Consider the following 115343-nt stretch of genomic DNA (forward strand, 5'->3'; position numbering starts at 1 on the left):
AAAGGCTGCCAGCAGGGACCACCAGACGATGGGCTCGCGGGCCATCTCCAGTCGGGCACTGTTAATCATATTGCCCCAACTGTTCATGGACGGGTCGACCCCAACACCGACATAGGCCAGCACGGCCTCGGCCAGCACCAGGCCGCTGAAATCAAGCACGATCACGATCAGTACGATGTGCATAACATTCGGTAAAAGGTGACGTGTAATGATCTTGGCACTGCGTACACCGAAGGCCTGCGAGGCCTGGATGTAATCGGCTTCGCGTAGTTTCAAGGCCTCGCCACGCAACAGGCGACATAACGAGGTCCAGCTGGTGATGCCGAGGATCAAACAGAGGAATAACAGTCGCGCATCGGCACGTTGCAGCACTGTTGCAAATTGTTGCGGGTTGTTTTCGATATAGACCTGCATGACCAGGATCGCGGCAGCAATGAGTAACACACTCGGTATAGAACTCAGGGTTGTGTATAAATACTGGATAACATCATCGACCCAGCCACGAAAATAACCGGCCATGATGCCCAGCAAGACGGCAAACGGCAGCATTACCAGTGTGGTCAATGTACCGATTACAAGTCCGGTGCGAATACTCTTCAGCGAAAGGTAGAGGACATCCTGCCCAACCTTATCTGTACCGAAAATGTGATAGTGTGTACCGAGCTCCATTGCGAACAACAGAAACAGCAAGATAAAAAACACTGTGGCCAACATGGAGCGCCACGGCAGTCTCGTCCGCCCCATTAACATGCCCTGGAGGGTAATGGTAAATCTTTCATTATTACGTCGTGTCTGCCAACCCGCCAGCAGAGTAGTTATCAATAGCCCCAGCAACACTGCCTCACCGAGAGCAACCAGGCTACGTGCCTGGATATCGACGCCGCGTTGTATTTCAGGGGCATCTAGGTGTGCGCTGCCGTATTTCAGCCGCGGGAAATCACGTCGCATACTGCCATCGGCCTGCTCAATATTTTCCTTTGCATACAATTGATAGGCAAAGGGTTCGGAATAGGTCTTCTCGGTGTGGTTCTTCAGCGGCAGCACTATCCTGTCGAACAGGCTATAGACCTCTGTTGAATAAAGCACACTGCCATCCTCACGTTGTTCCAGTGGCACCTTGAAATGTATCGAATCAAGCAGACCGATCACCACAAAGGCCATCAGTATGATCAGTGCGCTCATGGCCAGGCGTCGGTACAAGACCTGTCGCCACGGTGCTCGCAGGTGTTCGTGGCGTCGGGCATAGACCACAAAGATACCGATCGCTGCAACCAGGATATAGATGAGCACATCGGTCCAGAGCATCGCCGGCTCAATTTGCCACCAGTTAAAATCGGCGGAAATATCCATATCAGTTCAACCTTATCCGCGGGTCAACCAGCGTGTAGGAAATATCTGTGAGGATAAGCCCGATGATGTAGAGCACCGATCCGAGGAAGACCATGGCCTTAACGATCGAAAAGTCCTGAGCGAGAATGGCGTCAATGGTGTAACTGCCCAAACCAGGAATGCCAAAGAAGGATTCGGTTAACAGGCTGCCCATGAACAGCATCGGGATCACGACCACCACACCGGTGAGGATCGGCACCATGGCATTCTTAAGCACGTGCCGGAACAATACCCGCAATTCGGACAGTCCTTTGGCCCGCGCCGTGCGCACATAGTCCTTACTGATTTCTTCAAGGAAGATAGTACGGTACCAGCGCGTACCACTGCCGATGCCACCTATCACACCGATGATCACAGGCAGGATCAAAAACTTGATCGCCGCCGGCCATTCATTACTGTATCCGGATATCGGCACCAGATGCCAGAGTTTGCCCATCAGGTACTGCCCACCGATAATATAGAATAGTGTCGAAACTGACATAAAGATCACACCCAGTACCACCCCGCTCATATCTATATAGCTACCACGGAAAAAAGCCAGCAACATGGATAGTGTGATATTCACCAGCAGACCGACGATAAACATCGGCAAGGCAATCGCCAGACTCGGCCACATGCGCTGTGCAATATCATGACCAATATCACGACCATCATCGGCGGCACCGAAATCGAATACAAACAGGCGCACGGATTTTTCATAGAAGATGGTATTCGTCAGTGCCGCACTGCCCTGCTCCAAACTGTTATAGAGCAAGGGTTTGTCATAACCGTGTTCGACCTTCCATTTCTCAATCGCCGCCGGGGTCACGTGTTTGACACCGAGATTGACACGCGCCATGTTGTCGGGCGTATTGACGACAAAGAATAAAACAAAGGTCAGCAGGTTGACACCTATAAGGATAGGGACCGCATAGAGGACACGCCGTACGATATAGGCAAACATCAGCCCTGCCCCCCGGTGCCGTGTTCCTTGCGCCGATAACTGATAATGCCAGGAAGAATCAGCGCAATAAAGATCACCAGCATGCTCCACAACGGCCAGGTGATTGGTCGGTTCCAGGCCTTGCGCTGTTCGGCACGCTGCATGGGGTCAATGCGCTTGTATTTCAGCGTATTGTTCGCCATCAGATTGGGCTTGCTGTTTTTAACCCAGCCGTGATGCAGACTAAAGGCCTTCGGGTGCAAACCCCACAACCAGGGTCCATCACGGCGGGCGATCTCGACCATCTGGTCAATGATCTTTTGCCGTGCCGGGCTGTTGTCCATGTTCTTCATCTTGTCGAAGAGGGCATTAAAGCTGGCGTTATTGTAATTGGCGCCATTCTCGCCGCCCCTGTCGGCCTTGCTGTTCGGCCCATACAACAGGAACATGAAGTTTTCCGGGTCCGGGTAGTCGGCATTCCAACCCCACTCGAACATCTGCGCTGTGCCGTTACGCATCTTGTCCTGGAAGCGATTAAAATCAGTACTACGAATGACAAGGTCGATGTTGAGTTTCTTGAACTGCTTGCGCCACCAGTCTAGCCGGGCCTTGGCATCCGGGCCGCTGGCGGCAGTATCGAAATTGATCACGAGCCTCTCGCCAGTCTTTTTATTAATACCGTTCGGGTAACCGGCCTTGGCCAACAGCTCGCGCGCCTCTTTGATTGATTTGCGTTTAGCCCGACCATTCACCCAATCATAGACGTAGGGATTGATGCCTGCCTCGCCCTGACGGTGCCCAAACAGGCCAGGTGGTAAAGGACCCTGCGCGGCCAGGCCACGGCCATTATTAAAGATGGAAATATATTCCTCATAATCGGTGGCGATCGCGATCGCCCTGCGCAGCAGGCGGGCACGTCGGGAATTACCACCGATGACCGGGTCACGCATATTAAAGCCGCTGAAATACGTCGAGGTGGTGACCGCTGTCAGCAACTGGATGCCCTTCTCCCGCATGTCATCCGTCAAGGTTGGTTCACCCTGCGTGGTGATGCTCACGGCCTGGTCAAAACTGTCTGAACTGATACCGGAACTATCGTAATAGCCCTGCAGGAACTTGCTCCAGTAGGGAATCGTCTCGCGTTCGAGGCGATAGACTACCTTGTCGATAAATGGCAGCGGCTTGCCGGCGTCATTTAATAACCCGGCCTCGGCGTCACCGGGCTCACCCTCGCCCGGGTAGACCTCGCCCTCAAAGTAAGGGTTACGCTCGAGGACCATCTCGAGGTTGGGGTTATTCACCGTCAGCATATATGGCCCCGAACCCACCGGATACCAGTCGAGGGTGATATTGCGTTTGATCAATCCGGCCTGTGAATAGAAACGATCCGCCTCGGCCGGCATCGGTGCGAAAAATGGCATACTCAGCCAATACTGCAGCTGCGGATACTTGCCCTTGATACGAATACGATAACGGTAGCGATCCAGCGCGCTTACGCCTTCGAGTGGGTGCTGTCTTAGATCGAGATAATAACCCTCCTTGTCTTGCAACCCGGTCGTTTCCTCATCACGTACCTGTTTGAGCCTTGTCGCGTAGTCCTTCAGGCCAACGACATAACCCGACATGATGCCGAAGATCGGTGAGTGCAAGCCGGGGTGGGCAAGGCGTTTGATCTGGTAGACGAAGTCCTCGGCAACCAGCTCACGCGAATCGACCTTTTCAAAGTCAGCCAGGGTATAAATAGATGCCAGTTGCTGTTCGTTGAGGGCGTGATAGAGAAACTTGCCCTGCTTGTCACGGGCAAAGGCCGGGTGCGGCTGGTAGCGGATGCCGGGGCGGATCTCGATCGTGTACTCGCTAAAGGCGATGGCTGCAGCATCTGCCGTCGCAGCCAGTTGCCTGCCCTTGGCATCGAAATAACGTACGGCGGGCATCTTCGCGGCGGCGAGGGGAATCAGCGTATAAGGCCGCTTCAGGTAATGGTATTGCAGCGGCGGCGTGTAGATCTGACCAATGAACTGGTATTCGTTTGAAACGTAGGAAACCGCCGGGTCGAGGTGCTTGGGCCGCGCGTCAAAGGAGGAATAGAGGATATTGGCGCCGCTTTCCGCCTTTGGGTAAGGATTGTTCCAGTTTGCCCCGTCGCAACCAACGAGCCAAAATGCCACAAACATTGTACTGATTCGCCACATCATTGTTTTATGAGGTATTTTTATTCCGTCTTATCCTGGCTTATTGCCCGGTTTGCTGCGTTCAGCCCTTCACCTTATGCTCATTTTTAGTTACTGTAGCGTTCCTTAATCCTACACGCTCGTATTCACTGACGAAAGGTATCTCTCATGTCATTTTTGCAAGGCAAGCGCGCCTTAATCGTTGGCCTCGCCAGCAATCGCTCCATCGCCTATGGCATCGCCAAGGCCATGCATCGCGAGGGTGCTGAACTGGCCTTCACCTACCAGAACGACAAACTTAAAGACCGGGTCGAGAAAATGGCCGCCGAATTTGATTCCGATATCGCCCTGGCCTGCGATGTCAGTGACGATGCGCAAATCGATGCCGTCTTTGAGCACCTTGACGACTTCTGGGACGGCCTGGATATCATTGTCCACTCGGTGGCCTTTGCACCCAAAGATCAGCTAGAGGGCGGCTACCTCGATGCGGTGACACGCGCCGGCTTCAATACCGCCCATGAGGTCAGCTCCTACAGCTTCGCCGCCCTGGCCAAGGCCGGTCGTAATATGATGGAGGGCCGTAATGGTGCCCTGCTGACCCTGAGCTACCTCGGTGCCGAACGCGCCGTTCCCAACTACAACGTCATGGGCCTGGCCAAGGCCAGCCTCGAGGCCAATGTGCGTTACATGGCGCAGGACCTTGGCCCGGATGGTATCCGTGTCAACGCCATCTCTGCCGGTCCGATCCGCACCCTGGCCGCCTCCGGCATCAGTGGTTTTCGCAGTATGCTCGACCAGTTTGCCGCCACCGCACCACTGCGCCGTAATGTCACCATTGATGAAGTCGGCAATGTCGGTGCCTTCCTCTGCTCCGATCTTGCCTCCGGTGTGACGGGAGAAATCTCTTACGTCGATGGCGGTTATAACGTTGTCGGCATGGACTTCAAGGCCCCGGCCGGCAAAGACTAAACAATATTGGGGCGGTCCTCGGCGAGGATCGCCTCTTCCCCTTCCAGACGGCCTATCACCACCGCGCCACAAGAATCACTGAACACGTTCACTGCCGTCCGGCACATGTCGAGAAGTCGATCGACGACATAGATCAGCGCAATACCCTCTACCGGCAAGCCCATGTAACCCAGGATAATGGTGATCGCCAACAGGCTCGCCGCCGGCACCCCGGCCACACCGATCGAAGTTACCAGGGCCAACAGGACGATCACAAACTGTTGGGTAAAACTCAGGTCCAGACCATAGGCCTGGGCGATAAACATTGCTGCTACGCACTCATAGAGTGCCGTGCCGTCCATGTTCACGGTTGAACCCAACGGCAGCACAAAACTGCTGGTACGATTCGAAACCCCGGCATTCTTTTCCACGCATTCCAGTGTCAACGGCAAGGTTGCCGATGATGAGGCCGTGGAGAAGGCCGTCAGCAGTGCCGGTGCCATCGCCCGGTAATGACGCAAAGGGTTCACGCCGGCGACATAACGCAGGATCAACGGCATGACGACAAACATGTGAATCGCCAGCGCCAGGATCACGCTGAGGAAGAACAGCCCAAGCACCTCCATGAGGTCGAAAAAGCGCGAGGCCCCGGTATCCGCGACCACACGCGCAACCAGACCGAACACACCTATCGGGGCGAAACGCATAATGAACAAGGTGATCCGCAGCATCACCTCATAGACCCCTGCCCAGAAACCATACAGGTTCTCGGCATGCGGTTCGCCAACACGTGACATAAAAAAACCGAATAGCAGGCTAAAGAAGATCAGCCCCAGCATCTGGCCATCCGCTGCGGCGGCAACAATGTTCGGCGGCACCATGCGCAGAAAGACTTCCACCACATCACTGACACCGCGACCCTCAACCTTTGCAGTGATACTGGAGACATCGGCGCTGAGGTTGAGGACATCCTTGACCGGCTGACCATCCTGGATGCCAGGTGTCAGCGCGTTGACCACCAACAGACCAATGGTCACAGAGATAAAGGTCGTCGCAAGGTAGTACATCAGAGTTCGGCCACCGAGCCGACCAAAGGCCCGCGAAGAACCAATACCGGCAATACCGACGATGATCGAGGAGACCACCAACGGCACGATGATCATCTTCAGGGCATTGAGGAAGAGGTTGCCGATAAAGACATAAACATCGTAGAAACGCAGGCCGAACAGATCAGCCTCTACGCCGCTGGCCAGGCCCGCCAGCACGGCCAGTAACAAGGCGATCAAAATTTGCCAGTGCAGTTTCATCCGTATCCCTCTCTGGCCCGGTGCTTATCGCCTAGTTGCTGGCCCCGTTCAGGTTCTTATGGAAGATCGTCACATCGGCACCGAGACGCAAGTCGGTGCGTAAGGCACTCAATATCGACTCGACGGCGGCGGCCTCCAGCTGGCGTTGTGCGGCCAAGCGTTTCGATTCATCCGCCTTGGACGGGTCGAACTCGGTGACGGCACTGAAGGCGATAAGGCTGTAATCGCCATTGGGCAAGGCCACGCCGGCATAATTCGACGTGTCTGCGACCGGACGCGGCATGGCAAACAGGGTAGTCACAATCCCTCCACGCACCTTGCTGGTATCACGCATGATCGACTCAGGCTCCGACCAGCTCAACTTGAGTTCTTCGGCCACCACCGATGCCTTGGCATCGTCTTTGAGACGGACCAGCATCGCCTCACCCTGCTTGCGCGCAAGCGCCTGTGTGACCTCGGCCAGCAGCCGTTCGATGATGCTGTCATTAACCTCTTCCAGTGGTCTGGCTGCCGCCGGTATGTGTTCCTTTATACGTAAAACGATCAATTTATCCTGACCGACTTCCAGTGCTTCACTGTTGTTACCGGCCAGCACGTCTTCTGTAAAGGCGGCATTCACCACGGCAGGATTCGCGGCCAAGCCCTCGCCACCCTGACGGGTAAACAGACCGGTGCTCTTAATCTCAAGTTTCAACTCGGCGGCAACGGGCTCCAGTGTGGTCGGCTGCTCATAACTCAGGTTATTGAGTAATTCATGCTGCTCGGTAAAACGGCGCTCGGATTCACGGGCACGATAATCTGCAGCCACCTGCTCACGCACCTCCTCGAAACTACGTGTGCGAAGTTTTTTGTCGTCCACACTCAACAGGATATGACTGGCCTGGCGCTCTTCGCCCTTGATGTCGGTAAGTTTGATCAGGTGCAGACCAAAGGAGGTACGCACAGGCTCACTGATGTCACCCTTGTTGAGGGCAAACAGCGCCTCTTCAAACGGTTGTTCCATGACATTGCGTGCCAGCAAACCGATATCCCCACCATTTTCTGCGGAGGCCTTGTCTTCAGAAAATTCTTTTGCCAGTGCAGCGAAGTCTTCACCGGCCAGAACACGCTTACGTATCGCCAGCAAGACATCGCGCTGGGCACGTTCATCGGCCACCGCATAGTCCTCGACATGTCCCTCATACCATTCACGCAAGGCTTCTTCGTTAACCTCGATTTGTGCCGTCAGGCTGTTGGCAGAAAACTCAACATACTCGATACTGACCTGCTCCTCGGTCATGAATTGGGAAATATTATTGTCATAGAAGGCACGGATCCGCTCGTCATCGATCTTCGCCTCTTGACGAAAATCTTCCGCACGCAAGGTAATCGTGCTCAGGGTCCGTTGCTGATTTTGCAGGGCAAGCCAGGCATCGACCTGCTGCGGGGTAACAAAAACGCTACTGCTGATCGCCTCAAGAAACTGACGGCTGATCGTATCCTGCTCGAGGCGGCTCTTAAAACCCTTGCTTGACATCCCCTGATAGCGTAACTGCTGCGAATAGACATCGGCATCGAACTGGCCATCTCGCTGGAAAGACGGTACGGCGCGGATAATATCGTTCAGTTGCTCGTCACTGACGCGCAGACCTGCCTCGAGTGCTGCCAGGGTCATCAGACGGGACTGGATCATGCCCTCGATCACACGCTGCTTCATACTTGCGTCGTTAAGCAACTGTTTATAGAGCGGATTATTGATATCGTTACCGAGGATACGGGCCAGCTGCTGACGTTGCTGGTCACGGTAGATCTGGAACTGACGCTGAAAGTCCTGGTCACTGATCTTGATCCCCTCTACTTCTGCGACATCCACATTTTGCGCACCACCGATGTAATCCTGGATCCCCCACAGGGCGAAGACCAGGACAATGAAGAGGACGATGATCCAGGCAACCCAGCTCTGGGCGCGATCACGAATTGACTGCAGCATGCTTACTCACTCTGAAATAGTTATCTGGCCGACCGACACCCTTTCCCTCGGTACGGTCCCGTGCACTTCATTATAAAAAAATTGATTATAAAGGATTATAAACACAAAGGGCGCACCCTGTAACAGGTGCGCCCTTTATGGCCATTGAATAATGGCGGAGCGGACGGGATTCGAACCCGCGACCCCCGGCGTGACAGGCCGGTATTCTAACCAACTGAACTACCGCTCCGAACTGGTGGGTGCTGAGGGGATCGAACCCCCGACATTCGCCTTGTAAGGGCGACGCTCTCCCAGCTGAGCTAAGCACCCCACTCGAGAGGCGCGCTAGTTTACGGCATCTTTGAGGGCTTTACCAGCCTTAAATCCAGGATTGTTAGAGGCCTTTATTTCGATGGCCTCACCGGTGCGTGGATTGCGTCCGGTACGGGCGGCACGTGGTCGTACCGAGAAGGTACCAAACCCTACTAAGGTAACCTGATCGCCACCTTTCAGGGCCGCTGTGATGGTATCCAGGACCGAGTCCAGGGCACGTGTGGCAGAGGCTTTGGAAAGGTCGGCTGCCTCGGCAACGGCATCAATTAATTCGGCTTTATTCATTCTTTAAGATCCCCGCTATGTGAATTGTTGTATTGTTTATCAGGTATCAGACTATGGTGAGAAGAACGCCTGTCTGGCTTGGACCTGCAGTTTTCCTTCCAAGTAAAACGGCAAGTGAATTCGTTATCCCATAGCGCCTGATGACTGTCAAGCAAGGACAGTGTGTCAAAGTACCGTGGGAAATAACGTGACCCATGCAACAATACCGGTGCTCGCCGTTATCATTCCATGCATCAGGGGCTTAGCGAATAACCTTCATGCCAAACCCCAACATCGCCCCATAACTAAAATATTTTATTTCAACTATAAAAAAACCGGCAGGAAAAATACCTGCCGGTTTTTTATACAACGCTATAAGGCGATTTTAGTGGTGATGAACCGCCTTACCCTTACCTGTGCCCTTGCCGGCCTCCTTGGTGACGCTGGGCTCTACCTTGCCTTCCAGCGGCTCAGGTGCACGTACCAGTGCCACGGCCAGGACCTCATCGATCCAGCGCACTGGCTTGATGTCGAGTTTATCCTTGATGTTTTTCGGAATATCCACCAGGTCACGCTCGTTTTCCTGCGGGATCAGCACGGTGGTAATCCCGCCACGGTGCGCGGCCAGCAATTTCTCCTTCAGGCCACCAATCGGCAGGACTTCACCACGCAGGGTGATTTCCCCGGTCATGGCAACGTCGGCACGTACCGGGATCCCGGTCAGGGCAGATACCAGTGAGGTGCACATGCCGATACCGGCACTCGGACCATCCTTGGGTGTGGCCCCTTCCGGTACATGAATGTGGAAATCGAATTTCTGATAAAACTCCGGGTCGATACCCAGTGCCACGGCACGGGTACGCACCACGGTCATGGCGGCATGGATCGACTCCTGCATCACCTCACCCAGCTGACCCGTATAGAGCGGCTTGCCCTTACCCGGGATCGCAGCCGCCTCGATGGTCAATAATTCACCACCGACCTCAGTCCAGGCCAGACCGGTGACCTGACCCACCTGATCGTGTTCTTCGGCCAGACCATGACGGAAACGTTTGACACCGAGATACTTGTCCAGATTCTTGGCGGTAACCGTAACCGTCTTATCTCTCGGCTTGAGTAAGACATCCTTGACCACCTTACGACAGACCTTGGAGATCTCACGCTCAAGGTTACGCACGCCCGCCTCACGGGTGTAATAACGAATGATATCCGTCAGGGCGCTATCGGCAATGCTAATTTCATCGTCTTTCAGACCATTGTTCTTGATCTGTTTCGGCACCAGATAACGCTTGGCGATATTAAGTTTTTCATCTTCCGTGTAACCAGACAAGTGGATGACTTCCATACGGTCCAGCAACGGGCCGGGAATATTCAGGCTGTTGGCCGTGGCCACAAACATGATATCCGACAGGTCGTAGTCGACTTCCAGGTAGTGGTCGTTAAAGGCATGGTTCTGTTCCGGGTCCAGCACTTCCAACAAAGCAGAAGCCGGGTCGCCACGGAAGTCTGTCGACATCTTGTCCAGTTCGTCGAGCAAGAACAGGGGATTGCGTGTGCCGACCTTGGTCAGTTTTTGCACAATCTTGCCCGGCATCGAACCAATATAGGTACGACGGTGACCACGGATCTCGGCCTCGTCACGCACGCCACCCAAGGCCATACGGGTAAACTTACGCCCGGTAGCACGGGCGATCGATTGGCCCAGCGAGGTCTTACCAACACCCGGGGGCCCGACCAGACACAGGATAGGTCCCTTCAGCTTGCGCGCACGCTGCTGCACGGCGAGATACTCAAGAATGCGTTCCTTAACCTTCTCAAGACCGTAGTGGTCTTCATCGAGCACGTCCTGTGCGGCGGCCAGGTCATGTTTGACCTTGCTGCGTTTCTTCCACGGCACACCGGTCAAGGCATCGATGTAGTTACGCACCACCGTGGCCTCGGCCGACATGGGTGACATCATCTTCAGCTTGTTCAGTTCAGAATCGGCCTTTTCTCTGGCCTCTTTGGAAAGTCCTGCCTTTTCGATCTTCTGCTGCAGTTCTTCCATTTCATTCGGAGTGTCTTCGAGATCACCGAGTTCCTTCTGAATGGCCTTCATCTGCTCATTCAGATAGTACTCGCGCTGACTCTTTTCCATCTGACGTTTGACACGACCACGGATGCGTTTCTCAACCTGCAGGATATCAATTTCAGATTCCATGATGCCCATCAGATGCTCAAGGCGTTCACGCAGGTCGACGATCTCCAGCACGGCCTGCTTCTCCTCGATCTTCAGCGACATGTGCGCAGCGATCGTATCCGCCAGACGAGCGGGGTCATCAATGCCCGACAGCGAAGAAAGGATCTCCGGCGGTACCTTCTTGTTCAGTTTCACGTACTGGTCAAACTGGTTCATGACCGAACGTACCAGCACCTCACTGTCACGCTCTTCCAGTTCTTCAGACTTCAGCGGTGTAACCTGTGCCTTGAAATACTCATCACTACCCAAGAAGTGCAGGATGCGGGCACGTTCGGCACCCTCGACCAGCACCTTGACGGTTCCGTCCGGGAGTTTAAGTAATTGCAGAATCGAAGACAGTGTGCCGATGCGATACATGTCATCGGCCTGTGGGTCATCCTGGGAGGCGCTCTTCTGTGCAACCAGCATAATTTGCTTGTCGGCCTCCATGGCCGTTTCCAAGGCCTTAATGGATTTGTCACGGCCCACAAAGAGCGGGATCACCATGTGCGGGTACACGACCACGTCGCGTAGCGGCAATACTGGGATCACGCTGAGTTGTTCGTCAATAACTTCTGATATTTTGTCCTGGTTCTCCATGATGGAGCCTCGCTATGTGAAGGTCATGCCTTCTGAAATTAATCTAGTTACAGCAGTGGTCGCCTAAGCACAGCCGCCACTACAGACTCTATATATGGATGTTGTCGGCATATTTCAAGCAAACTCAACCGAGCTTGAAAAATAATGGGGTTCTAACAACAAAGACCCCGCAGCAGCGGGGTCTTTGAAATCAGTCAGAGGAAGCAGCCTGGTCTGTCTGCTCGTACATCTTCAGTGGTTCGGATTCCCCACTGATGACGTTCTCGTCGACAATAACCTTCTGCACGTCATCCTGGGATGGCAAATCATACATGGTCTCCAGCAGGGCATGCTCGAGGATGGAACGCAGGCCACGGGCACCGGTTTTGCGTTCCATGGCCTTGCGCGCCACGGCCCGCAGGGCATCATCGCGGAATTCCAGTTCACAATTTTCCATATCGAACAGGCGCTGATACTGCTTGGTGATGGCATTCTTCGGCTCGGTCAGGATCTGAATCAGGGCATCCTCATCCAGTTCCTCAAGCGTGGCAACGACTGGCAGACGACCGACAAACTCGGGGATCAGTCCATAACGGGTCAAATCTTCCGGTTCGACGTCGTGCAAAACTTCACCGATGTTCTTTCTTTCTTCCTTGCTCTTCACCTCAGCGGAGAAGCCGATACCGCCCTTCTCGGAACGTTCACGGATAAGCTTGTCGAGACCGGCAAAGGCACCACCACAGATGAACAGGATGTTAGCCGTGTTCACCTGCAAGAATTCCTGTTGCGGATGCTTGCGTCCGCCCTGCGGGGGTACCGAAGCAACCGTGCCTTCGATGAGTTTCAGCAGGGCCTGCTGCACACCTTCACCCGATACATCACGGGTAATAGACGGGTTATCTGACTTGCGTGAAATCTTGTCGATTTCATCAATGTAGACAATACCGGTCTGGGCCTTGTCGACATCGTAGTCACATTTTTGCAGCAACTTCTGAATGATGTTTTCGACGTCTTCACCCACATAACCGGCCTCGGTCAGGGTGGTGGCATCGGCGATCGTGAACGGTACGTTCAACAGGCGAGCCAGGGTCTCGGCCAGCAGGGTCTTACCACTACCCGTCGGGCCGATGAGGAGGATGTTGCTCTTGGAGAGTTCAACATCGTTGCCGGAACTCGTCTCAACTTCAAGACGCTTGTAATGATTGTACACGGCCACGGCGAGGACCTTCTTCGCCTGTTCCTGACCGATGACATATTCATTGAGAATCTGGTTAATTTCGTGAGGTGTCGGCAGCTTGTTGCCCTTGGCAACCGCTGACTTCTCCTGAACCTCTTCACGAATGATGTCGTTGCACAGCTCCACGCATTCGTCACAAACGAATACCGACGGACCGGCAATCAGCTTGCGGACTTCGTGCTGGCTCTTGCCACAGAACGAGCAATACAACAGCTTTTCGCCGTCATCACCGTTATTGTTCCGCTCGTCACTCATAACCCACCTCTAAATTGCCCTGATACCCCGGGCCTTTCCGCTATTTTAGGTCTCACATTGCAGGGATTTGCCGGAATATGCAAGTCCCTGCGTCAAAGACCCGTCCTCATGTAATATAAGGCAAATTCCATGCCTATCAAGGGTAAAAACGTATAAATTACGCGTTATTCCTGCCCTGAAATCAGTCCGTTCAGACACCTGGCTCGCTGACATCGGCCATCTCACGGCTGGTCAGGACCTGGTCGATCAGGCCATATTCCACGGCGTTGTCACCACTCATGAAATTGTCCCGGTCGGTATCGCGACGGATAGTCTCAATATCCTGGCCGGTATGTTTAACCATAATATCGTTGAGGCGGTCACGGACCAGCAACATTTCTCTGGCGTGAATCTCAATATCCGCGGCCTGTCCCTGAACCCCGCCCAGCGGCTGGTGAATCATCATGCGTGAGTGTGGCAGGCAGTAGCGTTTGCCCGCCTCACCACCGGTCAGCAGCAGTGCGCCCATGCTCGCCGCCATGCCAATACACAGGGTGCTGACATTCGGTTTGATAAACTGCATGGTGTCGTAAATCGCCAAACCGGCGCTCACCGAACCACCCGGCGAGTTGATATACAAATGGATATCCTTGTCCGGGTTTTCCGACTCAAGGAACAGCAATTGCGCCACGATCAGGTTGGCCATATGATCTTCAACCTGACCAACCAGGAAGATCACACGCTCCTTAAGCAGACGGGAATAGATGTCGTAGGCACGTTCACCACGTGACGACTGCTCTACCACCATTGGCACCAGGCCACTATTTTGTATATCTGTCATACCCATACCGCGTATATCGGTCATGAAACGGCTTCCTTTAGCAGACCTAGCCGCGACCCTGGCCCTGGCTCTGCTGCATAATTTCATCAAAGTTTGTCTTGTTTTCGACCTTTTCGGCCTTCTCAAGCACCCAATCTACCACGGCTTGCTCCATCACTACAGCCTGAACCTCGGCAAGGCGGTTCTGATCACCATAGTAATAATCAATAATTTCCTTAGGGTCTTCATAGGGTGCAGCAATCTCTTCCACGGCCTCACGCACCTTCTCATCGGAGGCCACAATACCCTGCTTGCCGATCAATTCGGACATTAGCAGGCCCAGTGATACGCGGCGTTCAGCCTGGTCACGATACAGCTCAGGATCCATTGGTTTGTCTTTCGGCATCGGCACACCCTGCTGGGCGAGCATGTTTTCCATCTGCTGGGCCAGGCGCTGCATTTCGTCCCGGACCATGACCTGCGGCAGGTCGATCTTGTTCTTTTCAATCAGGGCATCCATAACCTGGGTCTTGGTGGCTTCACGCACCACCGACTTCAGTTCACGCTCCATGTTTTCCTTCACCTGGGTACGCAGGGCCTCAACAGTGCCTTCCTCTACACCGAGTTCCTTGACGAAGGCATCGTTGACTTCCGGCAGTACCGGCTCCATCACAGTACCTACTGTGATCTCAAACTGCACCGTCTGACCGGCCATTTCCTTATTGCCATAGTCTGCCGGGAAGGTGGCATCAATGTTACGCACGTCACCGGCCTTGGCACCCTCAACTCCCTTTTCAAAATCGCTGATAAAACGCCCCGAACCAATCACCAGCGGGACCTTGCTGCCCGTGCCCCCTTCAAAGGCGACACCGTCTTTTGTGCCGACAAAATCGACCATCACCTGGTCACCGTCTTTGGCGGCACGTTCGACTTCCTTCCACTCCTGGCGCTGGCCACGGATACGTTCGATAGTCTTGTCGATATCTTCTTCGGTGATTTCAGCCACCGGAACTTCAATCTTAACCCCTGTCATATCGGCCAGTTCAAACTCCGGCATGACCTCAAAGGTTACCGCGTACTTTGGACCTTTGCCCTCTTCCAGCGGCAGAAACTCGACACTCGGCGCACCGGCCGGGCGCAGATTCTCCTTTGAGAAGGCTTCATAAAGACTCGACTGCACGGCCTCATCCAGGGCCTCCTTTTTCGCCTGTGCACCATACTGTGACTTGACGATACGTAACGGCACCTTGCCAGGACGAAAGCCGGGCATTTTTACCGTGCGGGCCAGGTTTGCCAGACGATTTTCAACGGCCTGTTCAAAACCTTCCACCGGCAGTTCAACAGTCATGCAATGCTCAAGACCGTCACGCTTTTCAACAGAAATCTGCATGTATCACATCCTTAACCCGGTCATCACCGGTGTTTCATCATTTTGCCAAGGGCTTAATTTTATAAAAAGAATTTGGTGCGGAAGGAGAGACTCGAACTCTCACGCCTCGCGGCACCAGAACCTAAATCTGGCGTGTATACCAATTTCACCACTCCCGCTGCGCTTGAGTCGGCCGAAAATACCCGGCAGCGCACTCTATTAGTATATCAGGCTCACAGTAGGCACGCATAACCCCTGTTTGCCCCGAACCCGGTTGCAAAACCGGACCCAGATACGACAAAGGGTTGCGGTAAGCCGCAACCCTTCGGTTTCGTGGTGGGTCGTGACAGGTTCGAACTGTCGACCCGCGGATTAAGAGTCCGCTGCTCTACCAACTGAGCTAACGACCCGAAACTCTTGCCTATGCTGCAATGGCAGGCGCGCATTGAAACATAGCCACCGGTTGGGTTCAATCCCAGAACCGGAATATGGGGTGGACGATGGGGCTCGAACCCACGACAACCGGAATCACAATCCGGGACTCTACCAACTGAGCTACGCCCACCATAAAACCGTTTATCCATTGCCGCCGCTGAAAATGGCGCGCCCGGCAGGATTGATGCAGGCCCACGGCCTTCACCCTTCGGGCAGCGCTTCTCGCGCTGTCCAAACCGGCTTCACCGGTTTGTCGAACCTCGCCATATTATGACGCAGGTTCTCATCCCTCATGGATGATGTTTCCAGGCTAACCTGTCGTCATGCCTGGACAACCTAATATGGCGCGCCCGGCAGGATTGACTCAGGCCTCCGGCCTTCGCCCTTCAGGGCAGCGCTTCTCGCGCTGTCCAAACCGGCTCCACCGGTTTGTCGAACCTCACCATATTATGACGCAGGTTCTCATCCCTCATGGATGATGTTTCCAGGCTAACCTGACGTCATGCCTGGACAACCTAATATGGCGCGCCCGGCAGGATTCGAACCTGCTACCCTCTGCTTAGAAGGCAGATGCTCTATCCGAATGAGCTACGGGCGCATAAACGGTGATTATACGCCTCATAGCGTCTGTCGTGCGACCAGCAGCAATACATATAGAATTTGGTCGGGGTAGAGAGATTACTCGCTGCGCTCGCCCCTTCGGGGCCGCCTGCGGCGTTCTGCGCACCTCCGGTGCTGGTCGAACTCGCCATATGACTTTCGTCGGGAGTTCAAATCTCTCTACACGGACCTCACCCACATTAGGCGTTAAACCAATTATCGGCGACCAAAATTTGGTCGGGGTAGAGAGATTCGAACTCCCGACATCCTGCTCCCAAAGCAGGCGCGCTACCAGACTGCGCTATACCCCGATTTACTGCGAGATCACGGCAAAAATCGCCTGTAATATCCCGACTTTACCTCACACAGGCCCGGGGCCTGTGAGATAAGGACGGGGATAATACGCGCCCGCATTCGTCGCGTCAATTCCGCTTTCAATTCAGGTATAATCCCCGCCTTTCATGATCCGAACGGGATGATTTCATGGCCGCACAACGCATAGATGGCAAACTCGTCGCCGCCGACCTGCTCGGCAAGGTCGCAACACGCGTTCAGGCGCGCCTCGCCGCGGGCAAACGCGCCCCGGGGCTGGCCGTGATCCTGGTGGGCAGTGACCCGGCCTCGAGCGTCTATGTCGGCAGCAAACGCAAGCGCTGCGAGGAAACCGGTGTCCTGTCATACTCCCACGACCTGCCCGCAGAGACCACGGAAACCGACTTGCTGGCCCTGATCGACCGGCTCAATGATGACCCTGCAGTCGATGGGATCCTGGTGCAATTGCCCCTGCCCGCACACATTAACGCCGATACCGTGATCGAGCGGATTGACCCGGCCAAGGATGTAGACGGTTTCCACCCCTACAATTTTGGACGCCTCGCCCAGCGCCGCCCGCTGCTGCGTCCCTGCACCCCGCGTGGCGTCATGACCCTGCTTGAAAGCACGGGGCAGGAGCTGGTCGGCCTGGATGCCGTGGTGGTCGGCGCCTCCAATATTGTCGGCCGTCCCATGGCGCTGGAACTACTCATGGCACGTTGCACGGTGACCATCTGCCACAGCAAGACCCGCGACCTGGCCGCCAAGGTGGCTGCCGCTGACCTGGTCGTAGTAGGTGTTGGTATTCCCGGCTTCGTAAAGGGGGAATGGATAAAACCCGGTGCCATCGTCATCGATGTGGGTATTAACCGCCTCGACGACGGGCGTTTGGTTGGAGATGTCGAATTTGCTTCAGCGGCCGAACGCGCCGGCTGGATTACACCGGTGCCGGGTGGCGTTGGCCCGATGACCGTCGCCACCCTGCTGGAAAATACCGTCGACGCCGCCGACCGGGCCGACGTTTAAACACCTAGCGCTGACGCGGAGGTAAAAACTCCGCGGCGGTGAGGTCGAGTTTGCCAAAACAGGCCTGATATAGAGGTGTTTTCATGATGCCATCCGGGTCATTGCGCAGGTCTTCGATCTCGTCGTCCTCAAAATCCATATCGACCTCCTTCCCCTTGTAGGCACCATCACAGCGCTCAAACACGGCCTCGCCGCTGGCATCAAAGGAACGAAAGGCATGCAGCCCCTGATTGTAGCTGTGCAGGGCCACCAGCGTCTGGACGGGTGCATTACGGTAACCGGGCAGGAAGGCCGCCGTGTAATCACAGCTTACGCGACCGTTATCATCGTATTGAAAGACCTCAATGACATGAATATTTTCGGGGTTCGCGTTTTCCCACTGGATACGGCTCAGGACATGACCGCTTTGTGCATCGGTATAGGTGACTTCCTTATAAAAATTCTTTTTGCCACGGTAGCCACCGTGTCTGACCTTTTTGTTCACCTCATGGCCGGCCAGCTGTTCCTGGTGCAGGGCATACAGGTCACTGGCAAAGCTGTTCCAGTCACTGACCTGTTTCTTGTCCACCTTCATGGCCCGGTTTGATTCTGCCGCCCATATCGGGCTCACCATCAAGAGGCTTAGGCAGATAGAAAGAAGTAATCGCATGACGTCATCCCCTGATTTAACGCTTTGATTGTTGAATTTATTATGACAGCAAAACCGGGGCAAAAATTCCCCCCGGGGCCAAAACCCCATGAAATCAGCCGCGTCGCCAGCGCGTACTGCCGGAACCATCCTCAAGGACAATGCCCATTTCGGTCAGGGCATCACGCAGGCGGTCTGCCTCGGCCCAGTCTTTTGCGGCACGGGCCGCATCGCGGGCATCGATCATGGCATCGACCTCGGCGGCATCGACGTCGCCCGCCTGCTCACCCGCCCCGGCGGTCAACCAGGCCTCCGGGGCATCCTGCACCAGACCGAGTAACTGTCCGAGTCGAACCATGAGCCCGGCCAGTTGGTTGGCCCGCGCTGTGTCACCGGCATTCTTTTCCTTATTGATCGCGTGACGCAGTTCAGAAAGGATTGCCAGGGCCTCGGCGGTATTAAAGTCATCGTCCATCGCTGCGGTAAAGCGGGCTTCGTAGTCACCACCGTCGGCTTTCAGGTCTGGCGTCAGGTCGCGCAGCGCGGTGTAGAAACCCTCCAGCGCGGCGCGGGCCTGATCCAGATGCACATCCGAATAGTTCAGCGGACTACGGTAATGACTGCTCAAGACAAAATAACGCACCACCTCGGGGGCATAGCGGGCAAGAATTTCACGCACGGTGAAGAAGTTACCCAGTGACTTCGACATCTTTTCATCATCGATGCGCACAAAGCCATTATGCATCCAGACATTGACGAACTTTTCACCCGTCGCCGCCTCGGACTGGGCGATCTCGTTTTCATGGTGCGGGAACTGCAGGTCCATACCGCCGCCATGAATATCAAAGTGATGGCCCAGACAATGCGTCGACATGGCCGAACACTCTATATGCCAACCCGGTCGGCCCTTGCCCCAGGGCGAATCCCAGCTCGGCTCATCCGGCTTGGCGGCCTTCCACAAGGCAAAATCGAGCGGGTCTCTCTTCGCCTTATCAATATCGACCCGGGCACCGGACTGCAAGTCATCGAGTTGCTTGCCCGACAATGCACCATAGTTCTCAAACCGACTCACTGCGTAATAGACATCACCGTTATCGGCGGCATAGGCCGCGCCGTTGTCGACCAGTGTACGGATCATATCGATGATCTGTTGCATGTACATGGTGGCGCGTGGCTCAACATCCGGGCGTTGCACGCCCAGCGCATCGGCATCCCTGTTCATCTCATCGATAAAGCGCCCGGTGAGGACATCAAAGGCCTCGCCATTTTCATTGGCGCGGGCGATGATCTTGTCGTCGATATCGGTAATATTACGCACATAGGTGACCTTGTCATCGCCGAATACCTGGCGCAGGTAACGGTTCACCACGTCGAATACCACCAGCACGCGGGCATGCCCCAAATGACACAAGTCATAGACCGTCATACCACAAACGTACATACGGACATTATTCGGGTCGATCGGTTTGAACGGCGCCTTTTTGCGCGTCAGGGTATTATAGATTTCCAGCACGGACTCGTATTCTCCCGGTTATCGGTCTGCAGGCCAGCGGGCCCCTGGCTGACCGGATTATGGCGCAGAATGGTAACGGAAAGCGGGCCTGCGGACAAAGCCCTCTCGGCGGGGCCGGGGCAGTGGCTTTCATGACGCGCATAAAGACTATATTATTAGCCCCCATAGCACGACCTAACCACTATAGCGTACCCGAGAGGTCCCGGAAAACCATGCAGAAAATCCTCACCAGACTACTGTTTGCAGGCCTTGCCCTGTTCATCAACCTCGAGGCCATCGCCGCCGAGGACGACAAGGTACGTGTCCACATGCAAACCAGCCTCGGCAACATCGTCCTCGAACTCGATCAGGCCAGGGCCCCGATCACGGTAAAAAACTTTCTCAATTATGCCCAGTCAGGGTTTTATGAAGGCACCATTTTCCATCGCGTGATCGACGGTTTTATGATCCAGGGCGGCGGTTATGACAGGCAGTACAACAAAAAACCCGTGCAGCCACCCATTATCAACGAAGCCAATAACGGTCTGAAAAATATTCGCGGCAGCATCGCCATGGCCCGTACCGGTGTCATCCACTCTGCCACAGCGCAATTCTTTATTAATGTAAAAGACAATGCTTTCCTTGATCATAGCGATCTGACACCTCGCGGTTTCGGTTATGCCGTTTTTGGTCAGGTTGTTGAAGGCATGGACGTTGTCGACAAGATTCGTCAGGCTGAAACCGGCGCCAGTACGGCACTGCCCTCTCGTGACGTTCCAAAAACCCAGATTGTGATCAACAAGGTCACCGTCGAATAAACCCATTCTCTCTTGCAAGGTAAACACTATGATTAACATACACACCAACCACGGCGTTATCACGCTCGAACTCGATGCCGAGAAGGCCCCCGTTACGGTTGAAAACTTTCTGCAATATGCGCGTGACGGTTTTTATGATGGCACCATCTTTCACCGCGTCATTAACGGCTTCATGATCCAGGGTGGGGGGATGGAACCAGGCATGGTTCAGAAAGAGACCCGTGAGCCCATCAAGAATGAGGCTGACAATGGCCTGTCTAATGTCCTGGGCAGTATCGCCATGGCACGCACCAATGATCCGAACTCCGCTACGGCACAGTTTTTTATCAATGTGAAGGACAATGCCTTCCTCGACCACAGTTCGCCCACTCCGCAGGGCTGGGGTTACTGTGTCTTCGGCAAGGTAACCGAGGGCATGGACGTAGTCGATAAGATCAAGGGCGTCGCCACCGGCAGTGGCGGCATGCACCAGGACGTCCCTATTGAAGACGTTATCATTGAGCGCGTTGAGATCGTTGAATAAACGATCATCGAATAAAAGAAGTCGTCTTCAGCCCATTTAATATGGCCACCCTATTCATTTCCGATCTGCATCTTGATGCAAACCTGCCTGAACTGACGCGCCTGTTTGAACGTTTTATGGCTGAACAGGCACCGCAGGCCGAGGCCTTGTATATCCTCGGCGATCTGTTCGAGGCCTGGGTCGGTGATGACGATGACCGACCTGAGACCGAACGATTCATCAGTAGCCTGCGCGCCCTGAGTGATCAGGGCGTGCCGCTTTATGTCATGCACGGCAACCGGGATTTTCTCTTAGCCAGCGGCTTTGCCGCCCGCACCGGATGCACACTCATCAGTGAACCCAGCCTCATTGACCTGTATGGCACACCGACACTGCTATTACACGGTGACAGTCTGTGCACAGATGATGTCAAACATCAGGAAAGTCGTCTGCTGCTACGCAGCCAGAAATGGCAAGAGGCGTTTCTTGCCCATGCCCTCGACAAACGTATTCAACTGGCCCAGGAATACCGTGGCATGAGTCGTGAACACCTGCGTGACAAGCCGGAAGCGATCATGGATGTCAATGCCGGCGCGGTCGGTGCTTTAATGCAGGAATATGGGGTCAGACAAATGATTCATGGCCATACCCACCGGCCGGCCATTCATAACTTTACGCTGGGAGCAGCACCGGCACGACGTATTGTGCTCGGCGACTGGGGCCAGTTTGGCAGCATCTTATCCTGTGACAAAGACGGCTGTGAACTCAAGCGCTTCCCGGGCTAGCAGCCGGGTCAGCCGGTACGGTCATCTCATCGATCGAAAAACGACCGAACGCTGCCGGTAACTCGAATAGTTTCGGCGCGGCCAGCCAATCGTCATCAAAATCCACCAGGCTGCGTTTATAACCACTGTAATCCGACTCCTGCACTGGCAAACCGTATTGCAGGTGACGATCCGGGTGGAAAATATGTGTGGTCATATCGCAGGCATTACGCATGTCAGCAGGGACGTTCGCCAGTGTTGATGCATGCTGCCCGGCAAGGATATGGCGATACTCGGAAAGCGCCTGCGTGATATTTGTCAGTAAGCCTTCTGCAATCATTGCATCGTTACAGGCCTCACCATTCACTTTGAAAACGTAATGCACGACGTTCTTGCCGTCAATCTGTGGTGCATTTTTATCCTGGCTTTTATCAAAAGATAACTTGAACTCCATAGGCGCCGGCGTAACAACCGGCTGGCGATTCACAACAAGAATGGAATCATTATCATCTGAGACGCTATAGACCACTTGCTTGTTACGATCGACGAGAACAAAGTCATTGCCATCACTATTTTCGTCAATGCGAATAAAAGCAGTGTTGACAATAATCCGCGACTGGTAGGGTTCAACACCCGGTTCAACCACATCATAGAGCAACATCGTGGTAGCCGATTTTTTCTTAACCTGATCCTGCAACGCCTTTGCATTCGGCGCTGCCTGTTCATTATTGGCAACCTTGCCGTCACCACAGGCAACCAGCATAACTGCCATTAACACCACAACTATGTTCTTCACTATTATCTCCTCTTCGCTGACTGTTCCAGCATTTGCATTTCTGATTCGGTGAAACCCGCCTGCAGACGTGCAGCATAATAAAACGGGCCGCGCACCGAGCCTTGCATATATTCGTCCAGCAAAGCCTTGAAGGTTTTTTCGCTATCGAGGCCACGCTGCGTACAAAAATAACGGAACCAGCGTGTGCCGATCTCAACGTGGCCGACCTCTTCACGCAGGATGATATCAAGGATCTCCACCGCACGATGGTCACCCATGCCCTCGAGGCGCTTGATCATGCCCGGTGTTACATCCAACCCGCGTGCCTCAAGCACACGAGGCACCAGCGCCATGCGTATCAGACCATCATGCGCGGTCTTTTGCGCCATCTCCCAGAGACCGTTGTGGGCGACAAAGTCACCGTAATCATAACCGAGTTCCTGCAGGTGTGTCCGCAACAGGCAAAAGTGATAGGCCTCCTCGCGGGCGACACGGATCCAGTCGGCATAGAACGGTTCGGGCATATCCCGGAAACGGTACACTGCATCCCAGGCCAGGTTAATGGCATTGAACTCGATATGGGCTATGGCATGTATAAGCGAGGCATGCCCCGCGCCGCTACCCAGTTTGCGCGAATTCAGTTCGCGCGGTGTCACCAGCTCCGGGCGTGGCGGACGACCCGGTTCACCAATTGGCAAGGGTGACTCCAGACTCACACAATCCAGCTCACCGGCCTGCCAGGCACTCGAGGCGACGTTGGTCAGCTCACACTTTTCATTGGGGTCCTGTGCGGCCAGGCACTGACTCGCTACGTCAAACAGATTGGGCATGGGCTGATCTTAATGGGTTTTCAGACCGAGTACGATATCCATGACATTGGTACCGGTCGGGCCAGTATTAATCAGATCGCCGCTGGCCTCAAGAAAACTTCCTGCATCAAAGGCTTGCAGGCAGGCCTGGGCATTGACCCCACTCAGTTCGCCACGTGCCAGGGTCTCGCCATCAACCAGCGCGCCGGCATCCGGGGTCGGGCCATCGGTGCCATCGGTAGCGGCTGCCAGCAACAGACAATCCGGGTGGCCTTGCAGGCTAATGGCGGCCGCCAGGGCCAGGTGCTGGTTGCGCCCGCCCCGCCCGGGCTGTGCCGGCAGTTCAACCACGGTCTCGCCACCCCATATATGCAGAATATTCGCCCCGCGCATAACGGCCGTTGCGAGGCGCACACCGGTGGATTCGGCATCACAACAAAACAGGTCCGGGTGCAGGAACACATCGTAACCGAGCGCATCGGCCTTGTGCGCGGCTGCGCTACAGGCCATGTTCAGACTGGCAATGACGTTTAGCCGTATCGTTTCAAAACAGGGGTCCGACGCGGCAGGCATGGGCCCGGCCAGTTCGCTCAGGGCACTGAACCAGCCCGGCAGGTTGATATCCGCCAACCCCATAATGTCGGCAGGGGTTGCCGCCAGCAGGCCGGAACCAATCACTGCCGGGTCATCACCGATGACATCAGAAATCAACAAACCGACTGTGGCTCGACCTGCAAGGTAAGTAGCCAAACGCCCACCCTTGATCATCGACACGGACTTGCGTACCCGATTCATGCGCGCGATATCCAAGCCGCTGCCCAGCAACCAGTCATTTATGCGCGCCAGGTCACCAGAGTCCATGCCCTCCGGCAAGACCTCCACCAGTGCTGAGGCCCCTCCCGAGATCAGGAACAAAAATGTTGTCGCTTGCGGGTTACGCGCCAGACAATCCAGCAGGGCCTGCCCGGCAACCAGACTGTTCTCATCCGGCACCGGGTGAGCCGCCTCGAGACACGTCAACCGACAGGCGCCTGTATGGCCATATTTAGTGATCACCAGGCCATCCGTAATCTGCTCGCCGAGTACTTCCTCTGCCCCCCGCGCCATACTGGCCGCGGCCTTGCCGATGGCGATCACCACGACCGGGCCATTGACTGGCGCTTCACGCAGGGCGGTCGCCACACAGTGCCGACCGTTAACAGCCAGCAAGGCATGATTAAAGATATTTAACAGGTTTTGACGATGTCTGGACACGAGATGACTAATGTTAATAGAAACGACCCAGGCCGGTCTTGTAAACCAGTATCGCCCCCAATGCCGCCATCACGACCCCCCAGCCACGCACCCAGCCCGTGAGTGAGCCACGCATCATGATGCCGGCCAGTTCGCTCATCAGTGAGGTGGCGAGCAGGTAAAGTATCGCCTTAGTCACTATCAGCCAGCCAAAGATCGTGATCAACACCGGCCAGTCCCATACCCAGATGTTATGTACCAGAACGATGATCAAGCCCAGCAGCAGAATAAACAGCAGCATGGGGTAGTAACGATGCGGCCGGTCGGGTGCGTACTCGGCCATGCGTACCCAGTTTTCGGCCTGTAACAGATAGGAAAGCCCAAGGATAAAGATAAACCAGGAAAAAACAGCTGCGATGATCTCGGTCATGGTGACACCCCCCCGTGTTTTACTGCACCATTTAAGACTACTCCTTGTTTACATGCACATCCATTTGCGGGTAAGGAATAGAGATATTGTTCTCGTCGAAGGCCAGCTTGACGTTTTCATTCATATCGAACTTCACTTTCCAGTAGTCACTACTGTTCACCCAGGGGCGCACGACAAAATTAATACTGCTCTCGGCCAGCTCCGAGACGGCGATCAGGGTTTCCGGATCTTTAAGAATACGATCATCGTCATCAACAAGTTTGCGCAGGATATCGCGGGCCTTGCGAATATCATCGTCATAACCGATGCCAAACACCATGTCGATGCGACGGGTATCGCGGGCTGAGAAGTTGGTAATCGTATCACCGTAGATCTTGCCATTCGGCACGATGACCTCACGGTTATCACCGGTCTTCATTAGCGTACTGAAAATACTGATCTTCTCCACCGTGCCGGAGACACCACCGGCCTCGACGAAATCGCCGGCCTTAAAAGGACGAAAGACGATTAACATCACACCCGAGGCAAAGTTTTGCAGTGAACCCTGCAGGGCCAGACCAACGGCCAGACCCGCGGCACCAAGCAAGGCAATCAGTGAGGTGGTATCAACACCAAGCTGGTTCAGCGAGGCAATGATCACAAACAGCAACAAGGCCGTTTTCAGGATCGAGCAAACAAAATTGACCAGAATGGCATCCATGTTGGCCCGCACCAGCAGCTTGCGTACAAGCCGGGTCACAATCTTTGATACCACACGACCGACAACAAAGATAACCAGCGCGAGGACGATATTGACCCCCCAGGGAATCATATAAGTATCGAGCAGTAACTGAATATCCAACTCAAACATTTTTAATGTCCTTTATTACGGTTTAACAATCGCATCAAAACCGCGCTGCAGATCGGCCTGCAGGTCGTTAATGTCTTCCAGCCCGACGGCAATACGGATCAGGCCATCGCTAATGCCCGCCTCGACCTTCTGTTCCGCTGTCAGGCGACCGTGCGTGGTCGTTGCAGGGTGCGTAATCGTTGTTTTGGTATCACCCAGATTGGCGGTGATCGAGACCAGCTCGGTGGCATCAATAAACCGCCATGCCTCATCCTTGCCACCGGCCAGCTCAAACGACAACACCGCGCCGGGAGCGGATTGTTGCGCCGCCGCCAACTCATATTGCGGGTGTGACCGGAGCCCGGGGAAATGTACGGCCTTTACCGCCGTGTTCGCCTCCAGGAACTCGGCCAGCTGTTGCGCATTGGCAGAGTGTGCCTGCATGCGAATGGCCAGGGTCTCCAGGCCCTTGAGGAAGGTCCAGGCATTAAACGGACTCATGGTTGGGCCACAGGTACGCACGACACCGAAGATGTCCTTACCCACAATGTTCTCGCTGCCGACCACGGCCCCACCCATGCAACGCCCCTGGCCGTCGAGGAACTTGGTCGCCGAATGGATGACAATATCCGCGCCCAACTTCAAGGGTTGTTGCAGGGCCGGTGTACAAAGACAGTTGTCGACGACCAGCAGACAATCACGGCCATGGGCGATCTCGGCCAGGCGTGCGATATCCGCCACCTCGGTCAGGGGGTTCGACGGTGTCTCCAGAAACAGAAACACGGTATTTTTCCGTATCGCCGCGGCCCAGGCATCCGGGTCGGTCAGGTCAACGAAGCTTGTCTCGATACCGAACTTGGCCAGGTACTGCGAAAACATCACGACCGTGGTACCAAAGATACTGCGCGAGGCCACAATATGGTCACCGCTTTTCAGCAGGCCCAGGCAGGTAGCCAGGATCGCCGCCATCCCCGAGGCCGTCGCCACACAACGTTCCCCGCCCTCGAGTGCGGCGAGACGTTCTTCAAAGGTGCGCACGGTCGGGTTGGTAAAGCGCGAGTAAATATTGCCCGGCTCTTCGCCCGAGAAACGTGCGGCGGCCTCGGCGGCACTGCCAAAGACGTAGCTCGAGGTCGTGAAGATCGGTTCCGAGTGTTCGCCCTCGGCGGTGCGCCGCTGTCCGGCACGCACAGCGCGGGTATTGAAATGGTAGTCCGGCCTGTCTGACATCCTGCCTCCTCGTTCCGCCATCGCGGACGCTGTAAAACATGTTATACACGCCTGACAGGCACAAAAAAACCCGCCAGCAGATCGCTAAAGCAGGTTGCCCCTCTTTAGCTGTATTTATTATGCGCCCGCAAGCTGAGTCAAATCGGCGCCTTCAATGTGAGGAAATTCTAGGCAATCCCTGCCCGGCTGTCAATCCGTGTTTTGCATATCGATAGCGGCGTTATCCTGCTCGCGTTCATTCTTGGCCGAGTCGGCACGCAACAACTCCAGCTGATACAGGTATTGCGTGGTTACATCGGCGGTGACGTATTCGCCACTGAACACCGAGGTATCAAACTCGGTGATATTCTTATTGCCCCTACGCACCGAGGCCACCAGGTCATCGAGGTCCTGGAAGATCAGGCGATCAGCGCCGATCGCCTCGCAAACCTCTTCCTCAGTACGGTCGTGCGCGATCAACTCGGAGGCGGAGGGCATGTCGATACCGTAGACATTCGGGAAGCGCACCGGCGGCGCAGCGGAGGCGAAATACACCTTCTTCGCACCGGCATCACGAGCCATCTGGATGATCTGCTTTGAGGTCGTTCCACGTACGATCGAATCGTCAACGAGCATGACATTCTTGCCACGAAACTCGAGGTCAATGGCATTGAGCTTCTGGCGTACTGACTTCTTGCGCTGTTTCTGCCCCGGCATAATGAAGGTCCGACCGATGTAACGGTTCTTGATAAAACCTTCACGATACAAAACACCGAGCTCGTTGGCCATTTGCAGGCCCGAGGTACGACTCGTGTCCGGGATCGGGATCACCACATCAATATCATGGTCCGGCCAGATGCGCAGGATCTTCTGTGCCAGCTTTTCACCCATACGCAGGCGCGCCTTGTACACCGAGACCCCATCCATGATCGAATCGGGACGTGCAAAATACACATGCTCAAAGATACAGGGGTTGGTCTGTGCATGGCGTGCGCACTGCTGGGTGTGGAGTACGCCGTCCATATCGATATAGACGGCCTCACCGGCCTCGACATCGCGAATCAGGTCAAAACCGGCGGCATCAATCGCCACGCTCTCTGAGGCGACCATACACTCGGGGCCTTCATCAGACTGGCGACAACCAAAGGTCAGTGGCCGAATGCCGTTCGGGTCGCGAAAGGCAACAATGCCATAACCGGTGATCATGGCGACCACCGCATAACCGCCACGACAACGCTGGTGCACACGCGCCACCGCCTGGAAGATATCCTGCGCGTTAATGCGTAGCTTGCCCAGCGCCTGTAGCTCGTGGGCAAAGACATTCAACAATACTTCGGAATCGGAGGAGGTATTGATATGCCGCAGGTCTTCCTCAAACAGCTCGCGCTTGAGTTCATCGGCATTGGTCAGGTTACCGTTATGCGCGAGGCTGATACCGAATGGCGAGTTCACATAAAACGGCTGGGCCTCGGCAGAAGAGGAACAACCCGCTGTCGGGTAACGTACATGACCAATGCCCATATTGCCACGCAACCGCAACATGTGCCGGGTATGAAAGACATCGCGCACCAGGCCGTTACTCTTGCGCAGATAGAGGCGCCCGCCTTCACAGGTGATGATACCAGCCGCATCCTGACCACGATGTTGAAGAACGGTCAGGCCGTCATACAGTGTCTGGTTGACCGCACTGCGACCGACTACTCCAATTATCCCGCACATAAAGCGCCCTCAAGCGTACTGGAAGTTCGCGGCAATATCCGGCGGCAATAGATCACGCAGCCAGATTGCCATGGATTGAAAATGAATAATAAATATGGATTCCTTCCACCACGGGTCTGCCGGTATCGGTGTCAGCCCGGCCAGCAGGACCAGGATCGCCACCACCACCGCGCCGCGTGCAATGCCAAATAACACACCGAGCATACGATCCGTACCACTGAGACCGGTCTTCTTTACCAGTTGCGCCACCAGGTTATTAACCAGTGCACAAATAATCAGGGTCACCACAAACAGCAGGGTAAAGGCGGCAATCAGGCGAATCGAGGGGGCATCAATAAAATTGGTAAATACGGTTGCCAGGTGTTGGTGAAAAGTGAAGGCCACCCAGAAGGCGGCGACCCAGGCCGCCAGTGACAGGGCCTCGCGGACAAAACCCCGCATGACACTGATCAGCGCCGACAGCGCCAGAATAATCAATATGCCGTAATCTACCCAGATCATGCCTTCGCCTGCTTAGTTGCCATACCGGCAATCAGAGCCTGCGGATCCTAGCAGAGGCACATGGTCAGATGAAGTGGCAATTTGACTTTCCATGCCCACCATCAGGGGTGCTTGACGACAATCGGCTTGGTCTTCAGCACCTTGGCCAGTTTTGCCTGCAGCAGCTCGGCCTGCTCCTGCTTGATCTCCGGCCCGACGCGGACCCTGAAGGTTGGCGTGTCCTTGTTATAGATCGTATCGACAAAGGCGCTGAACCCCTGTTTGCGCAGCTTGTCGCGCAGGGCATAGGCATTTTCCTTCGAGCTGAAACTGCCTACCTGCACGGCCCAGGCACTCAGGCCGGTTTTCGGCTTGACCACGGGCACGGGTTTATCTACCTCAGTGACCACTGAGCTTGCCCGCTTGGGTTCTGTCGCCACCGGGCTCGTCGCAGCGGCTTTCAGCGGCTCGTCCGATTCGGCCTCTGCCGGTGCCGGGCTGTGTTCGAGTGCCTCGGGTTCCGGTACCGCCGATGGGCTCAGGGGGATCACCCGGGAGACAAACTCACGTTCGGGTTTTGGCGGGATATTGCTCTTGGAAATATAATCCACCGAGGCATTGCGACCATCGAGGATCATCGGGATGAAGATCACGGCCATAGAGACGAGGACGATCGCCCCGACCAGTCGCTGCTTGAGATTCATGTCATCCACTGCTTTACCCCTGCTCTCCTGTTAGGAACATTATACATGCCGCGGCAAGGCCTCTGCTACGGTATAAAAGGAGCCGCAGACCACGACGCGGTCGTCATCTGTGGCCTCGCCACATGCCGCATCGGCCGCCAGCCTGACACTGTCGTAGCATTGCATCGCATCTTCACTGATGCCCTGCTCACGCAGTATTTGCGTCATCTGCCGTGTAGGCGCGGCGCGCGGGATAGCCGGTGCCGCCAGGTACCAACGGTCCACCACGGCGGACAATGCATCAACAATCTGGCCGATATCCTTGTCGGCCATGGCGCCGAAGACCAGCCGGGTGTGGCCTTTCACCGGCTGGGCCTGCAGGCTCTGCACCAGGGCGAGCGCGGCATGCGGATTATGCGCCACGTCATAAATGCAGGGCACCGCACTGGCCAATAGCTGAAAACGTCCCGGCAGGCGCACATGCTCCAGGCCCTCTTCGATATCAACACGGTCGGTAGGCATCTCGAGCAGGCACTGCAGGGTCGCCAGTACGGTCGCGGCATTGTCGAGCTGGAAACGCCCCGACAGGGCCGGTTGCGGCAGGCCGATATGCGTCAGCCGGCCATGCCCGGAATCCACCCACCAGTTCCAGGTTTCTCTGTCGACCTCGTAATCAAACTGTTTGCCGAGGCAATACAGCTCCACTTTCAGTTCCGCCGCCCGCTGTAACAGGCTTTTGGGTGGCTGACGATCACCACAGATAACCGGGATCCCCTCGCGCATAATGCCGGCCTTCTCAAAACCGATGGCCTCACGGTCATCACCCAGCCACGCCTCATGGTCCAGGGCGACACTCGTGATCACGGCAATGTCCGGGTCAACAATGTTGACGGCATCAAGGCGTCCACCAAGACCCACCTCGAGTAAGACGATATCGAGGTCGTGGCGGGTGAACAGGTCAAGGGCGGCCAGGGTCCCGAATTCAAAATAGGTCAGTGAGACATCACCACGGGCACGATTAACGCGCTCAAAGGCGCGACACAGGCTTTTATCACTCATATCAATACCGCCAACACGCACGCGCTCATTGTAGTGATGCAGGTGCGGCGAGGTATAACTGCCGACCGAGTAACCGGCATTGAGCAAAATGCTTTCAAGCATCGCTATGGTCGAGCCCTTGCCGTTGGTGCCGGCCACGGTAATAACTTGCTGTGCCGGGCGTTGCTGGCAGAGCCGCTGGTAGACAGCATTTACGCGCTCAAGACCCAGTTCGATTTCTGTCGGGTGCAGAGTTTCCAACCAAGCCAGCCAGTCGGTAAGTGGTGTATCGGCATTAAGAGACGGCATAGATGTCGGGGCGCGCGTCAGTGTCGGGAGATACAAGCCTTAGGCAGGCTTGATGTTGCCGGGCAGTTCTGCCGCGGCACGTTCGATCTTTTCTTCGCTATCTTCAACAGCCTGTGTCGCCAGCACGGGCGCCGGTTGACGTGTCAGCATGGCCAATAACTGGCTGACCTTGTCGCGCATCTGGCGACGATCAACGATCATGTCGATGGCACCGTGTTCAACCAGGAACTCACTGCGCTGGAAACCTTCCGGCAGGGTTTCCCGTACGGTCTGTTCGATCACGCGTGGACCGGCAAAACCGATGAGGGCATTCGGCTCGGCCATGTTGATATCACCGAGCATGGCCAGACTGGCCGAGACGCCGCCCATGGTCGGGTCGGTCATCACAGAAATAAACGGCAGGCCACGGCGTGATAGCCTCGCCAGGGCGGCACTGGTCTTGGCCATCTGCATGAGCGAGAACAGGGCCTCCTGCATGCGCGCGCCACCGCTGGCAGAGAAACACACCAGAGGCAGTTCTTCGGCAATACAAAACTCAGCGGCGCGGCGGAAACGCTCACCGACCACAGAGCCCATCGAGCCCCCCATGAAACGGAATTCAAATGCGCAAACGACGAGCGGGATGCCATTCACCTGGCCGTTCATGACGATCAAGGCATCGTCTTCACCGGTGGCCTTCTGGGCACTGTTGATCCGGTCTTTGTATTTCTTGCTGTCGCGGAACTTCAGGGCATCGACCGGCCTGAGTTCAGCGCCGAGTTCAACGCGCGGCTCCGGGTCGAGGAAGGCCTCAAGGCGGCGGCGGGCACCGATACGCATGTGGTGATTGCATTTCGGGCAGACATCGAGGTTACGCTCGAGCTCGGCGCGATAGAGTACGGCGTTACAGGCGGTGCACTTCTTCCACAGACCTTCAGGCACGCTCTTGCGCGTGGTGCTGTCGGTACGGATCTTCGAGGGCAGCAATTTTTCGAACCAGCTCATAATGTTCTGTCATAATCCTGAGAAATCACCCGAACTGTAGCGGGTGATATTGATTATAGCCCCATCCAGGCAAATTGCCCAGTCGCGACTAGAGGGCATCCAGCGCGCCACGGATACTGCGCAAAATCTCGCAAATCGCCGGCGAGATCGCCGCAGGCGTAAGGGCATTGGCCTCGACCTGGTTGACCAGGGCACTGCCGACCACCACGGCATCGGCTACGGCGCCGACCGCGGCGGCCGATGCGGCATCCTTGATGCCAAAACCCACACCCACCGGCATACCCGAATGTGTACGGATCTGCGCGACCTTTTCGGCTACGGCGGCGGTATCGAGTGTCGCCGCACCGGTCACGCCCTTCAACGAGACATAGTAGACAAAACCACGCGCCGCATCACAGACCTTTTGCATGCGCTCGTCGGTCGTCGTTGGCGCGATAAGAAAAATCGGGTCCAGACCGTTGGCGGTAAAGGCCGGGATCGCGACCTCGCCCTCTTCCGGCGGCAGGTCAACGGTGAGCACACCATCAACACCGGCAGCGGCGGCTTCTTTCGCAAAGGTTTCGTAGCCCATGATCTCGATCGGGTTCAGGTAACCCATGAGCACCACGGGGGTATCGCTATCGGTTTCACGGAACGCTTTAACCATGCCGATCACATCACGCAGGCTGGTGTGGTGCACCAACGCGCGTTCACTGGCCTTCTGGATCACCGGGCCATCGGCCATCGGGTCGGAGAACGGCACACCGAGTTCAATGATGTCGGCACCGGCCCTGACCATGTCGTGCATGAGCGGCACGGTCACGTTCGGGTTCGGGTCACCTGCGGTGACGTAAGGGATTAAGGCCTTGCGCCCCGAGGCCTTGAGCGCCTCAAACTTCGTTGCAATACGACTCATAATTAAAACTTAATGCCTTCCCGTGCGGCGACGGTATGAATGTCCTTGTCGCCACGACCGGACAGGTTAACAATCAGTATTTCATCCTTGCCCATGGTCGGCGCGAGCTTTTTCGCATACGCCAGGGCATGACTGGACTCAAGCGCCGGCAGGATGCCTTCGATGCGGGTCAGGTCATGGAAGGCCGCTAAAGCCTCTTCATCATCCACCGCTACGTAGTTGGCGCGACCGACATCTTTTAACCAGGCATGCTCAGGCCCCACACCCGGGTAATCGAGACCGGCCGAGATGGAATGGGTTTCGATGATCTGGCCATCGTTGTCTTCCATCAGGTAGGTGCGGTTGCCGTGCAGCACACCCGGCTTGCCGGCACACAGCGGCGCGGCATGGTTGCCGGTTTCGAGACCGTCACCGGCGGCCTCAACACCGTAAATCTTTACGCCGTCATCATTAAGAAACGGGTAGAACAGGCCAATCGCATTCGAGCCACCGCCGACACAGGCGACCAGCGCATCCGGCAGGCGACCGGTTTGTGCCTGGCACTGCTCGCGGGCCTCGCGACCGATAATGGCCTGGAAGTCACGCACCATCGCCGGGTACGGGTGTGGGCCGGCCACCGTACCAATAATATAAAAGGTATCGTCGACGTTGGTGACCCAGTCACGCATCGCCTCGTTGAGGGCATCTTTGAGGGTCTTCGAACCGGACTCGACGGCCACGACCTTGGCACCGAGCAGTTTCATGCGATACACATTCAGGGCCTGGCGCTCGATATCCACGGCACCCATGTAGACCACGCACTCCATACCGAAGCGGGCGGCGACCGTGGCCGTGGCCACGCCGTGCTGGCCGGCACCGGTCTCGGCGATGATGCGCGTCTTGCCCATGCGCCGGGCAAGCAGGGCCTGACCGATGGTGTTGTTGATCTTGTGCGCACCGGTGTGATTTAAATCTTCACGCTTTAAATAGATCTGCGCGCCACCGAGTTCACGGCTCCAGCGCTCGGCGTGGTAGAGCGGCGACGGCCGACCGACATAGTGCTGCAGGTCGTAGTCAAACTCGGCGAGAAACGCCGGGTCCTTGCTGTATTTCTCGTAGGCCGCGGTCAGCTCGTCGATGGCCTCCATCAGCGTCTCGGAGACAAAGCGGCCCCCGTACGGACCGAAGTGCCCGCGCGGGTCGGGCATGTTCATGTAATCGTTGGCGTTTGCTTCGTCGTTCATGTCCTGTCTGCCTGTCTGACGGCCTGCATAAAGGCCGTAATTTTGTCGGCATCCTTGATGCCCTTGCTTGCCTCCACCCCGCTGCTCACATCGACGGCATAGGGTTGCACGGCGGCGATTGCCCCGGCCACATTGCCCGGGTGCAGACCGCCGGCGAGGATTATAGGCGTTTCCAGCTCGCCACGCATAGCCGGGCTGACGCGGTCCCAGTCAAAGGCCTCGCCCGTGCCACCGGCCTCGGTCGGCGACCAGGTATCGACGAGCAGACCCCGCGCCGAGCCATAGTGGCTGGCGGCCTCGACGAGGTCGGCCTCCTCAGACATGCGAATGGCCTTTATATAAGGTGTATCAAAGGCCTCGCACTGGGCCGGTGTCTCGCTGCCGTGAAACTGCAACAGGTCCAGCGGCACCCCGCGTAGCACATCATCGATGGAGAAGTGCTCGGCATCGACAAACAGGCCCACCGCGGTCACAAACGGCGGCAAGGCCGCGCAGATCTCTGCGGCCTGCTCGATGGTCACCGCCCGCGGGGATTTCGGGTAAAACACCAAGCCGATGGCATCCGCCCCGGCCCTGGCGGCGGCGAGTCCGTCTTGTGGACGGGTGATCCCGCAGATTTTTGTGCGTATTGGCATGTTTTAGACCCGAAAAGTGGTAATTCCATCGATAAGTAGCTGGAAATTGTGTATTTTAACGGAAGAACTAACGCCTGTCGCCCACTGAACAGGCGGATAAAGATGGATACAACAAGGGAGCAAGGGATGTTGCCGGTTTTTCAATCACTCTCGCGACAAAACCCCCTGCATCGGGGGCTGTCCTTTTTCGACCTTCACTTAGGACCTGTAACGGGCAACCAGGTCATTGAATGTATTCAGGCATGGATTTTTATTCATCCTAAAACGCGAGTTGTAACCCATCTTTTAGGATGACTACTTATAGTTAGCAGGCAAAAGAATGTACATGCTCGACACAACAGTCTTTAATCATATTCTTCGAGATGGAATAGAACTAGATGGATTGCCTCATGATAAGAGGTTGTTTGCGACACATGTACAACCGAATGAAATCCAGAATACAAGTAATGATAAATTAAGGAATGAATTGCTTAATGTGTTCTCTGATGTGGCAACTGAGAAAGTACCCACATCATCAGCAGTCTGGGATGTTTCCGAATATGGGGAGGCAGAATGGGGTTCTGAAGATGGTGTTTTTGAAGCTTTGCTATCCACACTAAATAAAATGAATAAAAATAAGAAAAATAATAGTAGAGATATTCTAATTGCTGAAACAGCCATTAGACATAATATGACACTAGTTACTGATGATGCGGATTTATCTGCCACAGTGAATAAACATAATGGTAGTGTAATAACGTTGCAGGAATTCATTAGTGAGTGAAATGCCTGCTAACAAATCATCTATGGACGCCTCCGTCAAGTAGTGAAGTAACCTTTTTATTGTCACCACGAAGATAAAGATTGCGTTCGTCTATCCGGCCTCTTAGTGGTCTTCTTATTGAGACCGGGCCAACATGAAAAATACGCCGACGAAGGGCCATACGCTCAAGAGACTTCAAGAGCCAGATTTGTTATCGGCCTTCCTTCGTCGTGATCTTATCGGTGGTGTCATGTGTGTCACTTCACTGCGCAAACCCTGATAGGCGTAAACTGTTGTCGATGCTTTAAGGTCTGTTACTGAACCGTGTAATTCGCATCGAATTCCCGCTGATGCATCCAGGTGGCCCAGAGGATACGCACGAGTTTATTGGCCAGGGCGACGGTGGCCTTGTTATGACCGACGCGTTGTTCCAGCTGAGCGGCCCAAAGCTGTAGCGCCGAGAGCGGTCTGTTGTCGTGTTGTAATCGCTTGATGCGTGCCATGACCGAGCGTGCCCCATGGATCAATAAGGTTCGCAGGTATTTATCGCCGCGCTTGGAGATCCGACCGAGATAGCGATGGTCGCCGGAGCTGAATTCGCGGGGGGTGATACCGAGCCAGGCACTGAGCTGCCGGCCGTTTTTGAATTGTGCGGGGGATTGCACACTGGCGCGCATGGCGGTGGCACAGAGCAGACCAATCCCCTGGATGTGCATAAACTGCTGAATGACGACATCGTCCCTGGCCGCCTGTTTGAGTTGTTTCTCCAATTCACGGATACGTGTCTCGATGTCGGACAGCTCCTCCAATACCACCTGTACGCTCGACTGTAACAGGGCAGGCAAGGACGGCAGCACCTCGCCGGCCGTGCTGATCGCCGCGCGTGGCCCCATCGGCACGAGCACGCCGAATTCCCGCAGGATGCCGCGCAGGGCATTGATCCGCGCCACCCGTGTGGCCTTCCATTGTTCACGGAGCCGATGCAGGCTTTGTAGGGATTGCTGGTACTCGGTTTTGACCGGCACCGGCTTGATCTCCGGGTTACGGGCGGCTTCGACGATGGCCATGGCATCACTGCGATCGGTTTTATTACGCCGCACGTAGGGACGGACATGTTGCGCAGGTAACAACGTGACCTGGTGGCCCATCGCCTTGAGGGTACGCGCCCAATAATGCGCGGTACCACAAGACTCCATCACCACCTGTACCGGTGGATGATTGACAAAAAAGCGGTAGAACTGGGTCCGATTTAAACGTTTTGAGCGGGTAACGTGATAGTGTTTATTAGCCAATGCTAATTGAAAGACATTTTTTGCTAAGTCGACACCAATTATTTTGCTAGACTTATCCATGGACGTCTCCTTTTATGTATTGTTACGTAATGGTCACATATACGTATGGCACATTGATGCCGATTAAAAAAGGGAGGCGTCCATTTCATCACTCCATCGGACAAACTTGTCTGTCACGTCTTTTGCGGAGCAAAAGCCTTGCCAGCCTACGTTCGCCGCTGAGTTCAACCGTTATAACCACAGGGAACACTGATGACATATGCACTGATTGACAATGCATCACTTACAGCCGTGCAAAGGGTCATGGGCCAGGTTGTCGTTAAAAACCCAGATACGATAAATGGTGATCTTGTAGCATTAGAAAACTTCGTTCAAGCGATACTTTTTTATGACGAGCTTGTTTGCATTGATAATTACAAAGAAGAGCACAAGGAAGAAAGAAAAAAAGAATTTGATTTTATAAAATTTATTTCACCAGAAGACTATCAGTTAGACAATTTCTCGGAAAAAGCCAAAGCAGAGGCTAAATTAATCCGGCCTGAAATCCGTGCAGGTGAATTCGCGGACCCAGATTTCCGAGAATTACTTGAATTACTTAAACTCAATATGGTGTGTACTTGGGATTTGCGTTCGAGCGTTTATTATTTAACACTGAAAATGCTTGGCCAACCAAATACGCCGGAATATGAGAAATATAGCGAACTGAGTTCCGCTATCTACAACGAACTTTCGGATGCTGGGGATACATTCGGCGTTTGGTCAACCGATGTTAAACTCATTGGTTCAGATGGGACAGAATACACGAAAGCTAGAATGGCTGAAGAAGCAAAATCAGCTAGCCGAGGTCATGGTGGCACAACCCGTGCCTTGGATATGTTTATCGCATCCTTGAATTGGCTTGCTTACAAATCGATTTATTACAGCTTAGCGGCTAATTATTTAAAAGCTGATACTTTTCTACATCCTATCAGGCATGCATATCAAATTCATTGGTTTAAAAAGACGGGCGCATTTGGTCACGATTTTACAGCAAAATTAGTAGGCTCTTTATCAAATAAGTTATCATCATCGGTAGGTGAAATTATTGATACTGGAAGATCTACAGCTGTTTCACTAGATATCCCGATATTTTCTGCTTGGTTATCTGTTCAGTCCGGTGACGCTCGAAATATAATATCTACAGCTCTTGAAATAAAAAATGAACAATGCTTGCAGGATGTAAGAGGGCTTTTAAAAGAAATACGAATTGGGTTTGATGAGGGTGGAATTACTCAGGCGAACAAATCAATCCAAAAATGGGAAAAGCAGCTTAAAAAAGCAGAGCATGAATTAAGATTAAAGTACGGTATTAAAACTGATCAAGGGATTCAGGGAAGCTTCTTAATGAAAGTATATAATTCAGTTGCAGCATTAAAAGGTCTTCCGCAATTTCCAGAATTCAATTTCAAAGTCCCTTTGCCTGATTTCATTACTAATAATCAATCGGGTAATTTTTCTACTCTTTTTAAAGATGTCGCATCAGAGCTAACCTCTACAGAGAGGTTGGGTGGAGTGAGAGACTTAATGGCGGCCAATTTTGTAATTGACGATGAGCATTATGTCCCACCAAAAACAGAAGCCCCTGAATTTAGAAAATATGCTTCAGATTGGAAATTACCAATGTAGGTTATAACAATTGGGTTAACTAGGACGCTCCTGTCGTCGCGCCTGTTACCCAAAGCGTTACATGACTAGTAATTTAAAGGGGGGTAATATTATGAAGAATAAAACACTGCTATTTATTATGATTATCAGCACATCATTGTTTTTTACAAATGCTTTTGCTGATAAATCAAATTCAACTGAAAGCAATGCTAAAACAGAGGTGTCCGATTATGTGCCATCCGCGTCTCTCGCACCTACTGGATTTGATAATAAGGGAGGCTCTTCTAGTTGTAGTTGCCCATCGTATGTAACTACAAATATTGCAGCCCCAGCATGTACGGCAACATGTCCAAGTCCATCTGTGGCAAGTTGTCGATGCTTTGTTCGCAATGCTTACGTTCAGCCGCCCACAATAAATAATTACTGTTCATGCAGATAATAATTTCATATAACAACTCACTCCAGAGTAAGTGGGGTCAGGGCACGGTTTTCTCTAATATAAGCAACAACTGTGCTCTGACTCCATTTGTTCGTGCGACTCAGGTAAAACGTTTTGCATCCTAAAAATGAACAATGTGCTGATGCCTTAGGATATTGGACAATAGGCATTCAATATCTTCATCTGACAGAATCAGTAATAGAGGAGACAATCAGCCAAGGTAATATATGGATGAATGTTACCGATTACACGCCATCCTTCGATGATTATTTGAATAAAACTAAATGGTCGGATCATAATTTGATAATCCCGTTACTTTTTGATTTTTATCACGGGCTTGAAGTTCTTCTAAAAGGGTTTCTAGTAGCTGAAGATATAAAAATTAAGACGAACCATAAGCTTTCTGATCTTCATAGTAGCTTTGAAACATATTACTCAAATAATAAACTGTCACAGTACATTGAGAAATATATTACTCAGAATAAGTTACCGGTATTGCTCAATGAGTTTTGTGAAGAATGTGGCATGTCAATGGATGAGTATTATCAAGCATTAAAGTATCCTGAAAGCACGAAAGGAAAGCCATATAGACACACACCTTTGAAATACAAGGGAGAACAGGGTGTACCATTCTTCAAAGATATGCTAAATGATATTCGCAGCTTAAGGAAAGAGGCTGTATCACTTGGGAGGACAATTTGTGAAAATGTATAACAAGACGCTCCTGACGTCGCGCCTATTAAGCTAAACGTTATACTTATACCAACTGATGAGCCATGAAAATAATATTTTATATAATATCAATACTTGTTTTGACAACCCAGCCAGTCTCTATTATTTATGCAAAATCAAAGGTCGAAAGAAGCTCTATTTGTCAGCCAAGAGAGCCAAAAATAAACTATATTCAGGCGGTAGAAATTGCACAGAAAGTATCAAAAAAATACTACAGCGTTGGTAACGCTTTCATAGATATGGTTCAATTGAGCTGTGAAAATAATGAGTATTTCTGGTTAGTCGGGTTTCGAAGGAAGGCATATGAATCTGGCCAACTACTTGTTTACGTATATATGAACGGAAAAACTAAAACATCAATTAAAAAGGATGGTTAATAAATATAACAAATTAACCAAGCTCGCGTTTCCGAGCCTTACTGCCACCCTGCTCCGCGGTTAGTCGTCCGCTTGTTTCAAACGTTATACGAAATGACATGAAACCCAAATCGAAAAAAATATTGCTAATTACAACTGCAATAATTGTGGTATGTACTGTAAGTTATATCACTTTTGTTAGTTATTTGGTTAGTAATGGTTTCAGGGACTATGCTGGTTTTTGTTCTAAATATATAAGTCAAATAGACGAATATAAATCTAAAACGGGAAAATACCCAATTTCACTTAAAGAACTGACAAAACCAAAATTTTCATTTCGTTACGAGATAGGTTTCTGCAAGTATTATTCGCAAACTGATCTTTACGGTTTTACGGTTCCAGAAGGTTTAATCGGTCAAGCATTTTATTCCTCTAAAACTAGAAAATGGACACATGATTAAAACGTATAACAAGCAAGTCAAGCTCGCTCGTTACCACTCGCTGGAACTTTTAAAAAGCGACGCTGCGCTCTGCTTTTTAAAAGCCTCTTACTTAAGTCGTTAGGTCACCTATTAAAGGAGATTATTGAATGATGAAACGTACATTATTTTCTGTCTTTGTAATATTCATAGTATGGTCGATTCTCGACTTTGTAATTCATGGCGTGTTTCTTCAGTCTACATACGAGGCTACAGCCCATCTGTGGCGTCCGATGGAAGAAATGAACATGCCACTCATGTACTTTGTCACTTTGGCATATACTGCCTGTTTCGTAGTGATCTATGGAGTCTTTGTAACGGAGAAATCACTTTCAACCGGTATAAAGTTTGGTGGGCTCTTTGGTCTGGCGGCTGGTATCATGGGTTTTGGTTCTTACTCGTACATGCCAATTCCTTTGTCGCTGGCGTGGAGTTGGTTTGCCGGAATACTTGTTGAACTTATTGTAGCTGGCGCGTTGGTAGGGACAATCATGAAGCCAGAAGGAAAATCGTCATAAACTACTCGGTGGCCTAACAATCGGCTCAAGCAAGGGCCGCGAAAAATGCGCGTATCCCCTTAGCCGTGCGTTAGGCATTTTCATAAAAGAGGATATTTTTTATGAAGTTAAAAATGACAGCTTGCATTGACGTTCCTAAAGAAAAAGTATGGTCTATTTTGTCGAATATTTCGAATATAAACTTGTGGGTAGAGCCAATTGAATCAGCATACTGCGAAGGAGATGTAGGGAAAGGGGTGGGTGCGATTAGAGTGTGTAATAAATGGGGTCAGAGCACAGTTTTCTCTAATATAAGCAACAGCTGTGCTCTGACCCCATTTGTTGTAAACATAAACATGCGAAGCTCGTTGCAAGAGGTGTCTTAAACCTATGAATGATATTAATACTATCGCTGAAGCACGGCAAAAAAAGCTGGTTCTTTGGGGGTACGTGATTCATATAATCGTGTATCTAATTGCACTAGGAATGCCGCCGGTAATCCTAGTGCCAATAATCTATCTAATCATCATTCGCAAATTCGTCTTAATCGATTGGCTCCGTTCTCATATAAAATGGCAATTGGTGACAATTGGCTTCGCTATCGCTGTCGTTTTAGTTGGGGCTCTTTTGTTTTTCCTTGGAGTCAGAGAGATCAACCAGACGCCGTCGCTAATAGGGACCATTTCACCAACGATCGCGGTCGGTTTATGGATCGCTCTTCCGTTCTGGCTGATTTATCGTCTAGTGTTCGGGTTGATCAATTACGGGAAAGAGGCGCGGATAGAACGACTATTTCCTTAATGCGATGATTCTATTACTAGTTCGACATAAGCACCATTAAAAGATACTGCTAATGCCTAAAAGAAACATTTTTATACTTTCTGTAGTCGTAGGTTTTATGTTTTGGGCTGTATTTGCCTGGTTTAAAATAGAACCCTGGGACTCGCCGTATGGGTGGATTATTGTTAGTCTCTTGGGGCTTTCTTTAGGGTTTATAGGTAATGAAAGTCCATGGCTATGGCCCTTGGGAATTTTTCTTGGTGAGGTTCTATTCGGCTTGGGAAGTCTTGTGAAAAGCCTATTTTTCTACAGCGGTGGTGGGGCTAATTTGTTTTTCCCTCTGGGCCTGATGTTTCTTGTCCCTTTTACGGTCCCTGCACTCATGGGATCTTTTGTTGGCTTTGGGTTACGGAAGGCACTTAACAATAAAAGGTGGCCGTAACTGAGTGCCCCCACAGAAACCAATAAAAAGGAACTAAAATGAACACCCATAACGAAGAACAACTAAAACACATTAAATCAAAAATAGTAAAAATACAGATTATTGGCGCGCCCGGCACAATACTCTTAGGCTTGGGGCTGTACGGGATGTTTGGCGCCCAGGGCAATGCCTTTCACCCCTTGTTGAATGACCTGAATATTGTATATGGCTTATTGGGCGTGGGTGCTACCATAGCGTTATGGCAACTGTTCACGCTTATTCCTTTATGGAGAAAACAGTCGCGGCTTGTTAAAGAATCAAGCGCGACAACGTAATCCCGAACAAATCGAATGAATAAGGGCCAGACTTTGACCCCTGTTTTCAGACTCATGTTATCAGGCGTTGCGGAAATATTTGGGGTCAGAGTAAAAACTTATACGAAGAAACTGAAATGAACACCAACAACAAAGAACAACTAATAAGTTAAATGGATCAGTAACAAAGGGTAAGCCTTTGGGTTTATCTTCAGAAATAGATACCACTAAGGGAAGAGAGGGAGCTATGATAAAGACTATCCGAGCAATATTGATCTGCGGCATGATCATCGGTCTATCCGCTTGCGCCACAACCACAGTTGAAGGTGATGGCCAACTAACACCGACATCAAAATCAGGAACACATACTGTACATGGTTCATTTTACAGTTTTGTTTGGTCCGAGCCCGAGACAACAAAATGCGAAAATGGTCGTGGCTTATATCGTGTACGCAGTCATACCAATGCACTCTATGTATTAGCCTCGATCATTTCGATAGGGTTATATGTGCCGCAGACCCTTGAATGGTGGTGTGACGGTAAGCCGGCTCAGGATGAGAACGAAAAACCATATCACCCAGCCCCTTAACACTATTAGAAGGAGATAATAAAGTGGCTAAAGTCCGAAATTTAATTATTGGTTGCGATGGCACATGGAATGATACTGATGAGTCCGCACTCACCAATGTTGCCAAGTTATTGAACGCCTGCCTTTCGAAAGACCAGATAACACACTACGAAGAAGGCGTCGGAACGGCACACTGGGAGGCACTACCCGGTGGAGTTTATGGAAAAGGGCTGGATCGGCAAATTCTCGGCGCATATAGATTTTTGAGAAAACGCTTTGCGGACACAGACTGGGTAAGAGAAGATAATAAGGTGTTTATTTTTGGCTTCAGCCGTGGTTCTTATGCCGCACGCCGCCTGGCAGGCCTTATCGCACAGTGCGGCATTCCGACAAAAACCACTGATGTAAATATAGCCTGGCAACTTTATTTAAATCGCGATGCCAGTAGTATTGAGGAGCTGAAAAACCAGGGGCGTTTGTTTGACATCCCGGTGGAAATGCTCGGCGTGTGGGATACAGTAAAAACCACAACCGATGAGGATTTCAACGACAACAAACTGCCCAAGTGTGTGGTTGCGGGTTATCACGCAATGGCGATTGATGAAAAACGAAAATTCTTCCCGGTGCTTAAATGGAATAACGAGTCGCGCGTCACACAGACGTGGTTTTCCGGCGTACACTCCGATGTTGGAGGTGGATATAAAGAAACCGGCTTATCGGATATTGCCTTACAATGGATGATCGATCATGCATACTCACATGGATTGGGAATTAAGAGCAGTGCCATTCAAAAGTTAAAGAAAGACCCTCTCGGTGTACTACACGACTCCTATGATGGGATCTGGAAGGCCTTTGGCACACGTGTACGACCAATAGCCAAATCTGCGAAAGTGCATACTTCCACCAAAGAACGTGTGAAAAAATTGGCGGACTACAATCCCCCCAACCTGCCGGATGAACCGAATTATGAAACATGATGAGTTACAATTGTTGATGCTAAAATAAACAGGTACCAGAGAACAATATTTACTACCAGGCGTTGCGGCATTGCCTTCTATGCCGCATTTACAGGAGATCGATCATGGAAATCAGCGAACTGGATAAGGCCAAACTGGCACAGCAGTACGACAAACTGGCAAGTAAATTCAATGAACTCTACCTGGCAGGAAAGGAACGTGGCCGCGAAGCCATGACCGTGGCGCTGGATAAGGCCCACGAGCAGTTGACCGCACTCGAGGAGTTCAGTGCCGCACAAGGGGAAGAATTGAAACACTACCTCGCCCGCGACCTGGACCAGACCATTGCCGATGCTCAGCACCTTGGTGAAGAGGCCAAAGAGCGGCTTCACCCGTCCCGATTAGGCGCAGGGGCGCTTGCCTCCCTCGCGACGGTGCTGGAATTGAGCAGTAATGCGCTGCATTCCCTGAGTGTTAAAACAAAAGAAACGCTTACTTATAAGACCGGTGAGGTGACCTCCGCCGGCACGTTGACCTGCCAGGCGTGTGGTCAGGAAGTGCATCTGAAGAAAACCGGGCATGTCCCGCCTTGCCCCAAATGCGATGGCATTCTATTTAACAAGGGTTATTGATTTCTCGGGCATCGGTTGCTCGCAAGAAAACCCTTAAAAGGCAGGGAACGTGTAAACATGGTCGACAGAGAGGCAAGGGATAAGGCCGCCGAGGCATTACGGCATTTTATTACCGGGCATATGACAAATTTCAAATTTGAGCATGAAATGCCCTCATCAAATGACCCTGTCATTGCCGCCGTACGCGATTCCATCTGGCCTTTCTATGACGACCTCAGTAAACATACCCTGCAGGGCGACTGGGCCCTGCCCGGAGAGACAAAGGCAAGAATGGCCCGGTGGATTATGTTTCTGTATACGGACGAAGAATATAAATGGCCAGGATTCCCGTATGCGGGTGTAAGGCCACTCAGGTATGGTTGGCTGGCGCGCCTACTCGGCAAGCCGCAAAAAGAACAAAGATTTATGGGTGCGGGTGCTTATAGCCTTTGGCCATTTTTTGACCCTGCGTCATACAATCATGCAAAACAAAACCCGCATCTCCTGGCAGCGGAACAGTCTCTAGAGTAGTTAATCGGGCATCATAACAAAGGTCAGAGCAAGGCAAGCCATGACTTATATAAGAATAATATTGCTTATCGGGATAATCCTGGCGTCAACACTGATCATATATCATGAATTTGCTGCTGACTTGATTGCAAACAAACCGGGTTCTGACACCGGGCCCGCTATAGTCAGCAAGAATACGCCACCCCGAACGGAACCCCTGGACGTAGCCGGCTTGCCCAATAACGTCGACAAAATAACCTGCCTGCTAGGTAATCCTGTCCTTGTCAGCAAATCAATATTTGAACCCGATACCCGTTATCTGTTTTTCAGGGGGCCATTCACAGACTCCTCTGACCACGATAATCCTGTTGCACAATATATGTACCTAACCCTCGATACAATTGACGCCAATACCTTTTATAGCCGCATACTCGCAAATTCACTTGAACATTATCAGGGCGAGAGCATTCCCGAGGAAATTGACCAGGTCTCGCTACCGCGAGTCGATAACATCCCTGACAGGCTCTCTGCGCTGACCAGGCAATTGGGGCAATGGGATTATGAGCATATAAAGAAGGACCCGGATCGGCGCAGGGTCATTTACAAACGAAAAATTTGTATTGGAACACAGCTTGCCCTTGGGATGTATTTTGATATTGTCGACGATACCCGGATAGTTAACGCCAAGGGCATGCTGTCTGAGGAACTAGTATGGCGCGTAGTCAGTAACACCAGAAAACCAAAGATTAACACTGCACCTGTCAATTACCTCCGCAATATCCCTGAAGCAGGCACCGCCTTAGATGTCATGATTAAAGTTATATTGCTCCGCGAATCAGGCAAACAAGCCGAGGCCTTGGGGCATGTATCAAAGGAGCAGCAGAATGCATTCATCCGTAATGATGTCACCCGACAGGCTGTCAAGGGGATGCCCATAAAGCTAGACAGCCTGACGTATCAACTCACCAAATACGCACAGGGCAATGCCTATGTTGCAGTCGGGTACTCTCTTCAAGATGGCAGCTTGATTCGCACAAAGCATAAACTTGTTCTGGAAGATGATGCCTGGCGCGTTAAATATTAAAAATCAATGGATCGTTGCCGAGTGGCCCATCAATCAAGAGGCGGTTTCTTGAAAACAAAAAAAGAACTGAATTTTCATTCTGTCGAGATCAAAGGCCCGCGAGTCCTGTTACGCCCGATATCTACAGATCTTGCCGAGGACATATTTCGGGAGTTCACAAACGAGATCACCCGCTACATGGTGCCGGCGTCACCCGACGATATAGGGCAGATAGATTCATTTATAGCGCGCAGCCAAAACGGCATGGACGACCAGGATGAGCTGGTGCTGGCGATAACCCGCATTAGCGATGGCGAGTTTCTCGGTGTATGCGGCCTACACGGCAAGACAAGCCCGGACACGCCCGAACTGGGTGTTTGGCTGAAGAAAAGTGCCCATGGCCGGGGTTTGGGTCGGGAGGCCGTCTACCATTTAGCCAAATGGGCCCAGGAAAATATTTTATTCTCTTATATGCTCTATCCGGTAGACAAGGACAATATCGCCAGCCGAAAGATAGCGGAGTATTTAGGTGGTGACGTATTTCGTGAGGGCAGCAGGAAAAGCCTGTCTGGAAGACTGTTAAATGAAGTAGTATATAAAATCACACGGGTGAAATAGCCCCGAAAATTATTGTCTCTGGTTGATCATTGTTCCGTTACTATTTCATTCAATATAGCAATATCCGGGTCGAGTAATAGCGCTTTATCCCGAATAATATGTCGTCTGTATGATAAATTACTATCGAGCGCCTAAGGATACACCCTATGTCAGACTATGAACGAATAGCGCAGGCAATTTCCTTCATTACTACTCGTGTCAAAGACCAGCCCACCCTGGAAGACATTGCGGCGCACCTGCACATGAGCCCGTATCATTTCCAGCGTCTGTTCGGCCAATGGGCCGGGGTGACACCCAAACGATTCTTGCAGGCACTTACCCTGGAACGCGCCAAGCAGTTACTGCGCGAGTCTAAACCCTTACTCGAGATTTCCGATTCCCTCGGGCTGAGTAGTGGATCACGTTTGTATGACCATTTTGTTCACCTGGAAGCGGTTACGCCCGGTGAATATAAAAAAGGTGGTGCAGGTTTAACCATAGAACATGCGATACATGACACCCCTTTTGGGAAGGCCTTTGTTGCCACGACTTCAAGAGGTATCTGTAAATTTGCATTTCTTGATTATTCCAACATCGATACCATCGAGTCTGAGCTATCAGACAAGTGGCCACATGCCGTGTTTCGCGAAAACCACCAGGACACTAGGGCTATTATCGAAACGATGTTTGGCCAGGAACCGAAACGGGATCGGCCATTATCCTTGCATGTTTCAGGCACGAATTTTCAGGTAAGCGTATGGAAGGCCCTGCTGGAGATTCCGCCGGGAACCGTGACCAGTTACACCCAGGTAGCCTCCCGGATAGGCCGGCCACGCGCCGCCCGCGCGGTAGGGACGGCGATTGGCGCAAATCCGGTGGCCTTCCTTATCCCCTGCCATCGCGTCATTCAACAAAGCGGGAAACTTGGCGGCTATCATTGGGGTGAGACCCGGATGCACGCCATCCATGCCTGGGAGTCTGCGAGATATGACTAGTATCCAGCATAACAAGATTCTGAAAGCCCGCTGATTCGCGTAGGTTCTTTGATGGCTTTTTTGATAGTGATGGCGGCTGCGGCGGCGACTAAACTAGGCAAAATCCCTCTTCCTCGCTAAGCCATCTTTGTGAAAAACCTGGCTTACGTTAGAATAGCATCCCTATTCCACCCCTTTAGCCCGGTTTTATCCATGACCATCAATAACAGCATCATCACCGCCTCTGCCGCGCCATGCCCTGCCTGGTCAAGATTAATGCCTCGCGCTCTACGGAACCTCTGTAAGCCTATGTATTTTATGCATACATCCGTGTCGTATAACGTTTTGTAACACCTCAAGGTCAGGACACGGCAGCCGCTATTAATAGAGATCTAAATACGGAGTTCCAGGATGACATTTCGTACCACCCAAACCACCCTCGTAACCGCCTTTGGTATCGTGCTGGGCCTTGTCATGCTGTTTACCGCTATTGCCGCCATACAAATCAGCTCGGGTATCCAGCGTATTGAACAGGTGATAACCAGCAATAACCTGAAGAACGACCTGCTCAATAACATGCGCCTGGCCGGCCGCAACCGCTCGATCACACTGAGCCAGATGCTGAACATGGATGACCCGTTTGAACGTGATGAGGAATTCATGCGATTCAACCGCTACGGCGCCGAATTTGTTATCGCCCGCAGCGCCCTGCTGGAAAGTCAATTCAGTGCGGAAGAACGCACGCTACTGAACACGGCACACGCTAACTCACTCGAAGTGGGCCGTTCGCAGAACGATATTATCGAACTCATGGAACAGGAACGCCTCGACGAGGCACGCCGGGTATTGGTCACCCGAGCCATCCCCTTGCAACGGGAAAACTACGCCTATACCGGCAAGTTACAGGCCATGCAGCATGAGCAGACAGACCTGGCCGTAGCAAATGCCGGCCACGAGCTACGCAGCTCACTGTATGTGATTATTTCCATGGCCGGGGTCGTTATCCTTGCCGGGATAGCGATTGGCATTTACATCGTTCGCCATACTTCCCGCTCCGAACAACAATTGTTTCGCGAGAAGGAATATGCCGAAACGGTGTTGCATTCGATTGCCGATGGCGTCATCAGCTGCGACGTGGATGGCGCCGTGATAGACATGAACGAGGCAGCCGAGCAATTAACCGGTTACACCGTTGCCGCCGTGCGTGGCCAACCACTTGACGCCGTACTCAATCTGCAAGGCATCGATTCGGCCGGCCTTCTCGGCCTCAATGAGGAGGCTTTCTGTACGGCCCGTGACGGACGGTTCTTCCCTGTGGAGGTGAGTGCACGCCTCTTGCATGAAATTAACGGCCATACCTCCGGCGCACACGTCATGGTGGTGCGCGATATCTCGAGCCGTAAGGCTGCAGAACAGGCCACAGAAGAACGCGAGGCCGAACTCGAGGCACTGGTCGAGTCGCGAACCTCTGAGCTACAAACCGCAAAAGATGTTGCCGAGGCTGCCAACCAGTCCAAGACCGAGTTTCTATCATGCATGAGTCATGAACTGCGCACGCCTCTGAACGCGATTCTCGGTTTCTCACAACTGCTCGAATATGACCAGGATGAGCCACTCAGTGCCAACCAGCATACGAGTGTCAATGAAATCATCACCGGCGGGCAACATCTGTTATACCTGATAAACGAGCTTCTTGACCTCGCACGCATCGAGTCAGGACGCCTGGAACTCCAGCCGGTTGAACTCGAACTGAATGCACTTACGAAGGAATGTATCAACATGGTGCAGCCCCTTGCGCATAAACAGGGGATCACGATAAGAAATAACATTCATGACACCGCGCTTCGGCTGAAGACCGATCGTCTGCGCTTCAAACAGGCCATTATCAATATCCTCGCAAATGCCATCAAGTACAACTCCGAGCAAGGTATTGTCTACCTGGATGCAGCATTGACCAGTAACCAGCATATACGCCTCACGATTCGTGATACCGGGCCAGGTATTTCAGCGCTAGACCAACAGCGCCTGTTTACAACCTTCGAGCGGCTTGAAACGGCGGTGGGTATTGAAGGCACGGGTATTGGCCTGGCGGTCACCCGTCATCTGATTGAAATGATGGGGGGGACAATTGGTGTAGACAGCACTAGCGGGCAAGGCAGTACCTTCTGGATCGAACTCAAGGCAATGGCCTAGTTTACCTATTCGCGTTACAGACCCGATATTATACAGGGCAGAACTCCCCCTTGTGAATATCCCGCCCTGCGCTAGAATAAGCAGCTGTTCCAATTCCTTAACCAGGCCCAGCCCATGACCATCAAGATCGGTATCATCACTGCCTCTGATCGCGCCAGTGCCGGCGTTTACGAAGATATCTCCGGCCAGGCAATTATCGACACCCTCAATGATTACCTGACCTCGAGCTGGGAACCGCTGTACCGGGTGATCCCGGATATCCAGGCCGATATTGAAAAGGCCATGATCGAACTGGCCGATGACGGGGGCTGCTGCCTGATAGTGACCACCGGTGGCACCGGCCCCGCGCCCCGTGACGTGACCCCGGAGGCCACCGAGGCGGTTTGCGAGAAGATGATGCCAGGGTTTGGTGAACTGATGCGCCAGGTCAGCCTGCAATACGTGCCGACGGCAATCCTCTCGCGCCAAACGGCCGGCATCCGCGGCAAGGCCCTGATCGTGAACCTGCCGGGCAAACCGAAGTCGATCCGCGAATGCCTGGATGCCGTTTTTCCCGCGATTCCCTACTGTATTGACCTCATCGAGGGCCCCTACCTGGAGTGTAATGAATCGGTAATCAAGGCCTTCCGCCCGAAAGGGGCCTGAGCACGGCCTCAGTGGCCGGTATTGTATTGTGTTTTGGTTGAAAACACTTACAATGCGCGAAAATTCACCCTGCCCGACTGCTGATCGATTAGTGGGGCATAGACTGGCTTTCCGTTAAGAGGCGCGTGGCAGACATGAAAAATTTCAAAGAGACACTTTACGATGCGGTCTGTCAGGAATTCCGTATTGATAAGATGTATTTTGAGTCGAAGACCGAACACCAGCACCTGATGATTTTCCACAACGCCCAGCTTGGCCGCGTGATGACCCTTGATGGCGTGGTACAGACCACCGAGGCCGATGAATTTATCTACCATGAGATGATGGCGCATGTGCCGATATTTGCACACGGTAATGCAAAAAAAGTCCTGATCATCGGTGGTGGTGATGGCGGCATGTTACGTGAGGTACTGCGTCACGATGGCATAGAGGTCACACAGGTGGAGATTGACCAGGCCGTGATCGATATGTCAGTGCAATATCTGCCCAAGCACTCTCAGGGCGCCTACGATGACCCGCGTGCAAATATCGTTATTGCCGACGGCATAGACTTCGTACGTAATAGTGATGAAAAGTTTGATGTCATCATCAGCGACAGCACCGACCCCATCGGCCCCGGCGAGGTCCTGTTCACCGAAGACTTTTATGGCCTGGCCAAGACACGCCTGAACGAAGGCGGCGTTATCGCCACACAAAACGGTGTGCCGTTCTTCCAGCAGGATGAACTCATTAACACCTACCAGCGTATGGGCAAGCATTTTAGCGACACAACCTTTTATGGTGCATCCATACCAACGTATTATGGCGGCATTATGACCTTTGCCTGGGGCACAGATAACACCGCGCTGAGAAACACGCCACTGGCCACGCTGCAGGCACGCTTTGAGAAGGCTGGATTCAAGACACGCTACTATAATCCGGCTATCCACCAGGCGGCGTTCGCCTTGCCGCAGTATCTTATTAATGCACTAAACGGGAATTAAACCCATTGGCCAATCGTAAACTTATTCTTGGTGCCACCGCCGAAGAGGCTGCGCACTGGCAAGGCCTGGTGAAAGACTATGGTTCACCACTATTAATTTTTGATCGCCGTGTACTCAGGCAGCAATATGAAAAACTCGAGCGCGCCCTGCCCGGCGTTAGCCTCTACTATGCGATAAAGGCCCTGCCGCATAGCGATGTATTGCAAACCCTCGATGAACTCGAGGCAGGCTTTGATGTGGCCTCATCGGGCGAACTGGAACTGTTGTTAAGCCTGAAGATTTCCGGCCGCCGCACCATTCATACCCATCCGATCAAACGCGACAAGGATATCCGTGATGCCCTGCGCTTCGGCTCGACCACCTTCGTCGTCGATAATCTCGAGGAATTAAAAAAACTCGTCCCCTACCGCAACCGTGTCGGTATGTTACTGCGTGTCAGTTTCCGCAGTGAAAGTGCCGTAGTCGATTTGTCAAAGAAGTTCGGCTGCGTAGAGAGCGATGTGCCGGAGCTGGTACAGGAAGCTGAGCGACTGGGCCTGCATGTGAAGGGGCTGTCTTTTCACGTTGGTTCGCAGTGCAAAACACCGGACAAGCACGTTGAAGCCATTCAACGCTGCCATGCCCTGATGCTACAGGTGAACGAACAGGCCAAGGCACCGCTGGCGACACTCGACATCGGTGGCGGCTTCCCTGCCGATTACCTGCTGGAGGGTTTCGATATTGATGCCTTCTGCGCGCCGATTCGCGCCGCCCTCAATGCATTGCCCACAGACTGGCACCTGCTAGCCGAACCGGGGCGTTACCTGGTTGCCCCGGCCGTGACGAGTATCACCACCGTGATCGGTAAGGCCGTTCGCAACGGCAACCCCTGGTATTATCTTGATGATGGTGTCTACGGTTCCTACAGTGGCCAGATCTATGACCACACGATTTATCCCTTGCAGGTATTAAAGCAGGGTGAATTAACGGAAAGTGTGCTGACTGGCCCCACCTGCGACAGCATTGATGTCGTTGATGAGGGCATCGCGCTCCCAGCACTGGAAATTGGTGACCTGATCATCGGCCATCAAATGGGCGCTTACACGGCCGCAACAAAAACACGCTTCAATCTGCTGCCCGATGCCCGTTTTGTCAGTATTGGTTAAAACCTCTACTGGCTGGTACCAGGACAGCCAGCAAGCGAATGCCTGTGAAAGGCCATTGTACTGGGCGACATATCACAGGCATTTTCTACAAGATTTTTTATATATGATGCTGGTTTTGCACAAGGCGATAATATACTGTATTAGTAACATTAACCGAGGAGAGGGTAATGGACGATAATATAAAGAAAAACCTGAAAGAAACGACCACCTGGGTACGCGCTCTATACATGCTCATGTATGTGATTATCTACTGGGTTACCGAGATCATTATCGGTGTCGTGATTTTTTTCCAATTCCTCTCGGTACTGATAACCAGTTCCAGGAATGAAAAGCTGTTAACCCTCGGACAAAGTCTGAGCACCTACATATACCAAATCATGACTTACCTGACCTTTAACAGTGAAGCGCGCCCCTATCCTGTTGGTGACTGGCCGACTGGTGCCCCCTCTGAAAATGTTACAGAAACGTCTGTCTTGCCTGAAGCGAAAGCAAAAGCGAAAGGTAAGGATAAGGCAACTGAAGACAGTGCCGACAAGGATGCCGACACAGAAGCCTCTTGAACGTTGTTACGCCGGTGATTCAGGGACGAATCGCCCCACTCTGCGCTGATAGCTCTTTTCCTCCCGGGCTTTTGCTTTATACTACACACGTTAACAGCTGGCAGGAACAACCTACATAACGTGGCATCGACACAACAAAAAACCATTTCCCGGCAACGCGAAACCCTGAGCGAGATGCTCAGACAGCCGCTGCAAACTCTGGCCACTCAGTGTAGCAAGGTCTTACCAGACCGTGACCTGCTCAACCCCTTACTCAAGGCCGCCCTGCAGGATTTGCCCTTTATTAAGTTCATGTATGTCATGAATACTGATGCGGTGCAGATCAGCGACAATGTCAGTCACGAGGGGTTTCTGCCCGAACACTTTGGCCGTGATCGTTCAGTGCGCCCTTACACTAAGAACCTGCCAGCCGATGAGGCCTTCTTTCTCTCAGATGCCTATATCAGTCTACGCGCCAAGCGGCCATCGATCACGGCCATCCAGGCCATCCATCACGCTGAAACACATACCCTGCTCGGTTATATCGGTGTGGATGCCGATACCCGTGACCTGCCACTAACACGCAAGCTCGTCGATGAGCCGGCCATCTGGCGTCAAATCAAGGGCGACCCGGCCATCAGGGCCTCTTTATTTGCCCAACGCCGCGAGGAAAGCCTGGTTGATCAGCATTCCGATGAGGTCATCGCGATCATGGAAGAGCTGATCGTCGACCATGGTATCTTCCACGGCAAGATACACTTTTCAAACAGCCGCGCCACCATCTGGCTGGTCGATGACCCGTATCGCTACCGTATCCTCGACTTCGAGGCGATGACCGCCCCCGATATTGTCCTCACCTATCCGCGTCGGGACTACCCGGAAAACGCGATTATCCCTGCTGACAGGATCCGTCCGATGCTGGAGCTGTTTCATGAACTGCGTATGATGGACGATGTGCTCTATCTGCGTGCAGGCTCGATCAATATCTTCAATGGCATCGTTGGCCTAACATTCTCCTGCGATGGCTCGCACTACCTGCCCTATGACGAATTTATCCATAAAGGCATCGATTTCTGGTTAGGCAAACCGAGCGATGCCGCCTGTGTCAGTAACCAGGACTAATACTACTAGTTAGTCTGCGACTTATTGGCGTGTATTCGGCCATGTGTTAGCTTTACCCGGTTAATAATACCTATAATATTTCGGAGCGGTTATGAAAAACCTGTTAACGATCTTCGTCGTCGGTCTCTGTCTGTTTATCGGTACGGCAGCCGCCGAAAAACCGGACTGGGCGGGAAAGGACGAACAAGCTAAAGATACCATGGAGGTGCACAAGGATAAGTACGATCGTGACTATGATGACAAGCACGCCAAAGAGTACAAGGAAAAATATAGGGAAAAGTACAAAGAAAAGTACAAGGAAAAGAACGACCGCGACGATGATGGCAGCCGCGACAAGCAGGACAAACATGACGAGGCCATAGAACGCCAGCGTGAAAAGAAGTCCGCCAGCGAACAAAAAGAACTGGATAACATCTCAGACAGCGCCGGGGAAAACCGCAAAAAATGGTGGAAATTTTGGGAATAAGCCAGTCAGTGGCCTAAAATATCAACGCCCGCTCTAAGCGGGCGTTTTGTTTAGACTCAGCAGGCCTTTTGTTATGCCTAATTAATCCAGGACAAAACACTCGTTATAATCACCATATTGACTGTCGGCCTCAAGCCAATCGCTACATGACTCGACGGCATCCTCCAGACTGCTAAACGTGGCCACCGTATGGCCAACATCTGAGAGCAGCAACACGGTATTATCAGTACGTTCCTTGATATAAAAATTCATTCTCTGTCTCCTTTTCTGGTTTTCCCTCTTTTCTCAAGGACGGAGATTAGTAGCGGCTTATGCCAGAATGATGACCGGCGGATGACATTTGCATGTCGATTTATGAGCAGGTACTTCCGCTATGTTGCGTAACCTTATGATTTAACACTAGTTTAATCATTATTATCGATGCCAGTGACTAATCCGGTTTATGCCCAGCATGCATGGAATTTTTTTTCATAATCAGTAACATGGATAATATGAAGTGCACATATTTAACGACAACACCATTCGCCTGCATGACCCTGCTCATCGCCATAATTGCCCTGCCAGGCTGTAGTACCCGCGGCATGCATGACACCGCATCAACGCCAGCGACTACCGCGACGGGCAAGCAGGGAAAATCACCCGCCGCGAAAAAGTCACACCAGCCCTCCAAGGCTCGCGTCAGGCTGGGGCGTGATCAAGATCGCATCCTGCTCTACTCCGAGATCGATGCCAATCGTCATAACGCCAGTAGCGTCGACCTTGTTTTTGTCTACCGCTCTGATATCAGCCGTCAGTTATCGACACTCAGTGCCCGGGAGTGGTTTGCACAGCGCCAGCAACTGCTCGGCCAGTATGCAAAAAATATTACAGTTATCCGCCATGAGATACTGCCAGGTCAGAAAAAGCGTCTTCCACGATTCACGCCGAAGCAAAACCGTGCCGATGCAATGATTATTTTCACTTCCTACCAGTCGGAGGGTGAACACCGAGTGGTTATCAAACCCCGGGACATCAACTATATCTATTTTATGAAGAACCACTTTATCGCCCAGTAATAAAATGAAAAAATAACTGGCAACTATTAAGCATCCGTTCGCCTGCGCCATAAATCTAATAACAAGGATAAAACTATGCGTTTCAGAGTATACCTGGCAATACTTGCACTGAGCCTCTGGGGAAATATCAGTCTGGCAGAGGACGTGTTAAAGACCGTCAAGATCAGCAAGAATGTCTATGCCCTGGTCGGCCCGCTCGGCAATCGCGCCCCTGATAACCTAGGTAATAATTGTAATTTTGGTGTCATTGTTACCCCGGAGGGTGTTGTGCTGATTGACAGCGGTGCTAGCTATAAGGGCGCTGAGGCCATTCATGCAAAGATTCAGACCATCACCTCACAACCTGTACGAATCGTCATCAATACCGGTGGACAGGATCACCGCTGGCTGGGTAACAGCTATTTCATAAAACAGGGCGCCCGCATTATTGCCAACCGTAAGGCCGTTAGCGACCAAAAGGCACGTTTTCAGGCCCAATACAATACGCTCTCCAGCCTGATTGGCGACAAGCTCCTGGCCGGAACCGAGGCCGTTTATGCCGACAAACAATTTGATTCTGCTATGAAGCTAAGCCTGGGTGGCATTGACCTGGAGATACATCATGTCGGGCAGGCCCACACACCCGGAGACAGTTTTGTCTGGCTGCCACAGCAAAAAATCGTCTTTACCAGCGACATTGTATATACCGAGCGTATGCTCGGCGTTTTAGCCTATTCCAACAGCAAGACCTGGCTCGATGCCTTTAACGCCATCGCCGCGCTCCAACCCGCGCACCTGGTGCCCGGTCATGGCCATCCGACCGACCTGCAAACTGCCCGTCGTGACACCTACGACTACCTGACGTTCCTGCGTACTGCCGTGCGAGACCTCATTGATGCCGGTATCGGCATTGAAAACGTCGGCAAACTGGACCAGGAAAAATTTTCCTATTTGAAAAATTATGAGATCCTCAAGGGACGTAATGCACAGCGTGTCTACGAGGAAATGGAATTCGAATAAGCCTGCCTATAGATAACCGATATAATAATAATGAAGACAAAACTGGCCGTTGTCCTGATCCTCCTGTTGCTTGGCTTTCTCGCTACACGTATACGACTGCCTGACAATGAAGTCTCCCCGGCAATACCAAGCTTGCCGTCATCGACCTCGCTGCCTTCTGTGCCTGCCGCCCCGACCACCTCCGACACGGCTAGTCCGGAGACTGTTCTGTTTAACCTTAATGGTGAATGGCGAGGCGTATTGGAGCCAGTTCATGGCAACCACCTTGACCCGCGCGACTGGGATCTTGAACTTAAATTCTTCATTTTCGGAGATAAGGCCCAGGTCTTTATACGTCGCGGTGAACAATGGCAAGAGGTCAAACCCGGGAAATTCAAACTCGCCCATCACAAGAGTAATGCCATTTTATACAGCATGGACTCAGGGACTGGTTGGGTCGAATCCTGGGTATTTTCCCTGTCCCGACATGATCAGGAGCGTATCAACGTCTATGGCAATCGCCTTATCAATAATTTCAGGCAACTGACCTCACAACAAGGTAGCCGCATTACCTATGGGGCGACAGGAAATTTTGCGCGGGTTTATGAGCGTCACCGGACCGAACAAAAAAAGAAATCGGAACCACTTAGCGAGGATGATATCGCTGCACAAATTCAACTGGCAATAGAACGTGGCAAACGGTTAGCTGGCAAGGCAGGCCCCGGCGGCTTGCGCGTACTTGAGCACCGTATTAGCCATGAAACGAACGATAGCGCCAATCTCTTGGTTAAATATGACTATGACGGGACGGTTGATGATAATGCCTGGATCAGCGCCATCACCTTCAATGAGGGAAAAAGCACCGGCCACTGGTCTTTCCGCCCGGTCAAGCTAGTGCATGGCAAACGCGTCGCCCAAATTCATATTGGTATGGGCAGCCAGTCGCCGGCTGAATATTGTTCTGACAGTTTTGTTATTCAGGCCTATATCCCTGGAGGCGGAAATTTCTTTGAACAGACAATGCCCTATAAACGATGCTGGTCAAAAGAATAGTGTCCAATTGGTTCTTATGACCATACGTCGATTTCCTACAACATTGTCTAGAAATTCCTATACCCAGCAGCATCTATAATCTGCTATCTTTCAGATTGTAGTAGTTCACTAAATAATTATTAATAACTAGATAAGGATGAGAAACATGAAAAGGGGTAGAGATATGAACGCGATCAAGACTTTCGCAGGCATTGCACTGGCAACGTCTATGTTAATGGCGACTGTGGGCGCAGAGGCGGCTTTTTCTGATCAAGATGATCGTGCCTACAGCGGTACTCTGGCCTGCGGTGGCAACCACTTCAACCGTGTCGGGGGCACAGAGGCCCAGCGTAGCAGCTATGTCCTGCGTAATTACGGTGATACGCCCATCCGCATTGAGCAAATGACCCTGTATGATGCCACCGGTGCCGTCATTTTTAGTGCCGATGGCACGAGCCTGCCACCCTTCCGAAATTCACTCCTTGGTCCGGGCGATAATGTCCTCATGCCCAATCAAACCACTCAAATCAATACGCAAGACATCCTCGGTGAAAGTGGTCTGGGACGTAATGTTCGGCCGATAACCGTGAAATTTGACTGGGCTGCGGATTCAAAAACTATCTTACCTGACTTTAGCTGGGTACGTTTTTCACGCGCCCGTGTCAGGACATTTGACCCCGCTACCGGTACCACTACCTTTGAATATCGTGAGGAACGTGGTCGTCATCTGAACAACTGTCGCAGTATCAGTACGAACAAAGGCCGCGACGGTGACGACAAGGACAAAGACTGATAAAAATTAGTCGCCGCAAACCCAAAAGGGCCGTTTCAGACGGCCCTTTTTCATATCGGCGACTAATGGCATACTCCTGTCTATGCTCATCCCACCTGACCAGCTCGCCCCGGATACCCTGCAGGCCCTTATAGAGGAATTCATCAACCGCGAAGGCACCGACTACGGCGAGCAGGAAGTCCCTAAAAAAACCATGGTTTCCCAGGTGTTACGTCAGCTCGCAGACGGTAGCGTGGTGATTAGCTATGACGAGCATAGCGAGACCTGTACCCTGCTGCCACACTGGCAGCTTGAACGTTGAGACTACGGTAACTACGTAGTCCGAAGGCTTTTCTTCTGCCGGAATCAGGGTTATGATTTTGTGCAGGGGAAGTGAGGACAGTGCAATGGAAATTTTTGTGGGAAATCTCTCATCGCAGGTGACGGATAAAGATCTGCAGCGTTTCTTCAAGGGCTATGACAAACAGGCCAGCTTCAAGGTAATGAAGCTTATTTGTAACCATGGCACCCTGCATTACGGTGTCGCTGAGATTGAGCCTGAAAAACTTGCCTTAAAGGCCATACGTAAACTCAATCATAAGAGCCTTGAGGGGCGACATATTATCCTCCGCGAATTTCAGTACCGTGCCGGGAATAATGACCGACGCGCTATGAATTGGCGAACCATGCCATGGAACCAGCTAGAACGCCGTATGCTGGAACGGCGCAAGAAATACCAGGTTAACAGTCAGCACGATCCCGTCTTCAGCGCCTATGACAATCTTGCCTCCAAGGGCTTTTGAAGATACGCACTACCTATACGCTCTATTACGTTGAACGTCATAGCCTTTCCCAGATGGTCCATGAACAGGGTCGACTGCAGCACAAGGGCCCAGCCCTGAAAGGCAAAAAATGCCGGGACCACACTTAGGGGAATAAACCCTCGGCCACGGTGTTCGGTATAGCGAATACCTCCGGGTAGGTAACTTGCATAAAATACAGGCCGTTCGGTGGCGCCGTTATCCCGCCAAGGGTTCTGTCCCGGTAGCCCAGCACCTCCCCCGCCCACTGCTCGGCCTTTTCACCGGCACCAATCGCCATGAGCACTCCAGCGATATTCCTGACCATGTGATGCAGAAAGGCATTGGCCTCAATATCGATAAAGATGTAATCACCGCAGCGGGATACCTCCAGCCGGTAAATGGTGCGAACAGGGTTTTTCGCCTGGCACTTTATGGCGCGGTATGAGGAAAAGTCATGCTCGCCGAGCAGATAATTGGCCGCTGTCTGCATACGCGAGACATCCAGACGGCGGTAATCCCAACTCACCAGCCGGTCCAGTATGGCCGGCCGTACTGGCTGATTGGCAATGACATAACGGTAATAGCGCTTCAGGGCGGAGAAACGCGCATGAAATTCCTCCGTAACCGGCTTCGCCCAGTTTACTGCAATATTATCAGGCAAGCGGCTATTCGTACCCATTAGCCAGGCGCGGTCATCACGTATGACCTGGCTATCAAAATGCACTACCTGGCCCGCGGCATGCACACCACTATCGGTGCGTCCGGCACAGACCACCTTTACCGGTTCATTCGCCACGAATGACAGGGCCTTTTCCACGACTTCCTGAACACCCAGGCCATGCTTTTGGCATTGCCAGCCATTATAGGCAGAACCGTTGTATTCAATACCCAGTGCTATCCTGTTCAAATGCATTCCCGTATCAGCCCAGTGTATAAAAGACGATTGCCAGCAGGACAGGCATTAACCACTGCCATATCGCCGGTGCCATCATGGCAGGCAATACAGTTTGCTCTTCTTCTAGTGTCATAGCTGATGACTCTATGTCCATCAACAAACGTCCGAGAAGTTTTGTCGCCCTGGAGAACAAATTCTCTTTTTCCTCTAGTCTGCGCATCTCGCGCTGAATTAATTTCTGCAGCTCCAACACCCGTTCGAGTGTTAATACCAGTAACAATGAGAACTGTTGGGGATTAAGACCTATGATGATAAACGGGCGTGTCAACCAGGCTACGGCCGAAACCATTTCGCTTCTCTCTGATGTCTGTAACAAGGCGGAGACCATACTGACAATGGCGACAAGGACTGCCACCCGCAGCAGACCTGAATACAGTCCATTAATACTGGGTAAAAAGCGACTATCGATCAATGTCTGCTCAAACAACACCGGCCCGGGTGTAAACCAGCCGTAAACAATCAATATAGACAGATATAGCCATTTTAATCGCCAGATCATTTTTAACAAACCTGGAAAGACCTGCCTGGCTTTAATCAATATCAGCGACAGCGCCATCACGGCGGCAACTGCCACGGATTGCCAGTCTGGAAATGCCAGAAAGGCGATAACGACCATGACACTGACGATTCTTATAACCGGATGTATAAACATTGGTTTATCACTGGTCCTAAACGCAAACAGCCGACGCAATCTTGCGTCGGCTGTTTGCCTGGCGATAGAGCATTACAGTTCGTTAATCAGGCCCTGAGCCTCAGATTTCTGTTCATCATTCCCTTCGTTCATAACTTCATCGAGGATGGCGCGCGCACCATCCGGGTCACCCATGTCGATATAGGCCTTGGCCAGGTCAAGCTTGGTAGCAACCTCATCGAGGCCCAATACCTCGTCGTCTTCCGCGGTTGCCTCTTCCTCTACCGTCTCAGCCATATCCATCCCGGCAAGTGGTTCTTCAGCCATGGCCTCGTCAAGTTCGAGATCCAGTTCACCGAGGTCGAATTCTGCAGCTGGCGCCTGTTCTGCTGCAGGCTCAGCCACGCTAGCCGCCTCATCAAAGGCACTCAGGTCCAGTTCACCCAGATCGCCGCCTGCTGCCTCTTCTTCCAACTCCGGCATATCGAAGCTATCGAGTGATAATTCATCCATATCACTGGCCAGGTCCGTCAGCTCCTCGACAGGGGCGTCTTCCACATCCAAATCAAGTACATCAGGCTCATTTTCTGCGGCGGGCACTTCTATTTCAGGGATATCGAGCGAAGATATTTCTTCACTCAGCGACTCGTCGAAATCCGCTTCCAGTTCATCAAGTCCGGCAATACCCTGCAGGTCGGAAAAATCATCCTCCAGCTCGGCAGCGGCATCGCGGAACATCTCATTATCGGGACAGAGGTCGCGTCCCATTTCCATCGCCTTGCCCCACAAGGCGGCATTCTGATCACCTTTCGCCTCATGCAGTTCGCTTGCCAGTGCCAGGAAGGCCTCTGCATTTCTGGCAGAATGGTACACCTCCATCAGCTTAAGCTTGAGATCGAGACGTTCAGGCTCCTGCTCAATGGCGCTATTCAGCAATTCGACCGCCTGTTGATGTTTGTTATAGGCAATGTATACATCTGCCTCCGAAAGCGGGTCCACTTCGCCGACTTCAGATTCAATCGCGCCCCCCATGGCACTCGGGGCAAAATCACTCAGCAACGAGGTTTCTTCTGCGGCAACGCTGTCGGAACCTGAGCCACCGCCTGGCTTACCGGTGAGAATACTCTCCGGGAATTGCGCCGCGGCCATACGACGACGCTGGATCAACCATATCAGTGCCAACAGGCCAATCATGACCGCCACCAGCACAGCCAAAATGACCACGTTATTCAACAAATCCTTCACGAGGCCAAACAGACCTTCGTCTGCCACCGGCTCGACCGGTGCAGCGCTCACAGCGGGTTGTGTAATTGGCCTTGGCGCTTGCGGTTTGACCGCCGGAATTTCTGTCTTAACCGTTTCATCCAGGGCAAACGGGTTGGCCAGCTTGTTCCCGGTAGACTTCTTCTCTACCTGAGCTTCATCGCCAACAGCAGAAGACGCGGGCTCTTCTACTACAGGCGCAACCTCCGGGGCAGCCGCTGTAACCGGGGCAGCAAGCTTGTTCTGCAGCTCAGCCAGGGATTCCTCTTTCAAATTCAGTAGCCGCTCCATGGAGTCGATCTGGTCCTGCAGTGCCGAAACACGCCCCTTCAGGTCTGTGTTTTCCTGTTCTTTTGAGGCCAGTTGCTCACTGATCAGCGCCACTTCCTCGGCACTATCACTACTCCCTGCTCCGGCTCCTTGTGCCGTATCCTTGCTGTCGGCCTGCTTCGGTGTGACCAGTCGAACAGCCGGCTCGTCAGCAGCAGAGGAGCCACGGCTGGATGGCGCCGCTTCACCCTGAGTACCGGTCGGGGTTTCGCCACGGCTGATGGCTTCACGGGCATTCCGCCAGAGTTCATTCTGTTCACGGGTCAGGCGAATCGCCTCTGCAGCATCAATCGCCTCAATCATGTCGCGTTCAGGAATCCGCAGGATAAATCCGGATTTCAAACCATTGACGTTGCCATTCGTAAAGGCCTGCGGATTGTTTCGCAACAGGGCCATCATCACTTGCTCAATCTCAATTGAGCTGTCCGGACGCAGGCTTGAGGCTATCGACCACAAGGTATCATTGCGCTTGACCTTATAGGCCTCACCAGCCGCGGTAACTGGCGCACGGCTAACCGGCTCGGAGGCGACAGCGCCCAGTTCCATACGCGGGAACAGCTCATCACTGCTATCAACAAACGGTGCAGGTGCCGCAACCTGTGGTGCAGGCTCCTCCATAGCCGCCGGTGCGGCAGTTCTGACAGCCGGGGCCTGTATCGGTGCCGCCTTACGCTGGGCAAACACCGGTGGATCAAGCAACATGGTGTATTCACGGACTAAATGACCACTCGTCCAGTCGACCTCTATGAGGAAGTCGAGGAAGGGTTCTTTGATGGGCTTGGTCGATGTGACCTTGATCGAGGCCGAACCGTCCTGATTGTCGATGACCTTGAACTTCAGGTAACTCAGTACCAGTGGACGCTCAATACCGGCATTGGCAAAGTCTTTCAGGCTGCCGAGCGTTACACGGATGCCCTCTACATCGCCGCTACGGACAGAGAACAGTTTTATCTCTGCATCCAGTGGTTGGTTTAATGCCGAGCTGACCCGGATATCGCCAACACCCAATGTGTACGCAATGTTCGATGACAACAGACAAATGAGTGTTACAAAAAAGATTTTGAGTTTGCGCAACGTCCTAACTCCATTCTGTTTTCTTTATCATTGCTACGCTGCGAACCGGCATGAATACCAGCTCCCCTGCGACCACCCCTGTTATAGACAGGCGCTTGAATGTTATCCGGGCAAGTTCGAATGACCCTTATAATAGTTCTATAACTATACATTATAGAAAGTCTTTTACAAATATTTCAGTCATTTGGGACAACCTTTACGAAAGCCCATCAAGTTTAGGCCTTAGCTATGGATAAAACCTTGAATAAGGTCAAACTTTGAAGATATGGCGCCGCTGCTGACAGGGGCACTCTCTAGCCTACTAGTCGCCCCGGAATGCATTCTATCTAATTGATTAATAATAAAAAATAAAATGCCCCCAAGTCGGGGGCATTTTATCGGTTGGTTTCGCGCTGTCAAAAATCACTTTTCAAGCAAGATCCGCAGCATGCGGCGCAGTGGCTCGGCAGCCCCCCAGAGCAACTGGTCACCCACGGTGAAGGCCGACAGGTAGTCATTGCCCATGCTCAGCTTCCGCAGCCGGCCAACCGGCACGGCCAGGGTACCGGTGACGGCCGCCGGGGTCAGTGCCTGCATGGTGATATCACGCTCATTCGGCACGACCTTCACCCAGTCATTGGCCTCGGCGAGGATGCCGTCGATCTCGTCCAGCGGCACCGCCTTGTTCATCTTGATGGTCAGGGCCTGGCTGTGACAGCGCATGGCACCGATGCGAACACACAGGCCGTCGATGGGAATGGGGTTATCCGAACGACCGAGGATCTTGTTGGTCTCGACCTGTGCCTTCCACTCTTCCTTTGATTGGCCAGAATCCAGCGGCACATCGATCCACGGGATCAGGGAGCCAGCCAGCGGCACGCCCCACTTGTCCTTTGGATAGTCGTCCGAGCGCAGGAACTCAGCCGTCTTGCGGTCAATCTCGAGAATCGCCGAGGCCGGGTCGTCGTTAAGTACCTTGACGTTGGCATCAATCGCACCCATTTGCTTGATGAGCTCACGCATATTCTGCGCACCGGCACCTGAGGCGGCCTGGTAGGTCATCGGGGTAATCCACTCAACCAGGCCCTTATCGAACAGGCCGCCGATGGCCATCAACATCAGGGAGACCGTGCAGTTACCGCCAACGAACGTCCTGGTGCCATTTGCCAAACCCTTTTCGATTACTGACTTGTTAACAGGGTCAAGTACGATGATGCTGTCATCCTGCATTCGCAAAGCTGACGCCGCATCGATCCAGTAACCATCCCAACCTGACTTGCGTAGTTCCGGGTAAACTTCCTTGGTGTAGTCACCACCCTGGCAGGTGATAATGGCATCCATGGCCTTCAGTTCATCGATATCCTTGGCATCCTTTAGTGGCGGAACATCCTTGCCCACATCCGGACCGGCCTGACCTGCCTGTGAGGTAGTGAAGAATACAGGCTCGATTAAATCAAAATCATTTTCCTCGCGCATTCTCTGCATGAGTACCGAACCCACCATACCGCGCCAACCAATCAAACCTACACGCATTGTTATTCTCCTGAACCGTAGTATTTCATAATTTTATTTGGCTTCACGCAGTGCGGCGACGACGGCATCGCCCATCTCTGTCGTACCGACCTCCTGCATACCCTCCGACCAGATATCTACCGTACGAATACCTTTGTCGAGTACGGCACCAACGGCATTCTCGATACGTTGGGCAACATCCGTCTCATCGAAGGTATAGCGCAGCATCATGGCCACTGAAAGGATTGTCGCCAAGGGGTTGGCCTTGTTCTGGCCGGCAATATCCGGCGCCGAACCATGAATCGGTTCGTACATGCCTTTACCGTTCGCATCCAGCGAGGCCGATGGCAACATGCCAATGGATCCGGTCAGCATCGCCGCACAATCCGAGAGGATGTCACCAAACATATTCGTCGTCACCATGACATCAAACTGCTTCGGCGCGCGCACCAGCTGCATGGCGGCATTGTCCACATACATGTGGCTAAGCTCCACATCGGGATAGTCCTTGGCCACGCTCTCCATGACCTCACGCCATAACTCGGTACACTCAAGCACATTGGCCTTGTCCACCGAGCACAGGCGACGGTCACGCTTCATGGCGATATCAAAGGCGACACGGCCGATGCGTTCGATCTCAGATTCACTGTAAACCAGCGTATTGAAACCTTCACGCTGGCCATCATCACGGATGCGCACACCACGCGGCTGACCAAAGTAGATGCCACCGGTCAGTTCACGCACGATCATGAGATCAAGACCGGATACCACTTCCGGTTTCAGGGTTGAGGCACCGGCCAGTTGCGGGTACAAAATAGCAGGGCGCAGGTTGGCGAACAGCTCCAGTTCCGCACGCAGACCGAGCAGACCCTTTTCCGGACGCACCGCGATGTCCAGTGACTCCCATTTGTAACCGCCGACGGCACCGAGCATGACGGCATCGGCGTCTTTGGCCAGTTGCAAGGTTTCATCCGGAAGGGGCTTGCCATGAGTATCGTAACCGGCGCCACCGACAAGACCCTGTTCGGTTTCAATATCCAGGCCAAAGCCACTGTGTAGGCAATCCAGCACCTTCACGGCCTCTGCCATGATCTCAACACCAATCCCGTCACCGGGTAATACTGCAATTTTCATCGTCATAAGATTAACCTGTATTCAAAGTAATAAACGCAAAGTGCGCAAAGACGCAGAGGTCGCAAAGCAATATAAAAGTGTTTCAATCCTACTCGTAAGCTTTTCATTATGGGCAAATTAATTTTTCTAAATGATCAAAAACAATCAATATACCCTAGAGAAAATTACTTATAGTTCATAAAAACCTTTGCGTTCTTTGCGCCTCCGCGACCTCTGCGTTATTAACTCCTGACTCTAGAATAGCCATGGAGTTTCCTGTTTACGACGTGCTTCATAGGCCTTGATATCGTCGGTATTCTGCAAGGTCAGGCCAATATCATCCAGACCATTCAGCAGACAATGCTTGCGGAAGGCATCCACCTCGAAGGCGATACTTTCACCCGAAGGCGTTGTCACCGTCTGCGCCTCCAGATCGATATTCAGCTGATACCCTTCAGTGGCCTCCACTTCATTAAATAATTGATCAATGACCTGTTCATCAAGGATGATCGGCAAGATGCCATTCTTGAAACAGTTGTTAAAAAATATGTCGGCATAGCTCGGTGCGATGACGACACGAAAACCGTAATCGAGTAAAGCCCACGGTGCGTGTTCGCGCGAGGAGCCACAACCAAAGTTTTTACGCGCCAACAGGATCTGCGCACCTTTATAGCGTGGCTTGTTGAGGACAAAGTCTTCATTCAGCGGGCGCCCGCTGTTATCCACGCCCGGCTCACCGGTATCGAGGTAACGCCAGTCATCAAACAGATTTACGCCGAAGCCACTACGCTTGATCGACTTCAAAAATTGTTTGGGGATAATCGCATCGGTATCAACGTTGGCACGGTCCAGAGGCAAAACCAGACCATTCAATTGGGTAAACTTATCCATGCTTATGCCTCCTCGCTTAACGTGCGTACATCAACAAAATGCCCTGTCACGGCCGCCGCCGCCGCCATCGCCGGGCTCACCAGATGCGTGCGCCCGCCACGGCCTTGTCGACCTTCAAAATTGCGGTTAGAGGTGGACGCACAACGCTCCCCCTCTTCCAGGCGATCTGCATTCATGGCCAGGCACATGGAACAACCCGGTTCACGCCATTCGAAACCGGCCTCGACAAATATTTTGTCCAGGCCTTCGGCCTCTGCCTGCTCTTTCACCAGGCCGGACCCCGGCACAACCAGCGCCAGTTTAATGTTATCAGCAACCTTACGGCCCCTGGCCACTGCCGCCGCGGCGCGCAGGTCTTCAATGCGTGAATTCGTGCAGGAACCGATGAAGACCTTGTCCACGCTGATTTCAGTTACCGGCGTGTTCGCAACCAGTCCCATGTACTCGAGCGCACGTTGCATACCTTCACGCCGGACGGCATCACTTTCATTCGCCGGGTCCGGGACCGTGGCATCGACAGCGACTACCATCTCCGGTGAGGTACCCCAGGTCACCTGTGGGCGAATGCTGGCGGCATCAATATGCACAACGCGATCAAACTCGGCATCGGCATCACTATGCAGCTCACGCCAGCTGGCCTCGGCCTGTGGCCATTGTTCGCTCGTCGGCGCAAAGGGACGACCCTTGATATAGTTAATAGTCGTGTCATCCACCGCCACCATGCCGGCACGGGCTCCCGCCTCAATCGCCATGTTACAGACCGTCATACGGCCTTCCACAGACAAGGCGCGGGTCGCGTCGCCACCGAATTCAATGGCATAACCGGTTCCACCAGCGGTGCCGATCTCACCGATTATCGCCAACACGATATCTTTCGCCGTAACACCGGCGCCGACCTGTCCGTCGACACTGACCAGCATGCTCCTGGACTTTTTCTGCAACAGGCACTGCGTCGCCATAACGTGCTCGACCTCTGAGGTGCCGATACCAAAGGCCAGTGCCCCAAAGGCACCATGCGTTGAGGTATGCGAATCACCACAGACAACCGTCATGCCCGGCAAGGTCGCACCCTGCTCAGGACCGATCACATGCACGATACCCTGACGATGATCGGCCATATCAAATTCGGTTATGCCGAACTCGTGACAGTTTTGGCCCAGGGTCTCTACCTGCAGACGCGATACGGGATCGCTGATGCCGGCACGGCGATCGGTGGTCGGCACATTATGATCCGGGGTAGCCAGAATCGAGTTCGTCCGCCAGACCTTGCGACCGGCCATGCGCAGCCCCTCGAAGGCCTGCGGTGAGGTCACTTCGTGCACAAGGTGACGATCTATATAGAGTAAGGCGGTGCCGTCATCATCGACGCGCACTACGTGGCTATCCCAAAGTTTGTCGTAAAGTGTCTTGCCTGCCATGGTTTGTCTCCGTTTCGAGAGGGGTAGACTACGCCTGCATGAATCATTACTCAAATTCATATTTATTATAGTTTCTATTCCAATAGGTTATATTTAGACCTATACTTTGATAATGGATATCGCCAATCTGCAGGCCTTCATCAGTGTCGCCGAGCACAGCTCCTTCTCGCTGGCCGCCGAACATATACACATCAGCCAGCCCGCCGTCAGCAAGCGCATCGCGGCCCTTGAGGCCGAGCTCAACACCCGTCTGTTCGACCGCATCGGCCGCCAGACCCTGCTCACCGAGGCCGGGCAGGCACTTTTGCCGCGCGCCCAGCGTATCCTCGCCGAGGTGCAGGACAGTCGCCGGGCGATCAGCAACCTCTCCGGAGAGATCGGTGGTCGCCTCAGTATCGGCACCAGTCACCATATCGGCCTGCACCGCCTGCCAAGCGTACTGCGCGCCTTTAATCAGCGCTATGCAGAGGTGGAACTCGACCTGCACTTTATGGATTCGGAAGAGGCCTGCGAGGCCGTCTTGCATGGTGAACTGGAGCTGGGCATCGTCACCCTGCCCTTATCGCCCTCGCCCAGTCTGGCCTGCACGCCAGTCTGGCAGGATGACTTACGGGTGGTGGTGGGCCCGGACCATCCCCTGCATGGTCGACGAAGTATTGAACTGGTGACACTGGCCGGGTACCCGGCGATCCTGCCGGCACACGGCACCTTCACCCGCGAGGTGATTGAGGATGCCTTTCGCCCCTATGGTATCGAGCCATTGTTAAGGCTTTCTACAAATTACCTGGAGACGATCAAGATGATGGTCTCGATCGGCCTGGGCTGGAGTATCCTGCCCGAGAGCATGATCGATGGGGAGCTGCGCGCCTTAAAGGTGCCCGGTCTGAAACTGGTGCGCGAACTGGGTGTGGCACGGCATACCGAGCGCACCCTGTCGAATGCGGCCGAGGCATTAATCAGGTTATTGCCTCTGACGCATGCGGCGCATGGATAAAACGCCAGCTAATCAGCAAGGCCAACACCGCCAGTAGTGCGGCGATGTTATAGGTCACTCCGGCACCCAGGCTGGTCCAGGCATACCCTCCCAGCAAGGCACCCAGCGCACCACCGGCACCAAAACTCATACTGCTATACAACGCCTGCCCTCGCCCCTGGTGCATGCCGGTGAAGTGGATATGAAAATATTGAATGGCCACCGCATGGAAAATACCAAAGGTCGCGGCATGACAAACCTGCACGAACAACATCATGCCCATGGACTCAACATATTCACCGAGCAGGACCCAGCGCACGGCGGCAACCAGCAGGCTGAACATAAGTAGCCTACGCAGGCCAAAGCGCGGTATCAGATGATGCATGATCATGAACACCCCTATCTCGGCAATGACACCGAGCGCCCATAACCAGCCAATCAGGGTTTTTGAGTAACCGTGCTCTTCGAGGTAAATACTGTAGAAGGTATAAAACGGTCCGTGACTGGCCTGCATTAAAAACACGACAATAATCAGTGCCAGAACATCCGGGCGACGCATGACCTTGAAGATGGATTCTTTATCCAGGCGAAGGTGACCCGCGGCACGTTCCGGCACGATCAGACTCATTAACCAGATCGCGATAAACAGACTGACCAAAACCACCGGCAGTATTTCTGGCTCCTGATTTTCCAGGGCCATGCCGAGTAGGGCCACGGCGACAACAAAACCGATGGAACCCCACAGGCGGATCGAACTATAACGATGTGTATCCTGACCAAGGTGGGTGAAGGTGGTCGCCTCAAACTGTGGCAAGGTGGCGTTCCAGAAAAAACTGAAGGCCGCCATGACCATGGCCAACCACCAGTACTGCTGGCCGAAAAACACACCGGCAAAACAAAGAAACGCCAATAGTGAACCGCCGCGGACGATCAGCATGCGCTTGCCGGTATGGTCGGCGACCCAACCCCATACGTTGGGGGCAACAACCTTGGTCGCCATGATCACGGCCATGAGCTCACCAATCGCGCTCGGCGTGAATCCCAGTGACTTCAGGTACAACGGCCAGTACGGCACCAGCACACCGATCGAAGCGAAGTAGAACAGGTAGAAACCTGACAGGCGCCAGTAAGGGGCTGCTGGCTCAGTCTTCATGGGGGAGGTCACGCGCGAGGAGGCTGACTTAGTCTCTGCTGGCCGGTATCACCGGGGTGACCGACTCGACATCCATATTCTGGGCACGCTGGCGCAACATATGATCCATGAGCACAATGGCGAGCATGGCCTCGGCGATCGGTGTGGCGCGGATACCAACGCATGGGTCATGGCGACCCTTGGTTATCACCTCTATCGCTTCACCCTGCAGGTTCACACTTTGCCCCGGCAGGCGCAGGCTCGAGGTCGGCTTCATGGCAATGCTGGCGACAATGTCCTGACCACTGGAGATACCACCGAGTACACCACCGGCATGGTTGCCGATAAAACCCTCCGGCGTGATCTCATCACGATGCTCGGTGCCCTTTTGCTCGACGCAGGCAAAACCGGCACCGATCTCAACACCCTTGACGGCATTGATGCTCATGAGCGCATGCGCAATATCGGCATCAAGACGATCAAAAACAGGTTCCCCCAGACCCGGCGGCACACCGGTAGCGACCACGGTCACCCGTGCACCAATCGAGTCGCCCTCTTTACGCAGGGCGTCCATATAGGCCTCGAGCTCGGCGACCTTGCCGGCATCGGGGCAGAAAAAGGCATTGTTACCGACCTCGTCCCAGTCAAAGGCCTCGGGCGTGATCGGTCCGAGTTGTGACAGGTAACCGCGGATCTCGATACCGTAACGTTGCTTGAGCCATTTCTTGGCAATCGCCCCGGCGGCCACGCGCATCGCGGTCTCACGCGCAGAGGAACGCCCGCCGCCACGGTAATCGCGGACACCATACTTTTGCTGATAGGTGTAGTCGGCATGGCCCGGGCGGAAACGGTCCATGATCTCGGAATAATCCTTGGAGCGCTGATCGGTGTTGTGAATAATAAGACCGATTGGCGTACCGGTGGTCTTGCCCTCGAACACACCCGAGAGGATCTGTACCGCATCGGCCTCACGACGTTGCGTGGTATGGCGCGAGGTACCCGGCTTGCGGCGATCCAGGTCAATCTGCAGATCGGCCTCGTTCAACTCCAGTCCGGGGGGACAACCGTCAACGGTGGCACCGAGCGCCGGCCCGTGGCTCTCGCCAAAGCTGGTGACGGTGAATAATTTTCCAATGCTGTTTCCTGACATGCGGGATATTGTAGCCGTTTCTTGGCAGCGCGTCAGCGTCGATTAGATCACCTTTGAGAACTGCTGTGCCGATTTTTGCAGGTAGGCATCAAAGACCATGCAGATATTGCGAATCAACAGCCTCCCGGCTGGCCGAACCTGGATGCCCGTTTCACTGACCGCTAACAGGCCGTCCGCCTGCATCGACGACAATTGTTGTATTTCTTTGGCGAAGTAATCCCGACAATCAATGCCCAGCTCGGCATTCATGACGGCAAAATCGAGGGCAAAGTGACAAATCAGGGCCTGGATCACGCGACGGCGGATGCGGTCATCCTCGCTCAGACGCATACCACGCAGCAGGGGTAACTGCTCGGCCTCGATCGCCGCGTAATACGGCCCCACTTCGCGCTGGTTCTGGCTGTAGCTGTCGCCGATCTGGCCAATTGCCGTCACGCCAAGGGCAATGAGATCACAGTCGGCGTGCGTTGAATAACCCTGGAAGTTGCGATGCAGTTTGCCCTCACGCTGGGCCACGGCCAGTTCATCATCCGGGCGGGCAAAGTGGTCCATACCGATATAGACATAACCGGCCTTGCCGAGGTGTTCGATACTGGCCTGCAGGATATCGAGCTTGGTCTGCGCGTCCGGTAGCTCATCGTCATTAATACGGCGTTGTGGCTTGAACAGGGTCGGCATGTGCGCATAGTTAAACAGCGACAGGCGATCCGGTTCGGCCTGCAGCACCCGGTCCAGGGTGCGGATAAAACTCTCTGTCGTCTGGTGCGGCAGGCCATACATGAGGTCCAGGCTGATCGAACGAAAACCCTCTGCACGCGCGGCATCGATCACCGCGAAGGTCTCCTGCTCTGACTGAATGCGGTTCACCGCCTGTTGTACACGTTCGTCGAGATCCTGCACCCCCAGGCTCAGGCGGTTAAAACCGATTTCTCGCAATACGGCGATGGTCTCGACACTGGCCTCACGTGGGTCAATCTCAATGGAATACTCGCCCGTGGCATCATCGGCAAGGCTAAAGTGTTGACGGATGCATTGCATCAACTCAGTCATTTGTGCATGACTGATAAAGGTCGGCGTGCCGCCACCCCAGTGTAATTGTTCGACTACGCGATGACTGTCGAACAAGGCCGCCTGCATGGCGATTTCCTTGTGCAGGTGTTGCAGATAGGGAATAGCGCGTGACCTGTCCTTGGTGACGATCTTGTTACAGGCGCAGTAGTAACAAATCGTGTCGCAAAATGGCAGGTGCACATACAGGGACAATGGCCGCGAAACCGCAGCGGCCTGACTGTCGGCAATACAGGCACGGTAATCCTGTTCGGTGAATGCCGTCGTAAACTGTGGCGCGGTCGGGTAAGAAGTATAACGGGGGCCACTGATGTCGTATTTCTTCAGCAGCTCCAGGTCAAAGACGACTTGTTGTTCGATCTGTTTCATGCGTCTAATGACTTCTCCAGTGAATAGTGCAGGAATTATGCAGCCCCCACCGGCCGGTAACTATGATCTGGATCAATCCTCGTCAATATCCAGGCCATGTTAGGTTTCATACTGGTAGCCTTTATCCCGCCGCGCGCAGCTGACCGGCAAATTCCTGCTGATGTTCCCTGACCTGCTTCGAGGTTAACAGGAAAACACCCTCACCACCGCGTTCAAATTCCAGCCAGAGGAAGGGTACCAGCGGGAAGCGTTCAACCAGTGCCCCGGCGCTGTTACCGACTTCGACAACGAGAATACCCTCCTCGTTTAACCAGTGACTTGCCTCGGCGAGAATTTCAACACAGGCATCCAGGCCGTCATCCCCGGAGGCCAGACCCAGTTCGGGTTCATGGTGATATTCCTCCGGCAGCGAGGCCATTTCCTCAGCCGATACATAAGGTGGGTTACTGACGATAATGTCATAACGCTGCGGTGGCAGATCGGAGAATAGATTAGATTCGTAAAGATTTAACACCCCTTCCATACCATGCTGCGCAATATTTTTCTCTGCCACGGCAAGGGCATCTGTCGAGATGTCTGCGGCATCGACCTGTGCATACGGAAAGGCGTGTGCGCAGGCAATTGCAATACAGGCACTACCCGTGCACATATCCAGCACATGGCCGACCTGTTCGGGCTCGACCCATGGTTCAAACTGCTGCTCGATCAATTCCGCGATAGGTGAACGCGGCACCAGTACACGTTCGTCTACATAAAATGACAAGCCGGCAAACCAGGCCTGATTTGTCAGATAGGGCACCGGGATGCGTTTTTCATAACGTTGTCGGAGCAGGTCAAAGACGCGTTGTTTTTCATCGCGCGTCAGATTGGCAGAAAAGAGTTCCGGCGCCAGTCCATGCTGCAGGTGCAGGGCATGCAGTACCAGGGTCAGGGCATCGTCTACGGCATTGCTGGTGCCATGGCCGTAATGCAGGCCAGCCTCGTTAAAACGACTCGCTCCCCAGCGAATAAAATCGGTGAGGCTATGCAGTTCTTCTCTCGGCAGTTGTGACGGGCTCATGTATTGGTACGAACAACAGCAATCTCTTCCGTGGTCCAGTCGTAATGCTTGCGCTTGCGCTTGTAATACTTCTGGATGACGACGCCACGAACACTGAAGGCCTCGACCATCTCGACGGTTTCATAGGCATCATTGAGGGGCTTCATGTATTTCTTGCCGTTTTCTTCGACGTACTGGCGAAAATGGGTTTCGCCCAGGTAGTCGAGCACCACATAGGAACCGTTGCCACAAGGCGCGGCCTGATCGACGATAATGATCGCACCGTCTTCGAACTCAGGCTCCATGCTGTCACCCAGTGCCTGCAGGGCAAACGGTTCAGTTACGTCTGAGGTACATCCACCACTCATGGCTTACTCCTGGTTGATCATTCTTGGGTTGAACGCTATTGGTCTGCGCACACTATAAGGAATAGGGTGGCTGGCTAAATCAGTAGGCTTGGCAGTCTAGGGCGCGCGGCCATGAAGTCAAGTAAAAAGCGGAGAAACCCGGCCATTACCCCGCAAAATCGGCCAAATGCACGGGCTGGCGGCGTGCGCCCCACTGCCCCGGTTCGGCCTCGAAGACCCCGGCACAGGCCGTACCACACTGCTTACACTGGCCCTTTTCATCAAGCTGCCAGGCTTTCAATTCATACCAGTCACGGACAATGAGTTTTTCCCCACAGCTGTGGCAATAGGTGGTACCGCCCTCCTCATCGTGAACATTGCCGGTATAGGCATAACGCACACCATTTTTGATGGCGATTTCACGCGCCCGGGTCAGGGTCTCGTATGGTGTCGACGGCACATCCATCATTTTATAATCGGGGTGAAAGGCGGTAAAGTGCATCGGCATATCCGGGCCAAGGTGCTCCACCACCCACTGTGTCATTTCCTCGATTTCCTTCTCACTGTCGTTCTTACCGGGGATCAATAGCGTGGTCGTTTCCAGCCAGACGTCCGTTTCATGTTTAATGTATTGCAAGGTGTCCAGCACTGGCTGCAGGTGGCCACCTGTGATCTTGTAGTAAAACTCTTCAGTAAAGGCCTTCAGGTCAATGTTCGCTGCATCCATGTGCTGGTAGAACTCCGCCCGCGGTTCAGGACAGACATAACCGGCACTCACCGACACCGATTTCACGCCGACCTCATGACAGGCCTTTGCGACATCAATGGCATACTCGTGGAAGATCACCGGGTCATTGTAGGTATACGCCACGCTACGACAGTCCAGGGATTTCGCTACCCTGGCGATCAGTTCCGGAGAGGCTGCATCGGCAAGTGTATCTATCTCGCGTGACTTGCTGATATCCCAGTTTTGGCAAAATTTACAGGCCAGGTTGCAACCGGCCGTGCCAAACGACAGCACCGGGCTGCCGGGTAGAAAATGGTTCAGGGGTTTTTTCTCGATAGGGTCAATGCAATAGCCGCTGGAACGGCCATAGCTGGTCATAACAATACTGTCGTTCTCGTTGGCGCGGACAAAACACAGTCCACGCTGACCGGCATGCAGCTTGCAAAACCTTGGGCACAGGTCGCACTGTATCCGCCCGTCATCAAGGCGGTGCCAGTATTTCGTGGCCACGGTATCTGTCATGGGGGTTTCCTTCATATTTAATATATAGGTATCGACCATACTCAATTCAATACCCGAAATATAGCAGGGTAATATCCTTGCAAGTCATATGGACTTTTGGCAGGATAGCTATTAGATATCCGACGGAGGAAGACAGGGTGGCAAGCATCAGAGAGGCCGCTGTCGCGGATCTTTTCTACCCGGCCAACCCGGCCGAGCTTAACCAGCAGCTTGACGAATTCATTGGCCAGGCAGGGGCGGATCGTGAACCGGCTCTGGCCTTGGTTGTCCCGCATGCAGGCTACATCTATTCCGGTCCTGTCGCTGCCAGTGCCTACGTCCACCTGCAACCCTTACGCGGCAAGATTCGCCGAGTTGTCCTGCTCGGCCCCTCCCATCGCGTCAGTTTTTATGGCCTGGCCACGAGCAGCGCGGACTTTTTTGCCACGCCACTGGGAAACATCCCCCTGGACCGCCCAGCACTCGACGGCCTGCTCGAGCTGCCACAGGTGCACCAGTTCGACCAGGCCCATGTCGAGGAGCACAGCCTTGAGGTACAACTGCCTTTCCTGCAAAAAATGCTGGGCAATTTTGCACTGGTACCGCTGGTGGTCGGTGATGCGGAACCGGCCGAGGTTGCCGAGGTCATTGACCGTCTCTGGTCTGATGAACAGACCCTGGTCGTGATCAGTTCTGACCTCAGTCACTACCATGACTACCCTACGGCACAGAAAATGGATCGAAAGACCTGCGAGGCCATCGAGACCCTGCACCCTGAGGCCATTGATTATGAAAGCGCCTGCGGCCGCAACCCGTTAAGGGGACTACTCGATGTGGTCCGGCAACGCGGTCTGCAAGTACGGACCCTGGACTTGCGTAATTCCGGGGATACCGCCGGTCCGGCCGATCGCGTGGTCGGTTATGGGGCCTGGATGGTGACGCCCCGCCCATGAACCTGACACCTGCCGACAAGGCTACGCTGTTAAAACTGGCCAGAGACTCCATCACCCATGGAATGGAACACGGCGTGCCACTCCCGGTCAGCCTGGAGGAACATAGTGATATTCTCCAACAGCCCGGTGCCAGCTTCATCACCCTGCACCTGAACCAGGAGTTGCGCGGTTGTATTGGCAGCCTCGCCCCGCACCGCCCCCTCATCAAGGACGTGGCGCAAAATGCCTTTAGTGCTGCCTTTCGTGATCCGCGCTTTACCCCGGTACGCCGTGATGAACTGGATACTCTCCATATCCATATCGAGGTCCTGAGCCCGACGCAGTTACTACAATTTGGCTCCGAAACCGAATTGCAACGGATGATACGCCCCGGCATCGATGGCCTGGTCCTGCGTGATGGCGTCTATAGCGGTACCTTTCTGCCCAGTGTCTGGCAGTCATTGCCTGACGTGCAAACGTTTTTGCAGCAGCTCAAGAGAAAGGCCGGCCTGCCCGCCAACTACTGGTCGGACAGCCTCGAAGTCGAGCGCTACACGACCGAGTCCTTCGAAGAACCCGTCCAGGAATAGCAGACGCCTCCCCGTGTGCGTGGCATAATCCCCTTATGCAAACACTGACCCTGACACAACCTGATGACTGGCACCTGCATGTCCGCGATGCTGACGTACTATCCAGCGTAATGCCACATACGGCCAGGCAGTTTGCCCGCGCTATCATCATGCCCAACCTGAAACCACCCGTGACTAACGTCGAGGCGGCAATGGCCTATCGCCAGCGTATTCTCGATAGCTGTCCTCAGGGCAGCCCGTTTCAGCCCCTGATGACCCTGTACCTGACAGACAAGACCTCGGCTGAAGAAATTGCCCGGGCGGCCGAAAACGCATTTGTGCATGCCGTAAAACTCTATCCCTCAGGTGCCACTACCAACTCGGATGCCGGTGTAACCGATATCCGGCATACCCATGCCGCACTGGCCGCCATGCAGGAAACCGGCCTGCCCTTGCTCATTCACGGTGAGGTGACGGACCCGGCCATTGATGTCTTTGACCGTGAGACCGTCTTTATCCATGAACAGCTGCTGCCCCTGCTGGAGAAGTTCCCTGATCTGAAGGTTGTCCTTGAACACATTACCACGGGTGATGCCGCGGACTTCGTCCTCAATGCACCGGACAACGTCGCCGCCACCATTACGGCACATCATTTGTTAATGAACCGCAATGCCATGTTCGTGGGCGGCATACGACCGCACCACTATTGCCTGCCCATACTCAAGCGCGAGGAACATCGGCAGATCCTTGTCGATGTCGCGACCAGTGGTAACAAGAAGTTTTTCCTCGGCACCGACAGCGCCCCCCATGCACAAGGGGCAAAGGAGAGTGCCTGTGGTTGTGCCGGCATGTACACGGCCCACGCCGCGATCGAATTATATGCCGAGGCCTTCGAGGCGGCGGGGGCGCTGGATAAACTTGAGGGTTTTGCCAGTTTCCATGGCGCGGATTTCTATGGCCTGCCCAGGAATACCGGCACGATCACCCTGGAACAGAGACCATGGCAGGTGCCAGACAGCTATCCACTCGGTGATGAAGTCCTTATCCCCTTACGTGCCGGCGAAACGCTACGCTGGTCTGTCCGTCAGTAGCCAGACTCGGCCTGTTTAAGGCAGGCATCGGTCAGTTTGATCACGCGGGCGGTAATATACATCGTTAGCAATACGGCGAGGGCAAAGGCATACAGGCCAATATGTACCTGCACGGCAAAGAGATAACCCAGTTTTAGTGCGACGATCAGAATGGCAACGACAAAGACATCCAGCATCGACCACTTGCCATAATCATGCATATACCTGAGGTGGCGCTGAGAATTCGAGTCCGTAGCGCTACCCGCCACCAGTCGATACAGAACAACTATTTTCATCAAGGGCAAGATGATGCTGAATGTCGCTAACAGCAAAAATAACAGCCATTGCCCTTCCCTTAATAATTCGAATACCCCGCTCACCACAGAGAATGTGTTTTCGAGCACGATAAACTTTTCAATGGTCAGCATCGGCGCAAACAGACCGACAGCCAGACACAGCAGGTTCAGGCCAATGAGCCAGCGAAGCCATCTTGCCTGACGGGGGAATTGTGTTGAAATGGTCTTGTCTGCCATCCCAGCACAATAATCAAAATGGCACGGGCTTTCAAATGCCGCGCCGTCATTACCCACTCAGAAGGTATAAGGGAACTTCATGCTGAAGGTCACATCCGGCGCATCAGTATTCAGCCCAATGCCAATATTCGTGATCCAGGATGACATATCACTCAAGGCATAGGTTGCACCAATGTTTAGCTGGGCACTATTCGCGTCACTGCCTATAATCGACTGCCAATCACCAGTGCTATCCAGCTTTTGACGTGACTTGCCGGTAAAGCTCTGATTATAACCAAAGCTCATACTGGTGCGCTCATTCAGGGCAAAGGCAATACCGAGACCGTAGCTAAAGGTCGAGCCCAGATCGATACTCCCTGGCTGTTTGCCGTCAGCCGAACTAATATCGCCAAAGTCATCCTCGAGGTTATGTGTGTAATTGACGCTGGCAAACAGGATAGCCGGGTCTACTGTCCTGACAAATGACAATCCTGTAGATAGTGCCCATAGGCCATTACCACTGGGCAATTCTTCCGGAATCATCAGGTTACCTGAACCGTCAACATCGATAATCGAGATACCGTATGGGTCACTACCCGTCGGTGCCTTGACCCGGACATTCCAGACAACATCAGGCCAATTAGTTTGTTCTTTGACTAACTGGTAGTAAAAACCGGCACTCACATCACCAAGTTCTGTGTCCAGGGTAATATCTTCTTCAATCAGACTGGTTGATGCGCCACCAGCGCCAACAGACTGGTAATTGGTATTTCTGTAAACAAAGGGAATATTAAAATCGAGTTGTATTCTGTCAGTCAGGCCATAACGTCCTGCCAAGTCGAGAGTCAGAATCTGTGCTTCGACCTCATCGACGCTGATTGTACCTAAAAATATAGAATCAAGGGCGAGGAAGCCGTTTAACAATAACTGGTTACGGTCAAAGCTAGTGTAAGTAAAACCCGGCTCAAAAGTAAACTTTCTGTCAAACAGCGCATGCTGTTCCTGATAGACGGCCTGCGTACTACGACTGGCTGGGGCCTCCCTTATCACCTCTTCCTCAGCCGCCCTCTTAGCCGGTGGTTTTGCCTGTTGGCTGGTCGTATTATCCTGTGCCAACTGAATGTTCTTGTCCCCCTTATACACCGTCTTAACAATGCCGCCAGTCTGTTGATAGGACGGCTTGCTATAGAAGGCCAAGCGATCGAGACGCGCCTCCAGCTTCATCAGGCGCAAGGCCTGTTCATCGTACTTTCCCCTCAAGTCATTAAGTTCACTACGTAGACGTTCAGTCTCTGCATTGTCGGCAACAGCAGACGTCGCGAACATAGTGCCAATGACGACGGCAAGATATCTCTTCCTGATAATAGACATAGCGTTCCCTTTTTCTTATCTGACAACGGCAATTATTTGCTTCCCCCATCGCCAACACGCATATAACAAAACCAGTTTTTACAGTAAGTTATATGGTATTGGCGACACCTCAATCTCATGCTCCTCACAATTCCAGTCAATACGTATTTTTGCGTATAATTGTGTTATGTGGCTGCTACCCTATAGTCTGCCAATGCTCTGCAGACCACGCAGACTGCTAAGGGCCGTCCCTAGCTCTGGTCGCTGCAGGCCATTTGCGACCTGCTGCTGTCTGGCAACAATATTAATTACATTGCTAACCTGGTACTGGTTGCTACTTATCTGTACACGTTGACTGATACCATTAGCCTGGTTCTGAGCCGCATTACGGACATTCTGTGATACCTCGATATCACCGGGCAAAGCGACGGTGTAACCAAAACCATCTTTATTCAGACTGAAGGTAGTGGTCGTGCCTGCATCGCCAGTGATACTTTTTGTGCCAGGGCCATCAAAGTTACTGCTGACTTCCCCCCTATCAGAAAAAAAGCTTTCTGGGCCGCCGACATCACTTGATATATCAATAGCAAGCTCATTACTAACCTCGTTCAGGTCACCCGCAATCTGGATACTCTGACTGACACCCTCAATGTTATCCAGACCATCAGAGCTAATACTGGTCAAGTTGTTTGCGCCGAAACTTGAGCCACCAGCACCTTCAACAGCTGCCGTACTGGAATGGTAGACCGTGACGGTTGGGCGGATAGCAGTCGATGAAACAATATTGGTAGCAAACTCTATACCTGCTGTGGTGATCCGCCCCGTGTTGCTGGCCACTTTTGTATACATTTCTACACCAAAATAGGTAATCTGGTTCCCGCCTGTATAACGGCCACGTAGACCTCCGAGCTCCTCATCGGATAGCTCAATCTCATCATTGAAAGCATACAAATCGCTATCGATCATTGCGTGTGCCGTAGGTATGAATAATAGACCGCAACCCAGAACTACTACGGCCGAAATGCCAGTGATACGAACTCGTGAATGTCTGTTCATCATCTTCCCCATGAAAATTTAAACAGCGATTTAATAACACACCTGTTTTTCTCAGCAACATATTTTTTGGAATAATGTGTAATTTGCGCCGCACCAATTAATAAAAAATACCCACGCCTTACTTTAAAAAAGTTCTGCATGGGTAAAACCGAACTTCAATAAATCATTGTTTGTTAGCGGGATATGTGCTCGCGCTAAACCACGTGCTGTCACCGGCGCCGCGGGTTGCATCAAAACCGTATTACGGTCAAAGCCCTTGCCAATTACAGCAAATACCACCCCATTCCAAATCTTGTTAAACTCTTCAAAACTCAGTATTTTGTTACCCAGTGCCGGGTCAGCAATGTAGACCTTGCCATCACGATAGGTCTTAAAGACCACGAAGTGTTTATAGCCACGTATATCAACCAGGGCAATGATGGGAATTTTGATCCTTGATAATGTGCCTGACTTTACCTTATAACCACGGCCCCTCAGTCCGATAGATTGTGTATAACGCTTGATATCCAGTAGTGAAAAACCCCTTTTCCTGACCGTCTCCGGGTCACTTACTTTCAACATGCCACGCAGCACTGACTCCTCTGTGACATCACGACCATAGGCATACTTGAGAATGGTGGCTAGGGCAGCAGCGCCACAACTGAAATCTGTATCTTGCCTAACCAGATTCACATAACGCTGTTCGCGCAGACTAATAACTTGTTTATTAATCACGCCAGCACCAGGTAGGATGCTACCAAAACGCACCTCACTGGCCCCTGTCATTGATGACATGAAGAGTAATAGCATCAAGCTAAGAGCACTGACATACCTCATCAGACAATACGTAATTCGATCGTTATCATTTTTCATGTTCAAGTAGCCTGTCATATATTATTGATTGGAATATGCCGACCGGATGATTCCGGCCGGCATACCAGTCAGTAGGTGATATCAGAACTCACCACCAGGCATACCTGTACCAGTCGATACACCGAGCGCAAGGCTGTTGTTCTGCTGGTTACCCGTGCCTGAAGCGATGTTCACCCCGATATTACCCGAGGCACCTGCCAATGCGTTGCCTGACAGGCTTGCATTGTTGACGGAAGGTATATAGACATCCCAGGACTGCGAATAAGAGCCACTGAAATAACCTGACAGGTGAATCTCACCTACTTCGTTGAAGGCCAGCGCACCGCCATCACCATTAAGGTCTTGTGCACCCTGAGCCTCACTATCAAAATCACTATGGCCCAGGAGAGCGCCATCTGTAGGATGATTAGGTAGACCTGTAGTGCCTGCAGCCCAGTTATCTACATACAGGTCGCCGATCTGATCCGAGGTGCCTTCGTATCCACCCCACAGTTCAGTTTCTCCGGAGAAACTGCCACTCTTCGATAGCGTGACTACCTTGCCAGTATTATGAGTAATATTACGATCAGATTCCTGATCGGACGTCACCATGGCAAGTCCCACGCCGCCGGTGGATACGGCTGCAGCCAGGTTGTTCTTCTGCTGGTTGCTGTTGCCAGCCGAGATGTTTACGCCGATGTTGCCAGTAGCACCTTTTAACACATTGTCACGCACACTTGCGTTGTTATACACACCATAATTTTCAGTGTAGTTGAACTCACCGTCTTGCGAGGAATGAGCCTGTCCATCGGCTGCACCAAACGTCATCTCGGCATCAGCCACGGCCAGGGCAGCGGCATTATCCTGCTGGTTGTTGGTACCCGCTGTGATGTTGAGGCCAATATTACCTGCGGCGTTACTGAGGGAATCTCCTGAGGCATTGGCATTGTTATTATGCCCGTCATTGTAGACCTCATTAAGCTTATTACTCTGCTTGTCGTCGGTTACCGCCCGAGCATAGGCGTTAGGGTCCAGATCAACACCTATATTGACTTCAACACTTTCGTCATAGTCAAAGTCTTTCTCAATATTGACATCCACATTGTTGCTACTTGTCGTGATGTCAAGGTCAAGATTTAGCTCGAGGTCTGCCTTAGCGGTAAAGGTATGGTCATTATCGTCATGACTCTCTGTGGCAAAGGTCAGCGGTGACGCGATGAGCGCAGCAACTGCCAGGGCCATAGGTGTGTATTTAAATTGCATCTTCATAGTAGTTCTCCTAGTTGGTGTTTACAGTGTTTATGGTTATACCCCGTCCCTTATATTCCATCCCGCCGGGGTCGTGCAGGGGGGAATTCATTTCGCACCCGTAGAGATGCGTAGTGCAAAATTATTTCTCGTTGCATTGCCGGAACCAGCTGTCTGGTTAATTTGCACAATGCCACGACTATTCTCGAACGCTGTTGATTCGATATCCGCTATACGGATACCTGGTTTGTCTAGCCCCTTGACAACCGGGGCAATTGCATAACCTGTAATCGACTGCGACAATTCCACATCGGTAATCGCCTCAACACCCACACCATAGGCAATACCGTTAGCCTGCGTATTACTTACCCCACTTATCTGGTTGATGGAGAGGATACCGGTAGAATTAGAAAAGGCATTGCCGCGAATACTGGTTATACTGATATCAGGAACAGTCCCTTGGCCCAGAGCCGTTGCTTGGTGGCTGGCTATTCTGCTTCTCGCGATCCCGGTTGCACTGATGGCAATGGCCGCAGCATTAGCCTGTAGGTTGGCATCACCTGCCACCAGATTAATTCCCACTGCGCCGTTGACGCCGGCAAGTGCATCACCCTCGACAATTGATTCAGTTATATATGACGGCAACACCACCTCAAAGTCATTTGCCTGTGCCGATATGGGTAGACTGCTTGTTATGCTGCTCAACACTGCGAGCAAGGCCCCTGTATAATGATTCATTATCATGTCCTGGTTACGCTCTATGTTCCACGTTCAAATATTTATTTTGAACTTGAATAAAACAATGACATCCAAAGAATTTTTCTAAGCATTGCCACACCCTTTGCATTCATCTTACGGTGTCGCGGATTATTCCGGGTAATAGCCTCTTCAGGCTTTACCACTATCTCTTCAACCATTTCTTGTTCGGAATTATCCATATCCTGTACATAACCATCCGGCTCGGTTGCTAACCCTTCCTCTATGTTCAACAAGTCACCCTCTATCAGACTATCTGCCGGGGCCGAAATGGACTTGATACTGGCATCAAGTTTATGCCTCGAAAAATTAGGCAACGCATCATTCTCGACCAGTGCGATATCTTCCTGCATTGGCGTTAAGCCCTGAGTTGACTCTTGCGACCAGACCACATCAGACCCCAGCAGAACAATCATCATGCTTGCAATCTTCCATAAACTCTTCTGTGTCAGATTCCGCATGATATATACCTCGGCTAATTTCTGTTAAACCTCACGCTCACATTCTGTGTGTTTCCACTACCGCTCATGCTGTTATGCTGCACTGATTGTTTGCCACTGCCTTTTTCATCCCAGAGAATGACAGACACTGCCTCTGGTCGGTTTGGCGTATGGCCATCGGCGCCTTTGCCACTAATTTCATGTAATTCACTATCCTCGACATGTTCACCATCTATTAGCGCTGCGTCCGCCAGAATGAAGGCCTTATCATTACCCTCGGCATGTAACACACCACTGACCAGCAGCAACAAGCTTGCTATGAAACATGTGGCATAAATATGTTTTTTCATTTCCCGACCTCAAGCCGCTATGCATTATTTGGCGTTGATGTTTATTGTTTATAGTGCAACCGCCATGCCAAAAACATAAGCTGCTGTACTGACTGAGGTTTTTCTGAGGCGCTACGTAAACGGGTTTTGCGGATGTATATAATGTGAAACACCATCTTGCGGGAAGGGCCTGTCAGCTATTAGATAACAAACACTTAAACCACATTGTAAGGTGTAAAGCTTTTGTATAAGTAAGATCACGCGGCGGGGAGGTGCACGCCATGCACCAGCTACTGTGGCGCATACTGCATATACGGGGGAACAACAGGAAACTAATTACAGCTAGAGAGAGATGGAATGTTTTTCCATGAGGCGATAGAGCGTCACACGTGAGACGCCCAGATTCTTAGCCGCCAGTGAGACATTATTTCTACATTGTTTCAGACCGGCGATGATCGTATCTACCTCAGCATTATTACGCGCATCATCAAGGCGCTGAATCCGACGGCACGGACCGCGTCTTTCCAAACCAAGGTCAGCCGCACTGATCAGACGACCCTCACACATCAGCATTGCACGTCTTACCTTGTTAATCATCTCGCGGACATTGCCCGGCCAGGGATAATCATTCAGCGCCTGCAGGGCATGCTGGCTAAAGCCGTTGACGCCATTGCCGGCCTCGTTATGGAATTTTTTAAAAAAATACTTTGCCAGCACTTCTATATCATCGACGCGCTCACGCAACGGCGGCACATATAAATTTACGACATTTAGCCGATAATACAGGTCTTCACGAAACCGTCCTGCCTGCACCGCCTGCTCGAGGTCAACATGCGTGGCGGCAATCACCCTGACATCAATATGTAATGAACTGGTTCCACCTACCCGCTCAATCGTCTTCTCCTGTAAAAACCTCAACAGGCTGGTCTGTTGCTCAAGCGGCAAATCACCGATCTCGTCCAGAAACAGTGTGCCACCAGTGGCTGCCTCTATCTTGCCGATTTTCCGCTGATGAGCACCTGTGAACGCACCCTTCTCATGCCCGAAGAGTTCGGTCTGGATCAGCTTTTCAGGTAATGCGCCACAGTTGACGGCTACAAACGGGGAATTACTCCGTTCTGAACGTTCATGAATAGCCAACGCTGAAAGTTCCTTGCCGGTTCCGGATTCTCCATTAATGAGAACCGGGGCATCGACCCGGGCAAGCTTGCGTATATTGGCAAAATGCACCCGCATAACCGGGCTTACGCCTACCATTTCATCCTCATCACTGGATACAGTAATTTCTTCTGATAGCCTGTTTTTCAGGGTTGACATGCCATAGGCATGTCCCAGAGTGTTCAGCAGAATCTTCGGACGAGTAGGCAGGGTATGATAATCGTAGAATCCGTTAAGAATGGTGTTCCTGCACAAGTCATTATCAAGTAGTTCACGCCTGGTGAGCAGGGCCACCCACTCCGCCCGTGAGCGGATAAGGATATTTTCTAACTGTTTTATCTGTTGAGGATTATTCGTATCCAGGTGGGCCAGGCCGACCCTGTATTCATGCTTTTCCAGAAGTTCCAACGCCTCTTTCTCGGAGTGTGCGGTATGAATATACCAGCGATCGGTATTTATTTTGTTAATGGCATCTTCATGCACATGCATGGGATTCCAGTAGAAAATATTTCGCCCCCCCGTATCCATGAACAGCCTCCCGTGCTTGATATTATTATTAGTTAATGAAATTTCCCCGCATGACTACTTGCATAAATCGTATACGCCCAATCTGGCTCGCGAAATACGTACTACTACCTGAGGCTGTGATTTTCTTATTTAATAGCTTGAATTAAAAATCATTATGCTGATGTAATACCTGCGCGCACAACGTCAGAGATAGTGCTCGCATGCAACTTATTCATAATCTTTGCACGGTGCAGCTCCACTGTGCGAGGACTAATATCCAGTTCCCTGGCAATTTCCTTGTTCTGACAGCCGTTCACCAACAAGTCCATCACTTGACGCTCACGTGTCGTTAGTGATTGTATTCTTTTTTGTGATTTTTCTCTGTACAAGGCTTTTTCTCTGTAATCCTCACATTGCAGCAAACAACCCCTGACGATCTTGATGAGTTTGTCATTATCAAAGGGCTTTTCGATAAAATCAAGCACACCCTCTTTCATAGCCTTCACCGCTATACTAATATCTCCGCACCCTGACATCATCACCACAGGCATATAAATAGATTCGCATTCCATTTTTTCAATCAGCTCAAGCCCTGTCATTCCAGGCATCTTTACGTCGGCCAGCACACAGCCCTGCGCATCTCTGTTTACCTTCACGAGAAAATCCTCTGCTGATGCAAAAATACTGCTGACGATGCCCTCCGATTCCATAAGCCCCGATATAGCAAGCCTGACACTTTCATCATCATCAATAATATGTACAGCATTACCTGTTTCAGACATGATCATTCCTTTGTAATATCAAGCATAAAATAAAACTTACTACCACAGCCCTTGGCGCTATTCAGGCATAGGCAACTATTATGTGCATTTATAATTGAATGACTAATTGCCAGACCCAGCCCCATGCCATTTGGTTTTGAGGTATAAAAAGGCTGAAAAACCTTTTCCGCCTCAAGCAAAGTCATACCAGAACCGTTGTCTTTAATAATTACTGCCACGTTATCATCGATGCGTATGACGCTCAATTCAATTTTCTTTGGTTTATTCACATTTCCTTTTACGGCATCTATCGAGTTTCTTATTAAATTCACTATCACCTGGCCAATCAATAACCTATCGACATTGACTGTCACATCCTGTTCGCTCATATTAATGACAAACATTATGTCATTCAGTCGCACCTCTATTTCAACAAGCTCGACTACCTCGCTGATAATGTCATTCATAGACATCATCGTTCTTTCAAGATCCTTTTCGACAGTCAAGCGTTTTAAGCCCTTAATGACTTCGCCTGCTCGCTTTGCCTGTATGCCTATGGTTTTGAGAGAAGTGAGTATTGCATCTTGTCCATGGCTTTCCCTAGCCATGATCTTTATTGCCGTATCGGTCAGTATTGAGATCGCCGTAAGTGGCTGGTTAAGTTCATGCGTTAACTCCGCTATTACGCGGTTAATCGCATTTGTTCTTACTGAATCAATAATGAGAAGTGGATTGTTGCCATCATGTCCGACTGCTTCGGGCTGATGACTATTTAAGTGTGATTGTGACTGCTGCTGTTGATTGGGTGCCTCTATCTGCGTGTGGAAACTTAACTCTGCAGAAGAGAGCCTAATAAATCGACCGTACCATAGAGGTAATACGGCAGCAGTTGGCTTATCCATACTGGATCCTCTCACATAGGTTGCTGTCTTCACACTCGGAGCAACCTTGTTCATTCAACAGTGGATTCTTTGCCCCATCTTGTCAATCTATTACTGACTTGATGGTAACGCTTTCTAAGTACCCTCTCCCCAGAGTGGGTTGTAGCATGTGAAGTGGCTTTTTTACTTTTTTACAAAATCCAAACCACTCCCAGAGCAAGCATCCTACGCTATCCTCTAAGACTATGATAATACGTAATTATACTTAACTATACCACCATATACATGCTTTTATAATGGGTATTATTGAGCGTGGTTGATAACCGAAAGCACGGCTCTGTAAAAAAAATCGGCCCTTTAAGGGGGGTGGGGGAAAGGGCCGATACAAATGAAAGTGCAAGTGTATAACCTGATTGACTGCAGGAAAGTACAAACAATATTATTTATGTTTGTGGTACAAAAATATATACGGCCTAATACTTAAAATCCGTTACATTTATATTACACAACTATCTGACGGCTTCACCTTCCGCATCAGGCCTTTAATAATGGTTACAATACCAATAATAAAGGATATCAATAGCAGTGGCCCAATGACTACTATATCAGCACGGGAGTCAATATTCGTCAATTCCGGTTTCCACTGCGCCAGAAACACCTCCCAGTATCCGTAAATCAGCCACATGACGGCGCAAAAGATCAAAACTATTTTATAGCGAATAATATAACGCGGGAAAAAAACCGGGATAACAAATATCAGTGCCACCAGCATTACGGCCAGTGGATGGGCAGACAAAAACGCGAAGAGTGGATACAAGTATTGCACTTCCTTCCTCCATCTTTTTTATATTTGGCCTTCTAACCAGCCTATCGTTTTACATGCTCTTTGAACTGCATTTATATGGGGATGGAGGGAATACGCCTTGCCCAGGGATATTATCACTGGCACGGCCTACTAACAGGCAAGCTCTTTACTTTCCCGACATCCATACTTATTTTTTTACCGTTTATGCGCCGGCTGGGGCCATAACGGAAGATATTCGGTGTCAACCACGATGGGCAACTGGCTTTATTATGCGTTTATTTTTCCGTATTGGGAAGGGCCTGCGGCGTGTCGCGGACATTGCCTACGGCGATATGCCCGTCACTTTATCCAGGCAAAATACTGCGTGATTTTGCCCGCGCAGGCTCGCCCTGACGCTACGCGGCCTGCCCTGGAAGGGTGCTCAGGGTCGTGACGGCCTCAACAGCCGTAGCGCCCTGCCCCCGAGGCGTCCACAGCATTCTGGCAGGCGCAGAAACAGATGATACATACGCCCGCCAGCGAATTTGATATACTGATCTGCCACGAACAGAAAACACTACAACATGTCGCATTTACCCCGTATTTTCCGCCACAGGACCTCTCTGCTGATCGTTACCATCGCCCTGCTTGGCGCCATCGCCGGTCAGTGGCTATACCACAGTACCCGCACATCCAGTCCCGACCTGCGTGAACTCAATGCCACCGTCTTTAGCAGCCCGCGGGATGTCCAGCCCTTTCGTTTACTCGACCATCATGGCAACGTCTTCACCGAGGCAAGCCTGGCCGGGGAATGGTCCTTTGTGTTTTTTGGTTATAGCAACTGCCCGGATGTCTGTCCCTCTACCCTGACCATGTTAAACCTCATGCTCAAGGCGCTTTCAAAGCAGTCGGCGGAGATGGCCCTGCCCCGGGTCATGATGGTCTCGATTGACCCGGAACGCGATACCGTTGATCAACTTGCGCAATATATGCCTTACTTCAACCCGGAATTTGTTGGTCTGACGGCCGGCTCACCGGCAGAGATTGATATCCTTACCCGACAGTTTGGCATCGCCTACCTGTTAAACAAAAAATCCGCTGATGACAAGGAATATAGTGTCGACCATAGTGGTGCTGTGTTGCTCATCAACCCACAAGGCAGGCTACACGCCCTGTTCTCTGCCCCGCATGACCCCATCACTATGGCCAGTGAGTTTGCCCTCATTCGAGGCGCACATGAATAGGCCGTTTATCTTTCTGGCCCTGCTTGCCAACCTGCTTTTCAGCCCGTTGAGCAGGGCAAGTGAACTGTCTATTGAAGATGCCTGGATTCGCGAGGCGCCCCCGGTCAGTAAGGTACAGGCGGCCTATATGCTTATCCACAACCGCAGCAGCGATGACATTGCCATCACCTCGGCCAGCAGTCCATTGTTTACCCGTATCGAGTTTCATCGCACGGAAATGACTAATGGCCTTATGCGCATGCTGCAGGAAGACACGCTGACCATTCCGGCGAAGGGCGAGAAACACCTGCAGCCCGATGGCACGCACATGATGCTGTTTAATCCTCAACGACCATTAAAGGCCGGAGACAAGGTGCCCGTCACATTAAGACTCGGCGAGCATGGTAACTTTGCGTTCGAGGTCACGGTAAAGAAGGCCGGTGATGAGGCTCACCACCCTCATCAACACCACTAACCATCGCCTGGAATCATGAATACTCTTTTTTCCCGACTCGTTAGCCTGCTCCCCGCACATGCGATTTCCGGGCTTGTTTACAAACTCACCCGGGTCCGTCTGGTGTGGCTTAAAAACGCGCTCATCCGTTTGTTCATCAAAGTATTCCACGTCGACATGCGCCAGGCCGCTGAACCGGATGCCTGCGCCTATAAGGACTTTAACAGTTTCTTCACCCGTGCCCTGCGCCAGGATGCCCGCCCCCTGGCCACGGAGGCCGCCGCCATCCTTTGTCCTGTCGATGGCCAGGTCAGCCAACTCGGCGAGATTGAAGATAAACAAATCTTTCAGGCCAAACATCACCATTACTCACTCACGGCCCTGCTCGGCGGTTCCGAGGCGCTGGCCAATCATTTTATCAATGGCCGGTTCTGCACCATTTATCTCTCACCGCGCGACTATCACCGCATTCACATGCCTCTGTCAGGCCAGTTACGTGAAATGACCTATGTGCCGGGGAAACTCTTTAGTGTTAATCAGACCACTGTCCGCATGATCCCTGGCCTGTTTGCCCGCAATGAGCGTGTGATCAATATCTTTGATACCGAACAGGGTCCCATGGCCATGATCATGGTCGGGGCAATCAATGTCGGCAGTATGGAAACCGTCTGGCATGGCTGTATCACCCCACCTTACCGTAACGAGGTGATAACCTGGCGCTATGACCCGCAGACCGTTTCTCTCGATGCCGGTGATGAAATGGGCCGCTTTAATATGGGCTCTACCGTTATCCTGTTATTCGGCAAGGAAACGATGGACTGGAATGAAGCCTTGCAGGATGCATCGAGGGTGCAAATGGGACAACTCCTCGGTCGCCTGAATAACTAGGCCCTGTCGACAGCAAAGGCCAGCACCTCATCGATCGCCGTGGCACCACTCATCAGCATGAGCAGGCGATCAAGTCCCACTGCCACCCCGGCGCAATCCGGCAGGCCGCTTTGCAATGCCGAAAGAAAGTGTTCATCGACCGGTAGCTCTGCCCGCCCTGTCAGACGACGATGTGCGTTGTCAGCAAGCAGGCGTTGCCGTTGTTCACGGGCATCCGTCAGTTCATGGAAACCATTTGCTAATTCAACACCATTAATAAAACATTCAAAACGTTCGGCGACACGCGCATCCTCTTCACTGAGACGTGCCAGCGCAGCCTGTGAGGCCGGGTAGTCATAGATAAAGACCAGCCCCTCACCGAGGGCGGGCACGACCACCTGGTCCATGCATAAGTCCAGCCAGGCATCGTGATCGTCTTTATCCAGTCCAACAATATCGCCCAGGCCATGTCGTTCGGCGCAGGCCTGCAGGGCTTGTTGCTCCACCTCCAGTGGGTCGATGCCGGCGTGTTCGATAAAGGCCTGTCGATAGCTTAGGCGGTTTGTCTTGCCCAGCCCCGGCATCAGGACCCGCAGCAGCGCTTCGACCTCGGCCATCAAGGCATGCTGGTCCATACCGAGTCGATACCATTCGAGCAGGGTAAACTCGGGGTTATGCCGGCGACCGGCCTCGCCGTTACGAAAGACCCTGGCAATCTGAAAGATGTCACCACTGCCCGCGGCAAGTAATCGCTTCATGGCATATTCCGGTGAGGTATGCAGATACATCTGACCATCAGGCGGGGCATGAGGGCCGTCATAGTGCACGGTAAAGCTATTAATATTGATATCGGTATTACCGGCGGCGGATAACACCGGGGTTTCGACTTCCATCACCCGATGGGCATGAAAAAACGCGCGGACCTGCTGTAACAGTGCCGCGCGTTTGCTGATGCTCTCCAGCGACGCAGAGGGTCGCCAGTCATGTGACAAGGTATCAGCCCTCTTCCTTGGCACGTGAGACATATTCACCGGTTCGGGTATCGACCTTGAGTAACTCACCTTCGTCGATAAACAGTGGCACACGCACCACCGCACCGGTTTCCAGTGTGGCCGGCTTGCCCCCCCCCCCTGAGGTATCACCGCGTACACCCGGATCGGTCTCCACCACTTTAAGTACGGTGAAGTTTGGTGGTGTCACCGTCAACGGCGTGCCGTTCCATAGGGTCACGGTATACATATCCTGTTCCTTGAGCCACTTCAGGGCATCACTGACGGCATTTGCATCGGCACCGATCTGTTCATAACTCGCCGGGTCCATGAAGTACCAGAACTCACCATCATTGTAGAGATACTGCATATCGGTATCGATGACATCTGCAGCCTCAACACTTTCACCCGACTTGTAGGTACGATCGATGACACGACCGGTCTTCAGGTTACGGATTTTGACGCGGTTAAAGGCCTGACCCTTACCCGGTTTCACAAATTCGTTTTCGACGATGGCACAGGGATCACCATCGATCATGAGTTTAAGGCCACTGCGAAATTCACTAGTACTGTAGCTTGCCATGCTTTCCTCTCAATATTCACTCCAGCCGCGAGCCTGACCCCGGCAGATACGGTATGATGCCGCCTGGGCGACACTCACAAAGCGCATATGATACAGGGTTCCAGCACTTCTTTGCAGACAAGCTGCCACTGGCGACAGGTGCTGGCCACGGCGATCACCGACCCGACCGAGCTGTGGCAACGGCTCGGCCTGCCCGCCGAACTCCTGCCCGCGGCCCGACAAGCGGCAGAGTTATTTAGCCTCAGGGTCACCGAGCCCTACCTGGCGCGCATCCGGCATGGCGACCCCACCGACCCGCTGCTGCGCCAGGTATTGCCGGTTTCATCAGAACTTATTGATAAAGAAGGGTTTACAGCCAACCCTGTGGGTGACCTCGAGGCCATGTCGATACCCGGGCTGTTGCATAAATATGCGGGGCGCGCCCTGCTGCTGGCCACTGCCGCCTGCGGTATCCACTGCCGTTATTGTTTCCGTCGTACCTTTCCCTATACCGAGGCGAACCCGAGCCGCAATGACTGGGCGGAGGCCCTTGCCCATATCCAGGCCGATACATCGATATCGGAGGTCATCCTCAGCGGTGGCGACCCACTCAGCCTCAGCGACCAGCGCCTGGCCCAGTTGGCGAAAAAACTGGCCCGAATCCCACAACTTCGACGCCTGCGACTCCACACGCGGCTACCCGTGGTCGTTCCCAGCCGAGTCGACGATGCCCTCTGTGAGTGGTTGGCCGCAAGCCCCCTGCAGACCGTGATGGTCCTGCATATCAACCACCCGAACGAGATAGATGCGGCGGTAGAACAGGCCTGTAGTCGCCTGCGTGGCACCGGCACGACCCTGCTGAATCAGGCCGTGCTGCTGGCCGGGGTCAATGACGACATCGATACACAAACACGGCTCAGTGAGCGCTTATTTGAGGCCGGTGTCCTGCCCTATTACCTCCACCAGCTGGACCGAGTCCAGGGGGCCGCGCATTTTGAAGTTGCCGATGAGACTGCCCGCCGCCTGCAGCAGCAACTCCGCCAGCGTCTGCCCGGTTACCTGGTGCCAAAACTGGTCAGGGAGCAGGCCGGCGCCGACAGTAAACAGCCCCTCTAGGGCCTCCTTTTATATACATCGTAGTAATACGTGATCAAACCTAGAAGAAATCTTGCTATACTTTATATAGTTGCTGCGGTGGGGGCCGTACAACTATTGATCATAGACCTTAAGGAAGGGGTGTCCTATGTCTAGCGGTATCGATCTCAAGGGTCTGGCTATCCCTGCGCAAAAACGGCCGAACAAGGCATCCTTTGATGCTCGTCCCAGATTCATTGAGGCCTGGACCGCCAATCTGCCCATGGCCAACCTTGGCGAAACCTCACGCCGGGTCTTCAAGGCCATGATTGAAATTAACCGTTTGCAACTGCCGATAGAGGACCGTTACCGATCGCTCGAGGCCCTGTGTGAACCCTGCCAGCATGTGACCGCGTCCCTGGAAAAACACTTTATCGGCCGTCCGCTGCCCCTGAATAAAAAAAACCGCAAGATATCCGAGCTGGACCGGGCGCTGATGTCCGAACTGGCACTCGGTTACAAGATCGTTGCCCGCCAGCTTGTTGAAGAGTCTGCTCGACCGGATCAAAAGCTGCTCCTCAACGCCCTGCAGCGCGCGACGTTCTACCTCGGCCTGTTGTTACTTCGCTCCTATCAGGTTTATGCACCCTACCCGCGAAATGTCTGGCGTGAATTGCACAGCATTTACCGTTATGCCGAACACCACAAGTTGCTGGACAAAATCAGCAAGTCGCCCGTCAGTCCCGAGCTGGGTCATAACAACACCATCAACTTCCTCTACAGCAAGGTCCAACTGCTGGCCCTGGCCATGCCCTATCGGCTACATCGTGGTGAAGTGGAAAAGGTTTGTGTTCTGCTCAACCAGCTGGTGCCACTGGTCAGCCCCCAGACAATCCCGCTACAACAGGACTCACAAGGCCTGTTTATCATTGACCTGAACAGTGACCGGCAAGCCAGCTACCTCGCCCTCTACCCCGGTCAAAACTATCAGGACTGCCGATTACTCAATACACATGCCCTGGTAATGAACCTGCGACAACGCCTGGCAGACAAGGAACCAGCACTGTTGGACATCCTCTCTGAAGACTTGATTCAGCGTCTGTTGGCCTCCTGGAGCATCATGTCAACACGCAGCTTTTCACGTATTTCCAAGTGGTCTGAGCAGGTCGAGGTGGCCTTTGGCCTCAGCGCCGCACACTACTTCGTCAGTGGCGAGAAACCCTTTTCATTTGATGACACAACCAGGGATGAACTGTCCATACATGATGATCACACGTCTTCATTCAATACTACAAAGGTGAATGCGATCTCTGATCAATATACCGGCCCGGATGTCTGGACAACGAACTACACCTATTCCGGTAATGACCCACATAATGCCGTAGCAGATACCTATGCATTGAATAACACTGCCCGACATATCCAGTCCCTTGGTTTTCAAAGCTCACAATTAACCGTAAACAATGCCAGTGCCGGAGGCTATTGCCTGCTATCACAGCCCAATGGGAATATCTCGGTACATATTGGCGACCTGCTGACGATACGGGAATCTAATGGTAAAAGTATTGAGCAATGGGCCATTGGTGTTGTCCGCCGCATGATAAGCACTCGGCATGGTTGTCTCGAACTCGGGGTGCAAATGCTCACGCCGAATGCCCTTGCCGTGGCAGCCCGAGTCGAAGCTTATAATGGCAGAGCCTGTAACTCAGAATTCATGCGTTGCCTGATGCTGCCAGAACTGGGGGCGATTGAACAACCGGCTACCCTCATCACTCCGGCATTACCCTTCAAGAAAGGCAGCCAAATTCGTATAAGTCTGGATGACAAACAGGTCATTGCAACCCTGACCCGGCAAATGGAAACAACGCGTAGCTTCTCTCAGTTCGAGTTCAGCGTACGGGAGGCAGAACAAGCCATCGCCCCTGTCAGGGTCACGAAAGGTGAAATCCACTCGCGGGCAAACTTTGATTCCCTCTGGTCTACGCTGTAGAAAAGACGGTTCAATACATCGATAAAAACGGCGCGCTATAATGCACAATGCCACCGCCCTTTAGCGCGCCTTTATCAAGTTCGATCAACATTACGGCATCTTCCGGTACGGGCAGATTACAGCGAACTGACCACTTGCTGGCAGGCTCAAAACCCAGGCGACTATAATAATCAGGCTTGCCGACTGCTATCATGGCTGCCATACCCTCCGACTTTGCCTTGTCCTTGGCCTCCTCGACGAGGACCGTACCAATACCACGGTGAGACTGTGAGGGCACCACGGCCATTGGCGCGATAATCATAATAGGGGTATTAGTGTTTGCCCCTGCCAGGGTGCCCGCTGTCATCATCAAGTGTCCGACAGGACGGCCATTAAACTCCGCCACCAGTGAAAAATCCGCTCGATAACCCGGCTGCTCGCGTAAACTCGCCACCAGTTTCGCCTCATCATCCCCTTCAAAGGCGCTCAGGTTTACCACATCTATCGCCTGGTAGTCCTCCGGCCGCTCTGCCCTGACAACAATCTTACTCATATCTCACCTCCAGAGGACTGAAATGTAAATTTTAATTAACTATGCTTATTAGTAGCAGCTGTCACCAGACCTGACAACCTCTTTCGTGCATGATCATCCCAGGCCAATAACGAGTCCGGTATCAGGGCCTGAAAATAATCCCGGTCTATAGGTCAAATTTATGATTTATCGGCGGTTATACTATAGAATTTATCGATAATCTGGATAATACTTTCGAAGAATAAAAATTCTCAGGGGTAGTAATGGAAAGGGATAATACACTTCACCTGCTCATCGTCGATGAATCCTCCAATGATGCAGAGGTAATCACCAACATACTGCGCAATGCAGGGCATGCAGTGCGCGCTACCCGCGTTGAGGATGAGGAGGACATGCAGGAGGCACTGGAGAAACAGAGCTGGGACCTGATCATAACGGCCGAGAAACTGACCAATATGAATGCCCAAAAGGCCATCCAGTTATTACGACAAACCGAAAAGGATATTCCGCTTGTCATTGCCGCCAATAATAGTCATGACCTGACCGCAGGGGCGGCACTCCAGGCGGGTGCCTGCGACTACTTCAGAAAAGACGAAGAACCCGAGCACCTGCAATATATTGTTAAGCGTGAGATCAGGGCCCTTAACGACCGACGCCAGCTGCGTAAATTTAACAAGGCGGCCAGGGAAAGCGAAAAACGCTGCCGCAGCCTGCTCGACAGTTCGCGGGATGCCATCACCTATGTGCATGAGGGTATGCACCTGTATGCCAACCCGGTGTACATGGAATTATTTGGTTATGATGACCCGGAAGAGATTGACGGCATGCCCATCATGGATATGGTTGCCCCGGCCGATCACGAGGTCTTTAAAAAATTCTTACGCAAATTTTCCAGTAATCAGGATGAAATGCAGGGAGAGATCGAAGTCAGGGGGATTCGCACCGATGCCAGCGAGTTCAATGCCGTCATGGAATTTACCCCGGCCTCAGTAGACGGCGAAGCCTGTACCCAGATTATTATACGTAGCGCCTCAGACAAAGATCTGGAAAAACAAATAAACCTCCTCAGCAAACAGGATCTGCTCACTGGCCTGTATAACCGACAATATTTTACCGAAACACTTGAGCAGACACTTTCCCGGGTAGCCCTGGAGTCCAGTCAGGCGGCCATGCTGTATATTGAGATCGATGATTTCGAATCTATTAAGGATAGTGTCGGCCTGGCTGCCAGCGATCTGGTCATTAGCGATATTGCCAAGGAATTGCGTACCAGTATCGAAGAACCTGACATCATTGCACGCTTTGGTGACTTCAGCTTTGCCATCCTGCTTGAAAAGGCAAACCATGAATCATCGGAGAAATTTGCTGAGAGCCTGCGTAAAAAAATTGAAGACCATATTTCGGATATTGGTGGGCAAACCATCACCGCAACAGTCAGTATTGGCATTTGCCCGATTGGTGAAAACTCCAGCAGTGCACAGGATGTGTTAAGCCGTGCCAGCAATGCCTGTAACACGGCTGGTGCTAACCATATCCATGTCTTCAACCTGATGGCCGTAGAACAGAAGGACAAAGAGCGCAATGCAGTCTGGGTGGAAACCCTGCGCGAAGCCTTGTCAAATGACCAGTTCTTCCTGACCTATCAACCTATTGTCAGCCTGCACGGTGATACCAAGGAAAACTATGAAGTACTGCTTCGCCTTCAGAATGCAAGCGGTGAACATATACTGCCGCAAGAATTTATCCCCACTGCTGAACAAACCTCATTGATGCCGGACATTGACCGTTGGGTAATTCGTAATGCACTGCAACGTCTGGCCGCAGAACATGTTAACAACAAACAAACCAACTTCTTTATCAAACTCTCCGGCTATTCTCTCAATGATCCGAGCCTGCTGCCCTGGTTGAGTGAACAACTCAAGGAGTACCGGGTATCCGGTGATGCCGTGGTGTTTGAGCTGGATGAGGCCAGTGCCTTTATGCACCTGAATGAGTCAAAGAACCTTATTGCCGGCCTCAAGCAACTGCACTGCAAGGTCGTACTTGATCACTTTGGCAGTGGGCTCAATTCCATCAAGAATCTCCGGCACCTGGATGTGGATTACCTGAAGATAGATGGAGACCTTATTAATGGCCTCGCCGACGATAACCAGAGTCAGGAAGCGGTCAAATCCATTATTCAAACCGCACACTCGATGGGTAAACTGACCATCGCCGAATTCGTACAGGATGCCAATTGTCTCGCCCTGCTTTGGCAATATGGTGTCAATTACATCCAGGGTTACTTCCTGCAAGAACCCAGCACGGAACTAAACTACGACTTTACCGCCAACTCCTGATTAGTCAAGAACGTGTGACACCAGGCCATCTGCGAGCTTGGGTTCAAACCAGGTTGACTTCGGCGGCATTACGTTTCCCGAATCGGCTACTGCCATCAGCTGCTCAATGCGAGTTGGGTAAAGTGAAAAGGCCACGGCCATTTTGCCACTGTTCACGCGCCGCTCAAGTTCGGCCAACCCCCGGATACCACCGACAAAGTCGATACGTTTGTCACGACGCGGGTCACTGATACCTAACACGGGTTCAATAAGCTGATCAGCCAACAGACTAACATCAAGGCTCGCCACCGGGTCATCCACCGGAACGCGATCAGCGTGGATATTCAGCCTATACCAGCCACCCTTCAGGTACATACCAAACTCACCATTTTGCGTTGGTGAAACGGCGCTGGCACTTACTTCAACATCAAAAGCCGTAGCGGCTTTTTCCAGAAATGCCTCGACTGAAAGTCCATTCAAATCTGTTATGACACGGTTGTAATCCAGTATCTTCATCTGATTATCAGGGAAAATCACCGAGAGAAAATAATTATAACTCTCCTGGCCATTGTGCGATGCATTGCTCGCCTTACGGGCAGCGCAGACACGTGATGCAGCAGCCGAGCGGTGATGGCCATCTGCAATGTACAGGCAATCCATGGCATCAAATGTCTCTGTGAGTTTCTTTACCTGTGCCGGGACATTGACGGCCCAGAGGGTATGCCTGACACCATCGTCTGCTGTGATATCTACATCTGCTGAAGTTTGCGTCACTTGCCGTGCGATCTCGTCAATCACCTGTGAGTGTCTATAGGTCAGGAATACCGGTCCCGTCTGGGCGTTGAGGGCATCGATATTACGAACCCGGTCATCTTCCTTGTCCGGGCGAGTGAACTCATGCTTGCGAATACGATTACTGTCGTAATCCGCTACCGATGCGACGGCGACCAGGCCGATCTGCTCGTGCTCGCCCATGATCAGGCGATAAAAGTAGTAACAGTCTTGTGTATCACGGGCGAGTACAGCCTGTTCGACCATCGCCTGCAGGTTCGCCGCCCCTTTGGCATAGACCTCGTCGCTGTATGGGTCGGTGCCCTCAGGGAGGTCAATCTCCGGCTTGGAAATATGCAAAAAACTCCATTCACGCCCTTTGGCACGCTGACGCGCCTCTTCGGTATTCAGTACATCATAAGGCGGGGCAGCCACATCGGCGGCTCGCCCCGCTACCGGGCGTAAACCCTTAAATGGACGGATCAGGCTCATTTAACACTCCAGACGGTCATAAAACGTGATTTTAGGCCGCGTATTCTACACGTTCTGTCCCCGGGCAGACAGCACCGCCCATGCCCTCTACCACCAGAAGATAATACACTGATTTATAATGTGAATATTCTGCCAAAATGTGCACCGGTTCACAAAACCTGCTCGCCAGACAGCTGGCCGTCATTCGATCTCGGCGAATGTGTAATGACATGCTATTCTTTCATAAGTTGTTGATAAGGAATTTAGGTAATGTTCGGCATAAAGACAGAAAAAACAACCACGTATCCCCCCGCCTCCCTGGGTGAGGAGGCGCGTGGTGGCCTGAAACGGCTGTGGCAACAGCTGAACGCCTACCTGCCGCGACATATCCCTATTGCCGTCAAGCTCTCCTTCGCTATCTCCCTGCTGGTCACCCTTGGTATGGTCTTGCTCGGCTCGGTCGTGATCACCAATCAGGAAAAACTGCTACGCAGTCAGATTAATGCACACGGGAATACTGTCGCGATTCAATTGGCCGAATCGTCCAAGGAATTGATCCTGGCCGATGATAAGTTAAGCCTCGGAGTACTGACCCGGAACATGTCCAATGATGAAAGCATTCTCGGCACCAGTGTTTTCGACGATAAGGGTAACATCCTTGCCAGTGCCGGCATGACCCCACTGAAAGACGGCAACCAGCTGATCAATATACGTAAATTGATGGATGGCAACACCCATAACCTGGAGTGGCGTCAGCAAAGCACCGATGACGCCCAGAAAAATCTGGTTTCCTTTCTGCACCCGATTACGTATCAGGGCCTGCAGGTCGGCTATGTTTTGATTACCTTCAGCCGTGCAACACTCGACACGGCCCTCAGCGACTCAGTTCGCGCCATTACTGCAGCGACCATACTAATGATCATCCTTGCGATCGTTATTTCCTTTGTCATGTCGAAAAAGGTCTCGAGACCCATTAATTACCTTATGGATGCCAGCAAGGCCATTGATGAAGGACGTCTGACCTACCGTATTTCTGAACGGCGTAATGATGAAATCGGCAACCTGATTACCGCCTTTAATTCCATGGCAGATGGCTTGCTGAAAAAGAGCCAGGTAGAGGATGCCTTCTCCCGCTTTGTTTCGACCAATGTCGCCAAGCAAATCATGAACGACCTCGACCACGTAGAAATTGGTGGCGAGCATGTTCACGGCACGGTTCTGTTCGCGGATATTGTCGGTTATACCGACATCTCTGAAAACATGCCGCCGCAGGATATTGCCCAGTTACTGAATGAATACTTTTCCTACATCGGTGCTGCCACCAAACTGTATAATGGCACTATTGATAAATATATGGGCGATTGCGCCATGATTGTGTTTGGGATTCCGCAACAAGACCCTCAACACATTTTCAATGCCGTCGCCTGCGCAGTACTGATTCAGCGGCTCGTAGAAAGGCTGAATACCATTCGTTTGGATAAGGGGCTGTTCCCGGTACATTTCCGCCTGGGAATCAATTCCGGTGAAATGCTCGCAGGTAATATGGGCTATAATGATCGCATGGAATTCACGGTAGTAGGCGACTCTGTTAACCTGGCTTCACGCCTTTGTACCTTTGCTGCCCCAGGTGAAATTGTCATTAACAAGGATACCTATATCGAACCGGGTATCAGTCAGCAGATCATTGCCCGCGAACATAAACCCATCAAGTTACGCAATCGCAAACACCCTGTTACCACCTATATAGTCGATGGCCTGGCACCACAACAAGAAGCCCTGATGAAAAAACAAATTGAACAAATCCTCGCCGGCAAGGCTGCTGCATGAAGGCGCTTCGCATTCTGGTCATTAGTGGCCTGCTTCTTACACAAAGCGCCTGTAGTTTTCTTGAAGTGCAAGGCACTATTCCGAGTATGGAAAGAATTGATGCCTGGGTTGCCGACGATGAGTTTGGTCAGGCACTGAGTTCACTTGAACATATCCCGGCCGAGACGCCGAATTTTTCTGCCTATGTTAGCAAGCGCAAAGAGGTCGCACTTCTAGCCGATAATTATGAGCGCCGTATACTTGCTGAACTGGACAACAATACCAACAAACAAGACTCTGCCAGCCGCTTGTCACTGCTCGACAAGGCCCTCGGAAAATATCCTGATAGTGAAGCCCTGCGTAAAAAACACAAGGCACTGCTTACACAGCACCTGCGCAGGGTCCGTAAACTTGATGCAGAGGCTCTGCTGGTACGCGCACAGCTCCTGTATAACAAGCTACCCTTGCACGAACAGGATGCCCGCGAATCGCCCATTAATATTTCGGCACAATTCAAGCTGCAAAGCATGCGTAGCGAAATTGCAGACATGCATAATCGTCTGACGGCTATGGCCCAACTCCTGCTCGATGATAAAGACTATGCACTGGCCAATCGTTGCCTGGCCCAGGCACGCCAATTCCCGGCAGGACAGGATTCACTCGAGCAACTCGAAGTCTTGCAGAAACAAATTAATACGCGACAGAAATCCATTGCTGCCAAGAAATCCAAAAAACTGGGTAAAAAGAAGAAAGACCGCAGTAATCGTCTGCAACAAGATATTGATACGGCTATTAATAATAACCAACTGGTCAAGGCAAGTAAATTACTTGACGAACTGGGAAAGCTTGACCATAACAACGCGAATTATTTACGTCTGAAGTTACAACACCAGGAAAAAGTTACCGCCATCGTCAAGAAAAAAATTAATGATGGCAATACCCTCTATCGTCAGGAGAATATCCTGCAGGCAAAAAAGGTCTGGGAAGAGGCCCTTAGACTGGACCCCGGTAACAAGACCCTGCAAACCAGCATACTGCGTGCAAAACATGTGCTGAAAAAACTCGAGCGACTTCGTCAGCAACAAAGCGCCACTGACAACTAACGATCACTTGTCCACAACAACCAGAGCATCGACTTTCTGGTAACCCTGCGGTAATTTGCGTCCACGCTTACCACGTTCATGCATGTAATGTTCAAGGTCTGTCTGGCTCAAAGTGACATGTCGCTTTCCTGCCTGAATGCGCAATTTCTGATCACCGGTGATTACGGCCATCGCCGAGGTGTATTCCTCACCCGTCTTGAGTTTTGCCGAGGGGATGTTTAATAGTTTGATGCCCTTGCCCTTCGCCATAACAGGCAAGTCAGCAACATCGATCACCAGCAAGTGACCCTCACTACTAACCAGAGCCAGCCAGTCTGTTTCCATATCAGTGATCTTTGATACGCCAAGAGCCCTGGAAAACTTGCCGGTATTAAGCATGCTCTTACCGTTTTTGTTCTTCGCGTACAGGTCAGCCAGTCTGGTCACGAAACCATAACCACTGGTGCTGGCAACCACGTAAAGATCATCGGGCTTGCCAATCATCACACCTTCGAAAGTCGCGCCATCGGGTGGGTTAACGCGACCCGATAACGGTTCACCCAGACCTCTTGCCGATGGCAAGCTGTGCGTGGTTACGGTGTAAACACGCCCCGTAGAATCAAGGAAGACACTCGGCTCGGTACTGCGACCACGGGCGGCATCCCTGAAAGCATCCCCTGCCTTGTAGTTCATTTGCAGCGGATCAACATCATGGCCCTTGGCTGCACGTATCCAGCCCTTCGTTGACAACACCACGGTAACCGGTTCGGCGGAAACCAGGGCAGTTTCATCCATGGCCTGTGCGGCCTCACGGCTCACGATGGGTGAGCGGCGATCATCCCCGTATTTCTCGGCATCCTCAGTGAGCTCGGTTTTGATCAGACTTTTCATGCGCTGCTTCGAACCCAGAGTCTTTTCAATCGTCTCACGTTCCTTTGCCAATTCCTTCTGCTCGGTGAGGATCTTAATTTCTTCCAATTTGGCAAGGTGGCGTAGCTTCAGCTCCAGTATCGACTCGGCCTGACGATCAGATATCCTAAAGCGCTTCATCAATACCGGCTTCGGTTCATCTTCCCGGCGAATAATGGCGATCACTTCATCAATATTCAGGAAGGCAATCAGCAGGCCCTCCAGCACATGCAGACGATCAGTGACCTTTTCAAGACGGTGCTCAAGGCGACGTCTGACCGTGTTGGTTCTAAAAGTCAGCCACTCACTGAGAATCTCTTTCAGGTTGCGTACCCGTGGCCGACCATCGGTACCGATCATGTTCAGATTAACACGGTAGGTACGCTCCAGGTCGGTCGTTGCAAACAGGTGTGCCATGAGTTCATCGATATTGATTCGGTTGGAACGCGGTACTATCACCAGACGCGTCGGATTTTCGTGATCCGATTCATCGCGCAGGTCTTCAACCATAGGCAATTTCTTTGCCGTCATCTGTCCGGCGATCTGTTCAAGTATCTTGCCGCCCGAGACCTGGTGCGGCAAGGCGATGATTACCGCCTCGCCATTCTCCTTAACATAACGGGCCCGCATGCGGATGCTGCCATGCCCGGTCTCGTACATATTGCGGATCTCTGTTTTCGGGCTGATGATCTCGGCATCGGTCGGATAATCCGGTCCCGGGATATGCCTGGCCAGATCAGCCAGGCTGCTCTTGCTGTTATCCAGTAAATGGATGCAGGCAGAGACGACTTCACGCAGATTGTGCGGCGGAATATCTGTGGCCATACCTACAGCAATACCGGTGGTACCATTAAGCAGTATATTCGGTACGCGTGCTGGCAGCAGAGATGGCTCTCGCAGGCTACCATCAAAATTCGGCACCCAATCAACTGTACCCTGCTCAAGTTCAGACAACAGGGCCTGTGCATAAGGTGTTAGCTTTGATTCCGTATAACGCATCGCGGCAAAGGACTTTGGGTCATCCTGCGAACCCCAGTTACCCTGACCATCGATAATCGGATAACGGTAAGAGAACGGCTGCGCCATCAGCACCATAGCCTCATAACAAGCGCTGTCGCCGTGCGGGTGGAATTTACCCAGCACATCACCGACGGTACGTGCTGACTTTTTATACTTCGAACTGGCTGACAGACCCAACTCGGACATAGCATAGGTAATACGACGCTGCACCGGCTTCAAACCATCACCGATATGTGGCAGGGCACGATCGAGAATGACGTACATCGAGTAATTGAGGTAGGCCTTCTCGGTGAAATCCTTTAAAGGCATTTGCTCAATCGAATCAAAATCAATCTCCGCAGTTTTTTCAACCACGGCTTTGGATTTGCTCTTGCGTGCTGTTTTTTTCTTACCGGCCATAATCTTTCATCAACTCTTTCTAGTGCACCTCAGCGATGTCACCATTTTGTTCCAGCCAAGCCTTGCGATCAGCGGCACGTTTCTTGGATAACAACATATCCATTATCTCAGAGCTATTGTCTTTTGCCGCAATCGTCAGTCGCACCAGACGCCGGGTATCCGGGGCAATTGAGGTTTCACGCAATTGCAGTGGATTCATCTCACCCAGGCCTTTGAATCGTTGCACATTGACCTTGCCGCGCTTCTTCTCGGCACTGATACGGTCGAGAATACCCTGCTTCTCATCATCGTCGAGGGCGTAATACACCTCTTTACCCACATCGATGCGGTAAAGTGGCGGCATGGCGACATAGATATGCCCTGCCTCAACCAGTGGCCGAAAATGTTGCAGGAACAAGGCGCATAACAGGGTGGCGATATGCGCACCATCAGAGTCCGCATCAGCAAGAATACAAATTCGGCCATAACGCAGCCCGGCGAGCTTATCAGAGCCGGGGTCGACGCCAATCGCGACACTGATGTCATGCACCTCCTGTGAGGCCAGCACCTGGGTAGACGCCACTTCCCAGGTATTCAGAATCTTGCCGCGTAGCGGCATCACCGCCTGGAATTCGCGATCGCGTGCCTGCTTGGCTGAGCCACCTGCCGAGTCGCCTTCGACCAGGAACAATTCACTGCGACGTACATCCTGCAGGCTGCAGTCGGCCAGTTTACCCGGCAAGGCAGGGCCAACGGTGACCTTTTTACGCGCCACCTTCTTACCTGCCGCCAAACGCGTTTGTGCATTGGATACCGCCAGCATGGCAATCCGTTCACCGCCCTCCGGATGCTGATTCAACCACAGGCTGAAGGCATCTTTCGTCACCCCTGAGACAAAGGCCGCACACTCGCGTGATGACAGTCGCTCCTTGGTCTGTCCGGAGAATTGCGGGTCATGGTGTTTCAGAGAGATAATGTAGCAACAACGGTCCCAGACATCTTCCGGGCTGATCTTGACCCCGCGCGGCAGTAACTTGCGGAACTCACAAAATTCACGGATTGCATCGGTCAGCCCCGTACGCAAACCATTAACATGTGTCCCCCCCTGAACGGTCGGGATCAGGTTGACGTAACTTTCGGCCACCATCTCGCCACCTTCCGGCAGCCAGACCACGGCCCAGTCAACGGCCTCTTTCTCACCCTTCATCACTCCCATAAAGGGCTCTTCAGGTTCAATAGGTTGTTTGCCGATCGCCTCGAGCAGATAATCCTTCAGACCATCCTCATAACACCAGCTGATGGTGTCCTTGGTCTTCTCATTTGTAAACGTAACTTCCAGTCCCGGGCAAAGTACCGCCTTGGCCCGCAGCACGTGCATAAGTCGTGGCAGGGAATAATTTGTGGAGTCGAAGTATTTTTCATCCGGCCAGAAGCGTACCGTGGTACCGGTATTGCGCTGACCAACCGTACCGACCACTTCCAGTTTTGAGGCCAGTTTGCCACCCTTGAAGGCAATGTTGTATTCCTTGCCCCCACGACGGATCCAGACCTCGAGGTGTTTGGATAACGCATTCACCACCGAGACACCCACACCGTGCAGGCCACCCGAGAACTCGTAGTTCGAGTTTGAAAACTTACCGCCAGCGTGCAGGCGGGTAAGGATCACCTCAACACCGGGGATCTTTTCCTTTGGGTGTTTGTCGACTGGCATACCACGACCATCATCCCTGACCTCCAGCGAGCCATCCTTAAACAGGGTAACCTCGATCTTCGAGGCGTGACCGGCCATGGCCTCATCGACACTGTTGTCGATAACTTCCTGGGCAAGGTGATTGGGACGCGTGGTATCGGTATACATCCCCGGACGTTTACGCACCGGGTCAAGACCACTCAGTACCTCGATCGACGAGGCATCATACTTACTGCTCATGCGGGGGACCTTCTCACATGCGAATCATATGTAAAGTTACCAATCACTACGGGGACCACCATCATTAAAATCCAGTGGGTAACGAATTCGCCGTAACATCTCTTTGACGGAGTACGGTTGATTTAGCTGATCACACATATAATAACGTTTAAAATTTATCCTGTGCGCCATCACACCCTCGTCATTAATACGCTCCCAGTGACTGCTACGTGCCTCGCTAAAGCCACCGTCACTGTTACCATAGGCATAAGTGCGATACTCACCCGCAGCGCAATTCAAACCCTCAAACATGACATTACGTGCACCACTATCTGATTCAATCACAACACTGTAGCGAACAACTCCGCTGTCGCTCACACTGAGATTCTTTTCATCAACATAAAAGGTATACGGTCGATTGGCATTATCGACGTCAACCTTCAGCAAATCATCGGCTGATGGGTAGGCAGGGATAGAGACATTGCCCTCCTCCCAGGCAGGACCTTCAATATAACCGCCGCCAAGGTCCGGTTCGGCATCTTCAAGTGCGGAAAGTGGTACCGACAGCAGCAGGCCGCTGCAAAAAAAGGAAAGAGTGAGCCAGATAGTCTTGTTCATATCCGCACAGTGTACCCCAGCATGGCGCGGGGACAAAGTACCAGAGTAATATCTTCCCCGGAACAGGCCCGGAGAATATCATGGTGTTCAGGCCAGATCGGCCGCCAGACTATCACGGATATTGGCTGGCAGTGCGGCAATACTCTCATTGTAGGCATCGTGCTCAATACCGGCGCCGATATCGGCACCCGCCTTCGCCGCGTTAACCATCTCCGGCGTTAATTCAAAGCGCATAAAGTGTACTGCGGAAGTTTTTTCCGTATTATTGCGCTCCAGATCCTCATCGGCGATGGCATATACCCGTTCATGGCCAGCGACCTGCATCCAGACCTTGTCTTCGATACCGATCATCTTCGCCAACGCAGCCTTACGGGCATTTTCGTCAGTGAATTCGATCATGAAGGTGGCCTTCCAGTTACTGCCATCCGGGATCAGCGGATTATAGGTATCCAGTTCTTCCTTGATACCCTCGGCATCAAAGATACGTTCGATGCGCAGCATTTCCTGTATCTGGTATTGCATGGTCAGACGATCTTCAAAGTACAGGGTCGCATTCGCACCCAACTGCACCCGTCGGTCCTTCTTATGCGCAATCACCCGGGCACGAAATTCCGCGCGCTGTTCCGCGTAGGTTTCGAGACTCATCAAATCATCACGGTTCAACATGAGAAAACTCCTTCGAATTAAATGCCGTAAGCCTTACGCAACAGGCTCAGGGGGTGTTCGGGCTGACTGCCATCGGCGAGGCCATTGGCGATATGCTGACCTGCCATCGGACAATCACTGGAATAGTGGTCAGCCTTCGCCTGCTTGACACGATTAACCACCGGGCGGCCAATCTTCATTGATACCTCGTGGAATTCTTTCTTCACCGCATAGGTACCATCATGCCCGGAACAACGTTCGATGGCGTCAACCTCGGTATCCGGTATCAATTTCAATATATCGCGCGTCTTCATACCAATATTCTGTACGCGCTGGTGACAGGCCACGTGGTAGCTGATCTTGCCCAGGGCCTGGCTAAAGTCAGTACGCAGTTTGCCGTGCTTGTGGCGCAGCATCAGGTATTCAAACGGGTCATAGATGGCCGCAGCCACCTTTTGAACCTCGGCATCGTCCGGGAACATCAGGCGCAATTCCTGCTTGAACATGAGTACACAGGAAGGTATCGGGGCGACGATATCCCAACCCTCATCGACCAGCCTGGCCAGCACAGGGATATTCGCCTCTTTCGCCTTGCGTACGGCTTCGAGATCACCCAGTTCCAGTTTCGGCATACCGCAACACTGTTCCTTCTCTGCCAGCTTCAGCGGGATCCCATTGTGTTCAAACACGGCGACCAGGTCTTCGCCGAGTTGCGGCGCATTGTAGTTACCGTAACAGGTTGCAAACATGGCGACCTTGCCACGGGTTTCTGCCGTCGGCGTGGCCCTGGTCTCGTCAACGACATGGTCTGCGAGGCGCTTGCGCATTGTTTTGCTATGATATGCCGGCAGCACGGCATCGGCATGAACGCCAAGTGTCGCCTCAAGCACCTTGCGCAACGGCCGGTTCCGGTTAACCGCATTGACAATGCCGCTGACGACCGGGATACCGGTCAGGCTGCCAACTTGATCTGTTGAGGTCATTATCTTGTCGCGCGTGCTCGCGCCCTGCTTGCGGAACTTTATCGCCTTGGCGCGTAACATCAGGTGGGGAAAATCCAGGTTCCACTCGTGCGGCGGCACATAGGGACACTTGGTCATGTAACACAGGTCGCACAGGAAACAGTGGTCAACGACCTTCCAGTAATCCTTTTTGTCGACACCATCGACTTCCATGGTCTCGGACTCATCGACAAGGTCAAACAGGGTCGGGAACGACTGGCACAGACTCACACAGCGACGACAGCCATGACAGATATCATAGACACGCTCAAGTTCTGCATTCAGCTTGTCTTCATCCCAGAACGACTCGCTTTGCCAGTCCAGCGCGTGGCGTGTCGGAGCCTCAAGATTGCCTTCACGAATACCTGCTGCCATGGTTTAGTTTCTCCCGCTCGAAAAAAATCTGCTATGGAAATATCACGGCCGGCATCATGCCGGCCGTGATAGGGACTACAGCGTGGAGCGATTATGCGTCCAGGCTATCCAGGGCCTTCTGGAAACGGTTGGCGTGTGAACGCTCAGCCTTGCCCAGGGTTTCAAACCAGTCGGCAATTTCGTCAAAGCCTTCTTCACGAGCGGCCTTGGCCATACCCGGGTACATATCGGTGTACTCATGGGTTTCACCGGCAACGGATGCCTTCAGGTTGTCACCGGTTGGACCGATAGGCAGGCCAGTGGCCGGATCGCCAACGGCTTCCAGGTATTCAAGATGGCCGTGGGCATGACCGGTCTCGCCTTCCGCCGTGGAGCGAAATACCGCGGCAACATCGTTGTAGCCTTCAACGTCGGCCTTGGCTGCGAAGTACAGGTAACGACGGTTGGCCTGTGATTCGCCTGCAAAGGCGTCTTTCAGATTTTGTTCGGTCTTGCTACCTTTCAGATCCATGTTTGCTTTCCTCCGGATTGGGGTTAATTATCGATTTAGACCAAGTCTAATTCTTGGTAAGTATTATGCCCGATGCCCATACATTGTCAATAGTCCGACAGACTACACAGCCTATATCAGCCCAGGGTTTGACGCTAGCCATCGCGCTGGGGTAACGTACGCGCGAAACCAATGAGAATCCTGATTGTGGCCGAAACAAGAAAGAAGACAAGCAAAAAATCCAGCGGTAAAGCCAGTGACTTTGAAGGGGCACTCGATGAGCTTGAGCAACTTGTTGAACGCATGGAAAAGGGCGAAACCCGCCTGGAAGATGCCCTGCAGGATTTTGAGCGCGGTATCGCCCTGACGCGCAGCTGCCAGAAATCCCTGGCCGAGGCAGAGCAAAAAGTGCAGATCCTCCTCGAACAGAATACCGATGCCAGCCCTGAAGACTTTGACCCAGACCACTGAAAACCCCGCCTTGCAGCCATTAATGCAGACCTACCAGGCACGCACCGAGACCGTGCTGGGGCACTGGCTGCCCACCGGCAACACCCACCCCGCCGAGCTGCATGCGGCCATGCGTTATAGCGTGCTCGGCGGTGGCAAACGTGTGCGGGCGGTCCTCGTCTACCTGACCGGCCAGGCACTCGGTATCCCCCTGGAGCAACTCGATGGCCCGGCCAGCACAGTGGAACTCATCCATGCCTACTCACTCATCCACGATGACCTGCCGGCCATGGACGATGACGACCTGCGCCGTGGCAAGCCCACCTGTCACAAGGCCTTTAACGAGGCGATTGCGGTGCTGGCCGGTGACGCCCTGCACTCACTGGCCTTTCATATCCTTGCCCATGACCCGGCCATGCAGTGTGCCGCAGCCTCACGCCTGATGATGGTCGATGTACTCGCACGGGCCATCGGTTCCCGTGGCATGGCCGGTGGCCAGGCCATCGACCTGGCCAGTGAAGGCAAGACCCTGAGTCTGCCGGAACTGGAGAATATGCACATCCACAAGACCGGTGCCCTGATCCGGGCCAGCGTACAACTCGGTTGCCTGAGCGGCGAATACAGCGAGGCACAATATAAGGCCCTCGACCACTATGCCGAATACATCGGCCTGGCCTTCCAGATCCGTGATGATATCCTCGATGTAGAGGCCGATACCGCAACCCTCGGCAAGGCCCAGGGGGCGGACATCGCCCGGGATAAGTCTACCTACCCCTCCCTGCTCGGCATGGCCGAGGCCAAAAAAATGGCCCAACAATGTCACACGGATGCCCTGCAAGCCATTGCAGGCTTTGATGAAAAGGCCGACCCGTTGCGCTGGCTGTCGGCCTATATCATCGAGCGCGGTCACTAAACACGACTTTTTAGTCGTTTTCAGCCTGCCGGCCTTGCATGTTCGCGGCCAAACACCGATCATAACGGGCTCATTTTCGGACCCTCAAGATGGCTGACCTAGAGACCTATCCCCTGCTGGAGAATATTGACGATCCCGCCGACCTGCGCGCGCTGCCCGAGCAGCAGCTGCCCCCCCTGGCCGAGGAGTTACGTCACTTTCTTATCGACACGGTGAGCCGCACGGGTGGCCACCTGGCCGCCAACCTCGGCACGGTCGAGCTCAGCATTGCCCTGCATTATGTATTCGCCACCCCGGAAGATCGCCTGGTCTGGGATGTGGGTCACCAGAGTTATATCCACAAGATCCTCACCGGTCGCCGTCAGGCCATGGGTACGATTCGCCAGCATGGCGGTATCGCGGGCTTTCCAAAACGCAGTGAGAGTGAGTACGACAGCTTTGGTGTGGGTCACTCGAGTACTTCGATCAGCGCCGCACTCGGCATGGCCATCGCCGCCGCCCGCGAGGGCAAGGACCGGCGTGTTGCCGCCATTATCGGTGACGGCGCGATGACCGCTGGCATGGCCTTCGAGGCCCTTAATCATGCCGGTGATCTCGATGCCAACCTGCTGGTCATCCTCAATGACAATGACATGTCGATCTCCAACAATGTCGGTGGTCTGTCGAATTACCTGGCCCGGGTCCTGTCCGGAAAACTTTATTCGAGTATGCGCGAGGGCAGTAAAAAGGTCCTCAGCACCATCCCGCCGGTCTGGGAACTCGCCCGCCGTGCTGAAGAACACATGAAGGGCATGGTGGTGCCCGGTACGCTGTTTGAGGAACTGGGTTTTAACTATATTGGTCCCATCGATGGTCATGACCTGCCGACCCTGATTAAGACCCTGCGCAACCTGCGCCAGCTACCCGGCCCGCAATTCCTGCACATCGTTACGCAAAAGGGCAAGGGTTATGCCCCGGCCGAAGACAACCCCTGCGGCTTCCACGGCGTCTCGACGTTTGACCCGGAGAGTGGTGAAACACTGGCCGCCCCCGGTAGTAAGCCAAGCTATACGCAGGTCTTTGGCGACTGGCTATGTGACATGGCTGCAGCCGATGAACGTCTGTTCGGCATCACCCCGGCCATGAGTGAGGGCTCCGGGCTGGTGCGGTTCTCCGAGGAGTTCCCAGACCGTTATTACGATGTCGGCATTGCCGAGCAACACAGCGTGACGATGGCCGCCGGCCTGGCCTGCGAAGGACTCAAACCGGTCGTGGCGATTTATTCGACCTTCCTGCAACGTGCCTATGACCAGTTGATCCACGATGTCGCCCTGCAGGACTTGCCGGTATTATTTGCGATTGACCGTGCCGGCCTGGTCGGTGCCGATGGCCCCACCCATGCCGGCGCCTTTGACCTGTCCTTCCTGCGCTGTATCCCGAACATGCTCATCATGGCACCGAGTGATGAAAATGAATGCCGACAGATGCTCAGTACCGGCTTTCAGCATAATGGCCCGGCCGCCGTGCGCTACCCACGTGGTAGCGGTCCCGGTGCCACCGTGGTCAAGGACCTGCAAACCCTGCCTATCGGCAAGGGACGGATTCGCCGCGAGGGTAAAGGTGTCGCCTTGCTCGCCTTCGGCAGCGTCGTCACCGAGGGCCTTGTCGCCGCGAAATCACTCAATGCCACCCTGGCCGATATGCGTTTCGTCAAACCGATCGACGATGCCCTTATCGCGCAACTGGCCGCCAATCACGACCTGCTGGTCACGATTGAAGAAAATGCCAGCATGGGTGGCGCCGGCAGTGCCGTGCAGGAATCCCTGGCGGCGCAGGGCATTACCGTGGCCGTGCTGCAACTGGGCCTGCCGGACCGTTTTGTCGACCAGGGCGACACAAATGCCCTGCTCGCCGAGTGTGGGCTCGATTCCAGTGCTATAATCCGCGCCGTGGAAAACCGGCGTGCCGATGTCGATTGCATGAGCCCGTCACTACACGTAAAATAATACCTTAGTACTTTACTAGGATATTTCGGATAGAGAAGTTCATGGCCGCACGCTATACCTTGAAAGTAGTTACCGATTTTGCGTCGGCACACACCCTGCGGGATTACCCGGGTGCCTGCAGCCGTATGCATGGTCATAACTGGAAGGTCGAGGTTGAGGTCCGTGCCAGCCGCCTTGATGATACCGGCATGGCCATCGACTTCAAACACATCAAGCGGGCCGCACGCGAGCTGGGCGATAAACTGGATCACCGTTACCTGAACGAGATCCCGCCGTTTGACAAGATTAATCCGACAGCAGAAAACATCGCTGCCTATCTCTATCGTGGTATAGGCGAACAAATCAATAATGAACACATCCAGGTCTGCGCTGTGACTTTATGGGAAACCGAGCGTGCCTGTGTCAGGTACACAGAGGAATGAACGATATGACAGACGCTACACCGGCCACAGAAATCGCTGACGTACAAAACAGCGCTGACACGCGGCAGATCGCCATCGACAAGGTGGGTATCAAGGACATCCGCCACCCGGTTTTGATTAATGACCGTAGCGGCCAGGAACAGCATGTTGTCGCCAACTTCAATATGTATGTGAACCTG

Annotated in this window: 114 protein-coding genes and 7 tRNA genes (2 of these 121 only partly in view); 51 read left to right on the forward strand and 70 right to left on the reverse strand. The window is 52.6% G+C overall.

The window, feature by feature from the left end; all coding sequences use genetic code 11:
• The 3 genes in view from EL386_RS10300 to EL386_RS10310 are tightly spaced (at most 1 nt apart) and all read right to left on the reverse strand, a layout consistent with a single transcriptional unit that may run on beyond the window.
• Positions 1 to 1350: the 5' portion of an ABC transporter permease gene (locus EL386_RS10300; protein ID WP_126455942.1), read on the reverse strand. 87 nt of this gene lie to the left of the window's left edge; only the first 1350 of its 1437 coding nucleotides appear in the window; the start codon lies at positions 1348 to 1350; its stop codon lies beyond the left edge, outside the window.
• A gap of 1 nt (position 1351) precedes the next feature.
• The gene (locus tag EL386_RS10305; RefSeq protein WP_126455944.1) at positions 1352 to 2332 is read right to left on the reverse strand and encodes an ABC transporter permease; all 981 of its coding nucleotides are present in this window, start codon (positions 2330 to 2332) and stop codon (positions 1352 to 1354) included.
• Positions 2332 to 4485, reverse strand: coding sequence for an ABC transporter substrate-binding protein (locus EL386_RS10310; RefSeq protein ID WP_232020191.1), 2154 nt, complete (start codon positions 4483 to 4485; stop codon positions 2332 to 2334). Before EL386_RS10310 ends, EL386_RS10305 begins: the two co-directional genes overlap by 1 nt.
• A 165-nt stretch (positions 4486 to 4650) precedes the next feature.
• Here EL386_RS10310 and EL386_RS10315 point away from each other — a divergent pair, with 165 nt between their 5' ends.
• The gene (locus EL386_RS10315) at positions 4651 to 5451 is read left to right on the forward strand and encodes an enoyl-ACP reductase FabI (RefSeq protein WP_126455946.1); all 801 of its coding nucleotides are present in this window, start codon (positions 4651 to 4653) and stop codon (positions 5449 to 5451) included.
• On the opposite strand, the gene EL386_RS10320 is transcribed toward EL386_RS10315, so the two are convergent.
• The 14 genes from EL386_RS10320 to EL386_RS10385 all read right to left on the reverse strand — a co-directional run bounded on the left by EL386_RS10320 (position 5448) and on the right by EL386_RS10385 (position 17085).
• The gene (locus EL386_RS10320; protein ID WP_126455948.1) at positions 5448 to 6737 is read right to left on the reverse strand and encodes a dicarboxylate/amino acid:cation symporter; all 1290 of its coding nucleotides are present in this window, start codon (positions 6735 to 6737) and stop codon (positions 5448 to 5450) included. The two genes, EL386_RS10315 and EL386_RS10320, sit on opposite strands and share 4 nt — an antisense overlap.
• 31 nt (positions 6738 to 6768) lie before the next feature.
• Complete coding sequence (locus EL386_RS10325; RefSeq protein WP_126455950.1) at positions 6769 to 8706, reverse strand: SurA N-terminal domain-containing protein; 1938 nt, start codon at positions 8704 to 8706, stop codon at positions 6769 to 6771.
• A 152-nt stretch (positions 8707 to 8858) separates the two neighbouring features.
• Positions 8859 to 8935, reverse strand: a tRNA-Asp gene (locus tag EL386_RS10330).
• 4 nt (positions 8936 to 8939) lie between these two features.
• A tRNA-Val gene (locus tag EL386_RS10335) sits at positions 8940 to 9015 on the reverse strand.
• A 15-nt stretch (positions 9016 to 9030) separates the two neighbouring features.
• Complete coding sequence (locus EL386_RS10340) at positions 9031 to 9303, reverse strand: HU family DNA-binding protein (protein ID WP_126455952.1); 273 nt, start codon at positions 9301 to 9303, stop codon at positions 9031 to 9033.
• 364 nt (positions 9304 to 9667) lie between these two features.
• The gene (lon, locus tag EL386_RS10345) at positions 9668 to 12100 is read right to left on the reverse strand and encodes an endopeptidase La (RefSeq protein ID WP_126455954.1); all 2433 of its coding nucleotides are present in this window, start codon (positions 12098 to 12100) and stop codon (positions 9668 to 9670) included.
• A gap of 190 nt (positions 12101 to 12290) precedes the next feature.
• Positions 12291 to 13571: an ATP-dependent Clp protease ATP-binding subunit ClpX gene (gene clpX / locus EL386_RS10350; protein WP_126455956.1), complete on the reverse strand. Its 1281-nt coding sequence runs from the start codon at positions 13569 to 13571 to the stop codon at positions 12291 to 12293.
• Between the two features lie 190 nt (positions 13572 to 13761).
• Complete coding sequence (gene clpP / locus EL386_RS10355) at positions 13762 to 14415, reverse strand: ATP-dependent Clp endopeptidase proteolytic subunit ClpP (RefSeq protein WP_197722057.1); 654 nt, start codon at positions 14413 to 14415, stop codon at positions 13762 to 13764.
• Positions 14416 to 14437: 22 nt separating this feature from the next.
• A complete protein-coding gene (gene tig / locus EL386_RS10360; protein ID WP_126455958.1) occupies positions 14438 to 15760 on the reverse strand; it encodes a trigger factor in 1323 nt (440 codons plus the stop codon).
• Between the two features lie 73 nt (positions 15761 to 15833).
• Positions 15834 to 15918, reverse strand: a tRNA-Leu gene (locus EL386_RS10365).
• Between the two features lie 155 nt (positions 15919 to 16073).
• Positions 16074 to 16149: transfer RNA gene (locus tag EL386_RS10370), tRNA-Lys, on the reverse strand.
• A 79-nt stretch (positions 16150 to 16228) separates the two neighbouring features.
• A tRNA-His gene (locus EL386_RS10375) sits at positions 16229 to 16304 on the reverse strand.
• Positions 16305 to 16695: 391 nt separating this feature from the next.
• Positions 16696 to 16772 (reverse strand) — tRNA-Arg (locus tag EL386_RS10380).
• A gap of 236 nt (positions 16773 to 17008) precedes the next feature.
• Positions 17009 to 17085, reverse strand: a tRNA-Pro gene (locus EL386_RS10385).
• A gap of 172 nt (positions 17086 to 17257) precedes the next feature.
• Between EL386_RS10385 and folD the strand changes: the two genes are divergently transcribed.
• Positions 17258 to 18112 carry a bifunctional methylenetetrahydrofolate dehydrogenase/methenyltetrahydrofolate cyclohydrolase FolD gene (gene folD, locus EL386_RS10390; RefSeq protein ID WP_126455961.1) on the forward strand — a complete coding sequence of 285 codons (855 nt, stop codon included), beginning with the start codon at positions 17258 to 17260 and terminating at the stop codon, positions 18110 to 18112.
• Between the two features lie 4 nt (positions 18113 to 18116).
• Here folD and EL386_RS10395 read toward each other — a convergent pair whose 3' ends face one another.
• Together EL386_RS10395 and cysS are read right to left on the reverse strand one after the other, a co-directional pair.
• Complete coding sequence (locus EL386_RS10395) at positions 18117 to 18761, reverse strand: hypothetical protein (RefSeq protein ID WP_126455963.1); 645 nt, start codon at positions 18759 to 18761, stop codon at positions 18117 to 18119.
• Positions 18762 to 18855: 94 nt separating this feature from the next.
• Positions 18856 to 20253 carry a cysteine--tRNA ligase gene (gene cysS, locus EL386_RS10400; protein WP_126455965.1) on the reverse strand — a complete coding sequence of 466 codons (1398 nt, stop codon included), beginning with the start codon at positions 20251 to 20253 and terminating at the stop codon, positions 18856 to 18858.
• A gap of 212 nt (positions 20254 to 20465) precedes the next feature.
• Here cysS and EL386_RS10405 point away from each other — a divergent pair, with 212 nt between their 5' ends.
• The 3 genes from EL386_RS10405 to EL386_RS10415 are packed head-to-tail and all read left to right on the forward strand — an operon-like array spanning position 20466 to position 22337.
• Positions 20466 to 21050 carry a peptidylprolyl isomerase gene (locus EL386_RS10405; protein WP_126455967.1) on the forward strand — a complete coding sequence of 195 codons (585 nt, stop codon included), beginning with the start codon at positions 20466 to 20468 and terminating at the stop codon, positions 21048 to 21050.
• A gap of 28 nt (positions 21051 to 21078) precedes the next feature.
• Entirely contained in the window at positions 21079 to 21573 is a 495-nt protein-coding gene (locus EL386_RS10410) for a peptidylprolyl isomerase (RefSeq protein ID WP_126455969.1), read from the forward strand.
• Positions 21574 to 21614: 41 nt separating this feature from the next.
• A complete protein-coding gene (locus tag EL386_RS10415) occupies positions 21615 to 22337 on the forward strand; it encodes a UDP-2,3-diacylglucosamine diphosphatase (RefSeq protein WP_126455971.1) in 723 nt (240 codons plus the stop codon).
• Here the strand turns inward: EL386_RS10415 and EL386_RS10420 are convergent.
• From EL386_RS10420 to EL386_RS10485, 14 genes are all read right to left on the reverse strand, one after another.
• Positions 22318 to 23112 carry a hypothetical protein gene (locus EL386_RS10420; protein ID WP_126455973.1) on the reverse strand — a complete coding sequence of 265 codons (795 nt, stop codon included), beginning with the start codon at positions 23110 to 23112 and terminating at the stop codon, positions 22318 to 22320. The genes EL386_RS10415 and EL386_RS10420 overlap by 20 nt on opposite strands.
• 2 nt (positions 23113 to 23114) lie before the next feature.
• Positions 23115 to 23921, reverse strand: coding sequence for a ferritin-like domain-containing protein (locus tag EL386_RS10425; protein WP_126455975.1), 807 nt, complete (start codon positions 23919 to 23921; stop codon positions 23115 to 23117).
• Positions 23922 to 23930: 9 nt separating this feature from the next.
• The gene (locus EL386_RS10430) at positions 23931 to 25154 is read right to left on the reverse strand and encodes a glycerate kinase type-2 family protein (protein ID WP_232020192.1); all 1224 of its coding nucleotides are present in this window, start codon (positions 25152 to 25154) and stop codon (positions 23931 to 23933) included.
• A gap of 13 nt (positions 25155 to 25167) precedes the next feature.
• The gene (locus EL386_RS10435) at positions 25168 to 25563 is read right to left on the reverse strand and encodes a hypothetical protein (RefSeq protein ID WP_126455977.1); all 396 of its coding nucleotides are present in this window, start codon (positions 25561 to 25563) and stop codon (positions 25168 to 25170) included.
• A 37-nt stretch (positions 25564 to 25600) separates the two neighbouring features.
• Positions 25601 to 26413 carry a mechanosensitive ion channel family protein gene (locus EL386_RS10440; protein ID WP_126455979.1) on the reverse strand — a complete coding sequence of 271 codons (813 nt, stop codon included), beginning with the start codon at positions 26411 to 26413 and terminating at the stop codon, positions 25601 to 25603.
• A gap of 15 nt (positions 26414 to 26428) precedes the next feature.
• Complete coding sequence (locus EL386_RS10445; RefSeq protein WP_126455981.1) at positions 26429 to 27622, reverse strand: O-succinylhomoserine sulfhydrylase; 1194 nt, start codon at positions 27620 to 27622, stop codon at positions 26429 to 26431.
• 189 nt (positions 27623 to 27811) lie between these two features.
• Positions 27812 to 29320: an amidophosphoribosyltransferase gene (purF, locus tag EL386_RS10450; RefSeq protein WP_126455983.1), complete on the reverse strand. Its 1509-nt coding sequence runs from the start codon at positions 29318 to 29320 to the stop codon at positions 27812 to 27814.
• 9 nt (positions 29321 to 29329) lie between these two features.
• Positions 29330 to 29821 (reverse strand): CvpA family protein, encoded by a 492-nt coding sequence (locus tag EL386_RS10455; RefSeq protein ID WP_126455985.1) that lies wholly within the window; start codon positions 29819 to 29821, stop codon positions 29330 to 29332.
• A gap of 101 nt (positions 29822 to 29922) precedes the next feature.
• Positions 29923 to 30504, reverse strand: coding sequence for an SPOR domain-containing protein (locus EL386_RS10460; RefSeq protein WP_232020283.1), 582 nt, complete (start codon positions 30502 to 30504; stop codon positions 29923 to 29925).
• Between the two features lie 39 nt (positions 30505 to 30543).
• Complete coding sequence (folC, locus tag EL386_RS10465; protein ID WP_126455989.1) at positions 30544 to 31830, reverse strand: bifunctional tetrahydrofolate synthase/dihydrofolate synthase; 1287 nt, start codon at positions 31828 to 31830, stop codon at positions 30544 to 30546.
• Between the two features lie 39 nt (positions 31831 to 31869).
• Positions 31870 to 32814, reverse strand: a complete 945-nt coding sequence (accD, locus tag EL386_RS10470; RefSeq protein WP_126455991.1) for an acetyl-CoA carboxylase, carboxyltransferase subunit beta — start codon at positions 32812 to 32814, stop codon at positions 31870 to 31872.
• Between the two features lie 88 nt (positions 32815 to 32902).
• The gene (trpA, locus tag EL386_RS10475) at positions 32903 to 33709 is read right to left on the reverse strand and encodes a tryptophan synthase subunit alpha (RefSeq protein WP_126455993.1); all 807 of its coding nucleotides are present in this window, start codon (positions 33707 to 33709) and stop codon (positions 32903 to 32905) included.
• A gap of 2 nt (positions 33710 to 33711) precedes the next feature.
• Entirely contained in the window at positions 33712 to 34932 is a 1221-nt protein-coding gene (gene trpB / locus EL386_RS10480) for a tryptophan synthase subunit beta (RefSeq protein ID WP_126455996.1), read from the reverse strand.
• Entirely contained in the window at positions 34929 to 35567 is a 639-nt protein-coding gene (locus EL386_RS10485) for a phosphoribosylanthranilate isomerase (RefSeq protein ID WP_126455998.1), read from the reverse strand. The genes trpB and EL386_RS10485 overlap by 4 nt, the downstream gene beginning before the upstream one ends.
• A 325-nt stretch (positions 35568 to 35892) precedes the next feature.
• Between EL386_RS10485 and EL386_RS10490 the strand changes: the two genes are divergently transcribed.
• Positions 35893 to 36330, forward strand: coding sequence for a hypothetical protein (locus EL386_RS10490; protein WP_126456000.1), 438 nt, complete (start codon positions 35893 to 35895; stop codon positions 36328 to 36330).
• Positions 36331 to 36623: 293 nt separating this feature from the next.
• On the opposite strand, the gene EL386_RS10495 is transcribed toward EL386_RS10490, so the two are convergent.
• Positions 36624 to 37661: an IS110 family RNA-guided transposase gene (locus EL386_RS10495; protein WP_126452924.1), complete on the reverse strand. Its 1038-nt coding sequence runs from the start codon at positions 37659 to 37661 to the stop codon at positions 36624 to 36626.
• A 192-nt stretch (positions 37662 to 37853) separates the two neighbouring features.
• On the opposite strand from EL386_RS10495, the gene EL386_RS10500 reads away from it, so the two are divergent.
• The 22 genes from EL386_RS10500 to EL386_RS10605 all read left to right on the forward strand — a co-directional run bounded on the left by EL386_RS10500 (position 37854) and on the right by EL386_RS10605 (position 55635).
• Positions 37854 to 39266 carry a hypothetical protein gene (locus EL386_RS10500; protein ID WP_126456002.1) on the forward strand — a complete coding sequence of 471 codons (1413 nt, stop codon included), beginning with the start codon at positions 37854 to 37856 and terminating at the stop codon, positions 39264 to 39266.
• A gap of 532 nt (positions 39267 to 39798) precedes the next feature.
• Complete coding sequence (locus EL386_RS10505) at positions 39799 to 40398, forward strand: hypothetical protein (protein ID WP_126456004.1); 600 nt, start codon at positions 39799 to 39801, stop codon at positions 40396 to 40398.
• A gap of 62 nt (positions 40399 to 40460) precedes the next feature.
• Positions 40461 to 40793: a hypothetical protein gene (locus EL386_RS10510; RefSeq protein WP_126456006.1), complete on the forward strand. Its 333-nt coding sequence runs from the start codon at positions 40461 to 40463 to the stop codon at positions 40791 to 40793.
• Positions 40794 to 40891: 98 nt separating this feature from the next.
• Complete coding sequence (locus tag EL386_RS10515) at positions 40892 to 41233, forward strand: hypothetical protein (RefSeq protein WP_126456008.1); 342 nt, start codon at positions 40892 to 40894, stop codon at positions 41231 to 41233.
• 128 nt (positions 41234 to 41361) lie between these two features.
• Positions 41362 to 41769 carry a hypothetical protein gene (locus tag EL386_RS10520; protein WP_126456010.1) on the forward strand — a complete coding sequence of 136 codons (408 nt, stop codon included), beginning with the start codon at positions 41362 to 41364 and terminating at the stop codon, positions 41767 to 41769.
• A 369-nt stretch (positions 41770 to 42138) separates the two neighbouring features.
• Positions 42139 to 42549 (forward strand): hypothetical protein, encoded by a 411-nt coding sequence (locus EL386_RS10525; protein ID WP_126456012.1) that lies wholly within the window; start codon positions 42139 to 42141, stop codon positions 42547 to 42549.
• 52 nt (positions 42550 to 42601) lie between these two features.
• Positions 42602 to 42970, forward strand: coding sequence for a hypothetical protein (locus tag EL386_RS10530; RefSeq protein WP_126456014.1), 369 nt, complete (start codon positions 42602 to 42604; stop codon positions 42968 to 42970).
• A gap of 38 nt (positions 42971 to 43008) precedes the next feature.
• Positions 43009 to 43284: a hypothetical protein gene (locus EL386_RS10535; protein ID WP_126456016.1), complete on the forward strand. Its 276-nt coding sequence runs from the start codon at positions 43009 to 43011 to the stop codon at positions 43282 to 43284.
• Between the two features lie 226 nt (positions 43285 to 43510).
• On the forward strand, positions 43511 to 43852 hold the full coding sequence (locus EL386_RS10540; protein WP_126456018.1) for a hypothetical protein: 342 nt from the start codon (positions 43511 to 43513) through the stop codon (positions 43850 to 43852).
• Between the two features lie 23 nt (positions 43853 to 43875).
• Positions 43876 to 44808 (forward strand): DUF2235 domain-containing protein, encoded by a 933-nt coding sequence (locus EL386_RS10545; RefSeq protein WP_172597704.1) that lies wholly within the window; start codon positions 43876 to 43878, stop codon positions 44806 to 44808.
• Positions 44809 to 44912: 104 nt separating this feature from the next.
• Positions 44913 to 45419 (forward strand): zinc ribbon-containing protein, encoded by a 507-nt coding sequence (locus EL386_RS10550; protein WP_126456022.1) that lies wholly within the window; start codon positions 44913 to 44915, stop codon positions 45417 to 45419.
• A gap of 57 nt (positions 45420 to 45476) precedes the next feature.
• Positions 45477 to 45929: a hypothetical protein gene (locus EL386_RS10555; protein ID WP_126456024.1), complete on the forward strand. Its 453-nt coding sequence runs from the start codon at positions 45477 to 45479 to the stop codon at positions 45927 to 45929.
• A 40-nt stretch (positions 45930 to 45969) separates the two neighbouring features.
• Positions 45970 to 46992 carry a hypothetical protein gene (locus EL386_RS10560; protein WP_126456026.1) on the forward strand — a complete coding sequence of 341 codons (1023 nt, stop codon included), beginning with the start codon at positions 45970 to 45972 and terminating at the stop codon, positions 46990 to 46992.
• A 48-nt stretch (positions 46993 to 47040) separates the two neighbouring features.
• Entirely contained in the window at positions 47041 to 47589 is a 549-nt protein-coding gene (locus tag EL386_RS10565) for a GNAT family N-acetyltransferase (protein WP_172597705.1), read from the forward strand.
• Positions 47590 to 47735: 146 nt separating this feature from the next.
• Positions 47736 to 48563 (forward strand): methylated-DNA--[protein]-cysteine S-methyltransferase, encoded by an 828-nt coding sequence (locus EL386_RS10570; RefSeq protein WP_126456030.1) that lies wholly within the window; start codon positions 47736 to 47738, stop codon positions 48561 to 48563.
• A 390-nt stretch (positions 48564 to 48953) separates the two neighbouring features.
• Complete coding sequence (locus tag EL386_RS10575; RefSeq protein WP_126456032.1) at positions 48954 to 50735, forward strand: ATP-binding protein; 1782 nt, start codon at positions 48954 to 48956, stop codon at positions 50733 to 50735.
• Between the two features lie 114 nt (positions 50736 to 50849).
• The gene (gene mog / locus EL386_RS10580) at positions 50850 to 51380 is read left to right on the forward strand and encodes a molybdopterin adenylyltransferase (protein ID WP_126456034.1); all 531 of its coding nucleotides are present in this window, start codon (positions 50850 to 50852) and stop codon (positions 51378 to 51380) included.
• A 134-nt stretch (positions 51381 to 51514) separates the two neighbouring features.
• Positions 51515 to 52363: a polyamine aminopropyltransferase gene (speE, locus tag EL386_RS10585; RefSeq protein WP_126456036.1), complete on the forward strand. Its 849-nt coding sequence runs from the start codon at positions 51515 to 51517 to the stop codon at positions 52361 to 52363.
• 5 nt (positions 52364 to 52368) lie between these two features.
• Positions 52369 to 53508 (forward strand): type III PLP-dependent enzyme, encoded by a 1140-nt coding sequence (locus EL386_RS10590; RefSeq protein ID WP_126456037.1) that lies wholly within the window; start codon positions 52369 to 52371, stop codon positions 53506 to 53508.
• A 167-nt stretch (positions 53509 to 53675) separates the two neighbouring features.
• Positions 53676 to 54068, forward strand: a complete 393-nt coding sequence (locus EL386_RS10595; RefSeq protein ID WP_126456039.1) for a DUF4389 domain-containing protein — start codon at positions 53676 to 53678, stop codon at positions 54066 to 54068.
• A gap of 174 nt (positions 54069 to 54242) precedes the next feature.
• Positions 54243 to 55169: a PDC sensor domain-containing protein gene (locus tag EL386_RS10600; RefSeq protein ID WP_126457326.1), complete on the forward strand. Its 927-nt coding sequence runs from the start codon at positions 54243 to 54245 to the stop codon at positions 55167 to 55169.
• A gap of 91 nt (positions 55170 to 55260) precedes the next feature.
• Positions 55261 to 55635: a hypothetical protein gene (locus EL386_RS10605; protein WP_126456041.1), complete on the forward strand. Its 375-nt coding sequence runs from the start codon at positions 55261 to 55263 to the stop codon at positions 55633 to 55635.
• A gap of 81 nt (positions 55636 to 55716) precedes the next feature.
• On the opposite strand, the gene EL386_RS15635 is transcribed toward EL386_RS10605, so the two are convergent.
• Complete coding sequence (locus tag EL386_RS15635) at positions 55717 to 55887, reverse strand: hypothetical protein (protein WP_172597706.1); 171 nt, start codon at positions 55885 to 55887, stop codon at positions 55717 to 55719.
• A gap of 239 nt (positions 55888 to 56126) precedes the next feature.
• On the opposite strand from EL386_RS15635, the gene EL386_RS10610 reads away from it, so the two are divergent.
• The 6 genes from EL386_RS10610 (at position 56127) to EL386_RS10635 (ending at position 60275) form a co-directional block, all read left to right on the forward strand.
• A complete protein-coding gene (locus tag EL386_RS10610) occupies positions 56127 to 56690 on the forward strand; it encodes a hypothetical protein (RefSeq protein ID WP_126456043.1) in 564 nt (187 codons plus the stop codon).
• A gap of 75 nt (positions 56691 to 56765) precedes the next feature.
• On the forward strand, positions 56766 to 57689 hold the full coding sequence (locus EL386_RS10615; protein ID WP_126456045.1) for an MBL fold metallo-hydrolase: 924 nt from the start codon (positions 56766 to 56768) through the stop codon (positions 57687 to 57689).
• 30 nt (positions 57690 to 57719) lie between these two features.
• Complete coding sequence (locus tag EL386_RS10620) at positions 57720 to 58721, forward strand: hypothetical protein (protein ID WP_126456047.1); 1002 nt, start codon at positions 57720 to 57722, stop codon at positions 58719 to 58721.
• Positions 58722 to 58866: 145 nt separating this feature from the next.
• Positions 58867 to 59493: a hypothetical protein gene (locus EL386_RS10625; protein WP_126456050.1), complete on the forward strand. Its 627-nt coding sequence runs from the start codon at positions 58867 to 58869 to the stop codon at positions 59491 to 59493.
• Between the two features lie 82 nt (positions 59494 to 59575).
• A complete protein-coding gene (locus tag EL386_RS10630) occupies positions 59576 to 59794 on the forward strand; it encodes a YheU family protein (RefSeq protein WP_126456052.1) in 219 nt (72 codons plus the stop codon).
• Positions 59795 to 59879: 85 nt separating this feature from the next.
• Complete coding sequence (locus EL386_RS10635; protein ID WP_172597707.1) at positions 59880 to 60275, forward strand: RNA recognition motif domain-containing protein; 396 nt, start codon at positions 59880 to 59882, stop codon at positions 60273 to 60275.
• A gap of 124 nt (positions 60276 to 60399) precedes the next feature.
• On the opposite strand, the gene truA is transcribed toward EL386_RS10635, so the two are convergent.
• The 7 genes from truA to leuC form a co-directional block, all read right to left on the reverse strand.
• On the reverse strand, positions 60400 to 61188 hold the full coding sequence (truA, locus tag EL386_RS10640) for a tRNA pseudouridine(38-40) synthase TruA (RefSeq protein ID WP_126456056.1): 789 nt from the start codon (positions 61186 to 61188) through the stop codon (positions 60400 to 60402).
• A gap of 7 nt (positions 61189 to 61195) precedes the next feature.
• Complete coding sequence (locus EL386_RS10645) at positions 61196 to 61882, reverse strand: energy-coupling factor transporter transmembrane component T family protein (protein WP_126456058.1); 687 nt, start codon at positions 61880 to 61882, stop codon at positions 61196 to 61198.
• A gap of 72 nt (positions 61883 to 61954) precedes the next feature.
• The gene (locus EL386_RS10650; protein WP_126456060.1) at positions 61955 to 64528 is read right to left on the reverse strand and encodes a motility hub landmark protein FimV; all 2574 of its coding nucleotides are present in this window, start codon (positions 64526 to 64528) and stop codon (positions 61955 to 61957) included.
• 402 nt (positions 64529 to 64930) lie between these two features.
• Positions 64931 to 66040: an aspartate-semialdehyde dehydrogenase gene (asd, locus tag EL386_RS10655; protein WP_126456062.1), complete on the reverse strand. Its 1110-nt coding sequence runs from the start codon at positions 66038 to 66040 to the stop codon at positions 64931 to 64933.
• Positions 66041 to 66073: 33 nt separating this feature from the next.
• Positions 66074 to 67159 carry a 3-isopropylmalate dehydrogenase gene (gene leuB, locus EL386_RS10660; protein ID WP_126456064.1) on the reverse strand — a complete coding sequence of 362 codons (1086 nt, stop codon included), beginning with the start codon at positions 67157 to 67159 and terminating at the stop codon, positions 66074 to 66076.
• A 228-nt stretch (positions 67160 to 67387) separates the two neighbouring features.
• Positions 67388 to 68023, reverse strand: coding sequence for a 3-isopropylmalate dehydratase small subunit (gene leuD / locus EL386_RS10665; RefSeq protein WP_126456066.1), 636 nt, complete (start codon positions 68021 to 68023; stop codon positions 67388 to 67390).
• A gap of 2 nt (positions 68024 to 68025) precedes the next feature.
• On the reverse strand, positions 68026 to 69441 hold the full coding sequence (gene leuC, locus EL386_RS10670; RefSeq protein ID WP_126456068.1) for a 3-isopropylmalate dehydratase large subunit: 1416 nt from the start codon (positions 69439 to 69441) through the stop codon (positions 68026 to 68028).
• A gap of 112 nt (positions 69442 to 69553) precedes the next feature.
• Between leuC and EL386_RS10675 the strand changes: the two genes are divergently transcribed.
• On the forward strand, positions 69554 to 70435 hold the full coding sequence (locus EL386_RS10675; protein WP_126456070.1) for a LysR family transcriptional regulator: 882 nt from the start codon (positions 69554 to 69556) through the stop codon (positions 70433 to 70435).
• Here the strand turns inward: EL386_RS10675 and EL386_RS10680 are convergent.
• The 6 genes from EL386_RS10680 to amrS all read right to left on the reverse strand — a co-directional run bounded on the left by EL386_RS10680 (position 70398) and on the right by amrS (position 76768).
• Positions 70398 to 71567 carry an MFS transporter gene (locus EL386_RS10680; protein WP_126456072.1) on the reverse strand — a complete coding sequence of 390 codons (1170 nt, stop codon included), beginning with the start codon at positions 71565 to 71567 and terminating at the stop codon, positions 70398 to 70400. The genes EL386_RS10675 and EL386_RS10680 overlap by 38 nt on opposite strands.
• A 28-nt stretch (positions 71568 to 71595) precedes the next feature.
• Positions 71596 to 72696 carry a chorismate synthase gene (aroC, locus tag EL386_RS10685; protein ID WP_126456074.1) on the reverse strand — a complete coding sequence of 367 codons (1101 nt, stop codon included), beginning with the start codon at positions 72694 to 72696 and terminating at the stop codon, positions 71596 to 71598.
• Between the two features lie 42 nt (positions 72697 to 72738).
• Positions 72739 to 74124 (reverse strand): oxygen-independent coproporphyrinogen III oxidase, encoded by a 1386-nt coding sequence (gene hemN / locus EL386_RS10690; RefSeq protein WP_126457327.1) that lies wholly within the window; start codon positions 74122 to 74124, stop codon positions 72739 to 72741.
• A gap of 130 nt (positions 74125 to 74254) precedes the next feature.
• A complete protein-coding gene (gene prmB, locus EL386_RS10695; protein ID WP_126456076.1) occupies positions 74255 to 75193 on the reverse strand; it encodes a 50S ribosomal protein L3 N(5)-glutamine methyltransferase in 939 nt (312 codons plus the stop codon).
• The gene (locus tag EL386_RS10700) at positions 75190 to 75540 is read right to left on the reverse strand and encodes a S24 family peptidase (protein WP_126456078.1); all 351 of its coding nucleotides are present in this window, start codon (positions 75538 to 75540) and stop codon (positions 75190 to 75192) included. The genes prmB and EL386_RS10700 overlap by 4 nt, the downstream gene beginning before the upstream one ends.
• Before the next feature lie 145 nt (positions 75541 to 75685).
• Positions 75686 to 76768 carry an AmmeMemoRadiSam system radical SAM enzyme gene (gene amrS, locus EL386_RS10705; RefSeq protein ID WP_338057544.1) on the reverse strand — a complete coding sequence of 361 codons (1083 nt, stop codon included), beginning with the start codon at positions 76766 to 76768 and terminating at the stop codon, positions 75686 to 75688.
• A gap of 137 nt (positions 76769 to 76905) precedes the next feature.
• Between amrS and amrB the strand changes: the two genes are divergently transcribed.
• The 3 genes from amrB to pyrC are packed head-to-tail and all read left to right on the forward strand — an operon-like array spanning position 76906 to position 79339.
• Positions 76906 to 77700 (forward strand): AmmeMemoRadiSam system protein B, encoded by a 795-nt coding sequence (amrB, locus tag EL386_RS10710; RefSeq protein WP_126456081.1) that lies wholly within the window; start codon positions 76906 to 76908, stop codon positions 77698 to 77700.
• Positions 77697 to 78269, forward strand: coding sequence for an AmmeMemoRadiSam system protein A (gene amrA / locus EL386_RS10715; protein WP_126456083.1), 573 nt, complete (start codon positions 77697 to 77699; stop codon positions 78267 to 78269). Before amrB ends, amrA begins: the two co-directional genes overlap by 4 nt.
• A gap of 35 nt (positions 78270 to 78304) precedes the next feature.
• Positions 78305 to 79339, forward strand: a complete 1035-nt coding sequence (gene pyrC / locus EL386_RS10720; RefSeq protein WP_126456085.1) for a dihydroorotase — start codon at positions 78305 to 78307, stop codon at positions 79337 to 79339.
• Here the strand turns inward: pyrC and EL386_RS10725 are convergent.
• The 12 genes from EL386_RS10725 to EL386_RS10780 all read right to left on the reverse strand — a co-directional run bounded on the left by EL386_RS10725 (position 79333) and on the right by EL386_RS10780 (position 89973).
• Entirely contained in the window at positions 79333 to 79851 is a 519-nt protein-coding gene (locus tag EL386_RS10725) for a paraquat-inducible protein A (protein ID WP_126456087.1), read from the reverse strand. The genes pyrC and EL386_RS10725 overlap by 7 nt on opposite strands.
• Positions 79852 to 79908: 57 nt before the next feature.
• Positions 79909 to 81201 carry a transporter family protein gene (locus EL386_RS10730; protein WP_126456089.1) on the reverse strand — a complete coding sequence of 431 codons (1293 nt, stop codon included), beginning with the start codon at positions 81199 to 81201 and terminating at the stop codon, positions 79909 to 79911.
• Between the two features lie 180 nt (positions 81202 to 81381).
• Complete coding sequence (locus EL386_RS10735; protein ID WP_126456092.1) at positions 81382 to 82146, reverse strand: hypothetical protein; 765 nt, start codon at positions 82144 to 82146, stop codon at positions 81382 to 81384.
• Between the two features lie 213 nt (positions 82147 to 82359).
• Positions 82360 to 83088 carry a C39 family peptidase gene (locus EL386_RS10740; protein WP_197722063.1) on the reverse strand — a complete coding sequence of 243 codons (729 nt, stop codon included), beginning with the start codon at positions 83086 to 83088 and terminating at the stop codon, positions 82360 to 82362.
• A gap of 81 nt (positions 83089 to 83169) precedes the next feature.
• On the reverse strand, positions 83170 to 84336 hold the full coding sequence (locus EL386_RS10745; RefSeq protein WP_197722064.1) for a hypothetical protein: 1167 nt from the start codon (positions 84334 to 84336) through the stop codon (positions 83170 to 83172).
• An 87-nt stretch (positions 84337 to 84423) separates the two neighbouring features.
• The gene (locus tag EL386_RS10750) at positions 84424 to 85053 is read right to left on the reverse strand and encodes a hypothetical protein (protein ID WP_126456094.1); all 630 of its coding nucleotides are present in this window, start codon (positions 85051 to 85053) and stop codon (positions 84424 to 84426) included.
• Between the two features lie 41 nt (positions 85054 to 85094).
• The gene (locus EL386_RS10755; RefSeq protein ID WP_126456096.1) at positions 85095 to 85490 is read right to left on the reverse strand and encodes a hypothetical protein; all 396 of its coding nucleotides are present in this window, start codon (positions 85488 to 85490) and stop codon (positions 85095 to 85097) included.
• 56 nt (positions 85491 to 85546) lie between these two features.
• On the reverse strand, positions 85547 to 85861 hold the full coding sequence (locus tag EL386_RS10760) for a hypothetical protein (RefSeq protein ID WP_126456098.1): 315 nt from the start codon (positions 85859 to 85861) through the stop codon (positions 85547 to 85549).
• 321 nt (positions 85862 to 86182) lie between these two features.
• Positions 86183 to 87526 (reverse strand): sigma-54 dependent transcriptional regulator, encoded by a 1344-nt coding sequence (locus tag EL386_RS10765; protein WP_197722066.1) that lies wholly within the window; start codon positions 87524 to 87526, stop codon positions 86183 to 86185.
• A gap of 152 nt (positions 87527 to 87678) precedes the next feature.
• Positions 87679 to 88287 (reverse strand): response regulator transcription factor, encoded by a 609-nt coding sequence (locus tag EL386_RS10770; RefSeq protein ID WP_172597708.1) that lies wholly within the window; start codon positions 88285 to 88287, stop codon positions 87679 to 87681.
• 2 nt (positions 88288 to 88289) lie between these two features.
• Positions 88290 to 89168 carry a sensor histidine kinase gene (locus EL386_RS10775; protein ID WP_172597709.1) on the reverse strand — a complete coding sequence of 293 codons (879 nt, stop codon included), beginning with the start codon at positions 89166 to 89168 and terminating at the stop codon, positions 88290 to 88292.
• A gap of 475 nt (positions 89169 to 89643) precedes the next feature.
• Positions 89644 to 89973 carry a hypothetical protein gene (locus tag EL386_RS10780; RefSeq protein ID WP_126456104.1) on the reverse strand — a complete coding sequence of 110 codons (330 nt, stop codon included), beginning with the start codon at positions 89971 to 89973 and terminating at the stop codon, positions 89644 to 89646.
• A 542-nt stretch (positions 89974 to 90515) separates the two neighbouring features.
• Here EL386_RS10780 and EL386_RS10785 point away from each other — a divergent pair.
• From EL386_RS10785 to asd (EL386_RS10795), 3 genes are read left to right on the forward strand one after another with little or no spacing between them, the layout of a single operon-like run.
• Positions 90516 to 91175: an SCO family protein gene (locus EL386_RS10785; RefSeq protein WP_126456106.1), complete on the forward strand. Its 660-nt coding sequence runs from the start codon at positions 90516 to 90518 to the stop codon at positions 91173 to 91175.
• Positions 91168 to 91629, forward strand: a complete 462-nt coding sequence (locus EL386_RS10790; RefSeq protein ID WP_172597710.1) for a copper chaperone PCu(A)C — start codon at positions 91168 to 91170, stop codon at positions 91627 to 91629. Before EL386_RS10785 ends, EL386_RS10790 begins: the two co-directional genes overlap by 8 nt.
• 15 nt (positions 91630 to 91644) lie before the next feature.
• Entirely contained in the window at positions 91645 to 92496 is an 852-nt protein-coding gene (asd, locus tag EL386_RS10795) for an archaetidylserine decarboxylase (protein ID WP_126456110.1), read from the forward strand.
• Here asd (EL386_RS10795) and epmA read toward each other — a convergent pair.
• Together epmA and efp are read right to left on the reverse strand one after the other, a co-directional pair.
• Complete coding sequence (epmA, locus tag EL386_RS10800) at positions 92493 to 93500, reverse strand: EF-P lysine aminoacylase EpmA (RefSeq protein WP_126456112.1); 1008 nt, start codon at positions 93498 to 93500, stop codon at positions 92493 to 92495. The two genes, asd (EL386_RS10795) and epmA, sit on opposite strands and share 4 nt — an antisense overlap.
• Entirely contained in the window at positions 93472 to 94047 is a 576-nt protein-coding gene (gene efp / locus EL386_RS10805; protein ID WP_126456114.1) for an elongation factor P, read from the reverse strand. Before efp ends, epmA begins: the two co-directional genes overlap by 29 nt.
• Before the next feature lie 87 nt (positions 94048 to 94134).
• On the opposite strand from efp, the gene epmB reads away from it, so the two are divergent.
• Positions 94135 to 95142, forward strand: coding sequence for an EF-P beta-lysylation protein EpmB (gene epmB / locus EL386_RS10810; RefSeq protein WP_126456116.1), 1008 nt, complete (start codon positions 94135 to 94137; stop codon positions 95140 to 95142).
• Between the two features lie 127 nt (positions 95143 to 95269).
• The gene (locus tag EL386_RS10815) at positions 95270 to 97090 is read left to right on the forward strand and encodes a hypothetical protein (protein WP_126456118.1); all 1821 of its coding nucleotides are present in this window, start codon (positions 95270 to 95272) and stop codon (positions 97088 to 97090) included.
• 10 nt (positions 97091 to 97100) lie between these two features.
• Here EL386_RS10815 and EL386_RS10820 read toward each other — a convergent pair whose 3' ends face one another.
• A complete protein-coding gene (locus EL386_RS10820; protein WP_126456120.1) occupies positions 97101 to 97622 on the reverse strand; it encodes a GNAT family N-acetyltransferase in 522 nt (173 codons plus the stop codon).
• Positions 97623 to 97864: 242 nt separating this feature from the next.
• On the opposite strand from EL386_RS10820, the gene EL386_RS10825 reads away from it, so the two are divergent.
• Positions 97865 to 99940 (forward strand): EAL domain-containing response regulator, encoded by a 2076-nt coding sequence (locus tag EL386_RS10825; RefSeq protein WP_126456122.1) that lies wholly within the window; start codon positions 97865 to 97867, stop codon positions 99938 to 99940.
• On the opposite strand, the gene EL386_RS10830 is transcribed toward EL386_RS10825, so the two are convergent.
• A complete protein-coding gene (locus tag EL386_RS10830) occupies positions 99941 to 101182 on the reverse strand; it encodes a DUF1015 domain-containing protein (protein ID WP_126456124.1) in 1242 nt (413 codons plus the stop codon).
• A gap of 249 nt (positions 101183 to 101431) precedes the next feature.
• Between EL386_RS10830 and EL386_RS10835 the strand changes: the two genes are divergently transcribed.
• Positions 101432 to 102988, forward strand: coding sequence for an adenylate/guanylate cyclase domain-containing protein (locus EL386_RS10835; protein ID WP_126456126.1), 1557 nt, complete (start codon positions 101432 to 101434; stop codon positions 102986 to 102988).
• Complete coding sequence (locus EL386_RS10840) at positions 102985 to 104070, forward strand: hypothetical protein (RefSeq protein WP_126456128.1); 1086 nt, start codon at positions 102985 to 102987, stop codon at positions 104068 to 104070. The genes EL386_RS10835 and EL386_RS10840 overlap by 4 nt, the downstream gene beginning before the upstream one ends.
• A gap of 3 nt (positions 104071 to 104073) precedes the next feature.
• Here the strand turns inward: EL386_RS10840 and parC are convergent, their stop codons facing one another.
• The 6 genes from parC to EL386_RS10870 form a co-directional block, all read right to left on the reverse strand.
• Positions 104074 to 106377, reverse strand: coding sequence for a DNA topoisomerase IV subunit A (parC, locus tag EL386_RS10845; protein ID WP_126456130.1), 2304 nt, complete (start codon positions 106375 to 106377; stop codon positions 104074 to 104076).
• Positions 106378 to 106396: 19 nt separating this feature from the next.
• Positions 106397 to 108286 carry a DNA topoisomerase IV subunit B gene (parE, locus tag EL386_RS10850; RefSeq protein ID WP_126456132.1) on the reverse strand — a complete coding sequence of 630 codons (1890 nt, stop codon included), beginning with the start codon at positions 108284 to 108286 and terminating at the stop codon, positions 106397 to 106399.
• Positions 108287 to 108322: 36 nt separating this feature from the next.
• A complete protein-coding gene (locus EL386_RS10855) occupies positions 108323 to 108883 on the reverse strand; it encodes a CNP1-like family protein (RefSeq protein ID WP_126456134.1) in 561 nt (186 codons plus the stop codon).
• Between the two features lie 87 nt (positions 108884 to 108970).
• Positions 108971 to 109549 carry a DUF3501 family protein gene (locus EL386_RS10860; protein WP_126456136.1) on the reverse strand — a complete coding sequence of 193 codons (579 nt, stop codon included), beginning with the start codon at positions 109547 to 109549 and terminating at the stop codon, positions 108971 to 108973.
• 17 nt (positions 109550 to 109566) lie between these two features.
• On the reverse strand, positions 109567 to 110904 hold the full coding sequence (locus tag EL386_RS10865) for a heterodisulfide reductase-related iron-sulfur binding cluster (RefSeq protein WP_126456138.1): 1338 nt from the start codon (positions 110902 to 110904) through the stop codon (positions 109567 to 109569).
• A 91-nt stretch (positions 110905 to 110995) separates the two neighbouring features.
• The gene (locus EL386_RS10870; protein ID WP_126456140.1) at positions 110996 to 111415 is read right to left on the reverse strand and encodes a rubrerythrin family protein; all 420 of its coding nucleotides are present in this window, start codon (positions 111413 to 111415) and stop codon (positions 110996 to 110998) included.
• A gap of 186 nt (positions 111416 to 111601) precedes the next feature.
• Between EL386_RS10870 and xseB the strand changes: the two genes are divergently transcribed.
• The 5 genes from xseB to folE2 all read left to right on the forward strand — a co-directional run.
• The gene (gene xseB, locus EL386_RS10875) at positions 111602 to 111865 is read left to right on the forward strand and encodes an exodeoxyribonuclease VII small subunit (RefSeq protein ID WP_232020194.1); all 264 of its coding nucleotides are present in this window, start codon (positions 111602 to 111604) and stop codon (positions 111863 to 111865) included.
• The gene (gene ispA / locus EL386_RS10880) at positions 111831 to 112757 is read left to right on the forward strand and encodes a (2E,6E)-farnesyl diphosphate synthase (RefSeq protein ID WP_232020195.1); all 927 of its coding nucleotides are present in this window, start codon (positions 111831 to 111833) and stop codon (positions 112755 to 112757) included. Before xseB ends, ispA begins: the two co-directional genes overlap by 35 nt.
• An 89-nt stretch (positions 112758 to 112846) precedes the next feature.
• A complete protein-coding gene (gene dxs / locus EL386_RS10885; protein WP_126456144.1) occupies positions 112847 to 114742 on the forward strand; it encodes a 1-deoxy-D-xylulose-5-phosphate synthase in 1896 nt (631 codons plus the stop codon).
• Between the two features lie 41 nt (positions 114743 to 114783).
• On the forward strand, positions 114784 to 115164 hold the full coding sequence (queD, locus tag EL386_RS10890) for a 6-carboxytetrahydropterin synthase QueD (RefSeq protein WP_126456146.1): 381 nt from the start codon (positions 114784 to 114786) through the stop codon (positions 115162 to 115164).
• Positions 115165 to 115169: 5 nt separating this feature from the next.
• Positions 115170 to 115343, forward strand: partial view of a GTP cyclohydrolase FolE2 gene (folE2, locus tag EL386_RS10895; RefSeq protein ID WP_197722067.1) — the start only. The gene runs 630 nt beyond the window's last position; 174 of the gene's 804 nt are visible here — the first part of the coding sequence; it begins with the start codon at positions 115170 to 115172; its stop codon lies beyond the right edge, outside the window.

The organism is Sulfuriflexus mobilis (assembly GCF_003967195.1).
Classification (GTDB): domain Bacteria; phylum Pseudomonadota; class Gammaproteobacteria; order AKS1; family AKS1; genus Sulfuriflexus; species Sulfuriflexus mobilis.

What these genes read in the sequence shown, in the direction of transcription:
- EL386_RS10305 (WP_126455944.1), bottom strand. Translation starts at nt 2,332, where the DNA reads ATGTTTGCCTATATCGTACGGCGTGTCCTCTATGCGGTCCCTATCCTT.
- EL386_RS10310 (WP_232020191.1), bottom strand. Translation starts at nt 4,485, where the DNA reads ATGTTTGTGGCATTTTGGCTCGTTGGTTGCGACGGGGCAAACTGGAAC.
- EL386_RS10315 (WP_126455946.1), top strand. Translation starts at nt 4,651, where the DNA reads ATGTCATTTTTGCAAGGCAAGCGCGCCTTAATCGTTGGCCTCGCCAGC.
- EL386_RS10320 (WP_126455948.1), bottom strand. Translation starts at nt 6,737, where the DNA reads ATGAAACTGCACTGGCAAATTTTGATCGCCTTGTTACTGGCCGTGCTG.
- EL386_RS10325 (WP_126455950.1), bottom strand. Translation starts at nt 8,706, where the DNA reads ATGCTGCAGTCAATTCGTGATCGCGCCCAGAGCTGGGTTGCCTGGATC.
- EL386_RS10340 (WP_126455952.1), bottom strand. Translation starts at nt 9,303, where the DNA reads ATGAATAAAGCCGAATTAATTGATGCCGTTGCCGAGGCAGCCGACCTT.
- lon (WP_126455954.1), bottom strand. Translation starts at nt 12,100, where the DNA reads ATGGAGAACCAGGACAAAATATCAGAAGTTATTGACGAACAACTCAGC.
- clpX (WP_126455956.1), bottom strand. Translation starts at nt 13,571, where the DNA reads ATGAGTGACGAGCGGAACAATAACGGTGATGACGGCGAAAAGCTGTTG.
- clpP (WP_197722057.1), bottom strand. Translation starts at nt 14,415, where the DNA reads ATGACCGATATACGCGGTATGGGTATGACAGATATACAAAATAGTGGC.
- tig (WP_126455958.1), bottom strand. Translation starts at nt 15,760, where the DNA reads ATGCAGATTTCTGTTGAAAAGCGTGACGGTCTTGAGCATTGCATGACT.
- folD (WP_126455961.1), top strand. Translation starts at nt 17,258, where the DNA reads ATGGCCGCACAACGCATAGATGGCAAACTCGTCGCCGCCGACCTGCTC.
- EL386_RS10395 (WP_126455963.1), bottom strand. Translation starts at nt 18,761, where the DNA reads ATGCGATTACTTCTTTCTATCTGCCTAAGCCTCTTGATGGTGAGCCCG.
- EL386_RS10405 (WP_126455967.1), top strand. Translation starts at nt 20,466, where the DNA reads ATGCAGAAAATCCTCACCAGACTACTGTTTGCAGGCCTTGCCCTGTTC.
- EL386_RS10410 (WP_126455969.1), top strand. Translation starts at nt 21,079, where the DNA reads ATGATTAACATACACACCAACCACGGCGTTATCACGCTCGAACTCGAT.
- EL386_RS10415 (WP_126455971.1), top strand. Translation starts at nt 21,615, where the DNA reads ATGGCCACCCTATTCATTTCCGATCTGCATCTTGATGCAAACCTGCCT.
- EL386_RS10425 (WP_126455975.1), bottom strand. Translation starts at nt 23,921, where the DNA reads ATGCCCAATCTGTTTGACGTAGCGAGTCAGTGCCTGGCCGCACAGGAC.
- EL386_RS10435 (WP_126455977.1), bottom strand. Translation starts at nt 25,563, where the DNA reads ATGACCGAGATCATCGCAGCTGTTTTTTCCTGGTTTATCTTTATCCTT.
- EL386_RS10440 (WP_126455979.1), bottom strand. Translation starts at nt 26,413, where the DNA reads ATGTTTGAGTTGGATATTCAGTTACTGCTCGATACTTATATGATTCCC.
- EL386_RS10445 (WP_126455981.1), bottom strand. Translation starts at nt 27,622, where the DNA reads ATGTCAGACAGGCCGGACTACCATTTCAATACCCGCGCTGTGCGTGCC.
- purF (WP_126455983.1), bottom strand. Translation starts at nt 29,320, where the DNA reads ATGTGCGGGATAATTGGAGTAGTCGGTCGCAGTGCGGTCAACCAGACA.
- EL386_RS10455 (WP_126455985.1), bottom strand. Translation starts at nt 29,821, where the DNA reads ATGATCTGGGTAGATTACGGCATATTGATTATTCTGGCGCTGTCGGCG.
- EL386_RS10460 (WP_232020283.1), bottom strand. Translation starts at nt 30,504, where the DNA reads ATGAATCTCAAGCAGCGACTGGTCGGGGCGATCGTCCTCGTCTCTATG.
- folC (WP_126455989.1), bottom strand. Translation starts at nt 31,830, where the DNA reads ATGCCGTCTCTTAATGCCGATACACCACTTACCGACTGGCTGGCTTGG.
- accD (WP_126455991.1), bottom strand. Translation starts at nt 32,814, where the DNA reads ATGAGCTGGTTCGAAAAATTGCTGCCCTCGAAGATCCGTACCGACAGC.
- trpA (WP_126455993.1), bottom strand. Translation starts at nt 33,709, where the DNA reads ATGAGTCGTATTGCAACGAAGTTTGAGGCGCTCAAGGCCTCGGGGCGC.
- trpB (WP_126455996.1), bottom strand. Translation starts at nt 34,932, where the DNA reads ATGAACGACGAAGCAAACGCCAACGATTACATGAACATGCCCGACCCG.
- EL386_RS10485 (WP_126455998.1), bottom strand. Translation starts at nt 35,567, where the DNA reads ATGCCAATACGCACAAAAATCTGCGGGATCACCCGTCCACAAGACGGA.
- EL386_RS10490 (WP_126456000.1), top strand. Translation starts at nt 35,893, where the DNA reads ATGCTCGACACAACAGTCTTTAATCATATTCTTCGAGATGGAATAGAA.
- EL386_RS10495 (WP_126452924.1), bottom strand. Translation starts at nt 37,661, where the DNA reads ATGGATAAGTCTAGCAAAATAATTGGTGTCGACTTAGCAAAAAATGTC.
- EL386_RS10500 (WP_126456002.1), top strand. Translation starts at nt 37,854, where the DNA reads ATGACATATGCACTGATTGACAATGCATCACTTACAGCCGTGCAAAGG.
- EL386_RS10510 (WP_126456006.1), top strand. Translation starts at nt 40,461, where the DNA reads ATGAAAATAATATTTTATATAATATCAATACTTGTTTTGACAACCCAG.
- EL386_RS10515 (WP_126456008.1), top strand. Translation starts at nt 40,892, where the DNA reads ATGAAACCCAAATCGAAAAAAATATTGCTAATTACAACTGCAATAATT.
- EL386_RS10520 (WP_126456010.1), top strand. Translation starts at nt 41,362, where the DNA reads ATGATGAAACGTACATTATTTTCTGTCTTTGTAATATTCATAGTATGG.
- EL386_RS10525 (WP_126456012.1), top strand. Translation starts at nt 42,139, where the DNA reads ATGAATGATATTAATACTATCGCTGAAGCACGGCAAAAAAAGCTGGTT.
- EL386_RS10530 (WP_126456014.1), top strand. Translation starts at nt 42,602, where the DNA reads ATGCCTAAAAGAAACATTTTTATACTTTCTGTAGTCGTAGGTTTTATG.
- EL386_RS10535 (WP_126456016.1), top strand. Translation starts at nt 43,009, where the DNA reads ATGAACACCCATAACGAAGAACAACTAAAACACATTAAATCAAAAATA.
- EL386_RS10540 (WP_126456018.1), top strand. Translation starts at nt 43,511, where the DNA reads ATGATAAAGACTATCCGAGCAATATTGATCTGCGGCATGATCATCGGT.
- EL386_RS10550 (WP_126456022.1), top strand. Translation starts at nt 44,913, where the DNA reads ATGGAAATCAGCGAACTGGATAAGGCCAAACTGGCACAGCAGTACGAC.
- EL386_RS10555 (WP_126456024.1), top strand. Translation starts at nt 45,477, where the DNA reads ATGGTCGACAGAGAGGCAAGGGATAAGGCCGCCGAGGCATTACGGCAT.
- EL386_RS10560 (WP_126456026.1), top strand. Translation starts at nt 45,970, where the DNA reads ATGACTTATATAAGAATAATATTGCTTATCGGGATAATCCTGGCGTCA.
- EL386_RS10570 (WP_126456030.1), top strand. Translation starts at nt 47,736, where the DNA reads ATGTCAGACTATGAACGAATAGCGCAGGCAATTTCCTTCATTACTACT.
- EL386_RS10575 (WP_126456032.1), top strand. Translation starts at nt 48,954, where the DNA reads ATGACATTTCGTACCACCCAAACCACCCTCGTAACCGCCTTTGGTATC.
- mog (WP_126456034.1), top strand. Translation starts at nt 50,850, where the DNA reads ATGACCATCAAGATCGGTATCATCACTGCCTCTGATCGCGCCAGTGCC.
- speE (WP_126456036.1), top strand. Translation starts at nt 51,515, where the DNA reads ATGAAAAATTTCAAAGAGACACTTTACGATGCGGTCTGTCAGGAATTC.
- EL386_RS10595 (WP_126456039.1), top strand. Translation starts at nt 53,676, where the DNA reads ATGGACGATAATATAAAGAAAAACCTGAAAGAAACGACCACCTGGGTA.
- EL386_RS10600 (WP_126457326.1), top strand. Translation starts at nt 54,243, where the DNA reads ATGCTCAGACAGCCGCTGCAAACTCTGGCCACTCAGTGTAGCAAGGTC.
- EL386_RS10605 (WP_126456041.1), top strand. Translation starts at nt 55,261, where the DNA reads ATGAAAAACCTGTTAACGATCTTCGTCGTCGGTCTCTGTCTGTTTATC.
- EL386_RS15635 (WP_172597706.1), bottom strand. Translation starts at nt 55,887, where the DNA reads ATGAATTTTTATATCAAGGAACGTACTGATAATACCGTGTTGCTGCTC.
- EL386_RS10610 (WP_126456043.1), top strand. Translation starts at nt 56,127, where the DNA reads ATGAAGTGCACATATTTAACGACAACACCATTCGCCTGCATGACCCTG.
- EL386_RS10615 (WP_126456045.1), top strand. Translation starts at nt 56,766, where the DNA reads ATGCGTTTCAGAGTATACCTGGCAATACTTGCACTGAGCCTCTGGGGA.
- EL386_RS10620 (WP_126456047.1), top strand. Translation starts at nt 57,720, where the DNA reads ATGAAGACAAAACTGGCCGTTGTCCTGATCCTCCTGTTGCTTGGCTTT.
- EL386_RS10625 (WP_126456050.1), top strand. Translation starts at nt 58,867, where the DNA reads ATGAAAAGGGGTAGAGATATGAACGCGATCAAGACTTTCGCAGGCATT.
- EL386_RS10630 (WP_126456052.1), top strand. Translation starts at nt 59,576, where the DNA reads ATGCTCATCCCACCTGACCAGCTCGCCCCGGATACCCTGCAGGCCCTT.
- EL386_RS10635 (WP_172597707.1), top strand. Translation starts at nt 59,880, where the DNA reads ATGGAAATTTTTGTGGGAAATCTCTCATCGCAGGTGACGGATAAAGAT.
- truA (WP_126456056.1), bottom strand. Translation starts at nt 61,188, where the DNA reads ATGCATTTGAACAGGATAGCACTGGGTATTGAATACAACGGTTCTGCC.
- EL386_RS10645 (WP_126456058.1), bottom strand. Translation starts at nt 61,882, where the DNA reads ATGTTTATACATCCGGTTATAAGAATCGTCAGTGTCATGGTCGTTATC.
- asd (WP_126456062.1), bottom strand. Translation starts at nt 66,040, where the DNA reads ATGCGTGTAGGTTTGATTGGTTGGCGCGGTATGGTGGGTTCGGTACTC.
- leuB (WP_126456064.1), bottom strand. Translation starts at nt 67,159, where the DNA reads ATGACGATGAAAATTGCAGTATTACCCGGTGACGGGATTGGTGTTGAG.
- leuD (WP_126456066.1), bottom strand. Translation starts at nt 68,023, where the DNA reads ATGGATAAGTTTACCCAATTGAATGGTCTGGTTTTGCCTCTGGACCGT.
- leuC (WP_126456068.1), bottom strand. Translation starts at nt 69,441, where the DNA reads ATGGCAGGCAAGACACTTTACGACAAACTTTGGGATAGCCACGTAGTG.
- EL386_RS10675 (WP_126456070.1), top strand. Translation starts at nt 69,554, where the DNA reads ATGGATATCGCCAATCTGCAGGCCTTCATCAGTGTCGCCGAGCACAGC.
- EL386_RS10680 (WP_126456072.1), bottom strand. Translation starts at nt 71,567, where the DNA reads ATGAAGACTGAGCCAGCAGCCCCTTACTGGCGCCTGTCAGGTTTCTAC.
- aroC (WP_126456074.1), bottom strand. Translation starts at nt 72,696, where the DNA reads ATGTCAGGAAACAGCATTGGAAAATTATTCACCGTCACCAGCTTTGGC.
- prmB (WP_126456076.1), bottom strand. Translation starts at nt 75,193, where the DNA reads ATGAGCCCGTCACAACTGCCGAGAGAAGAACTGCATAGCCTCACCGAT.
- EL386_RS10700 (WP_126456078.1), bottom strand. Translation starts at nt 75,540, where the DNA reads ATGAGTGGTGGATGTACCTCAGACGTAACTGAACCGTTTGCCCTGCAG.
- amrS (WP_338057544.1), bottom strand. Translation starts at nt 76,768, where the DNA reads ATGACAGATACCGTGGCCACGAAATACTGGCACCGCCTTGATGACGGG.
- amrA (WP_126456083.1), top strand. Translation starts at nt 77,697, where the DNA reads ATGAACCTGACACCTGCCGACAAGGCTACGCTGTTAAAACTGGCCAGA.
- pyrC (WP_126456085.1), top strand. Translation starts at nt 78,305, where the DNA reads ATGCAAACACTGACCCTGACACAACCTGATGACTGGCACCTGCATGTC.
- EL386_RS10725 (WP_126456087.1), bottom strand. Translation starts at nt 79,851, where the DNA reads ATGGCAGACAAGACCATTTCAACACAATTCCCCCGTCAGGCAAGATGG.
- EL386_RS10730 (WP_126456089.1), bottom strand. Translation starts at nt 81,201, where the DNA reads ATGTCTATTATCAGGAAGAGATATCTTGCCGTCGTCATTGGCACTATG.
- EL386_RS10735 (WP_126456092.1), bottom strand. Translation starts at nt 82,146, where the DNA reads ATGATCGATAGCGATTTGTATGCTTTCAATGATGAGATTGAGCTATCC.
- EL386_RS10740 (WP_197722063.1), bottom strand. Translation starts at nt 83,088, where the DNA reads ATGAAAAATGATAACGATCGAATTACGTATTGTCTGATGAGGTATGTC.
- EL386_RS10745 (WP_197722064.1), bottom strand. Translation starts at nt 84,336, where the DNA reads ATGAAGATGCAATTTAAATACACACCTATGGCCCTGGCAGTTGCTGCG.
- EL386_RS10750 (WP_126456094.1), bottom strand. Translation starts at nt 85,053, where the DNA reads ATGAATCATTATACAGGGGCCTTGCTCGCAGTGTTGAGCAGCATAACA.
- EL386_RS10755 (WP_126456096.1), bottom strand. Translation starts at nt 85,490, where the DNA reads ATGATGATTGTTCTGCTGGGGTCTGATGTGGTCTGGTCGCAAGAGTCA.
- EL386_RS10760 (WP_126456098.1), bottom strand. Translation starts at nt 85,861, where the DNA reads ATGAAAAAACATATTTATGCCACATGTTTCATAGCAAGCTTGTTGCTG.
- EL386_RS10765 (WP_197722066.1), bottom strand. Translation starts at nt 87,526, where the DNA reads ATGGATACGGGGGGGCGAAATATTTTCTACTGGAATCCCATGCATGTG.
- EL386_RS10770 (WP_172597708.1), bottom strand. Translation starts at nt 88,287, where the DNA reads ATGTCTGAAACAGGTAATGCTGTACATATTATTGATGATGATGAAAGT.
- EL386_RS10775 (WP_172597709.1), bottom strand. Translation starts at nt 89,168, where the DNA reads ATGGATAAGCCAACTGCTGCCGTATTACCTCTATGGTACGGTCGATTT.
- EL386_RS10785 (WP_126456106.1), top strand. Translation starts at nt 90,516, where the DNA reads ATGTCGCATTTACCCCGTATTTTCCGCCACAGGACCTCTCTGCTGATC.
- EL386_RS10790 (WP_172597710.1), top strand. Translation starts at nt 91,168, where the DNA reads ATGAATAGGCCGTTTATCTTTCTGGCCCTGCTTGCCAACCTGCTTTTC.
- asd (WP_126456110.1), top strand. Translation starts at nt 91,645, where the DNA reads ATGAATACTCTTTTTTCCCGACTCGTTAGCCTGCTCCCCGCACATGCG.
- epmA (WP_126456112.1), bottom strand. Translation starts at nt 93,500, where the DNA reads ATGTCTCACGTGCCAAGGAAGAGGGCTGATACCTTGTCACATGACTGG.
- efp (WP_126456114.1), bottom strand. Translation starts at nt 94,047, where the DNA reads ATGGCAAGCTACAGTACTAGTGAATTTCGCAGTGGCCTTAAACTCATG.
- epmB (WP_126456116.1), top strand. Translation starts at nt 94,135, where the DNA reads ATGATACAGGGTTCCAGCACTTCTTTGCAGACAAGCTGCCACTGGCGA.
- EL386_RS10815 (WP_126456118.1), top strand. Translation starts at nt 95,270, where the DNA reads ATGTCTAGCGGTATCGATCTCAAGGGTCTGGCTATCCCTGCGCAAAAA.
- EL386_RS10820 (WP_126456120.1), bottom strand. Translation starts at nt 97,622, where the DNA reads ATGAGTAAGATTGTTGTCAGGGCAGAGCGGCCGGAGGACTACCAGGCG.
- EL386_RS10825 (WP_126456122.1), top strand. Translation starts at nt 97,865, where the DNA reads ATGGAAAGGGATAATACACTTCACCTGCTCATCGTCGATGAATCCTCC.
- EL386_RS10830 (WP_126456124.1), bottom strand. Translation starts at nt 101,182, where the DNA reads ATGAGCCTGATCCGTCCATTTAAGGGTTTACGCCCGGTAGCGGGGCGA.
- EL386_RS10835 (WP_126456126.1), top strand. Translation starts at nt 101,432, where the DNA reads ATGTTCGGCATAAAGACAGAAAAAACAACCACGTATCCCCCCGCCTCC.
- EL386_RS10840 (WP_126456128.1), top strand. Translation starts at nt 102,985, where the DNA reads ATGAAGGCGCTTCGCATTCTGGTCATTAGTGGCCTGCTTCTTACACAA.
- parC (WP_126456130.1), bottom strand. Translation starts at nt 106,377, where the DNA reads ATGGCCGGTAAGAAAAAAACAGCACGCAAGAGCAAATCCAAAGCCGTG.
- parE (WP_126456132.1), bottom strand. Translation starts at nt 108,286, where the DNA reads ATGAGCAGTAAGTATGATGCCTCGTCGATCGAGGTACTGAGTGGTCTT.
- EL386_RS10855 (WP_126456134.1), bottom strand. Translation starts at nt 108,883, where the DNA reads ATGAACAAGACTATCTGGCTCACTCTTTCCTTTTTTTGCAGCGGCCTG.
- EL386_RS10860 (WP_126456136.1), bottom strand. Translation starts at nt 109,549, where the DNA reads ATGTTGAACCGTGATGATTTGATGAGTCTCGAAACCTACGCGGAACAG.
- EL386_RS10865 (WP_126456138.1), bottom strand. Translation starts at nt 110,904, where the DNA reads ATGGCAGCAGGTATTCGTGAAGGCAATCTTGAGGCTCCGACACGCCAC.
- EL386_RS10870 (WP_126456140.1), bottom strand. Translation starts at nt 111,415, where the DNA reads ATGGATCTGAAAGGTAGCAAGACCGAACAAAATCTGAAAGACGCCTTT.
- ispA (WP_232020195.1), top strand. Translation starts at nt 111,831, where the DNA reads ATGCCAGCCCTGAAGACTTTGACCCAGACCACTGAAAACCCCGCCTTG.
- dxs (WP_126456144.1), top strand. Translation starts at nt 112,847, where the DNA reads ATGGCTGACCTAGAGACCTATCCCCTGCTGGAGAATATTGACGATCCC.
- queD (WP_126456146.1), top strand. Translation starts at nt 114,784, where the DNA reads ATGGCCGCACGCTATACCTTGAAAGTAGTTACCGATTTTGCGTCGGCA.